Annotated in this window: 91 protein-coding genes, 1 tRNA gene, 2 pseudogenes and 1 riboswitch (1 of these 95 running past the window's edge); of the genes and pseudogenes, 48 read left to right on the top strand and 46 right to left on the bottom strand. The window is 50.5% G+C overall.

From position 1 onward, the window contains the following. Positions 1 to 1,118 carry the 3' portion of a dihydropyrimidinase gene (gene hydA, locus NDI45_RS07425; protein ID WP_348246911.1) on the top strand. The gene continues 292 nt to the left of window position 1, outside the view, so 1,118 of the gene's 1,410 nt are visible here — the last part of the coding sequence; its start codon lies off the left edge, out of view; its stop codon occupies positions 1,116 to 1,118. Positions 1,119 to 1,157: 39 nt separating this feature from the next. On the opposite strand, the gene NDI45_RS07420 is transcribed toward hydA, so the two are convergent. Both NDI45_RS07420 and bcp read right to left on the bottom strand, forming a co-directional pair. After that, on the bottom strand, positions 1,158 to 1,613 hold the full coding sequence (locus NDI45_RS07420; RefSeq protein ID WP_348246910.1) for an NUDIX hydrolase: 456 nt from the start codon (positions 1,611 to 1,613) through the stop codon (positions 1,158 to 1,160). A gap of 76 nt (positions 1,614 to 1,689) precedes the next feature. Then, a complete protein-coding gene (gene bcp / locus NDI45_RS07415) occupies positions 1,690 to 2,163 on the bottom strand; it encodes a thioredoxin-dependent thiol peroxidase (protein WP_348246909.1) in 474 nt (157 codons plus the stop codon). A 205-nt stretch (positions 2,164 to 2,368) separates the two neighbouring features. Here bcp and NDI45_RS07410 point away from each other — a divergent pair, with 205 nt between their 5' ends. Continuing rightward, entirely contained in the window at positions 2,369 to 3,043 is a 675-nt protein-coding gene (locus NDI45_RS07410; protein ID WP_190790327.1) for a 5-formyltetrahydrofolate cyclo-ligase, read from the top strand. Positions 3,044 to 3,062: 19 nt separating this feature from the next. On the opposite strand, the gene NDI45_RS07405 is transcribed toward NDI45_RS07410, so the two are convergent. Then, complete coding sequence (locus tag NDI45_RS07405) at positions 3,063 to 8,375, bottom strand: caspase family protein (protein WP_348246908.1); 5,313 nt, start codon at positions 8,373 to 8,375, stop codon at positions 3,063 to 3,065. A gap of 661 nt (positions 8,376 to 9,036) precedes the next feature. Here NDI45_RS07405 and NDI45_RS07400 point away from each other — a divergent pair. Together NDI45_RS07400 and hflX are read left to right on the top strand one after the other, a co-directional pair. Further along, positions 9,037 to 9,480, top strand: coding sequence for a tetratricopeptide repeat protein (locus tag NDI45_RS07400; protein WP_190790369.1), 444 nt, complete (start codon positions 9,037 to 9,039; stop codon positions 9,478 to 9,480). Between the two features lie 167 nt (positions 9,481 to 9,647). Next, positions 9,648 to 11,351 (top strand): GTPase HflX, encoded by a 1,704-nt coding sequence (hflX, locus tag NDI45_RS07395; RefSeq protein WP_348247021.1) that lies wholly within the window; start codon positions 9,648 to 9,650, stop codon positions 11,349 to 11,351. On the opposite strand, the gene NDI45_RS07390 is transcribed toward hflX, so the two are convergent. Continuing rightward, positions 11,348 to 13,414 (bottom strand): amylo-alpha-1,6-glucosidase, encoded by a 2,067-nt coding sequence (locus tag NDI45_RS07390; protein WP_348246907.1) that lies wholly within the window; start codon positions 13,412 to 13,414, stop codon positions 11,348 to 11,350. The two genes, hflX and NDI45_RS07390, sit on opposite strands and share 4 nt — an antisense overlap. A 150-nt stretch (positions 13,415 to 13,564) precedes the next feature. Between NDI45_RS07390 and NDI45_RS07385 the strand changes: the two genes are divergently transcribed. Next, on the top strand, positions 13,565 to 14,356 hold the full coding sequence (locus NDI45_RS07385) for a pantothenate kinase (protein WP_348246906.1): 792 nt from the start codon (positions 13,565 to 13,567) through the stop codon (positions 14,354 to 14,356). 64 nt (positions 14,357 to 14,420) lie between these two features. On the opposite strand, the gene NDI45_RS07380 is transcribed toward NDI45_RS07385, so the two are convergent. The 3 genes from NDI45_RS07380 to NDI45_RS07370 form a co-directional block, all read right to left on the bottom strand. After that, positions 14,421 to 15,443, bottom strand: coding sequence for a long-chain acyl-[acyl-carrier-protein] reductase (locus tag NDI45_RS07380; protein ID WP_348246905.1), 1,023 nt, complete (start codon positions 15,441 to 15,443; stop codon positions 14,421 to 14,423). Positions 15,444 to 15,660: 217 nt separating this feature from the next. Continuing rightward, on the bottom strand, positions 15,661 to 17,418 hold the full coding sequence (locus NDI45_RS07375) for an ABC transporter ATP-binding protein (protein ID WP_348246904.1): 1,758 nt from the start codon (positions 17,416 to 17,418) through the stop codon (positions 15,661 to 15,663). Positions 17,419 to 17,448: 30 nt separating this feature from the next. After that, positions 17,449 to 17,838, bottom strand: coding sequence for a hypothetical protein (locus NDI45_RS07370; protein WP_348246903.1), 390 nt, complete (start codon positions 17,836 to 17,838; stop codon positions 17,449 to 17,451). 131 nt (positions 17,839 to 17,969) lie between these two features. On the opposite strand from NDI45_RS07370, the gene radC reads away from it, so the two are divergent. From radC to NDI45_RS07340, 6 genes are all read left to right on the top strand, one after another. Beyond that, positions 17,970 to 18,701: a DNA repair protein RadC gene (radC, locus tag NDI45_RS07365; RefSeq protein WP_348246902.1), complete on the top strand. Its 732-nt coding sequence runs from the start codon at positions 17,970 to 17,972 to the stop codon at positions 18,699 to 18,701. Positions 18,702 to 18,905: 204 nt separating this feature from the next. Beyond that, complete coding sequence (locus NDI45_RS07360; RefSeq protein ID WP_348247020.1) at positions 18,906 to 19,274, top strand: STAS domain-containing protein; 369 nt, start codon at positions 18,906 to 18,908, stop codon at positions 19,272 to 19,274. Beyond that, the gene (locus tag NDI45_RS07355) at positions 19,274 to 19,639 is read left to right on the top strand and encodes an STAS domain-containing protein (protein WP_190794267.1); all 366 of its coding nucleotides are present in this window, start codon (positions 19,274 to 19,276) and stop codon (positions 19,637 to 19,639) included. The genes NDI45_RS07360 and NDI45_RS07355 overlap by 1 nt, the downstream gene beginning before the upstream one ends. Before the next feature lie 94 nt (positions 19,640 to 19,733). Continuing rightward, entirely contained in the window at positions 19,734 to 20,162 is a 429-nt protein-coding gene (locus tag NDI45_RS07350; protein WP_199296821.1) for a ribonuclease III domain-containing protein, read from the top strand. Positions 20,163 to 21,765: 1,603 nt separating this feature from the next. Further along, on the top strand, positions 21,766 to 22,650 hold the full coding sequence (rlmB, locus tag NDI45_RS07345; RefSeq protein ID WP_347277924.1) for a 23S rRNA (guanosine(2251)-2'-O)-methyltransferase RlmB: 885 nt from the start codon (positions 21,766 to 21,768) through the stop codon (positions 22,648 to 22,650). Positions 22,651 to 22,753: 103 nt separating this feature from the next. Continuing rightward, the gene (locus NDI45_RS07340; protein WP_190794265.1) at positions 22,754 to 23,038 is read left to right on the top strand and encodes a DUF1816 domain-containing protein; all 285 of its coding nucleotides are present in this window, start codon (positions 22,754 to 22,756) and stop codon (positions 23,036 to 23,038) included. A 56-nt stretch (positions 23,039 to 23,094) separates the two neighbouring features. Here the strand turns inward: NDI45_RS07340 and NDI45_RS07335 are convergent, their stop codons facing one another. Next, positions 23,095 to 23,952: an alpha/beta hydrolase gene (locus NDI45_RS07335; RefSeq protein ID WP_348246901.1), complete on the bottom strand. Its 858-nt coding sequence runs from the start codon at positions 23,950 to 23,952 to the stop codon at positions 23,095 to 23,097. Between the two features lie 241 nt (positions 23,953 to 24,193). Here NDI45_RS07335 and gatA point away from each other — a divergent pair, with 241 nt between their 5' ends. The 7 genes from gatA (at position 24,194) to NDI45_RS07300 (ending at position 35,450) form a co-directional block, all read left to right on the top strand. Next, positions 24,194 to 25,639 carry an Asp-tRNA(Asn)/Glu-tRNA(Gln) amidotransferase subunit GatA gene (gene gatA / locus NDI45_RS07330; protein WP_190794263.1) on the top strand — a complete coding sequence of 482 codons (1,446 nt, stop codon included), beginning with the start codon at positions 24,194 to 24,196 and terminating at the stop codon, positions 25,637 to 25,639. 228 nt (positions 25,640 to 25,867) lie between these two features. Then, entirely contained in the window at positions 25,868 to 27,160 is a 1,293-nt protein-coding gene (locus NDI45_RS07325; RefSeq protein ID WP_190794262.1) for a hypothetical protein, read from the top strand. A gap of 1,076 nt (positions 27,161 to 28,236) precedes the next feature. Then, positions 28,237 to 30,474, top strand: a complete 2,238-nt coding sequence (gene psaB, locus NDI45_RS07320; RefSeq protein ID WP_348246900.1) for a photosystem I core protein PsaB — start codon at positions 28,237 to 28,239, stop codon at positions 30,472 to 30,474. A gap of 336 nt (positions 30,475 to 30,810) precedes the next feature. Then, on the top strand, positions 30,811 to 31,860 hold the full coding sequence (locus tag NDI45_RS07315) for a tetraprenyl-beta-curcumene synthase family protein (protein ID WP_348246899.1): 1,050 nt from the start codon (positions 30,811 to 30,813) through the stop codon (positions 31,858 to 31,860). Between the two features lie 25 nt (positions 31,861 to 31,885). Then, positions 31,886 to 33,013 carry an NAD(P)/FAD-dependent oxidoreductase gene (locus NDI45_RS07310; protein ID WP_348246898.1) on the top strand — a complete coding sequence of 376 codons (1,128 nt, stop codon included), beginning with the start codon at positions 31,886 to 31,888 and terminating at the stop codon, positions 33,011 to 33,013. Positions 33,014 to 33,090: 77 nt separating this feature from the next. Continuing rightward, positions 33,091 to 34,383, top strand: coding sequence for a sugar ABC transporter substrate-binding protein (locus NDI45_RS07305; RefSeq protein ID WP_190793445.1), 1,293 nt, complete (start codon positions 33,091 to 33,093; stop codon positions 34,381 to 34,383). Positions 34,384 to 35,240: 857 nt separating this feature from the next. Further along, entirely contained in the window at positions 35,241 to 35,450 is a 210-nt protein-coding gene (locus NDI45_RS07300; RefSeq protein ID WP_348246897.1) for a hypothetical protein, read from the top strand. Between the two features lie 271 nt (positions 35,451 to 35,721). Here the strand turns inward: NDI45_RS07300 and NDI45_RS07295 are convergent, their stop codons facing one another. Together NDI45_RS07295 and NDI45_RS07290 are read right to left on the bottom strand one after the other, a co-directional pair. Further along, on the bottom strand, positions 35,722 to 37,644 hold the full coding sequence (locus tag NDI45_RS07295; protein WP_348246896.1) for an ABC transporter ATP-binding protein: 1,923 nt from the start codon (positions 37,642 to 37,644) through the stop codon (positions 35,722 to 35,724). A gap of 213 nt (positions 37,645 to 37,857) precedes the next feature. Further along, the gene (locus NDI45_RS07290; protein ID WP_190793447.1) at positions 37,858 to 38,106 is read right to left on the bottom strand and encodes a hypothetical protein; all 249 of its coding nucleotides are present in this window, start codon (positions 38,104 to 38,106) and stop codon (positions 37,858 to 37,860) included. Between the two features lie 193 nt (positions 38,107 to 38,299). Between NDI45_RS07290 and NDI45_RS07285 the strand changes: the two genes are divergently transcribed. Next, complete coding sequence (locus NDI45_RS07285; protein WP_348247019.1) at positions 38,300 to 39,235, top strand: NAD(P)-dependent oxidoreductase; 936 nt, start codon at positions 38,300 to 38,302, stop codon at positions 39,233 to 39,235. A gap of 13 nt (positions 39,236 to 39,248) precedes the next feature. Beyond that, positions 39,249 to 39,914 (top strand): hypothetical protein, encoded by a 666-nt coding sequence (locus NDI45_RS07280; RefSeq protein WP_190793449.1) that lies wholly within the window; start codon positions 39,249 to 39,251, stop codon positions 39,912 to 39,914. Positions 39,915 to 39,944: 30 nt separating this feature from the next. On the opposite strand, the gene NDI45_RS07275 is transcribed toward NDI45_RS07280, so the two are convergent. The 4 genes from NDI45_RS07275 to NDI45_RS07260 all read right to left on the bottom strand — a co-directional run bounded on the left by NDI45_RS07275 (position 39,945) and on the right by NDI45_RS07260 (position 43,681). Beyond that, on the bottom strand, positions 39,945 to 40,373 hold the full coding sequence (locus NDI45_RS07275) for a hypothetical protein (RefSeq protein WP_348246895.1): 429 nt from the start codon (positions 40,371 to 40,373) through the stop codon (positions 39,945 to 39,947). Positions 40,374 to 40,486: 113 nt separating this feature from the next. Continuing rightward, positions 40,487 to 41,584: a hypothetical protein gene (locus tag NDI45_RS07270; protein WP_348246894.1), complete on the bottom strand. Its 1,098-nt coding sequence runs from the start codon at positions 41,582 to 41,584 to the stop codon at positions 40,487 to 40,489. Between the two features lie 95 nt (positions 41,585 to 41,679). Further along, complete coding sequence (locus NDI45_RS07265; RefSeq protein ID WP_348246893.1) at positions 41,680 to 42,306, bottom strand: hypothetical protein; 627 nt, start codon at positions 42,304 to 42,306, stop codon at positions 41,680 to 41,682. 94 nt (positions 42,307 to 42,400) lie between these two features. Continuing rightward, positions 42,401 to 43,681: an amino acid permease gene (locus NDI45_RS07260; RefSeq protein ID WP_190793453.1), complete on the bottom strand. Its 1,281-nt coding sequence runs from the start codon at positions 43,679 to 43,681 to the stop codon at positions 42,401 to 42,403. An 893-nt stretch (positions 43,682 to 44,574) separates the two neighbouring features. Here NDI45_RS07260 and NDI45_RS07255 point away from each other — a divergent pair. From NDI45_RS07255 to NDI45_RS07240, 4 genes are all read left to right on the top strand, one after another. Next, complete coding sequence (locus tag NDI45_RS07255; RefSeq protein ID WP_190793454.1) at positions 44,575 to 44,772, top strand: DUF2949 domain-containing protein; 198 nt, start codon at positions 44,575 to 44,577, stop codon at positions 44,770 to 44,772. Positions 44,773 to 44,916: 144 nt separating this feature from the next. Continuing rightward, positions 44,917 to 45,318, top strand: a complete 402-nt coding sequence (locus NDI45_RS07250) for a hypothetical protein (protein ID WP_348246892.1) — start codon at positions 44,917 to 44,919, stop codon at positions 45,316 to 45,318. 121 nt (positions 45,319 to 45,439) lie between these two features. Further along, positions 45,440 to 48,556: a valine--tRNA ligase gene (locus NDI45_RS07245; RefSeq protein ID WP_348246891.1), complete on the top strand. Its 3,117-nt coding sequence runs from the start codon at positions 45,440 to 45,442 to the stop codon at positions 48,554 to 48,556. A 101-nt stretch (positions 48,557 to 48,657) separates the two neighbouring features. Next, complete coding sequence (locus NDI45_RS07240; RefSeq protein ID WP_348247018.1) at positions 48,658 to 49,143, top strand: hypothetical protein; 486 nt, start codon at positions 48,658 to 48,660, stop codon at positions 49,141 to 49,143. Here NDI45_RS07240 and NDI45_RS07235 read toward each other — a convergent pair. After that, positions 49,140 to 49,448, bottom strand: a complete 309-nt coding sequence (locus NDI45_RS07235; RefSeq protein ID WP_190793458.1) for an isochorismate lyase — start codon at positions 49,446 to 49,448, stop codon at positions 49,140 to 49,142. The genes NDI45_RS07240 and NDI45_RS07235 overlap by 4 nt on opposite strands. Positions 49,449 to 49,478: 30 nt before the next feature. Beyond that, on the bottom strand, positions 49,479 to 51,467 hold the full coding sequence (locus NDI45_RS07230) for an AarF/ABC1/UbiB kinase family protein (RefSeq protein WP_190793459.1): 1,989 nt from the start codon (positions 51,465 to 51,467) through the stop codon (positions 49,479 to 49,481). 466 nt (positions 51,468 to 51,933) lie between these two features. Between NDI45_RS07230 and recN the strand changes: the two genes are divergently transcribed. From recN to NDI45_RS07215, 3 genes are all read left to right on the top strand, one after another. Continuing rightward, the gene (gene recN, locus NDI45_RS07225; RefSeq protein ID WP_348246890.1) at positions 51,934 to 53,796 is read left to right on the top strand and encodes a DNA repair protein RecN; all 1,863 of its coding nucleotides are present in this window, start codon (positions 51,934 to 51,936) and stop codon (positions 53,794 to 53,796) included. Positions 53,797 to 54,227: 431 nt separating this feature from the next. Next, positions 54,228 to 55,406, top strand: coding sequence for a citrate synthase (locus NDI45_RS07220; protein WP_190793461.1), 1,179 nt, complete (start codon positions 54,228 to 54,230; stop codon positions 55,404 to 55,406). A gap of 66 nt (positions 55,407 to 55,472) precedes the next feature. Continuing rightward, a tRNA-Thr gene (locus NDI45_RS07215) sits at positions 55,473 to 55,544 on the top strand. Positions 55,545 to 55,636: 92 nt separating this feature from the next. Here NDI45_RS07215 and NDI45_RS07210 read toward each other — a convergent pair. From NDI45_RS07210 to NDI45_RS07200, 3 genes are read right to left on the bottom strand one after another with little or no spacing between them, the layout of a single operon-like run. Then, positions 55,637 to 56,149 carry a PD-(D/E)XK nuclease superfamily protein gene (locus tag NDI45_RS07210; RefSeq protein ID WP_348246889.1) on the bottom strand — a complete coding sequence of 171 codons (513 nt, stop codon included), beginning with the start codon at positions 56,147 to 56,149 and terminating at the stop codon, positions 55,637 to 55,639. 28 nt (positions 56,150 to 56,177) lie between these two features. Then, positions 56,178 to 56,381 (bottom strand): hypothetical protein, encoded by a 204-nt coding sequence (locus NDI45_RS07205; RefSeq protein WP_190793463.1) that lies wholly within the window; start codon positions 56,379 to 56,381, stop codon positions 56,178 to 56,180. After that, positions 56,363 to 56,827, bottom strand: coding sequence for a DoxX family protein (locus NDI45_RS07200; RefSeq protein WP_348246888.1), 465 nt, complete (start codon positions 56,825 to 56,827; stop codon positions 56,363 to 56,365). Before NDI45_RS07200 ends, NDI45_RS07205 begins: the two co-directional genes overlap by 19 nt. A gap of 489 nt (positions 56,828 to 57,316) precedes the next feature. On the opposite strand from NDI45_RS07200, the gene NDI45_RS07195 reads away from it, so the two are divergent. Both NDI45_RS07195 and NDI45_RS07190 read left to right on the top strand, forming a co-directional pair. Continuing rightward, entirely contained in the window at positions 57,317 to 57,547 is a 231-nt protein-coding gene (locus tag NDI45_RS07195; RefSeq protein ID WP_348246887.1) for a hypothetical protein, read from the top strand. Between the two features lie 135 nt (positions 57,548 to 57,682). After that, entirely contained in the window at positions 57,683 to 58,231 is a 549-nt protein-coding gene (locus tag NDI45_RS07190) for an isochorismatase family protein (protein WP_190793465.1), read from the top strand. A 208-nt stretch (positions 58,232 to 58,439) separates the two neighbouring features. Here NDI45_RS07190 and NDI45_RS07185 read toward each other — a convergent pair whose 3' ends face one another. Beyond that, positions 58,440 to 59,819 (bottom strand): carotenoid oxygenase family protein, encoded by a 1,380-nt coding sequence (locus NDI45_RS07185; protein ID WP_348246886.1) that lies wholly within the window; start codon positions 59,817 to 59,819, stop codon positions 58,440 to 58,442. 363 nt (positions 59,820 to 60,182) lie between these two features. Next, positions 60,183 to 60,926 (bottom strand): phosphatase PAP2 family protein, encoded by a 744-nt coding sequence (locus NDI45_RS07180; RefSeq protein ID WP_348246885.1) that lies wholly within the window; start codon positions 60,924 to 60,926, stop codon positions 60,183 to 60,185. Positions 60,927 to 61,117: 191 nt separating this feature from the next. On the opposite strand from NDI45_RS07180, the gene NDI45_RS07175 reads away from it, so the two are divergent. Genes NDI45_RS07175 through NDI45_RS07150 form a run of 6 tightly spaced genes read left to right on the top strand, consistent with a single transcriptional unit; the run spans position 61,118 to position 67,996 of the window. Further along, complete coding sequence (locus NDI45_RS07175) at positions 61,118 to 61,969, top strand: STAS domain-containing protein (protein ID WP_190790185.1); 852 nt, start codon at positions 61,118 to 61,120, stop codon at positions 61,967 to 61,969. 16 nt (positions 61,970 to 61,985) lie between these two features. Continuing rightward, positions 61,986 to 62,402, top strand: a complete 417-nt coding sequence (locus tag NDI45_RS07170) for an STAS domain-containing protein (protein ID WP_190790186.1) — start codon at positions 61,986 to 61,988, stop codon at positions 62,400 to 62,402. Then, the gene (locus NDI45_RS07165; RefSeq protein ID WP_190790187.1) at positions 62,389 to 62,787 is read left to right on the top strand and encodes an anti-sigma regulatory factor; all 399 of its coding nucleotides are present in this window, start codon (positions 62,389 to 62,391) and stop codon (positions 62,785 to 62,787) included. Before NDI45_RS07170 ends, NDI45_RS07165 begins: the two co-directional genes overlap by 14 nt. 14 nt (positions 62,788 to 62,801) lie before the next feature. Continuing rightward, on the top strand, positions 62,802 to 63,809 hold the full coding sequence (locus NDI45_RS07160; RefSeq protein WP_190790188.1) for an ATP-binding SpoIIE family protein phosphatase: 1,008 nt from the start codon (positions 62,802 to 62,804) through the stop codon (positions 63,807 to 63,809). Beyond that, positions 63,806 to 65,938 carry an ATP-binding protein gene (locus NDI45_RS07155; protein ID WP_348246884.1) on the top strand — a complete coding sequence of 711 codons (2,133 nt, stop codon included), beginning with the start codon at positions 63,806 to 63,808 and terminating at the stop codon, positions 65,936 to 65,938. The genes NDI45_RS07160 and NDI45_RS07155 overlap by 4 nt, the downstream gene beginning before the upstream one ends. 9 nt (positions 65,939 to 65,947) lie before the next feature. Then, positions 65,948 to 67,996: a response regulator gene (locus NDI45_RS07150; RefSeq protein WP_348246883.1), complete on the top strand. Its 2,049-nt coding sequence runs from the start codon at positions 65,948 to 65,950 to the stop codon at positions 67,994 to 67,996. Between the two features lie 236 nt (positions 67,997 to 68,232). Here the strand turns inward: NDI45_RS07150 and NDI45_RS07145 are convergent, their stop codons facing one another. Together NDI45_RS07145 and NDI45_RS07140 are read right to left on the bottom strand one after the other, a co-directional pair. Then, positions 68,233 to 69,468, bottom strand: coding sequence for an LL-diaminopimelate aminotransferase (locus tag NDI45_RS07145; protein WP_348246882.1), 1,236 nt, complete (start codon positions 69,466 to 69,468; stop codon positions 68,233 to 68,235). Between the two features lie 75 nt (positions 69,469 to 69,543). Next, positions 69,544 to 70,584, bottom strand: a complete 1,041-nt coding sequence (locus NDI45_RS07140; protein WP_348246881.1) for a 50S ribosomal protein L11 methyltransferase — start codon at positions 70,582 to 70,584, stop codon at positions 69,544 to 69,546. Positions 70,585 to 70,809: 225 nt separating this feature from the next. Between NDI45_RS07140 and ptsP the strand changes: the two genes are divergently transcribed. The 4 genes from ptsP to NDI45_RS07120 all read left to right on the top strand — a co-directional run bounded on the left by ptsP (position 70,810) and on the right by NDI45_RS07120 (position 76,584). Further along, positions 70,810 to 73,296, top strand: a complete 2,487-nt coding sequence (ptsP, locus tag NDI45_RS07135; protein ID WP_348246880.1) for a phosphoenolpyruvate--protein phosphotransferase — start codon at positions 70,810 to 70,812, stop codon at positions 73,294 to 73,296. A 12-nt stretch (positions 73,297 to 73,308) separates the two neighbouring features. Then, positions 73,309 to 74,250 carry a 1-phosphofructokinase gene (pfkB, locus tag NDI45_RS07130; RefSeq protein WP_190793894.1) on the top strand — a complete coding sequence of 314 codons (942 nt, stop codon included), beginning with the start codon at positions 73,309 to 73,311 and terminating at the stop codon, positions 74,248 to 74,250. An 81-nt stretch (positions 74,251 to 74,331) separates the two neighbouring features. Further along, positions 74,332 to 76,164 carry a PTS fructose-like transporter subunit IIB gene (locus NDI45_RS07125; RefSeq protein WP_348246879.1) on the top strand — a complete coding sequence of 611 codons (1,833 nt, stop codon included), beginning with the start codon at positions 74,332 to 74,334 and terminating at the stop codon, positions 76,162 to 76,164. 171 nt (positions 76,165 to 76,335) lie between these two features. Beyond that, a complete protein-coding gene (locus NDI45_RS07120; protein ID WP_348246878.1) occupies positions 76,336 to 76,584 on the top strand; it encodes a hypothetical protein in 249 nt (82 codons plus the stop codon). Between the two features lie 450 nt (positions 76,585 to 77,034). Here the strand turns inward: NDI45_RS07120 and NDI45_RS07115 are convergent, their stop codons facing one another. The 3 genes and pseudogenes from NDI45_RS07115 to NDI45_RS07105 form a co-directional block, all read right to left on the bottom strand. Further along, complete coding sequence (locus NDI45_RS07115) at positions 77,035 to 78,237, bottom strand: BMP family ABC transporter substrate-binding protein (RefSeq protein WP_348246877.1); 1,203 nt, start codon at positions 78,235 to 78,237, stop codon at positions 77,035 to 77,037. A gap of 148 nt (positions 78,238 to 78,385) precedes the next feature. Beyond that, the gene (locus NDI45_RS07110; protein WP_348246876.1) at positions 78,386 to 79,345 is read right to left on the bottom strand and encodes an MBL fold metallo-hydrolase; all 960 of its coding nucleotides are present in this window, start codon (positions 79,343 to 79,345) and stop codon (positions 78,386 to 78,388) included. Between the two features lie 96 nt (positions 79,346 to 79,441). After that, positions 79,442 to 79,568, bottom strand: a riboswitch (guanidine-I (ykkC/yxkD leader). Between the two features lie 229 nt (positions 79,569 to 79,797). Next, a pseudogene (locus NDI45_RS07105) lies at positions 79,798 to 79,992 on the bottom strand (DDE-type integrase/transposase/recombinase); the annotation flags it as partial. 31 nt (positions 79,993 to 80,023) lie between these two features. Here NDI45_RS07105 and NDI45_RS07100 point away from each other — a divergent pair. The 3 genes and pseudogenes from NDI45_RS07100 to NDI45_RS07090 form a co-directional block, all read left to right on the top strand. Beyond that, positions 80,024 to 80,215, top strand: a pseudogene (locus tag NDI45_RS07100) (IS1 family transposase); the annotation flags it as partial. Between the two features lie 450 nt (positions 80,216 to 80,665). After that, the gene (locus tag NDI45_RS07095) at positions 80,666 to 80,911 is read left to right on the top strand and encodes a helix-turn-helix transcriptional regulator (RefSeq protein WP_190793899.1); all 246 of its coding nucleotides are present in this window, start codon (positions 80,666 to 80,668) and stop codon (positions 80,909 to 80,911) included. After that, complete coding sequence (locus NDI45_RS07090) at positions 80,904 to 83,996, top strand: PAS domain S-box protein (protein ID WP_348246875.1); 3,093 nt, start codon at positions 80,904 to 80,906, stop codon at positions 83,994 to 83,996. The genes NDI45_RS07095 and NDI45_RS07090 overlap by 8 nt, the downstream gene beginning before the upstream one ends. Positions 83,997 to 84,023: 27 nt before the next feature. On the opposite strand, the gene NDI45_RS07085 is transcribed toward NDI45_RS07090, so the two are convergent. From NDI45_RS07085 to NDI45_RS07065, 5 genes are all read right to left on the bottom strand, one after another. After that, the gene (locus NDI45_RS07085; RefSeq protein ID WP_348246874.1) at positions 84,024 to 84,722 is read right to left on the bottom strand and encodes a Crp/Fnr family transcriptional regulator; all 699 of its coding nucleotides are present in this window, start codon (positions 84,720 to 84,722) and stop codon (positions 84,024 to 84,026) included. A 433-nt stretch (positions 84,723 to 85,155) separates the two neighbouring features. Beyond that, positions 85,156 to 85,854 (bottom strand): Crp/Fnr family transcriptional regulator, encoded by a 699-nt coding sequence (locus NDI45_RS07080; protein ID WP_348246873.1) that lies wholly within the window; start codon positions 85,852 to 85,854, stop codon positions 85,156 to 85,158. A gap of 76 nt (positions 85,855 to 85,930) precedes the next feature. Further along, on the bottom strand, positions 85,931 to 86,353 hold the full coding sequence (locus NDI45_RS07075; RefSeq protein WP_348246872.1) for a response regulator: 423 nt from the start codon (positions 86,351 to 86,353) through the stop codon (positions 85,931 to 85,933). A gap of 219 nt (positions 86,354 to 86,572) precedes the next feature. Then, the gene (locus tag NDI45_RS07070; protein WP_348246871.1) at positions 86,573 to 86,980 is read right to left on the bottom strand and encodes a hypothetical protein; all 408 of its coding nucleotides are present in this window, start codon (positions 86,978 to 86,980) and stop codon (positions 86,573 to 86,575) included. Between the two features lie 75 nt (positions 86,981 to 87,055). After that, the gene (locus NDI45_RS07065) at positions 87,056 to 87,922 is read right to left on the bottom strand and encodes a Crp/Fnr family transcriptional regulator (protein ID WP_348246870.1); all 867 of its coding nucleotides are present in this window, start codon (positions 87,920 to 87,922) and stop codon (positions 87,056 to 87,058) included. A 278-nt stretch (positions 87,923 to 88,200) separates the two neighbouring features. On the opposite strand from NDI45_RS07065, the gene NDI45_RS07060 reads away from it, so the two are divergent. Beyond that, a complete protein-coding gene (locus NDI45_RS07060) occupies positions 88,201 to 89,148 on the top strand; it encodes a protein-glutamate O-methyltransferase CheR (protein WP_348246869.1) in 948 nt (315 codons plus the stop codon). Here NDI45_RS07060 and NDI45_RS07055 read toward each other — a convergent pair. The 7 genes from NDI45_RS07055 to NDI45_RS07025 form a co-directional block, all read right to left on the bottom strand. After that, positions 89,073 to 90,671 carry a B12-binding domain-containing radical SAM protein gene (locus tag NDI45_RS07055; RefSeq protein ID WP_190793905.1) on the bottom strand — a complete coding sequence of 533 codons (1,599 nt, stop codon included), beginning with the start codon at positions 90,669 to 90,671 and terminating at the stop codon, positions 89,073 to 89,075. The two genes, NDI45_RS07060 and NDI45_RS07055, sit on opposite strands and share 76 nt — an antisense overlap. Positions 90,672 to 91,111: 440 nt before the next feature. Continuing rightward, positions 91,112 to 91,957, bottom strand: coding sequence for a fatty acid desaturase (locus tag NDI45_RS07050; protein WP_190789579.1), 846 nt, complete (start codon positions 91,955 to 91,957; stop codon positions 91,112 to 91,114). A 351-nt stretch (positions 91,958 to 92,308) separates the two neighbouring features. Next, positions 92,309 to 92,671: a pentapeptide repeat-containing protein gene (locus NDI45_RS07045; protein ID WP_348246868.1), complete on the bottom strand. Its 363-nt coding sequence runs from the start codon at positions 92,669 to 92,671 to the stop codon at positions 92,309 to 92,311. Between the two features lie 54 nt (positions 92,672 to 92,725). Next, positions 92,726 to 92,914, bottom strand: a complete 189-nt coding sequence (gene rpsU, locus NDI45_RS07040) for a 30S ribosomal protein S21 (protein ID WP_190793732.1) — start codon at positions 92,912 to 92,914, stop codon at positions 92,726 to 92,728. A 119-nt stretch (positions 92,915 to 93,033) separates the two neighbouring features. Then, the gene (locus NDI45_RS07035) at positions 93,034 to 93,345 is read right to left on the bottom strand and encodes an RNA-binding protein (protein WP_190793731.1); all 312 of its coding nucleotides are present in this window, start codon (positions 93,343 to 93,345) and stop codon (positions 93,034 to 93,036) included. 206 nt (positions 93,346 to 93,551) lie between these two features. Further along, complete coding sequence (locus NDI45_RS07030; RefSeq protein ID WP_348246867.1) at positions 93,552 to 97,817, bottom strand: GAF domain-containing protein; 4,266 nt, start codon at positions 97,815 to 97,817, stop codon at positions 93,552 to 93,554. 240 nt (positions 97,818 to 98,057) lie between these two features. Next, complete coding sequence (locus tag NDI45_RS07025; RefSeq protein ID WP_348246866.1) at positions 98,058 to 98,987, bottom strand: hypothetical protein; 930 nt, start codon at positions 98,985 to 98,987, stop codon at positions 98,058 to 98,060. A gap of 712 nt (positions 98,988 to 99,699) precedes the next feature. Between NDI45_RS07025 and NDI45_RS07020 the strand changes: the two genes are divergently transcribed. Beyond that, positions 99,700 to 100,056 carry a DUF4345 family protein gene (locus NDI45_RS07020; protein WP_190792112.1) on the top strand — a complete coding sequence of 119 codons (357 nt, stop codon included), beginning with the start codon at positions 99,700 to 99,702 and terminating at the stop codon, positions 100,054 to 100,056. A 215-nt stretch (positions 100,057 to 100,271) separates the two neighbouring features. On the opposite strand, the gene NDI45_RS07015 is transcribed toward NDI45_RS07020, so the two are convergent. Together NDI45_RS07015 and NDI45_RS07010 are read right to left on the bottom strand one after the other, a co-directional pair. Beyond that, positions 100,272 to 100,814, bottom strand: coding sequence for a hypothetical protein (locus NDI45_RS07015; protein WP_348246865.1), 543 nt, complete (start codon positions 100,812 to 100,814; stop codon positions 100,272 to 100,274). 451 nt (positions 100,815 to 101,265) lie between these two features. Further along, positions 101,266 to 101,640, bottom strand: coding sequence for a SnoaL-like domain-containing protein (locus NDI45_RS07010; RefSeq protein WP_348246864.1), 375 nt, complete (start codon positions 101,638 to 101,640; stop codon positions 101,266 to 101,268). Between the two features lie 153 nt (positions 101,641 to 101,793). On the opposite strand from NDI45_RS07010, the gene NDI45_RS07005 reads away from it, so the two are divergent. Further along, on the top strand, positions 101,794 to 102,261 hold the full coding sequence (locus NDI45_RS07005; protein ID WP_190792109.1) for a MarR family transcriptional regulator: 468 nt from the start codon (positions 101,794 to 101,796) through the stop codon (positions 102,259 to 102,261). Positions 102,262 to 102,326: 65 nt separating this feature from the next. Here NDI45_RS07005 and NDI45_RS07000 read toward each other — a convergent pair whose 3' ends face one another. Next, the gene (locus NDI45_RS07000; RefSeq protein ID WP_348246863.1) at positions 102,327 to 106,796 is read right to left on the bottom strand and encodes an ATP-binding protein; all 4,470 of its coding nucleotides are present in this window, start codon (positions 106,794 to 106,796) and stop codon (positions 102,327 to 102,329) included. 407 nt (positions 106,797 to 107,203) lie between these two features. Continuing rightward, the gene (locus NDI45_RS06995) at positions 107,204 to 107,659 is read right to left on the bottom strand and encodes a hypothetical protein (protein ID WP_347277877.1); all 456 of its coding nucleotides are present in this window, start codon (positions 107,657 to 107,659) and stop codon (positions 107,204 to 107,206) included. A 502-nt stretch (positions 107,660 to 108,161) separates the two neighbouring features. Between NDI45_RS06995 and NDI45_RS06990 the strand changes: the two genes are divergently transcribed. The 3 genes from NDI45_RS06990 to NDI45_RS06980 all read left to right on the top strand — a co-directional run bounded on the left by NDI45_RS06990 (position 108,162) and on the right by NDI45_RS06980 (position 111,726). Next, a complete protein-coding gene (locus NDI45_RS06990; RefSeq protein WP_190791679.1) occupies positions 108,162 to 108,851 on the top strand; it encodes an alpha/beta hydrolase-fold protein in 690 nt (229 codons plus the stop codon). A gap of 462 nt (positions 108,852 to 109,313) precedes the next feature. Further along, positions 109,314 to 110,528, top strand: a complete 1,215-nt coding sequence (locus tag NDI45_RS06985) for a glycosyltransferase family 2 protein (RefSeq protein WP_348246862.1) — start codon at positions 109,314 to 109,316, stop codon at positions 110,526 to 110,528. Positions 110,529 to 110,742: 214 nt separating this feature from the next. Then, the gene (locus NDI45_RS06980; RefSeq protein ID WP_348247017.1) at positions 110,743 to 111,726 is read left to right on the top strand and encodes a Rieske 2Fe-2S domain-containing protein; all 984 of its coding nucleotides are present in this window, start codon (positions 110,743 to 110,745) and stop codon (positions 111,724 to 111,726) included. A 97-nt stretch (positions 111,727 to 111,823) separates the two neighbouring features. On the opposite strand, the gene NDI45_RS06975 is transcribed toward NDI45_RS06980, so the two are convergent. The 4 genes from NDI45_RS06975 to NDI45_RS06960 are packed head-to-tail and all read right to left on the bottom strand — an operon-like array spanning position 111,824 to position 115,040. Then, positions 111,824 to 112,285, bottom strand: a complete 462-nt coding sequence (locus tag NDI45_RS06975) for a GNAT family N-acetyltransferase (RefSeq protein ID WP_190791681.1) — start codon at positions 112,283 to 112,285, stop codon at positions 111,824 to 111,826. 25 nt (positions 112,286 to 112,310) lie between these two features. After that, positions 112,311 to 112,748, bottom strand: a complete 438-nt coding sequence (locus NDI45_RS06970) for a hypothetical protein (RefSeq protein ID WP_348246861.1) — start codon at positions 112,746 to 112,748, stop codon at positions 112,311 to 112,313. A 4-nt stretch (positions 112,749 to 112,752) separates the two neighbouring features. Beyond that, on the bottom strand, positions 112,753 to 114,231 hold the full coding sequence (locus tag NDI45_RS06965; RefSeq protein WP_348246860.1) for an amidase: 1,479 nt from the start codon (positions 114,229 to 114,231) through the stop codon (positions 112,753 to 112,755). A gap of 41 nt (positions 114,232 to 114,272) precedes the next feature. Continuing rightward, entirely contained in the window at positions 114,273 to 115,040 is a 768-nt protein-coding gene (locus NDI45_RS06960) for an NAD(P)H-binding protein (protein WP_348246859.1), read from the bottom strand. Between the last annotated feature and the right edge of the window lie 303 nt (positions 115,041 to 115,343).

The following is a 115,343-nucleotide window of genomic DNA, read 5'->3' as shown; positions in this document are numbered from 1 at the left end:
AAGGAGAAACTCCCAAACAAACACTTGATCAGCGATTAGCCGTCGCCCAGCCCAAAGCCTGCGTAGACTATAGCTTCCACCTGATCCTGACCCATATTACGCCCCAAACCTTAGCAGAATTACCCGATTTAATTAACCGCGACGGCATTTCCAGCTTCAAGATGTTTATGGCCTATCCTGGCGTACTGATGGTTGAAGATGCAGACATTTTTCGATCGATGCGAACCGTGGGAAATCACGGCGGCATGATCAACCTGCATGCAGAAAACGGCGGCGTAATTCAGGTTCTGATCGAAGAGGCTCTGGCACAGGGCAATACTTCGCCCAAATATCACTCGCTCACCCGCCCCCGCATCATGGAAGCCGAAGCCACCCATCGCGCAATTCGATTAGCAGAGCTGGCAGAAATCCCCGTATATATCGTGCATCTCTCTGCTAAAGAAGCCTTAGATGCCGTTGTGGAAGCCCGGGATCGCGGTATTGAAGCTTATGCTGAAACCTGCCCCCACTATCTGTTTCTCACGATCGAGGAATACGATCGTCCTGGCTTTGAAGCTGCAAAATTTGTCATGACCCCGCCGCTCCGCGAAGCTGACTGCCAGCACGCCCTTTGGCGCGGACTTAAGTTCGATGATCTACAGATTGTGTCTACGGATCACTGTCCGTTTTGCTTTAATGAAAATCCGTTTGGCATCAATCGATCGAAACAATTGGGGCGCGACAATTTTGAGCAAATTCCGAACGGTGCGCCCGGCGTCGAGCTACGGATTCCGCTTTTATTTGATGGCGGCGTGCTTACTCATCGCCTATCGCTCAATCGATTTGTGCAGCTTACCGCAACCGCTCCTGCAAAAATGTTTGGACTGTTTCCTCGTAAAGGCACGATCGCCGTCGGCAGCGACGCAGATATCATTCTGTTTGACCCCCAAAAATCCCACATTATCAGTGCCAGCACTCACCATTCCAACGTGGACTATTCCCTTTACGAAGGGCGATCGGTCACGGGCAAAGTCGAGAAAGTTTTTTTGCGCGGCAAACTGATTGTGGATGGTGATCAGTGGTACGGCACACCCGGAAGCGGTCAATTTCTGCGGCGATCGGCTTCGGGAAGGGTTTGATCTCGATGCCCCCGACGATCGTATCAGCGTATCTATTGTCTAAGCGAGGATGGTTGCGCCCCGAAAGTAGTCTTCAATTTGGCGATCGTGATCGTGCGACAAGTCTCCCTGAGGAATATCAGTCGGCAAAAACGCTCGAATCGCCATTACTTCCAGCGAGTCCTGGATCTGCATTGTGCCATCCACCATTGCCTCAACCAGCACACAGATCGAATGAAAGCGGGAATCGCGTTCTGGACTGGAATACACCCCTACGAGCCGCTTGATTTCAACGATTGATAGTCCGGTTTCTTCGGCTAGCTCTCGCCGCACGGCAGAAGGAATATCTTCGCCCCAATCCACAATGCCGCCAGGCAGACTCCACTTACCGTTATCACGACGCTGAACCAGCACAATCCTTCCATCGGGCAGAACTGGAACAATACTCGTACCCGTAATCGGATGTCTAAACACAAGTCCCAGAGCTGTCTGGAGATACCGCTGTAGCTGTTGCATAATCAAAAAGGGGCAGGTCTACTAATTCTCTCGTTCAAGTTGATGCATCAAAAGCCATTTCAGCCACAGAGCAGGATTAGGCAGCACGGATTGCCCCCAGATCGGCTAACACCTCAGATGCATGGTTATCGGGCTTTACTTTCAGGTACACCTTTTCGATCTTGCCATCCGGGTTAATCAGAAATGTATTGCGGCTAATGCCCAGATATTCCTTGCCCATAAACTTTTTCAAGCCATAGCTCTCGTAGGCGGTAGCGACATGACCCTCTACATCAGTGAGCAGTGGAAAGGGCAAGCTGTATTTTGTCGCAAATTTATTGTGGGATTTTGCATCATCTGTGCTGATTCCCAGCACCACCACATCGCTGGATTGATAGTCTGAGTAAAAATCTCGGAAGCTACAGGCTTCTTTAGTGCAGCCCGGCGTGTTGTCGCGAGGATAGAAATACAGCACAACCCATTGACCCCGATAGTCGGTGAGTTGAACCAGGTTGCTATCGGCATCGGGTAGGCTAAAGTTGGGAGCGGAGTCACCGGGCTGGAGAGGCATTGCTTTCTGGATTACTTTTCTGAGTTACGTTTCTGAATTACAGTCCTTCGACAACGATCGCGATCCTTCCTGGCTCTTGACTATAGCGCAGCGGTCAAACTTCTGACTAAGGGCGCAGCCCCTACAGGACATTCCTCACGCGATCAAAAAAGGCTGCAATAATAATTCTAATTTTAGGGCGAATGAAACCGCTTGCTTGAACGACATGACTGCTAATAAGGCTGTAGACGAGAATGGTGTTCCCTTTCCTTCCTGCACCATCAATGATGGAAACAATAATGACGGAAGAAATGATGAGAATCGTTTTGATTTGGCAAAAGGCGCATCGTCCGCGAAAGCTGATCTGCGTCGCTCGCTCCTGAAAGCCCGACAATCCCTACCCCAGTCCGTTTGGCGTGAGAAGAGTGATCGGCTCTGTGCCCACTTGCAGCAGTGGGAAGGATTCCAGCGATCGCACACCATCCTGGCATATCTGAGCTTTCGGCAAGAACCCGACCTCAGCCCGCTCTTTTTGACGCCGCACCGCTGGGGGCTGCCTCGCTGTGTGGGCAAATCGCTTTCCTGGCATCTCTGGTCGCCTCAGTTTCCACTTCAGCCTGGCAGCTACGGCATTCTAGAACCCCAGGCAGATGCTCCGCTGATTCAGCCCCAAGCGGTTGATTTAATTCTGGTTCCGGCAGTGGCTTGCGATGTGAAGGGCTATCGCCTGGGCTACGGCGGCGGATTTTACGATCGCTTACTCAGTTCCCCTGCCTGGAGCAATAAACCGACGATCGGCATTGTGTTTGAGTTTGCTCGGCTCCCGCAGTTGCCCACCGACCCGTGGGATCGACCGCTCAATGGCATCTGTACCGAGTTCGGCTTGTTTCTGAAGCGATAATCTTTGGGAAAACCAGTTTTTATAGCGGCAGTTTGGGGCACTGGTCAAATGACAGGTTCAGGTAGCGGCTACATTCTTCCGAGGTGAGTTGGCGCGGCGTGCGTTCCTGTGCTAGCGAAAGCAAATGACCCCAGGTAGCTGCCCAGAGATAAACCTGCCCGGTTTGAGTGAGTGTCGCTACATACTGACCATCTGGGCTAAAGGCAGCCTGTACGAGCGGTTGCAGCCCGTCTTGCTGTCGAGGTGGATTCAGCAATGCCTGCTGCTGTCCAGTTCGAGCATTCCAGACGATCGCTGTTCCATCTGCGCTTGCAGTCACGATCAAGTCGCCAACCGGGCTGTATTGCACATCCGCGATCTTTTTTTGATGCCCTGCTAGCACAAACTGCAGTTGCCCCGTTGCTCGATCATAGATTCTGGCTTTGCCATCTTCACTGCCCGTGACAATTTGCTGTCTCTCTGGGCTAAAACTGCTGCTCGTCACTGCTGTATCGTGAGTCAAAACGCGGGTGGGTTTGCCCGACGCCACTAGACCCGAATGCGCTGCTTTTACTTCTAAAACTTGGGCAGTTTTGTCCTGACTGGCAGTAATAATCTGCGACCCGTCTGGGCTAAATCTTACCTGATGAATCGTCGCCTGGTGATCGTTCCAAACCTGAACCAACTCTCCTGATTCCACGTTCCAAAGCCGCACCGTCAAATCATCTCCTACGCCTAGCAAAAACTGTCGGTCTGGGCTGAAGTGGAGCTGATAAATTTTCACGCTGCTTTGATCCTCCGGGCGAGACGGCAAGGCAACACTGTCCATAATCTTTTGGCTCAGGAGCAGTTGGCTACCAATTCGCCAGTTCCGAATCTGGTGCTTGGTCTGGAAGGTTTGGTTGGGCTGTCGCTGCTGAAGGGCGATCGTTCCAGTGAGATCTGCGGTCGCGAACCATTCACCGTCAGCACTTAAAGCAACACTGCTAAAAGACGATTGATTCGCCAGGACAGATCCCGCAGCCGATGAGGGCAGTGAAGACCAACCCGCAATGTGGAATATTGTCTCCCGCCAGCCAGACCAGACGATCGTTCCAGGAATGCTTTCTAGTTTCGCTTCTGCCTGAATGGGTTGGACGACTTCTGGCTGTTTTGCCGATGCGCGCCTGGGTAAAGCGGCTTCTGCCTTCGCCAAAAGATCAGTTTGGGCTGCAAGCTCTGTTAATTTTTGCCAGAAGCTTTCTGATTTCAGGGCTGCGGTGTGGATTGCGCTGGCAGGAATCGAGCGAGCAGGTTGGGCAGGTGCAGCAGAAACAGCAGGTAAACGCCACGGCTGAACTTGACCGTTCGCAGCGATCGTTAGCAGTTGTGAACCATGATTTTGTCCCAAGCCATTCTCTAAAAAAGAAATCCGGCTGGCTGGGGCATTGGCTTGCTCTAGAGTCGGCAGCTCGCCCCCGGTTTGAACTGCCCAAAACTTGAGCTGACCCTGAGCGTCCCCTGTAATCAAATAGGCATTATCAGGACTGAAGCGCACCTCTGTCACTTCCGAGTCCTGCGGCAGCCTTCCAACAGACTCACCGGATTTCCCGTCCCAGAGCTGAATGACCTGCTTCCCGTTGCCCATTGCTGAGCTGGAGCGGGTTACAAGCCAGCGTCCATCCATACTAAAGGTCAGGGCTGTTGCTTTGCCGGAAACTAAAGGCAGTTGCTTTAAGTGACGGGTCGAGATATCGTACAGCCAAACCACCTTTTCTGTAAGAATTGAGAGCGTTTGATCGTTAGGGCTAAACTGAACCTTTGCATCTTGATCGATCGGGAAGCGGTGCAGGAGTTGTCCGGTTTGCGATCGCCACAGGCTCACCTGTCCCTGAGTGCTGAGGGTTGCCGTCCAGTTGCCCTGAGGACTAAACACCGTTCGCTGAAGCTGCTCTGCCTGAACCTGCTTTGCCTGAATTAAGCCTGCCTGAATTAACTCTGCCTGAATTGGAGATGCAGCAGGCTGAAGATGAAGGGAAGTATTTGCTGTCTGAATCAGGCGATAACGGCGGAGGTCATTTTCAAAGCCCACCTGCAAAAACTGCCCATCTGGGCTGAACTGTAGTGCCTCGATCGGCTTGGGATACAGCAATCGAGCTTGAAGCTTTCCGGTATCACCGCGCCAGATCGCCAGACTGCGATCGGCGTGAACGGAGACCAGCCACTCTCCCATCGGGCTGTAGTGAAGTTGTGTCACTGGAGCCGATCCCTTTAGATGCAGCACCAGTGCCCCGTACTGTGTAGACCACACTTTAATATCGGGAAGTCCTTCTGCAAAAGCGGCGATCGATTGACTATTGGAACTGAAACGAACACTGGCAATCCGAAGCGGTTCTCTCTGAGAAAGAGTGGGTGCGGATAGATTCTGACCAGGAGGACAGCCGGCGATCGAGCGACAGGGCAAAGGGTTTGCTTGCAGAGCAGGATCTTGCGAGACCGTTTCTTCTAAACCTTGCCCCGCACCGATCGTCCAATCTAAAACTTGTCCAGGTTGGGGGGTACTCGTGCTGCCATAAAGCTGGTAGGGCTGGATTGTCCACAGGCGAATTTTTCCCTCTGCACTGGCTGCCGCTAAATAACCGCGATCGGGGCTAATTTCAAGCTGCTGAATGGAACTGTGCGTGATGGGCAGTTTGAGCTGAAGACGCAGGCTTTGCAGCGCAAGACGCAGACTCGCTTGGGCAGCCTCGGTTGGTTTTTCCTGGGCGGCTAAGCGTCCAATAAGAAGGGCAGTGGTAACTGCATCGGCAGAGCTACCCGACTCAGAGTTGCTGGCTTCCTGAAGAATGGATTGTGTGATCGCAGCCCGTTCGCGAGCGGTGGCAAGTCGTAACTGCTGCTCTTTTTCAATCTGGGACTGTAGCGCATTGAAATATTGCCCCATCACGATCGTCAGCGTTGCCATCAGGAAAGCAGGCACAGCGATTTGCAGTTGGCGAGATTCTCGCCGCGCCCGTTGAGATTCTTTGCGACTGGCAAGGATAAATTCCTGCGTCAGGGCAGAAAGTTCGTGGCTTCGATCGGCGACAAGCTCTGCTGCTGCTTCAAGCCTTCGTCCTGCTAGCAAAAACTCGATCGAGGCAGGTTGCCCGGCGTCATACCAGATTCGCGCCGCCTCTTCTAGCTCCCGCTGTCGCACCAGCATTTCGCGATCGCGACTGCACCACTGCCGTAGGAGTGACCAGTGACGAATCAGAGCTTCATGGGCAACATCAACCACTGCCTGCGTCGATTTCTCCAGAGTAGGAGAATGAAGGCGATCGCTCCAATCGGGAAGCGCCTCAGCAGGACGATCGCGCACAGAAAATAGCCCTGCGTCACCTAATCCGGGATGATGAATGCCTCGATCGTCTTGCCCACTCAATTCTGCAACATTGAGTCCCGCCTGATCCGTGACCAGCAGCTTCGCAGAAACCAGCTTTTCTAAAATCCGCTCGACTAAATCAGTCTTTTCTGGTGCAAACGTTGGGCTGACAAGCTGCGACTTAAACACACGGCGGCGTGTGTCTTCTGTGCCTTCGCCAAAATGCGTTAGGGTAAGGAAAATCCGCTGGGCGATCGCCTGCTCTACGGTGTCAAAGCGATGGAATACATCGGTTGCTCGTTCCTGCAAAAGCTGCCGAATTCCGCCGAATTCCCGATAGCTATCGAGTGTCAGGCACTCTATTCCTTCAGGAGTGGGCTGTCGCCGCTGCCAAAGTTCGAGCAGGGTCGATTGCAGTAACGACAGTTCGCCAGGCGCACCAATGACATCCAGCAGCAGGGTATAAACCAGATTTGGTTCACAGCGTAACCCTGCCTTTTGGGCTGAACGGACGATCGCCGCTTTGAGCTGGTCGTATTTGAGCGGGGGAACGATGACCGAATGCTGAGCAATCTGGAGCACCAGCGGTTCGTACTGACGACACTGAGGCACAAAGTCTGAACGCAGCACGACCATCGCCTTCAGGCAGCCAGCCTCTACCGCCGCCATTAAACAAGCAATAAACTGCTGTCTTTCCCGGTCAGCCTGGGCGTGCCCCTGAGTAAAGATTTCTTCGAACTGGTCAATTACCAGCAGCAATTGCGACCGTCGGGATGACAGCCCAGTCGTCCCAAAGTTTTGGGGCATCGTGCCACGCACAAGCTGGACAAATCCGGCTTCTCCTGCCTGCAAAAGCTGTTCTGCCCGTCTGAGCTGCTCTGCTCGTTCGATCGGGTCGGCTTCGGGATCAACAAAGGCAGCAGCCAGGCTTTTCAGCGGATGTTCACTGGGGGTAATGAGCTTAATCTGCCAATCTGTATCAGTCTGGTTGCTCTGCCGCAGCAGGGGGATCAATCCCGCACGAACTAGCGAAGATTTACCGATGCCCGACGCCCCCACAACTGCAATAAAGTTATTGGTCTTGAGTTTTTGCAGGAGTTCGGTAGACAGGGCTTCGCGTCCAAAAAAGAACTCGGCATGCGATTCGTCAAAACACTCCAGCCCGCGATAGGGGCAAACCGGGGGTGTCTCCAGATGGGATGAGATCGATGCGGGCAGGGGGCGATGCAAAGCAGTTTCTACAGGGAATTGATGCAAAGCAGTTCCCCCTAAGGAGCAATCGACTCCAGTGATTCGGCGCGTCAGAATAATCTCGCTGCCGGAGCTTTCAAATAAGGGCTGCTGAATTTCGCCTTTAAGTTGGTGATTGACCCAATCGGTCAAGGCATGGTGATTCACAATTCCGGTGTTACTGCGCTGGGGGTCGAGTCCGGTGAGGAGGGCTTGGGTGAACACGCTGTAGGGACTGTCGATCGACTCATAGGCAGTCTCATACTCTCGCGAAGCCGCCATAAACAGACGATCGGTTCCTGGTGCAGCGCCTGGATCTGCCTCCAGGAAATTCAGCAGTTCTCCGCTGTGGCAGCAGTCTAGGATAATAATCCGCTGACGAACCGGGCTTTCCTGAAGCAGTCGCCGCAGCCAGAAGAGAGATAATCCATAGAATCCGCGATCGGGGTCAGCATTACTGGGAGCTAGAAACCCTTCCCGAATTCCGGCTTCTCGCTGAAGCCCGTGCCCAGAGAAATAAAACAGAGCGGTCTGCGCCACAGAGCGGCCCTTCGGCTTAAAAAGCTGAATCAAAGCTGATTCAAGCATCTGAAGCGTGACCTGCGTTTTTTGCCCAATCTGCGGTTGTCCTGTCTGAATGACCTCTGGCAAGCGATGAACTCGGAATTCGCCATAGGTTTGCAGCGTTTTTGCAACCGCTTCGGCGTCTCTTGCTGGAGCTTTTAGCCCCGGCAAATTTTGGTATGTATTTACTCCTACAACTAAGGCATCCCGTAACATCTAGACCGCACCCCTTACCCGCAGTTTGTCTAAATTTGCTGTTTGACTGGGCATCATCAACTTCCACACAAGACACTAGGTAAAACTCAAATCGAAATTAGCTTAAACACTCGTTATTGCACCATTGTTCAGGAATTAGACTTAAGTAATAAGCTGTATTCGACTGAGAAAGTTGAGAGATAGTTTGCGTAGAATTAAGCAGTTTTTCTATCTAAAACTTACTGTAACAAGCGGCAAAAAGAACTAAAAGGGGGGTGAGGGCGAAAGGGGGTTAAAGCCCTCATCAGAAGGGTTTCGAGCTAGAGCAACCAGCTTAAAAGTAACTTTAAATCGCATTCTTTCTAATCCAAATATCTACCTAGGAAAATTTGCATAAACAATCAATCAGTAAATACTACTTGCCTATTCTGAGTTCAGTAATAACCCTGAATTTTCTTCATCTAACACAAATAAATTTCAATACAGACCTAAAATTAAGTAAAAATACGGGGTAATTGGCGACGTCAGCTCTTTAAATTTAATTTCTTTGTAAGGCTTTTTTTCAACATTGGTCTGTCCCGGATTTAAGATCAGGAAAGACAAGAGCTTTGAGCAAGCAGCGGGAGAAGTTTTATTGGCTCAAGATTATTTGCTCAAGCCTGCACAATTCCTATTCCTTACGATGAACTCCTATTCACAGCAAATCGCCTTACTGGAAATGGTAGAAGACAGTCAGTTCTCGCTTGAGCAAGGGGAACAGCTTGCAAATCAAGGACTGTACGGAGAGGCACTGGTTCAGTTCGATCGCGTCCTTGAAGCTCAGCCTGAATCTGTACCGGCTTGGGTCTTTCGTGCAGTAGTGTTGCTCTATCTCGATCGATATCACGAAGCCCTTGAGAGCTGCGATCGTGCGTTGACTCTTTGCCCGACCGATGCTGAAGCTTGGCTGTTTCGAGGCGTTGCCCTTCATCGGCTCAATCGCCACCGCGAAGCTTATCAGAGCTATCACAATGCGCTTGGCGATCGCAATCCGTCTAAAAAGCTGCCAAAGCAGTTCAATTTTTCGTCACTTCAGCAAAGCGGCTGGCTCACTTCACTCTGGCAATCTTTAAAAGGATGGGCTTAGCCTTTGCTCAGGACTGAAGAACAGCACTAAAGAACAGAGTGACCGCTTGATGATTACGGCTTGATCAATGGATTGAGCCACAGGTTAGACCGCACGGATTGCTAAACAGATCGGTAAAATAAAGGCAGTCCAATTGAGAACACCAGAATTCCTGGTGGAATGCGCCTATCGAAACGATTTATGGACAGCTTCAAGGTCTGAAGCCAAGTCAACTCAAGCAACTCCAGCGACTTTATCATCAGCGACTTCCCGGCGATCGATTAACCACGCCTGAGTTTGCTCAACGATTAGCGGCAATCAGCACCGAAATTGATCAGCCCGTTAGCACCTACATTAATCGGCGCGGGCAAGTGATTCGAGTCGGCGTGGGAACGGTCAGACAAACGCAGATTCCCTTATTAGAACTACCCCGCTATGGTGCAGAACGGCTGAGCGGAATTCGCTGTGTTACAACGAACCTCAAATCAGAGTCGCCCAGTGAGGCAACTTTGACGGCAATGGCACTGCAACGCCTGGATGCGCTAGTGATGCTGGTGCTGTCGGGCGGAGGCTTTGAGCGGCGGGGCGGGGGTGCAACTGGGTATGTGAAAGAAACATATCTAGCGCATCTGGTTCCCCATCCTGAAGCTCGCTGGACGGTTTCGCCGCCGCTCAGCCTGGACAGTATTGCTCTACAAGATTTTCTCGATCTCACTGAAGGTCTGGAAGAAGAATTTCGCCGGGACTATGTGGCGCAACAGGTGGCTGCGGGTCACGATCGCGTACTGCTGGTGGGCTTAATGACCGAGGGGCTGAATGCCAAACAGTTTCGCGATCGGCTAGTCGAAGTGGCGCGACTGATTGAAACCGCAGGCGGTGAAGTGCTAGAAGTGCTGCATCAGCGGCGGAGCAGTCCCCATCCGCAAACAGTGGTGGGTGAAGGCAAGGTGCAGGAAATTGCGCTGGCGGCTCAGACCGTGGGAGCAAATCTGGTAGTGTTCGATCGCGATTTGTCGCCTGCACAGATGCGAAACCTGGAAATGCAAATTGGGGTGCGGGTTGTCGATCGAACTGAAGTGATTCTAGATATTTTTGCTCAGCGGGCACAGTCGGGAGCCGGAAAGTTGCAGGTCGAGCTGGCGCAGCTTGAGTATATGCTGCCTCGACTCAGCGGTCGGGGTCGGGCAATGTCTCGACTGGGCGGCGGGATTGGCACAAGAGGGCCGGGGGAAACCAAACTAGAGACTGAGCGGCGAGCGATTCAGCGACGGATTTCTCGACTTCAGCAGGAAGTGAACCAGCTTCAGGCACATCGATCGCGCCTTCGACAGCAGCGACAGCATCAGGAAGTTCCGTCGATTGCGATCGTGGGCTACACCAATGCCGGAAAATCAACGCTGCTGAATGCCTTAACTAATGCGGAGGTTTATACCGCAGACCAGCTTTTTGCGACGCTTGATCCGACCACTCGCCGCTTGGTGTTGACTGATCCACAAACTCACAGCTCTCTGCCGATCGTCCTCACCGACACGGTGGGATTTATCCACGATTTGCCGCCTTCGCTGGTCGATGCGTTTCGCGCCACGCTAGAAGAAGTCACCGAAGCCGACGCAATGCTGCACGTTGTTGATTTATCTCATCCAAGCTGGCAGGGTCAGATTCGATCGGTGATGAAAATTCTAGCGCAGATGCCGATTACACCTGGTCCTGCCCTGCTTGCATTTAACAAGATTGACCAGGCCGATGGCGAAACCCTTGCCTTTGCTCAGGAGGAATATCCGCAGGCAGTGTTCATCTCTGCCGGAGAGCGGCTGGGGCTAGAAACCTTGCGGACGCGCTTGGCGCAGCTTGTTTACTATGCCGCCGCTTCCCGGCAGTTTAAAAAGGATTAACGTTCATCGATTTGCTCGATCGCAGCCCAAGCAAGCAGTACCTCTGCCACTGTCCAGGCTTGAGCAAAACAGCCACGTGGATGAAAGGGGGGATCGCCATCAAAAATCTCGCTGAGGCTGCCGATGCCATGTGCCGACAGGTGATTTGCCATAGGTTCTAAAAACTGACGCGCCTGCACAGGATTGCGATAAACCCGAAAATGCGCCCGCACAAACGGTCCTAACAGCCAACCCCAAACGGTTCCCTGATGATAGGCTCCGTCTCGCTGCTGCGGAGTGCCACCATAGCGTCCTCGATAGTTGGGATGATCAGACGATAGCGATCGCAGCCCATGAGAAGTCAGGAGCGATCGTCCACACACATCCACTACGCTGCGCTGCTGGGCCTCGGTTAAAGGACTTTCGGGCAGCGAAACGGCAAAAATTTGATTCGGACGCAGCGAAGCATCATTGCCATCGGGCGTATCCAGCACATCGTAGCAGTAACCCAAATCGCCATTCCAGAAGCGATCGAAGCGGGCAAGGGTGCGATCGGCAATGGCGTCGTATTCCTGATGGGGCTTGCCCAACCGACGGGCAACTTTTGCGATCGTACGGAGAGCGTTGTACCAAAGGGCGTTGACTTCGATCGGTTTGCCTAGGCGCGGCGTAACTACCCAATCGCCTACCTTGACATCCATCCAGGTGAGCTGCGTTTCAGGAGTGCCTGCATAAAGTAAGCCGTCTGCCGGATCAAGGTGAATGTTGTAGCGCGTGCCCCGACAGTGCCAGTCGATCATCTCTGCCAGCACTGGAAAAAGCTCTACCAGCAAATCATCATCCTGCGTCGCCAGATAGTATTGGTGAATCGCTTCAAAATACCAAAGCGTTGCATCGACCGTATTGTATTCCGGTTCTTCTCCCACATCGGGAAAACGATTGGGCAGCATTCCCTGACTGACATAGGAAGCAAAGGTTCGCAAAATCGATCGCGCCACATCCGATCGTCCGGTCGTCAGGGTCAGTCCCGGCAGGCTGATCATCGTATCCCGTCCCCAATCACTAAACCAGGGATACCCAGCGATGATCGTTTTGCCATGCAGCACCTCTGGTTCTGGTAGAGTTTCTTCTGCATCCGCTGACTCACTCGGCTGCTTTGCTGTTCCTGGAAGGGGTAATCGGGTCACCGATCGATTCACGACAAACTGATTGGCTGCCAGCACCAGACGACGAATCCAGGGAGGCGCGTCTTTTGCCCCAATGGGACGGTTGCTTTTCCAGAGGCTCAGCAATCGCTGCTCGTAGGTCTGGCGCAGTTTGAAAGCCGCAGAGCCATTGAGGCTGGCATGGGGATCTGTACTGGCAACAATCGTCACTGTTTCGCCAGGATGCAGGGTCAGGTGAAATGTTGCGGCATGAAGGTGATCTTCTCGATCGCTCAATCCCCGGTAGCGTTCCACTTCTAAGAAAAAGTTGTAGTACCACTCATGCAGCGTAATCACCTCTGCCCGATCGCTGAGCAGGAAAAAAGGAACGGCTTGTCCATGAGCCACGATAGACACGCCGCGATCGACCCGATTCACCTCCATCTGCCAGTGCAAACAGCGGGTATTGCCGTGATAATCCCGATAATTCACAAACGATTTGAGCATCAGGGCAAGCGGCTGACTCGATCGCACCAGCTCATATTGAATGTAGGTGGTATTTGCACCCTGCTGCATCCAAACTCGCTTTTCGAGCAGCGCATCGCCGCAGGCATATCGCCAGGTGGGAATTGTGTCGTTGACTGCAAAATGCTCTAAATATCGGTATCCCTGCGGATCAACATGACCACCATTCCAGCGATCGGTGCTGAGCGCATACACCTGGCGATCGTAGTGGACAATTTCCTCTAGCTTGGTCAGCAGCAAAGTACGGGCGAGGGGTGGGTTCAGGGCAGCAACCAGTAAGCCGTGATAGCGACGGGTTAGCACTCCTGAAACCGTCCCTGCCGCAAATCCGCCGATGCCATTGGTGACTAGCCATTCGCGTGATCCTGCCAGGTCGAGATCGCCGCAAATTTCTCGCCCAAATTCAATATTCATAAAACAAGTCAAACAAACGGTGTAAGGTCAAAGGTCGAGCTGCTCATCCCATGGTCGGAGTGGGGTCGGGTAGACGCAGCAATGGGCTGGAAGAGAACCCAGAAGAGGAACGCTATATTGAGTATGGGATGTGAACCCTGTAAAAATCCTGTGAGGATACTTAAGAATTCAGAATTCGATCGATTCACTCCCCTCGAATGGATTGCCCTGGCGATCGGGAATTCGCGATTACACTGGGCTTGGTTTCAAAAGGGAGAGCTGATCGCTGCCTGGGATACTGCTCATCCTGCCCCGGAACTTGCCCCGCTAGCATTTTTCCATCAAAACTCCGATTTGCCTGCGGATGCGGCTTTCGCTGACCTTCCGATCTATATTGCTTCGGTCGTTCCTGCCCAAACTGCCTTCTGGCAAACCTGCCCCCAAGCCCAACTGCTGACGCTGGAGCAAATTCCGCTGCGGGGGCTTTACCCGACGCTGGGGATCGATCGCGCCCTTGCCCTCTGGGGAGCTGTCGATCGTAACAAACTGCCTGCTCTGGTGATCGATGCTGGAACTGCTCTAACTTTTACGGGAGCAAATGCTCAGCAGGAATTCATCGGGGGCGCAATTCTACCCGGGCTGACGCTGCAAAGACGATCGCTTTCTGACCAGACTGCTGCCTTGCCCCTGATTCAACCCAGCAAAAATTTACCGCCGCGCTGGGCAATAACGACTACGGAGGCAATTGGAAGCGGCATTTTCTACACTGTGCTGTCAGGAATTAAGGATTTTATTTCAAACTGGGAGCAGGAATTTGGTCAAGGCGCAATCGTCCTGACTGGCGGCGATGCTCCTTCATTAATGCATGGACTGAGGGCACAACATCCGGAATTAGCACAAAAAATCACGACCGACCCGCATCTGCTCTTTAGAGGAATGCAGGCGATCGTGGAGCAGGGTTAGTTTTCAGACGATTATTTCAGCGGGGAAGCTGCTTCGCATCGATCGGGCAGCTGAGCGTAATCAATTAAGCTGGCAAAAGTGGACGGAATCCGTGCTTCACCGATACTTGACCGATCAGATCCATTTTCTCGAGCGTAATCTGATTGCGTCCCCAGGAGAAGTTGGTGTGCAGCTTCTCAAACTCCAGCAGCATCGATTCTGCAAAGCAGGCAAACAACTGACGCGCTGGAACGTCCATATTCACGATCCGCATGATCCGCCAGTCGATGTCGAGCGAATGCTCCACAATGCCGCCATTCAGCACATAAACACCCGGATGCTGAATCTTAGTTCCCAAATTCTTGGGATAGCCGCCGTCTATTAGCAAACAGGGCTGTTTTAGCGTGGTCGGATCGATCTCCACACCCTTTGGCATACTGGCAACCCAGACAATAATGTCTGCCTGAGGCAGTGCTTCTTCCAGGCTCAAAATTTTGCCGCGCCCCAGCTCTTCCTGGAGTGCCTGAAGCCGTTCCTGGTTACGAGCGATCAGCAGCAGTTCTGCAGCATCGGTACGGGCATCAAGCCAGCGGCAAACCGCACTGCCAATGTCTCCCGTTGCTCCGCAGACCGCTACGGTTGCCTTTGATAAGTCAATACCAAGCTGACGGGCTGCCTGCTCCACCTGACGACAAATAATGTAAGCCGTGTGGGTATTGCCCGTAGTAAATCGTTCAAACTCTAGCTTGACGTTTCGCACCTGGGAAATTTGCTGCAAGTTGAAATTCTCAAAGATAATCGAAGAGAATCCACCCAGCGCAGTGATATTGATGCCGTGTTTTTGGGCGTGCGCCATCGCATTAATAATTTTGCGGGTCGCTGCCTTGATCCGGCGCGTTGCTAGCATTTCCGGCAGAAAACAGGATTCGACGTAGCGACCTTCAATTTGCTGTCCAGTGGCACTGGTCACTTTGATGGTATCTACGATTTGGGGCGGTGCGCTGCACCAAAAGTCTAAACCCTGGTCGGCATATTCGGGATAGCCCAGGTCTCTTGCAACCAGTTGGGCGTGTTCTAAGCTTGTCAGATGACCAATTAATCCAAACATGGACAGCAGCGAGCCTATGTCTCGAATGGCAAGGAGGACAGTGAACAGGAGTGTTGTTAAACACCCTTCAAAATACTACACAATCTGGGGTAATCGAAATAAATCTTTAGAAGGATCGCTTCTGGTTTAATCGGGGTTACGCTCCTGTTCCAGGATACACGGTTCACTAACAGTACTGGGTTGCCGACTCTCCCATAAACTGGGCAGAACTCAATTGCTATTCAGAGAAAATTGCTTTTGTTGGGCTGACCTGTGGATTCCCCGGTGGGTTTGCCTGGGACAAGCGAGATAGAAGCGGTGCAGCAGACAGCAGCGTTTTCGTGTAGGGATGCTGAGGATTGGCAAACAGGGCATCCGTTTTACCCAGCTCGACGATTTTGCCCGCATTCATCACTGCAATGCGATCGCACAAAAACCGTGCCACCCAGAGATCGTGCGTAATAAACAGGTAGGTCAGGTCAAATTCCTGCTTTAGCTCCAGCATCAAGTCCAGCACCTGCGCCTGCACGCTCGCATCCAGCATACTCACAGGCTCATCGCAGATCAGAAGTTTCGGTCGTGTAATCAGGGCACGGGCGATCGCGACACGCTGCTGCTGTCCGCCAGAGAGGTCTTTAGGATAGTGGTGGTAAAAGTCGATCGCCGGAGTTAGACCGACGCGTTCCAGCATTTTTTCCGCTTCGGCTTTTGCGGCTTCGGGTGTTGCCAGTTTGTGGATCAGCAGGGGATCGGAAATGCTTGCTCCTACCGTCATCAACGGATTGAGACAGGCGTGAGGATCCTGAAACACCATTTGCATCTGTCGTCGCTGCTGCTGAAGTGCCTGAGGGGAAAGCGCGGTTAAATTTTGCCCTAAAAACTCTACCCTGCCGTGCGTGGGACGAATAAGCTGCAAAATGGTGCGCGACAGGGTACTTTTACCGCAGCCCGACTCTCCCACCAATCCCAGAATTTCCCCCGGAAACAGGTCGAGCGTGACGCCGTCTACTGCTCGAATCGTCTTGTCTTCTGGTTGCTTTGCAATGCTCCCCAGGGGGAATTGCCCAAAAATCCGCGCCATAAAATTCTGCTCTAGCGTATAGTGCTGCCTTAGATCGTCAAGCCTAAGCAGAGGTTGAGTTGTTTGGGGACGGTTTGGGATAGGCTCTGACTGATCCCGACCCGCCTGGAGGTGCAGGGCAGACTGAAGCAGCGATCGGCTGTAGGGGTGCTGGGGCTGAGTCAGAACCGTATGGGATTTTCCCGTTTCGACCAGCTTGCCCTGATACATGACCGCAATGCGATCGCAATATTCGCCCACCATTGCCAGGTCGTGAGAAATCAGCAGCAAACCCATGTCGCGTTCTTTGCAAAGGCGGGTTAGCTCCTGCAAAATCTGGGCAGACACGGTGACATCCAGGCTTGTTGTTGGTTCATCTGCCACGATCAGCTTCGGGTCGAGCAGCAGTGCCAGCGCGATCGCCACCCGTTGCCGCATCCCGCCGCTAAACTCATGGGGATACTGCAACCAGCGATTTGCCGGAATTTTGACTGCTTCCAGCGTTGCCATTGCCCGATCCTTGGTTTGCTGGCGCGACAGGTGGGGCTGATGGGCGCGGAGGGTTTCCAGACAGTGATCGCCGATCGTCATCAGCGGATCAAGCCGGGTCATTGGGTCTTGAAACACCAGCGCAACTGCTTCACCCCGAAACTGCCGCAGTTCTTCCGGCGAAAAGTCGAAAACCGATCGCCCCTCATACAAAACTTTTCCTTCGATTTGTGTCCCTAGCGGAAGCAGCCGCATTGCTGCCCGTCCCAGGGTTGATTTACCGCAGCCCGACTCTCCCACTAACCCGACCCGTTCCCCGCGCTCTAGTGCCAGCGATACCCCGTCAACTGCCCAGCGCAGTTCCTGAGCGTGAGTTAGATTTCCCTGCCGTTGCGGATAGGCAACCCGAAAGTTATCGATGTAAAAAAGCGATGTTATGGAGGACATGGGGGAGGGGTGAGAAGGAATTGGGTGAAGCTAGTTTAGATCAAGGTCGAAGACTGTTTTCAGGTGATTGTGAACATCTGTGATGAACTGCTGACGCTGCTCGTAGCGATCGGTCTTTACAGGCTTGCGGTCTGGATCGAGCATCCAGCCATAGTCACTGCTGAGGCGAATCTTACCCTGCCAGTCGGCGATCGACAACACAAGCTGGGGCGCGGGGCTATTGTCGTAATCCTGCACCCGAAACACATAGTTAAAGTTGTTCTGCTTGGCAGCAGCCACCGTCGAAGGTTGACCAAACTTGTCTTTAAGGCGCGATCGAACCTGCTCTACGCGATCGGGATTGCCCACTTCTTCCAGGGTTTTGACGGCAAGGGTAAGGGCAAAGTAGAACTCTTCAACGGGGACGAATTCGAGGCGCATGGTCTTTTGACAGGGCTGTTTTATGCAACATGAGTTTATCACTTTGGGGGAGGGGGTAAGGGGGCCAATGCTTTTGCCCGGAGGATTGCGGGATAACTAGGCTGAAGAAGGAAGCTTGAGGAAGAACGACGATGACCTATAGCTTGCGGGTGGCAGATTTGCCCACGAGTGAGCGACCGCGTGAACGCTTGATAACCTATGGTGCAAAGAGTTTGTCTACGGCGGAACTGCTAGCGATTCTGCTGGGGACGGGGCAGGGGGCGGGGAAGCTGTCGGCGGTGGGACTGGGGCAGTATATTTTGCAGAAGCTTGGCGAACACCAGCGCGATCCGATCGTTGTTTTGCGAGATGTTACGGTTAATGAGCTGACGCAGATTCCCGGGATCGGTGAGGCAAAGGCAACAAGCATCCTGGCGGCGATCGAGTTGGGAAAGCGCGTTCTTACGTCTCGTCCACCAGAAGGTACGGTCATTGATGATCCCGCTGTTGCCGCTACGGTTCTCAGCCATGACCTGATGTGGCAGGCACAGGAGCGGTTTGCCATTTTGCTGCTTGACGTTAAGCATCGTCTGCTGGGAACCCAAATTATCAGCATTGGCACGGCAACTGAAACGCTGGCACATCCACGCGATATTTTCCGGGAAATTATTCGACAGGGAGCAATTCGGGCGATCGTCGCTCACAATCATCCCTCAGGCAACGTTCAGCCCAGTTCCGAAGACATTCACCTGACACGACAGTTGCTTCAGGCAGGGCAGCTTCTTGGGATTCCACTGTTGGATCACCTGATTCTGGGCAGCGGCAACCACGCAAGTTTGCGGCAAACAACCTCGCTCTGGCAGGAATTTCCGCAGGGAGATTAGCGAGTTTTCCGTACAGCAGCGCGGAATGAATTCGCTATACTACTTTGAAGTAAGTTATTTGAATAAATCACCGGCTCAAGCTGATTGCACAAGTCGGTAAAGAATTAAGGAAACGGAGTTGCTGATCAACTACGCTTGACTTATACTTAACGCTCGAACTGTTTAGAATTTGTCGCTGAGTACACACCGACTGAGGAGGCTACTATTCCTGACGCACTTACCCTAACCGTTAGTCTCCGAGGCACACGCGAAGTTAGAGACAACTGCCAACTCTTTCGCCTTGCAGGGCTGCTAGATGCTTTCTCTGAGCCGACCTTCCGCAAGGTGCTAGAAAAGTATGTGGAAGAAAGTCCCAAAAACTTTGTCCTTGACCTCTCCCAGATTGACTTTATTGATAGTTCAGGGCTGGGAGCACTGGTTCAGCTTGTCAAGAAAGTGCAGAATAGCGGAGGCACACTGCAAATCGTGACCAACCCCCGCGTCACGCAGACCGTTAAACTGGTTCGCCTAGAACAGTTCCTCTCGCTTCAACCTTCGGTAGACATTGCGCTCGAAAATTTGAAAAAGAGCTAATGCCGGGCTTTGATAAGGTTTCCCCGCTGAGAATTGATCGCGAAATCGGGCAGCATTGCCAGATCTTCCGTCTTAGCGGGATATTCGATGTCTTCTCTGTGCCAACCTTTTGTAGAGTGCTGGAAAAGTCTGTGGAGGAGAATCCCAGAAATTCTATCCTCGACTTTACCGATGTTGACCTGATCGATAGTTCATCATTCGGTGTGCTAGTTGACCTGTGTAAGAAGATTCAAAAGAACGGAGGTACGCTACAGATCGTGGGCAGTCCTCGCGTTGCACGGGTCATTCAATGCCTTCGTCTGGAACAGTTCCTTTCCCTTCAGCCTTCGGTGGACGCTGCGCTCAGAAATCTAGAAAAAAGCTAAAGCTGCGTTTCAGTGAGGCAGGTTGCTCGTGGAGTTTGATGAGGACGGTAGCCGTGAAAAGATTTTTGAAGAAGATTTATTGAGCATCGATCGATTGTTCAGCGTCTTTCTATCCTCGACGGACGTTGAGCAGCTTAAACGCCAGAAGATACAGCGGCTCTCGCCTGCGGCTCTGGCATATTTGGGCGATGCGGTGTACGAGCTTTATATTCGCACTTATTACTTAATGCCACCTCAACGGCTGCAAGCGTATCATAAAGAGGTAGTAGCTCAGGTGCGGGCAGAAGCTCAGGCACAATATCTGCAAATGCTTCAGCCCTATCTGACGCAGGCAGAGCAAGACGTAGTTCGGCGCGGTCGTAATGCGGCGCATCGGGTGCCAAAACGGCTCGCTCCAGAAATCTATCAGCAGGCAACCAGTTTAGAAACGCTTCTGGGATATCTCTATGTCACCGACCCGCCCCGTCTGGCTCAGCTTTTCGCCTATCTTCAGCCTTTGCTTCAGCCGTCCACTGAGCCGTAACGCTTAACCCAATCAATTCCCCTATTGCCTGGCTCTCGATCGCCTGATCCCCTTTCGGGACCTGCGAAGCAACCGAATGCTGCTGTCAGCTCTTTAGCCTTGCTCCTAATTTCTATCCCGCAATTTCTGTCAGGCTCCTTGTGATGCTGGCTTGCCGACAGAAGCATTTTGCACTCGACCCTGTATTGCTTACCCTTGCTCATACTTAAGGAATCGGATTGCCATGCCCGCCAAACGACCCACCCGCACTTCTCGCCCTGATCGCTCCGATCGCCGATCGGGTAGCTTTCAACGAGACAACGATAAACCTTCTCAGGGCAAGCCTAGAGAAAACCGCTACAAATCGAAACCCTCTAAGCCCTATCAAGACAGCCCTCGCAGCAAATCCTCGTTCGATTACCCCAAAGGGGGAACTGCTTCGCCTCGCGACGATGGTCGCACAGGAGACCGCCCTAATCGAGGAACGGGTTCTGATTACTCCTCTGGGGCACCGCGAAGCAACCGATTTCGCGACAATACTGATAAGCCCTATCGGGAAAGAACTGACAGCCGGAGTGAAAGACCTTATCGGGAAAGAACTGACAGCCGAAGTGAAAGACCCTATCGGGAAAGAACTGACAGCTGGAGCGAAAAACCTTACCGGGAAAGAACCGAAGGTCAAGGCGAAAGACCCTACCGCGAAAGACCCGATAGCCGGAGTGAAAGACCTTATCGGGAAAGAACTGACAGCCGCAGCGAAAGACCCTACCGCGAAAGACCCGATAGCCGGAGTGAAAGACCTTATCGGGAAAGAACTGACAGCCGCAGCGAAAGACCCTATCGGGAAAGACCCGACAGTCGGGGTGAAAGACCGTTTCGAGGACAATCTGATAGCCGACCGGAGAAATGGTCAGACCGCCGTTCTGAAAAGCCCTATCGCGATCGGGAAGACCGTCCAAACTCGCGATCAGATAAACCTTTCCGGGAAAGAAACGGCAGCCGAACCGACAAGCCCTACCGGGAGCGATCGTCTTATCGGGGAAGCGCGGAGCAATCGGATTTTCGATCAGACAGCCATTTTCGCGATGGTTCACGAAAAGATTATCAAAACAGTTCTAAACCTACTCGTGGCAAAGGTAAGCCTGTTTCGCCAGTGCCTTCAGTGAAGCGTATTAAATCTGCACCTGAAGAAATCTTTGCGTTTGAAGAGTTTGAATCTCCTGAATTTGAATTACAAGAGTTTGAGTCACCCGCTGCCCTGCCCAATGAAGTGGAGGTTGCGCCTATTAGACGACGCAGCTCTTATCAGGAGAGTCCGTTAACTGAGGGATTAGAGGGATTATTAGAGCAATCATCAAATGAAGATGAACTAATTGCACCTGAACCAATCGCACCTGAATCAATCGAGAGCGTCGAAGTTGCTGCGGATGAAATCGAAGTCGATGCAGACAACGATGATCTCAGCCAGGATCATTTGCATGAAGACGATCTCAGCCAGGATCAGCCGGACGAAGATGAGATCAACGAAGATAATCCGACTGAAATTGTCGCGATCGAGGCAGCACCCATTGCTTCACAGTTCTCGGAAGGGAGCGTTGAGCGTTCATCAAAACCACCGCTTCGGATTAAATCTGTTGTGCCAGATCGCCGAAGGATTGCTTCAGTTGCTTCGCAGTTCCTGAAAGGAGGAATCGCAGCCAAACCAGTGGCTGGCGATACTGAAATCAATCCTGATCTAATCTATGGTCGTCATAGTGTTCTTGCAGCCTTAGAAAACCAGCGTCCTTTGAATCGTATCTGGACGACCGATCGCCTACGGTACGATCCCCGCTTTCATTCGCTGATTCTAGAGGCAAAAGCCAACGGAACAGTCATTGACGAGGTGGAGTTCCGCCGTCTGGATCAAATCACAGGGGGAGCAACACATCAGGGCATTGTGGCTCAGGTTGCCCCTTATGATTATCTGGATTTACAGGATTTGATCGATCGAGCTAAGGCTGCTTCTGAGCAACCCGTTCTGCTCGCTGCCGATGGGATTACTGATCCCCACAATCTGGGCGCGATTATTCGGACGGCAGAAGCACTAGGCGCACACGGACTTCTGATTCCTCAGAGGCGAGCGGTAGGCGTCACTTCGACAGTTGCAAAAGTGGCAGCAGGTGCGTTAGAGTCCCTGCCTGTAGCACGAGTTACTAATCTCAGTCGTGCCCTGGAGCAGCTCAAAGAATCTGGATTCTGGATTTATGGCACAGCAGCAAATGCGGCTCAGCCTGTGGATACGGTGAAGTTTACTGGAGCGATCGTGCTGGTCATTGGTTCAGAAGGCGACGGATTGAGTCTATTGACACAACGCTGTTGCGATGAGCTGGTGAGCATTCCGCTTCAGGGCGTAACCCCTAGCCTGAATGCGTCGGTTGCAGCGGGAATGGTGATGTATGAACTGTTCCGTCAGCGGCGATCGCAAACGCTGCACCTGGAGGGTCTGTCAAAAGGAACTTTGCAAAGATAGGGCTGAAGCAGTATAAAACAAGAGGGGCATAGCTTGAAACCGTCGTCAAGATTCTAAAGGCTGCTCTGTACGTTTGTCATTTCTGGAACATAAGTAGGAGCTTATGAACGAATTGCTGGTTAATGTACTTGAGGTGCTGGGTTTAGCCTGGTGGGTCGAGGTCGTCACAGAAACGCCGAACTGCACGTACTATTTTGGTCCTTTTGCCACTGCTAAAGATGCCAAATTAGCGGAACCTGGTTACATCGAAGACTTACAGCAGGAAGGCGCAAGCGGGATTAAAGCAGTGGTGAAACGCTGCAAACCTGTCAGGCTGACCGTGTTCGACGAGGAAAAAGAAATGAAGCCCTGGAAAAACTTGTTCCCGGTGCTGAGCAGCTCACTTTAAGTAAATAGGGGATGTCTCTCAAGCGAAGCGTAACGCTAGCTTTGTAGAACGATCGACTATTCACTGTATGCCTCTGGTATTGCAATGCGAGTCACTCCTGGATGTTGAAGTAGCCATCGATCGATATCGGCGATCACCTGCCCCGGAATTTCCCAGGGAAACAAGTGCGCCGTTTCGGGATAGCAGCAGACTTCACAGTCCGGGAGTTTTGCCGCAGTTTCCAGACTGGACTGGATTGAAATGTGGCGATCGGCTTCTCCTGCTAGCATCAGAGCCGGACACTGAATTTGGTTGAGTTCTTCCAGTCGGTTATAGTGGCGACGCAGGGCTTGATTGAGCGCATTTTGGGCAGCGCGTGAGGTTTTGAGATAGGCGGGAAAGGCTTCGTCTGCTAAGTGTTGATAGGCAACGGCATTGTGCTGCTGGATCAGGTAGCGATAGAGCGATCGTTTGCCAAAGGTGTCAATATTCCACCGCCAGCCAGGATTCAGCTTATTAACGATCGAAGCTACCCCGGTGTAGAAATTGTCCTGCCAGGTGACAGGGGGATGATCGCTCCAGGGACGGGCAGCTGTGCCAACCAGAATTAAACCACTCACGCGCTCTGGAAACTTTAGAGCAAGCTCCATTGCCAGAATTCCACCTAGCGACCAGCCCAACACCAGAAAGCGATCGATCTGCAGGCGATCGAGCAGCATTTCCAGATCCAGCAGATGATCGGTCATGTCGAACAATTCACGGGTCTGGCTATTGCCGTAGCCACGCAAATCGGGAGCGATCGTCCAGTATCGCTGCGACAAATAATTGGTGAACACAGACATACAGTCTCCCGACCCTGGATGCCCATGCAGGCAAAGAATCGGGAATCCCTGTCCTTGCAGGTAGACAGAGAGAGGGTAGGGATTGGAGGGCATAGGGGTGAAGGGGTGGATTTGATGGAGGGCGTGTCTGTTAAAGCTGCTTGTATTAGGAAGTTCTGATGGCGATCGTATCTTTCTGGCTGCTTTTTCAACAGGATTTCTATTGGATTAACACTGTTGGATCAACACCGCCTAAAATCGCGCTTGATTTTTGCTGCGGACTGCCACATCCCCCCATTTGGCGATAAAGTGGTGTTTTGGAAGTTTTGTATCGGCTGAAATTCGAGGGCATTGCATGGCATCCATTCGTGAGTTGCACGACCAGCTCGTTAACAAAGAACGCTCTGCGGTTGAACTGACGCAGGCAGCACTCGATCGCATTCAGGCATTAGAGCCAAAGCTGCATAGCTTTTTGAGCGTGACGGGCGATCGAGCGATCGAGCAGGCAAAACAGGTGGATGCCAAAATTGCCGCCGGTGAGGAAATTGGCTTGCTAGCAGGGATTCCGATCGGCATTAAAGACAACCTTTGCACAAAGGGCATTCGCACGACCTGCGGTTCTAAGATTTTGCAGAATTTCGTGCCGCCCTACGAGTCTACTGTGACGCAAAAGCTGAACGAGGCAGGCGCAGTTATGGTAGGCAAAACGAATATGGACGAGTTCGCAATGGGCAGCTCGACCGAAAGTTCTGCTTATCAGCTCACAGCGAATCCCTGGGATCTGGAGCGAGTTCCGGGCGGCTCATCGGGGGGGTCGGCGGCGGCAGTGGCAGCAGAGGAATGCGTGGTTGCCCTTGGCTCAGATACGGGGGGATCGATTCGTCAGCCTGCTTCGTTCTGTGGTGTGGTGGGTATGAAGCCGACCTATGGGCGCGTTTCTCGATATGGATTGGTTGCCTATGCCTCCTCGCTCGATCAGATTGGCCCATTTGGGCGATCGGTTGAGGATGCCGCAATTTTGCTGAAAGAAATTGCCGGATACGACCCGCACGACTCTACCAGTCTTAATGTGCCTGTGCCGAATTATGTGGCGAGCTTGAAGACCGATCGCAAGTTTCGCATCGGCATTATCAAAGAAACCTTTGGCGAGGGACTTGATCCCGTCGTGGGCAATGCGGTGAATCAGGCAGTGGAGCAAATGAAAGCTCTGGGCGCAGAAGTCAAAGAAATTTCCTGTCCGCAGTTTCGCTACGGGTTGCCAACTTATTACATTATTGCGCCTTCGGAAGCGTCGGCAAACCTGGCACGCTATGACGGGGTGAAGTATGGCTACCGCACCGATCATCCTGATAACCTGATGACGATGTACACCCAGACCCGCGCTCAGGGATTTGGCGCAGAAGTGAAACGCCGAATTATGATCGGCACTTATGCGCTGTCGGCAGGCTACTACGATGCCTATTACCTGAAGGCGCAAAAAGTGCGAACGCTGATCAAGCAAGACTTCGAGCGAGCGTTTGGACAGGTCGATGTGCTGGTGTGCCCTACTGCGCCGACCACTGCGGTTAAAGCCGGAGAAAAGACCGAAGACCCGATCAGTATGTATCTGCTCGACCTGATGACGATCCCCGTAAACCTGGCGGGACTGCCTGCCCTCAGTTTGCCCTGTGGCTTCGACGGTCAGGGAATGCCGATCGGCTTACAAATGATTGGAAACGTGCTGCAAGAAGAGACTTTGCTGCAAGCGGCTTATGCCTATGAGCAGGCGACGGAGTGGCATTTGCGATCGCCCCAGCTTTAAAGCGGATTGCAGGCTATTTGAAGAGTCACAAAGTTTCTACATTGCCCCTCAAATCCCGAGTTTTTTAGAGGGAGCGGGTGAGCAATTAGGTAACATCATTGCACGGTCATCCGCCTAAAACTTCTAAAAGATAAAAACTACCCTTTCGATCGGGAAACTCCCCTGTCTGACCCTCGATCACCTTCCTATACTGAAAGAAGAGTGTCTTTCTACGTCTCAGGAGGGAGTATGGCTCCAAATCCCAACATCATGCGGGCGGTTGAGCAACTGGGCTATCGTGTGACCGTGGGCGATGTTGCCTCTCAGGCAGGCTTAGAAGTGCGAGTCGCTGAAAAAGAGCTTTTAGCGTTGGCATCGGAAGCAGGCGGGCATCTTCAGGTCGCGGAGTCGGGCGAGATTGCCTATCAGTTTCAGCGCAACTTTCGGGATGTGCTGCGAAACAAGTATTTTCGGCTGCGGGTGCAGGAATGGTGGAATCGAGTCTGGAAGATTTTGTTTTACCTGATTCGGATTTCCTTTGGCATTGTCCTGATCGCGTCGATCGTCCTGTTGTCAATTGCAATTTTGGCGATCGTGATTGCCGCGAATAGCCGCAGCGATGGTGACTCTAATGGGGGCAGTGAAATTCGGATGCCCACGGTTTGGTTTGGCGATGTGTTCTGGATCTTTACGCCCAACTATGGAGACGATCGCGCCTATCACCGCAGGCAACGCAGAGACGATCGGGAAATAAACTTCCTGGAAGCAATATTTTCCTTCCTGTTTGGGGATGGTAACCCAAATGCAGATCTGAATGAACGACGCTGGAAAACGATCGGCACAGTGATTCGCAGCAATGGGGGAGCCGTGATTGCAGAGCAGGTCGCGCCCTATTTAGATGAGCTTGGAAGCCAATCGCAGCAGGAATATGAAGACTATATGCTGCCTGTGTTGAGCCGCTTTAATGGACGACCGGAAGTGAGTCCCGAAGGGCAGTTGGTTTATCACTTTCCCGAATTGCAGGTGACGGCAGACCAGAAGCGATCCAATCCGGTTGCGGCGTATCTGAAAGAACTGCCCTATCGCTTTAGTCGGGCAACGAGTGGACAAATTATCCTGGCGGCAGGTTTGGGCGGCGTGAATATTGTGCTGGCTCTGGTGCTGGGATCACTCCTGGCAGATGGAACGATCGCCGCTCAGCTCGGCGGGCTAGTTGCCTTTGTGGGTAGTATTTACTGGGGGCTGCTAGCCTATGGCGTTGGATTCCTAGCCATTCCGCTGATCCGCTATTTCTGGATTCAGTCACGCAATCGCCACATTGAGTCGCGTAACGACCAGAGGCAGCAGTGGGCTATGCTTCTCAACCAGAAAAACCCAGAAGTGAAGCAAAAGCTACTTTATGCCCGTCAGTTTGCTGCAACAACCGTGGTAGACGAAAAAGACCTGGCATATACCACCGAAACCGACCTAACCGAACAGGAACTCCTACGATCGGACAAGATCGATGAAGAGTGGCAGCGCAGGCTAGAGGCAGGCTCATAGACTGGATTGGACTATATTACGATTGAACTGTATTACGATCGAAGCCCGGCGATAACCAGTGTTTAGATAAACGGTTAGATAGAGGATGCGTTAGTGCAAACACGACGCATCTTTTTTTGCACCCTGCGGAAATCAGTTTCAATCAGTGGCAATCAGGCAATTAATAGCCATTAGCAATTAATTTCAGTGGTGATCAGTTACTGGCGATCGTCACCCAGCGGCGATTACTCACTGAGTGAGTCTACTTAGAACGACAATCAAACCCAAACCTAAACTTATTTTTAAGTACTACATTACCAGTACATTGACTATCACAAAATATTGCAACTGAAACGCTAATGATACAAAACTTTTAGACTAGTTTTTTGGACTGACTTTACCAGAAAAAATATAGAGAAGAACATGGTGGAGTGAATAGAGCAATGCACGAGCGCTAATACATAAGCGATACATAAGTGATTCAGTAAAAGCATTCCTGTATTTACTGCAAAATCTACTGGGAAAAAATCTACTGCAAAAGAAGAATGTAGATATTTTTGGGTTAGCGATCGAAGCGACTATTAAACAAATCAAGGAACGCAATAGCACAACGCATCAAGCACTCACCTAAAAGAAATAAATCTTCTTAGAATAAATCATTTGCTCGAATAAAATTAAGATAAGTTAACAATTTCAAGCCGATAACTTCTCTTCCTTTAGGTAGAGATGGCTGTCCTCCGAAACGGGTAGAGTATTTTCCTAATTACAGTGATTTACAGCACAACAAATCCTGGATTGCTTCTCGTTCCCCTTCATCAATGGTTGAATGCAATAAGGAGGTTTTAGTGATTTCATCTGTCTAAATTATGTGAAGTTTATGTGACAGGAAAGTCGCTTCTGGCTACGAGAAAGAGTAGAATTCTTGAAGTGGTTGAAAGCGGTTCCTGAACCAGTCGATCGTCTCCTACGGGAAGCAGTTTCGCATTGGGTTAAATTATTTTCTCAGGGTTTTTCAACCTTTTATTTTTGCCACTAAAAGTGGTGTTTAACTGCAAATCTTTCCTTCGCTTACTAAATTACGAGGTAGGCAAACGTCTATGGCAACGAAATTCCCAAAATTTAGCCAGGGGCTTGCTCAAGAAGTCACCACACGGCGAATTTGGTACGGGATTGCGACTGCCCATGATTTTGAAAGTCATGATGGAATGACGGAAGAGAATCTTTATCAAAAGATTTTTGCTTCCCACTTTGGTCATCTGGCAATCATTTTCCTCTGGACATCCAGTCTTCTCTTCCACGTCGCTTGGCAAGGCAACTTTGAACGGTGGATTAAAGATCCGCTCCACATCCGCCCGATCGCCCATGCGATTTGGGATCCGCACTTTGGTAAACCCGCAGTTGATGCGTTTACTCAGGGTGGCGTGGGTTACCCGGTCAACATTGCTTACTCTGGTGTTTATCACTGGTGGTACACGATCGGGATGCGAACCAACGGTGAACTCTACATGGGTTCCCTCTTCCTCATCCTGCTGTCAGCGGTCTTTTTGTTTGCGGGCTGGCTGCATCTTCAGCCGAAGTTCCGTCCGTCGCTGTCCTGGTTTAAAAATGCTGAATCTCGCCTGAACCACCACTTAGCAGGTTTGTTTGGAGTGAGTTCGCTGGCTTGGGCAGGTCACATGGTTCACGTTGCGATTCCTGAGTCACGCGGCATCCATGTTGGCTGGGATAACTTCTTAACCGTGAAGCCACACCCAGCTGGACTTGCACCCTTCTTCACAGGTAACTGGGGTGCGTATGCTCAAAACCCGGACGCTGCTGAGCACGTCTTCACCACGTCTCAGGGAGCCGGAACCGCAATTCTCACCTTCCTAGGTGGTTTTCATCCGCAAACTGAATCGCTGTGGCTGACGGACATTGCCCATCACCATCTAGCGATCGCCGTGATTTTCATCATTGCGGGTCACATGTACCGCACCAACTTTGGGATTGGGCACAGCATTAAAGAAATGCTCAACTCCAAGGCGGGTCTGCTCACTCCTCGAAGTGAAGGTCAGTTCAACCTGCCTCACCACGGGCTGTACGACACTTACAACAACTCACTGCACTTCCAGCTTGGAATTCACCTGGCTGCTCTGGGTGTGGTAACGTCGCTGGTGGCGCAGCACATGTACGCGATGCCGCCTTATGCGTTCATGGCAAGGGATTTCACGACCCAGGCTGCGCTTTACACCCATCACCAGTACATTGCTGGATTCCTGATGGTTGGGGCATTTGCTCACGGCGCAATCTTCTGGGTAAGGGATTACGATCCGGTGCAGAACAAGGGCAACGTGCTCGATCGCGTTCTCAACCATAAAGAAGCGATTATTTCTCACTTGAGCTGGGTATCGCTGTTCCTGGGCTTCCATACCCTGGGTCTGTACGTCCACAACGACGTGATGCAGGCTTTCGGTACACCGGAAAAGCAAATCTTGATTGAGCCTGTGTTCGCGCAGTTCATTCAGGCTTCCCACGGCAAACTGCTTTACAGCATGGATACGCTGCTGTCGAATCCAGGTAGCTTGGCTTCGACCGCATGGCCCAACCACGCCAACGTCTGGCTTCCGGGCTGGCTCGGCGCGATTAACTCCGGCAATAACTCGCTGTTCCTCACGATCGGTCCTGGTGACTTCCTGGTTCACCACGCGATCGCGCTGGGACTTCATGTGACCACGCTGATCGGCGTCAAAGGTGCGCTCGATGCACGCGGTACAAAACTGATGCCCGACAAGAAAGACTTTGGCTTTACCTTCCCCTGCGACGGTCCGGGTCGTGGCGGTACGTGCCAAACCTCTGGATGGGAACAGTCTTTCTATCTGGCAATCTTCTGGATGCTGAATACGATCGCTTGGGCAACCTTCTACTTCCACTGGAAGCACCTGGGCATCTGGTCAGGCAACGTCGCACAGTTCAACGAAAGCTCAACCTACATCATGGGCTGGCTGCGTGACTACCTCTGGCTGTATTCAGGTCCGATCATCAACGGCTATAACCCCTACGGCATGAACAGCATCGCCGTTTGGGACTGGATGTTCCTCTTCGGGCATCTAGTATGGGCAACTGGTTTCATGTTCCTGATTAGCTGGAGAGGCTACTGGCAAGAGCTGATCGAAACGCTGGTCTGGGCGCATGAGCGCACTCCGCTCGCGAACTTGATTCGCTGGAAGGACAAGCCCGTTGCTCTCTCGATCGTTCAGGGTTGGTTAACAGGTCTAGTTCACTTCACAGTGGGTTACATCTTGACCTATGCCGCCTTCCTTATTGGCGCAACCGCAGGTCGATTCCCAGTGAACTAGGAATTGTGGATTGAATTGCTGGTGTAGTGGGCATCCTCCCTTCAATCAAACAGGAGAGATGCCCTCCTACAGGAGAAACAGTGGATTCAATTCCCCTTCCTGAGTGCCATTAACGCTAGTTCCTAGCAATTTTAACAATCAACCCTTTTAAGGTGTTGCCATAAGTCCGGGGCGGGGAGCAGGTCTTCGCCCCCTTTATTATGGGAGCCAGTATTATAGAGGCCAGTAACTCGTCGATCGCCTCACCAACTCTTCCTCTAAGCAGAGGATTGAACTGTATCAGCCTTTCTAGATTGATAGCAATCATCGTAGGCAGCTGCAGCAGTCCAATTTGCTATGAATATTCCGGTATCTCCCTGGACGCTCATACTAGAAACTCGCTTTAAAGTGATTCCAACTGTCCGGAGTGAGTTGAAAGGCTGGAGGCGACGGGCAGAAGAAATTCCTAATCCGGAGCTGCGTTGGCAAGCATTGGCGAGTCTTGCAGCGAAACAATTTCATTGTGAAGGTGGCTCGATTTACGGGTTGCTGGCGAAGCGCCACTGGCAGGAAGCGATCCGGTTTATTGTGGCGTATCAAACGATTAGCGATTATCTGGATAATTTGTGCGATCGCAGCACTTCGCTTGATCCCGCCGATTTTTCTGCCCTGCATGAGTCCATAGCCAATGCACTGACTCCGGGCGCAAAGGGTAAAAACTATTACCGCTTTCGAGACGAGCAGAACGATGGCGGCTATTTGCAGGCGTTGGTGAAAACCTGTCAGGATGTGCTATGCCAAATTCCGAATTATGGAACGATCGCCCCCGCCGTGCATGAGCTAGCCAGCTATTACTGTAATCTCCAGGTACATAAGCATGTGCGAATCGAGGAGCGAGTGCCCCGCTTGCAGATGTGGTTTTCTGCCTATCAAAAGCAGCTTCCTGAACTGCGCTGGTATGAGTTTTCTGCCTGTGCAGGTTCCACGCTGGGAATTTTCTGTTTAGTCGCGTATGGGCTGGATCAGGAGCTGTCAAATGAGTTGACCAATCGCGTCAAGAATAGTTATTTTCCCTGGGTGCAGGGATTCCATATTTTATTGGACTATTTGATTGACCAGGAAGAAGACCGCGTCAACGGAGACTTAAACTTCTGTTTCTACTACAGAAATCATGAGGATATGCTGGAGCGATTCAAGCACTTTATGCAAAACGCGGCTGAAAGTGTTTCCCAGCTTCCCCATACTGGGTTTCATCAGTTAATTAATCAGGCTTTGCTGGGTGTGTATCTTTCAGACAAAAAAGTTAGGCGACAGCAGGAAGTTCAAAATATCGCAAAGCAGCTAATTCACTGCTCAGGCAGTACGGCATCCCTGTTTTTTCGGAGTCGATTATTAATCTCTCACTGATCCCGATTTCGCAGGAGGTTGAAGGATGGCTAAAGTGGCGATCGTTGGTGCAGGACCCGCCGGATGTTCTGCCGGATATCACCTGGCAAAAAGTGGGCATGATGTCACCTTAATGGACAAGCAGGGTTTTCCCAGAGATAAAGTCTGCGGCGATGGCATTAGCATCGAATCGATTCAGGCGATCTCCACGATGGGAATTTATCCGCACGATATTCAGAAACTCGCTTCAGAGTATGCCCCAATTCATCATTTCTTTCTGGGGGTTTCCAATCAAATTAGCCACAGCGAACAAACCAATCTGGAGGCTTACTGCATTCCAAGAGCTGTGTTTGATCAACTTTTGTATGAAAAAGCGATCGATGCAGGATGCCGTTTTCTGGTTCAAACGGTTCACAAAAACAATTGGCATCATCACGGATTGACGGATGCGTTTGACACCATTATTGATGCTCGCGGAGTTTCTGCCGGAGAGGTGAATGCGATCGCGATTCGAGCCTACTGGACGGTGCAGCGGCAAGATTTACCTGAAACTGCGCTGATGGAAGCTCAAATTCATTTCGATCGAAGCCTGGGAGTAAATGGCTATGGCTGGATCTTTCCCGTTTCGACACAGCATGACTTGATTAAATTAAATGTGGGCGTGGGCGTTTGGCTAGACGAATACCAGGAGCTAAAAATCAATGTGATTCAACTTTTTAAGCAATTCGTTGGAAGCAATAAGATTGCACAGCAAATCCTCAGCAAAGTGGTGGAACAGCAATCCCCCAAGGTATTTCCTCTAGCAACTGCTAAAAAAGGAAATAGAGTGACTGACGGGAAAATTCTGAAGATTGGCGATGCGGCAAATTTGACGGATCCGTTGACGGGAGAAGGCATTGCTAATGCAATCCTAAGCGGTTTCCACGTTGCCCAAGCCGTTAATATGAGTCGAACTCCCGAGGCGATCGCAGACAACTGGCAATACCTGTATGAATCTCACTTTGAAGCGGATTTGCGGGCAGGGTTACGCATTAAAGCATTTAGAAAATTCTCCTTTATGAATTATCTGTTGATCTGGTTAATGAAACAGAATCCTCGGATTGCGCGTCAGGTGAGTCATGCGGTAGCTGGAGTGGTTCCCTACAACGAAGTTCTGGCTTCCCTCAAGTACTGAGATCCCATCCACGCTCCACCGTCCGCTAAAGTAGTCTGAGGAAAACGCAGAGGAAACTGCGGCTGGAGGCAGGAAGTATGAATAGAAAAACCTGGAAAACCGTCGGAATTTTCGCGCTGCTGGGATTGGCACTGAGCTGGGTGGTGAGTAGCTGTAGCCCCAGTCCTTCTCGATCGCCCCAAGCAGGTTCAGGGACGGCAGAAGTTGAGTTTTGGACGATGCAGCTTCAACCGCAGTTTACCGACTATTTCAATCAGCTCATTGCCCAGTTTGAGCAGAGCAATCCGGGCACGAAGGTGCGCTGGGTGGATGTGCCGTGGGCGGATATGCAGAGCAAGATTTTGACGGCGGTTTCGGCGAATACGGCTCCCGATGTGGTGAATCTGAACCCAGATTTTGCAGCGCAGCTTGCTGGACGCAATGCCTGGTTAGAGCTGGACGATCGCCTGACCGACACTGATAAACAGCAGTATTTGCCCAAGATCTGGCAGGCGAACACCCTAAACGGCAAGAGCTTTGGTATTCCCTGGTATTTGTCTACCAGCATCGCAATTTATAACCAGCAGATCATGAAGCAAGCGGGGATCAACAAGCCACCTGCAACTTATGTAGAACTGGCTGAAGCCGCGAAGCAGATTAAGGAGAAAACCGGGAAGTACGCTTTCTTTGCCACCTTTGTGCCTGAGGATTCGGGAGAGGTGTTGCAGTCGTTTGTGCAGATGGGGGCACAACTCGTAGACGATCAGGGGAAAGCGGCGTTTAATACGCCTGAAGGCAAGGCAGTGTTTCAATATTGGACGGATTTGTACAAGCAAGATTTGCTGCCCAAAGAGGCACTAACGCAGGGACACCGACGCGGGATTGAGCTATATCAGTCTGGGCAAACGGCTCTTTTGTCAACAGGCCCGCAGTTTTTGAAGACGATCGCTACCAATGCGCCTGCTGTGGCTGAAGTGTCTGCAGCTGCGCCGCAAATTACTGGAGCTACAGGCAAAAAAAGCGTTGCGGTCATGAATCTGGTAATTCCGCGCAAAACGGATCAGCCGGATGCTGCGCTCAAGTTTGCCCTGTTTGTAGCGAACGACCAGAATCAGCTTGCGTTTGCCAAAGCCGCGAACGTGTTGCCCTCGACGGTGGCAGCTCTGAAAGATAGCTATTTCACGCAGGTTCCTAGCTCTGCTCCGGCGATCGATCAGGCGCGAGCCATCAGCGCGAAACAGATGCAGGATGCAGAAGTGCTGCTTCCAAATCAAAAAGAGATTAAGGTTTTGCAAAAGATTATTTACGACAATTTGCAGGCAGCGATGCTGGGCGAAAAGTCGATCGATCAGGCAGTATCAGACGCAGCCGGAGAATGGGATCAGCGATAGGTTGCTAACCTAAGTTGAAATATCTTGATGAAGGGGGGAGGTATCATGAGATGCTTCCCTTCTCTGCTAAAGATTGCTGTACTTTCTGTACAAATTGAGCTTTACAACTGCAAAGCCGAAACTGAGTCGCTACAGTAGAGAAAGGAACCGAAAAACTGAATCTGAAGCAAACTGCTTTTACCGACAGTATTTTTATCACTATTGCGACAGAATTGAAAAGATCTGTAAAGGAATATTAATTCGAATTAATCATCTCCAAGATCTACCATTTCTAAAAAAGACGTGCTATAAGAAGGGGAAGTTGAGCAACACACTCAAACGCTTGAAGTTTCTATCAGAAATACGTTAGTTCTAATGCCATTTTCCTCATTAGTTAATACTGCCGTTTGTTCGCTAATTGATCGATAAACTTTTAGCGCAAATGACAGAGCGATCGAGATTTTGCGATAGCACTAATTCAGCTAAATCTTTGGTAATTGGGAGACGTAGAAAAGACTGATTGAGCTTTGATTGCATTGTGCTGTTAATTGAAGAAAAGTCTGAATTGGGTTAAAAATTAACTCTAATCATGCTGTTTTTTCTAGTTCTAAGTCCTGGTAGCATCTCGGTGAAAGTGCTTTAGTTTCTTTCTAGTTTTTCGATTTATTCATTGATTAAAGTGCTGATAATAGGCGATCGCTTGAGGGTTTTCTCAGGTTAGATCCTTAAGGCAGCTTAATTTCGATTGCTTATAAAAGCGATCGGACTAAACTTTGGTCTTGTGCGAGTTCTGGTTTTTGCTTGAAGTTTGATTCGTTTCTGTTTGGCTTCGTTTTGACTTCATTAATTTGCGTTATTTCTGACTCAAGAGGTGGATTATGCAGTATTTGTTAGTTGACCTTCATCAGCGGATTGTGGGCACACTGAGCAGCGATCGTTCTTTTTCCGTGGGTGATACTTTTGAAAATCACAATGCTCAAACCTACACGATAATCGGTTTAAATTGGTTTAAGCAGCGTCCACAAACGCCTTCTTTAACCGTAATTCCGGGTTTGCTCAACCGAAAGCTGGCAAACGTTGAGAAGTAATTCGGTTTACACAGGGCACCTTTAAACGTGACTGTTTCTATATCTTTTACAATCCTTGAGGGCGGACAATTGTTCGCTCTTTTTTTTGTTCTTTATTAAATTGCTTCATAGAAAATGGGGATGAGACCGTTAGCTAATCGCCGCTGATGCCATCTGCTGACTCGTCTAAATTGCTGGAGGTTGGGGCTGAAGCGATTCGGTAGCAGCAGGGATCGTCTTTTCGAATCGCTTCAGCAGGAGATTATGAGGGTTCAGCGATTTCGACTTGCCTTTAAGTTTCGAGATAGCTACTTGCCTGCCGCGTAAACATCTCGTAGTATCGATCGCCGTTTGCCATCAGTTCGGCGTGAGTTCCGGTTTCAAGAATTTTGCCATGCTCCAGCACGATAATCCGATCGGCAAGTTTGGCAAGGGCAAGGCGATGGCTAACGACAATGCTCATTCTGCCCTGGGCGATCGTGCGAAAGATTTGATAAATTTCATGCTCGTTTTTGGGATCGAGGGCAGCCGTGGGTTCATCAAACACCAGCAGTTCCGCCTGGGATCGCAGCAGGGAGCGGGCGATCGAAACGCGCTGCCACTGTCCGCCGGAGAGATCCACACCCTTTTCAAGCTGTTTGCCCAGGGGCGTGTCGAGTCCGTGAGCCAGTTTGTGGGTGAGCTGGGCGACTCCGGCTTCCTCCAGCACAGTTTGAATGGCGCGATCGGACTCCAGTCTGGACAAATTGCCCCAGCCGACATTTTCCCGCAGCGTTGCCGGAAAGCGAGCGTAGTCCTGCATTACCACGGCAATTTTCGATCGCAGCTCGTTCAGATCCAGGTCACGATAATCGCGATCGTTCCAGAGAATTGCGCCTGCGGTAGGGTCATAAAGGCGACAGAGCAGCTTTGCCAGGGTGGTTTTTCCGGCTCCATTTTCGCCCACCAGCGCGATCATTTCTCCACGGCCGATCGTCAGGTTGATGTCCTGTAGCGTCGGTTTTTCGCTGCCAGGATAAGCAAAACTGAGATTTTTGACCTGAATTCCGCTACCCTTGATTTCACCCGAAGAGAAGCGCGGCGATGGGGAGCTGGTCTCTTGGCAAAGCAGTCGATCGCATGACGGGACGGGTGCAGTACCGCTAATGGTTTCAGGCTGTAAATCAAGCAGTGCAAAAAAGGGACGAGTGCCCAGAGATGCATCGTACAGTCCTATGAACGCAAAGACAATAAAAGACACGCTCCTCCGCAGTTCGAGAATCAGTCCGGTAAACAGTGCCAAATCCCCAAAGGTATAGCGACGCTCCAGCACGCCGAGGATGATAAACACGTAGGGAACCGCTGCGCCAATGCCGCTGACTAATGACCAAATGAGGGTCTGGGTTGCGCCAGCCCGTCGCACTCGCTGCATTGCCCCAAAAATTTGTTCAAACAAATCGCGCCATCGCTGAAGCAAAATGGACTGTAAGGAAAATAGCCGCAGTTCTTTGGCATAGGTGTCTTCAGTTAAAACTTTGGCGTAAATTTCCATCTGGCGAGACAGAGCTGCCTGAGTTTCCTCGACGCGCCAGCTTTTATTGTGATGCTTCATATCCACGTAAAACGAGGGCGCGAACCCAATGACCAGCACGATCGGAACCCACCAAGCGATCGACGCAGACAGCAGCACTGAAGGTAAAAAGCGCAGCATCCCAATCAGCAGTTCGAGCAGCTTAAATGTAATTTCCTGAAGCTTAGACAGGCTCTTTTCCTTGGTCAGCGTGATCAGATTTAGCCGCTCTGGATTCTCAAACAGCGCAATGTCATTGAAGTTGGCCACCTTCTCGATCATCTGACCCTGAGCATAACCCTTTACCCGATCGCGCAATGCCGTAATGATATTGGTCTGAATGGGCTGAAGCGAATCAACAGCAATGTTAAACACAATCGTAACCACGATCGCCGTCAGTAAAAGCTGATTGTTCAGCAGAATTGGGAGCGAATTTCCGGTCACATTTGCGGCTAGCAAACGGGTGACTTCATCGATTACGACCTTGCCAAAATAAAGGGCGATCGATGGACCTGCCCCCAACACCAAATTCAGTAGCAATAAGTTGATAATTTCTCGCGGAGCCGATCGCAGTACAAGAGCTACACTGCGGCGCAGAACTTGTCCCACAGGCATTTCAGCAGATTGTTCTTGGGGCATTGCTTTCGTAAATTGAGCAAATCGCATCGGTAAACAGAGTTCTTTTACAAAAGGGTGAAATGAAGCTCATTTCGACCGATCAATACACCCGACCAGAATGGGCGAAGCGAGCAATTTGAGTCAAAGACAAGACTTTTGAAACATCCTTCAGAGACGATCGCGTAGACGCAGCGGAAAGGGCGATCGGTGAACCGCCCCTAGCAAATCGATTAACTTTTGAACCCTTTTGAACCAATCACACTAAGCGGCAAGAATAAACAGCACCAGCACGATCAGCGTTAACAGCATCAGCAGAGTCGGCAGGAAGCTTTTTTCTTTCGGCTTAGACAGGTCGCGCTGAAAGCTGCATGAAAGGCAAACAAACTTGTCGGCGTTGCGCTGATAAAGCGTTTGTTTTGAGCATTGCGGACATTCAGAGAAGCGTGTGGGTTCGTCGGGGTAGGAGTAAATATATTCTCGACGAGCGGGAGGCAAGCGACGATCGTTCATAGGAACCTCCGGGGATTGAAGGGGGCTGAAAAAATGAGTCGGTAAGGAAGCGAGGCGCGATCGATCTTGAAAACCAGCAGTAGAGACAACAAGCCAATGAGGATGAATTACGGAAGCTGTATTACACGAAACTACATGATAATACAGATCTTCTGAATTCCAGCTGAATCTCTTCTGGTCCGATCCAGTCATTCTGCTTCTAAAATCGACAAGGGAACGCAGGAGGGCACAACGCATGAAAATTGGCTTGGTGGGAACCGGACTGATGGGTTTGCCAATGGTGGAGCGACTGCGGACTGCCGGAGAATTTGTCACCGCATGGAACCGCACAGCCAGCAAATTGCAGCCGCTCAAAGATGCAGGAGCGGAACTTGCCTCCTCGGCAGCCGAACTGCTGCGATCGTCTGAATTAATCTTGCTGATGCTGACCGATGCCCCGGCAATTCACGAAGTTTTGCTGGTCGAAGAATGCCGCTCTTTGCTTGCCGATCGCACCGTGATCCAGATGGGAACGATTGCACCGCAGGAAAGCCGCGATTTGCACGATGAGATACGGCGATCGGGTGGATTTTATCTGGAGGCTCCGGTGCTGGGCAGTATTCCAGAAGCAAAAGCCGGGACGCTTCAGGTGATGGTCGGCAGTACGCCGGAACAGTTTGAGCAGTGGTCGCCGATTTTGCGTCAGTTGGGCATGCCGCGCTACGTCGGGGAAGTTGGCTCGGCGGCTGCGCTAAAGCTGGCACTGAATCAGCTTATTGCCGCGTTAACGACTGCTTTTTCGCTCAGTCTGGGTTTCGTGCAGCGGCAGAATGTACCGATCGACACCTTTATGCAGGTGTTACGCCAGAGCGCGCTATATGCGCCTACCTTTGACAAGAAACTTCAGCGCATGATCGATCGCGATTTTGCCAACCCCAACTTTCCCACCAGACATTTGCTCAAAGATGCCAATCTGTTTTTGCAGGAAGCCCGCAATCTCGGCTTGCAGGTGGATAGTTTAGCAGGCATTCAGCACATCATAGAGATTGCCTGCACCGAAGGGTTAGCCGACGCAGACTATTCCGCTTTGTTTGCCGCCGTGAATCCTGAAGCAGGGAATCCTGAAGCGGGGAATCCTGAATGTTCCTGACTCGTGAATGCCTATGACTTCTTCTCCCCAATCTCCTCAATATACAGTCAGCGTTTGGGAAGGCATCGCCATTACGGCGGGAGCTGTTCTTCTGGTTGCAGTCGGTTTAGCAGGGCTGGGCGTTAAAGCTCTGAACAATGCGTTTGATCCGCGTCGGGCACAGGCAACGGCTCAAAGCATTGCTGATTATCAAATTGCGGGCGGTTCGAGGGGCGTTTTCGGCACAAATCTGGGCGGCGGCAAACTGGCAGTGATGAATAGCTTATCTCCCGTTGCTCTGCCTGCCCTGCCCGCCGGAACTAATGCGCCACCCCAAACTGAACTCTTTCTGGCAAGAATTCCGATTACTGAAGGCGCAACTGATCCCAGTTCTGAAGAGGATATCACTGGGGATAGCAGCGTTTTTCTCTCAGGATTTTCTTTTTCCTATCAGGATGTGGACACGTTTCAAATTCACAGTGCCCGAACGGAAAATCGGCTTCTCTGCGGCACAAGTGTTCCCGTCACGATTCAGACTGGACATTTAACCGTAGCAGCAGGTGCACCCTCGATTCCGGCTGTGCGCTATCAGGGGGAAGCCAACTTCAAAGCGCATACCTATATTGCGATCGTCTCTGCTTTAGGCGAACGGGCAGAAGATCGGGCGATCGAGGTTTTTGATTCACTGCGTTGCCGATAGCATCATGTTCTCACTGGATGCCCTGAGCAATTATTTCTCGCTAGAAGGCAAGAAGAAAGAATCCGCTTCCTGCATGAGAAAATCTAGCTCCTCAGAATTGCTGGCTTGACTGCTGAAGTCTCTACCGTCTGAGGATTTCAGAGTGATTTCCAGCGTTCGATTTTCAAACAGTCGATCGCGCAAAAAATCGAGTACCTGCATAAGATAGGGCAATCGCACTTCGGCTTCCAGCACCGCCGGCAAAAAGCCACTAATATTGCGCGGCATCATTCCGATCGGCATTTCGGGGGCAACTTTCACCGCAACCAGGGTGACATCCTGCACCCCTTCCCGATTTCTAAGCTGGGGCAAAACCTGCTCGATCTCGGCATAGAGCTTTCGATCGCCCAACTCACGATCCCGAAGGGCGATGCGCATCCGAACTGCCACCTGCACTCGATTAAAGAGAGCGTTCGCCATGAATGCCACCTAAGACGAATAATCTCGATATTGTAGGAGGCTGTTGTCGAATTCGCGTCCCTCAAGAGGCGGTTTTAGTGAAGAACCCTGGTTTGATGATCAGCGTTTTTGGGCTATTCGACCCGGACTTTCAAATTGTTGTCCACGTTATCGTATCCAGTGATGAATCCATTTTTTAGCTCGATTTTGCTGTTGCCATAGCTCAGCGTTTCGGTACAGCTAGGGTCGTCTAACTCCACATGGGTGGGTGTGCCCTGAATGCGGAATAGGTCTTCCCGCATCGAGTTCATCGTCCAGTAGGGCTGGTTAGAAGTTTGTCCAACGGGAAGGGTCTGCACGTACAGGTTATTACTAAAGTTGCGATAGCCGGTAACGCGATTATCAGTTAGCTCGACGGTGCTATTGCTGTAGTAGAGCAGTTCTTTTTTGGAGTATTCGTATTGAGTCACACGCGAGGGAGTTCCCTGCACAGCAAAAACTTCTTCCTTGGTAGAACCCAATCCCCAGAAGGAAGCGGCTTTTTTGGATGAATGGTTGGGCTGCGCGGTTACTCTCAAGTTGCGATCGAAGTCTTCATAGCGGATGACTACCCCATTTCGCAGCTCAACCGCACTTTTGCCGTAGCGCAGCACTTCTTTGCACATCGAGTCATAGCGATCGGTCGAGGAAGGTTTACCCTGAATGCCAATCACTTCGGCTCGGCGCGATCCCGCTGACCACAGACCCTCCCCTGGAGCGGTTTGAGTTGATTCTTCGGCTTTGCGCTGAGCATACTGCAAATTGCGCTCGTACTGCGGAATCCGCGATTGAGCAACGTCATATCGAGCATAAGACATCGGAACCTGACGCATCAGGTCAATCGCTTCTTGCCACCACTTGGCAACTATCTTCCATTCTTCGACGGAATTTGCCTGCTGCGTGAGTTCAGATGCGCTCACTGCCCGATTGACTGCCCATCGAAACGGCTCTGCCTGGGCTGCGGCAAAACTGCGGCTACTGCCTAATCGAAGATCTTGCGTGGCAACGACGATCGCAAACCCAACGCTTGCTCCCATCAAAGCAATTCCTAATACAGGCGATAGCAGCCTTCTGCCCGGCAACCTGCGTCGTGGCGGGGGTGGAGGAGGGACCTGACCTAAAAATTCCATCTCATAGTAAAGATTCCGTTTGTCCCTGCTGTTTTTGCCGTGAGCGTCGCGTCGGTTTTTCATGCTGGTTTCCGGCGATACACGTGATGGTTGAAACACCAATAGTATAGGTGCGAATCTGCTAAAGTAAATATTTTTAAACCCGAATCCTTGAAAATTTACGTAATTTTGCCCTCGCCATACTGGTGCAGCCAGTGATTCAACAGTTCAGCAGCCGTAGTGCGCTGATAGCGATCGGGTAATTGGGGGGAACTCACGACAGTTCTGCACAAAGTTTTAACATGATATCCACAGATCTGCTGTGGTGCCCGCCACAAATCCAGGTGACGTACAGCCGGATCGGCATAAAAGCTATCGCCACCGCTGCCCAGTAATGCCGAACTCCAGTGAGTAAAGGCATCATGGCTCAGCCGATGAATCGGGAAATTGCCCCAGAGCGGCACCCCCCAGCCATCGATCGCAATCACAGCTTTGACCGTTCCCCCTGCTGCCTGCCACTGCTGCGCAGCCCCGATCGCCGCAACGACCCCCGCACTAAACCCGATAAACACCAGTGAATTGACATTTTGATGTATTTTTTCGGACTGTCGGATGCGAAGCTGCTGCTGCAAAAAAGCGAACACATGCAGACCGGAATAGGGCGGGTAGCGATCGGCAGGGTAAATCAGCTCTTGAGGAGAACACACTTCACCAGAACTGCGTCCGATGCTCGTTCGTCCTAACCCTTTCAGGAAGCCGATCGTCAGCTCAGGCGGATGATATCCCGGACAAATTACGATCGTCATGCTTGGTTTTTCTGATTGCCGGATTTTTGAAGCAGCACTGTTAGGGCAGCACTGACAGCATTATCGCCGAATTGCATTATGGCAAATTGCATTATTACCGAATTGCCCGCCTTAGCCCGTGCCAAATCAGTCCTGCAACAATTAACCCCAACCCAGCTTGCCAAACGATCGGCTCCACCCAAAACGCCAGCAGCAGACAGGACAATAAGCCCACGATCGACACCCAAGCAGGATAGAGCCTTTCTGCAACCGGAAGCCGTAGAGCTGCCCCGTTGGTAATGGCGTAATAAATGAGAACGCTGAACGCACTAAACGACCAGGTGGTTTTCACGTTGCCCACCAGCACCAATAGCCCGATCGCCCCACTTACCCCAAAAACTGCCCAGGTTGGAGTTGCCTGTGTTCGGTTGAGCTGAGCAAAGCAATGTGGCATATCCGATCGCCGTCCCATTGCCAGCAGCACCCGCGATAGCCCCAAAATCAGATTGAGCAGCACGCCCAGCATTGCCGTCATTGCGCCGATCGCTAACACCAGCGAACCGCCGGCTCCCGCGACCTGACGGATTGCCGCTTCCAAGGGAGCTGTGCCGCTTAGCCCACCGACGCCCACTGCCCCAATTCCAACGGTGGCGATCGTGCTATAGAGCAGCAGAGTGAGTCCGAGACACACAAGCATTGCTTTCGGAATCGTCTGGCGCGGGTTTCGAGCTTCTTCGCCCATCGTGGCAATTCTGCCGTATCCGGTGTATGCCACAAACATGAGGGCACTCGCTTCCAGCACGCCCGTAGGCGATGTCGTGAAAAAAGGCACCAGGTTCTGTGAGCCGTTCTGCACCGCAAACGGCAAACAAGCAAGCACAAAAAAGCCGAGTGCCAGCAGCGTTACTGCCACAATTACCGTATTCGCTGCATTTGATCGCTTAATGCCCTTCAGCACGATCGCGGTGAGCGTTACGACGGCAATCAGGGCGATCGTCACGAGCGGCACAGCATTACCGCCGAGGTCACGTCCGAGCAGGTTCAGCAAATATCCTGCAAACCCCAGCGCCGCCGTTGCCGCCGAAGCTGCCTTTGCCACCAAAAACATCCAACCTGCTGTGAAGCCGAGCCAGGGTGTGAGATAACGATAGCCATATTCATAGGTTCCACCGCTGACTGGATGACTGGCTGCAAGCTGGGCACTGCTCAACCCATTGCAAATTGCGACGATCGCCCCAATTAAAACTGCCAAAATCACCGCAGGCCCGGCTAAGTTCGCCCCAATGCCAATGCTGACAAAAACCCCTGTGCCGACGATCGATCCTAGCCCCATAAGGGTCGCCCCTAAAACTCCGAGTTCGCGTTTAAGTTGGGGTTGGGGGGCAGCAGTAGACATTTTTGCTTCAGGTCAAACTCCAGGCTCGGGTCAGTTTGGGAATGGGGCGATCGCCCCCATCATGGCAAATCTCGTGTCTCAAACCATGTCATTCAAGCTACATCTTGTCAGTGACATCCTGCGACCTGCTTTGAGTTTCATCACGTTGTCAAATCTCCTGCTTCAGGAGGAGGGAGGGGCAATGGACAACTTTTCCCACTCCTCAAACAACCTGTAACTCGCTGCGGCTGAAATTCTGCACTCAAGATTTTGTACTTAGCAGAGCCAACCACAGAACGGGCAGCAAAGAAAACTTTACATTTGCTGCATAATTTCACAAAACAAATTTATAGCCGTCCAAAGGAATTTCAGAAAAAATTAATGTATTCTTTCCGTAGATGTAGTCCGACTTTCTGTATTTCTTCTATGCTTGGTATCTATGTTTAGAACGGATACTCGATACGGACATAGACAAACTTTGATAAGGATACGGAAAGCAACAGAAACTCTGTGGGGCTGAGTTAATTCACTGCTTATAACGCTGGGAATTTGATCGCTGTGAATTCCATCACAGGGCTAAACAGAGTTAAAGGCTTTAATAAAGGGCAGTCGAAAGTTCACTTCAGCTTAATTTGTTTGTCACACGCCATCGTTATCTTACTTATACGATTAAGCGACTTCAAACGATTGCATTGAGCGAAGACTGAAAGACCCACCAGCTAAATAGATCATGACCTTGGGTAACTGCGGACAGGCAGTTGTTTTGGGTAATTGTTGCAGGTAGCTATTGCAGGTAACTATTGCTCTCTCCACAACACAGTCGTCGCTTCGCTTTTCGCTTAATTTTCAACGCTGAACTTCAAGTTGAACTTCAAGATGTTGCTTAGCCCATTTCCAGGAGGTGAGTTTTACGAATGAATCCAACGAAATACTCCCGATTTATTCGATTTCTACAGGAGGATTTGGCCCTGTCTGCGGCTTCAATCGCGATCGCAATGCGCTATCGTGAGCAAGATCCTGGACCTCTGCCGATGATCCTCTGGCAATATGGCTTGGTAACGCTAGAACAGCTCGATCGCATTTTTGACTGGCTCGAAACAGCGCAGCCCTAAAACGGCTCCGGCTCTTCAGATTGCTCCCCGGAATTGCGCTAGCACTGAGGAACTTTTTGGGCATGCCGCCGATCGAAGCAGAAACGTGGAGCAGTCGAAAAATATCTCAACCGATTGCCCCGATCATTAACCTGATCATTAAAAATGCGAGCAAAACTGTTTTGGGCAGGAATCGGTGTAGTGAGCTGGATTTTTCTTGGAATGATCCTGAGCTTGATTGGGGGTTCGGTCATCGGTTTCAGTCAGATTGATGGCTTGATCAGGTTTGGTGCAGCGATCGGGCTAGCCATTGGTTTGTTTTATAGCGGTGCGGCGTTGCTGACTGCATTATTGGTGCATTCCCGTCGCGTAATGCCCTGGATGATTAGCAGCTCCCTTGCCTGCGCGGTCGTGTGTTTCTTTATAGCCATTGGGCTGGGCGGTTATCCCAAACACACTCAAGCAGATCTAAGTTTTCTCTTGATCGCGCCAGTTAGTATCGCGCTTGGGGGACTGTTGGGAAGTGGGCTGGGTGTGGCGTTTTGGCGATCGAGGATGGGTGTTTAGAAGGTTTGAAACGCGTTTGAAACGCATTTAAGGTGCTACATCGCCTCCTAAAAATGACGCATCCGCAAGCTCACATGGCAGAATTTAGAAAGTGAAACGCCGTGATTCCTCAGAATTTCCAATGACTGCAACGATTTCCACCCTCGCTAGCCAGTATGACCCGTTTGCCACTGAAGCCAAGTGGCAGAAATCCTGGGAAGAGAATCAGGTCTTTAAAGCAGACCCCGATCGCGGCGGTACGCCTTACTGTATCGTGATTCCGCCGCCAAATGTGACGGGCAGCCTGCACATGGGGCACGCCTTCGACAATACCCTGATGGATGTGCTGGTGCGGTATCACCGCATGCAGGGTTTCAATACGCTGTGGCTACCGGGAACGGATCACGCCAGTATTGCCGTAAGTGCGATTCTAGACAAAGAGCTGCGATCGCAGGGCAAAACCCGCTTTGATGTGGGACGCGAGGCATTTCTGGAACGCGCCTGGGAATGGAAAGCAGAGTCAGGCGGCACGATCGTCGGTCAGCTTAGAAGTCTGGGCGTGTCGGTAGACTGGACTCGCGAACGGTTCACAATGGACGAGGGGCTGTCTGAGGCAGTCGTAGAGGCATTCAAGCGGCTGTACAGCGAAGGATTGATTTACCGGGGCAAGTATCTGGTGAACTGGTGTCCTGCCACCCAGTCGGCGGTGTCTGACCTGGAAGTAGAAAATAAAGAAGTGCAGGGCAACCTCTGGCATTTCCGCTATCCGCTCAGCGATGGGTCAGGCTACCTGGAAGTCGCTACCACCCGCCCAGAAACGATGCTGGGGGATACAGCCGTGGCAGTGAACCCCGAAGACGATCGCTACAAGCATTGGGTGGGCAAAACGATTCGCCTGCCGATTATGAATCGGGAAATTCCCATCATTGCCGATGAATACGTCGATTCCAGCTTTGGCACGGGCTGCGTCAAAGTCACGCCTGCCCATGACCCAAACGACTTTGAGATGGGAATGCGGCACAATCTAGAGTTTATCAACATTCTTAATAAAGACGGTACGCTGAACGAAAACGCCGGAGACTTCCAGGGACAGGATCGGTTTGTGGCGCGCAAGAATGTGGTCAAACGGCTAGAGGAAGAAGGTTTCCTGGTCAAAATCGAAGACTACAAACACACCGTTCCCTACAGCGATCGCGGTAAAGTGCCGATCGAGCCGCTGCTCTCAACCCAGTGGTTTGTCAAAATTCGTCCTTTAGCCGATCAGGCGCTGGACTTCCTGAATAACCAAGACGAGCCGATTTTCGTGCCGGAACGCTGGACAAAGGTGTATCGCGACTGGCTGGTGAATCTGAAGGACTGGTGTATCTCGCGCCAGCTCTGGTGGGGACATCAGATTCCGGCTTGGTATGCAGTCAGTGAAACTAATGGCGAAATTGCAGACAATACACCGTTTGTAGTCGCAGTGAACGAAGCAGAAGCCCGATCGCTGGCAGTAGCCCAATTCGGGGAAGAGGTGCAGCTTCAGCGCGACCCAGATGTGCTGGATACCTGGTTTTCGTCGGGTTTATGGCCCTTCTCCACAATGGGCTGGCCCCACGACACAAAAGATCTGGAGTTCTACTACCCCACTTCCACCCTTGTTACCGGATTCGACATTATCTTTTTCTGGGTTGCCCGGATGACGATGATGGCGGGACACTTCACCGGGAAGATGCCGTTTAAGCACGTCTATATCCACGGGCTGGTGCTGGACGAAAACGGCGAAAAGATGTCCAAATCGAAGAACAATGGCATCGATCCGCTGATTCTGGTTCGCAAATACGGCACAGACGCGCTGCGCTATACCTTGGTCAAAGCCGTTGCTGGAGCCGGACAGGACATTCGCCTGGAATACAACCGCAAGACTGATGAATCCGTCTCGGTGGAAGCTTCGCGCAACTTCACGAATAAGCTGTGGAATGCCTCCCGGTTTGTGATGATGAACCTGGACGGACAAACGCCGGATCAGCTTGGCTTCCCAATTTTGGATGAGCTGGAACTGAGCGATCGCTGGCTCTTGTCCCGCTATCATCAAGTGATCCGCCAGACCGCAAACGATATCGATCAGTTTGGCTTGGGCGAAGCGGCGAAAGGGCTATATGAGTTTATCTGGGGCGACTTCTGCGACTGGTATATCGAGTTGGTCAAGTCGCGTCTGCAAGATCAGGATTCCGCTTCCCGAAAAGTAGCGCAGCAGGTTCTTGCCCACGTTCTCGAAGGGACACTGCGATTGCTGCATCCGTTTATGCCCCACATTACCGAGGAAGTCTGGCATACGCTGACTCAATCGGGCGATGACCAGTACCTTGCGCTTCAGGTATACCCAACGCTGGACGAATCGCTGATCAATCCCGACCTGGAGCAGCAGTTTGACCTGATCATCGAAACCATTCGCACGGTGCGAAATCTGCGCGCTGAGGCAGACATCAAGCCCGGAGTCAAAGTCACAACCGTCTTCCAGACAGAGAACGATCGCGAACGAGAAATTCTCACCGCTGCCCAGCCCTACATTCAAGATTTGGCAAAGGTCGAGCAGCTTAATATCCTGAAGCCTGAACCTGCGCCGATTATTCCCACAAAAACCTCAGCTCTGGCTCCGATTGCAAAACCGTCGAAGGCAAAACCAGAACGCACGCCTCGCCAAAAATACACGCGGGCTGCGGTGAATATCGGGGTACTCTTCGCCCTCTTTGTTGCAGCAAAGGTGCTTTATGCCGTTGTAAGTGAGATTAATAGCCTGCCGCTGCTGCCTACTCTGTTCACGCTGATTGGTTTAGGTCGTAGCGCATGGTTTGCCTATCAGAATCTCTTGTTTGCTGAGAACCGACAGGCACTCGGAGATAACCTACAAGCCTTTACTAAAGAGGTATTTGGTCAGTTTGAAGATGTAGTAGACGCGATCGTGGATGTGGAAGCCGAAGCTACTCCCCTGACATTACCCGCAGCAGGTCAAACCGAGGGTCAAACGATCGTAGGGGTGGTGGGAACAGTGCAGGTTTCGATTCCGCTAGCGGGCGTGGTCGATGTCGAGGCACTGCGATCGAAGCTGCAAAAAGACTTGAACAAAGCCGAAGCTGAGATTGCGTCTCTGTCTCAACGATTGAGCAATCCCAAATTTGTTGATAAAGCTCCGGCAGATGTGGTGCAGGGTGCAAGAAACGCGCTGGCAGAAGCGGAGACTCAGGCGCAGATTTTGCGCGATCGGCTGAATCAGCTCTAGCAATTCATCAAATCCTAATCTGCCCTACGGCAGAGGATCATCTAATCCATAATGATAAAAAGATATACTCTTTCCAGAACGGGTTCACCCTTGCAGGAATGATGCACTTGGCTCAGGTGACACAAAAAGATACAGAGGGCAGGATGCAGCTTCGCCTCCTGGCTCAACAAAAAGCTGAACACGCTTGGGCATTGCTTGACGATGCGGAAAATCGCCTCTGGATCGAGCAGGCAGATTACAACGAGGGTGCGCTGGTGCTGGTTGAGCTTTCCCCCCTGCGGCAAATTCAGCAGATTCAAGACGCGACCCACTGGATACTTGCCCTGGTTGAGCAATATCTGACGGTGGGAATGACCCCCGTGCTGTTGCAGGAAGAAGTGCAGCGAGCGGAACAGTGGCGGCAGTCGCTCACGCTAAAAAGCCAGGAGCTCGGTCGCCGTGCCCTAGAAATTGAGGCGCGTCGCGATCAGATTCAGGAGCTTGAAGAAAATCTGAAAATTGAAAAGGAAAAGCTAGAGCAAATGGCAGCTCAGGTTCGAGCCAATCTAAACGGAAAACCCTGCCCACCGCCGGAGCCGGAATCTTAGCTTTGAACGCTATCCGATCGCTGCCAGTGCTGCATTTCTTCTGAAACAAAGTAGCTCACCAAATCGCGATACATCTTTTCGATTGCGTCTGCACTCAGTCCTTCTGTTTCTGCCCAGACTCGTCGATCTACCAGCATTGCCTCTAGCCGCTCTGGTGCTTTGACACTAGTTTCGCTGGTCTTAAACTGAGCAGCTGCCTTCACATAGGCAAAGCGTTGACCGAGAAGCGCGACGATTTGGCGATCGATGCGATCGATTTCCGATCGAATTTCTGCCATGTTGGTACATTCGTCGGGAGTTTTCATGCAGTGGAAATTGGGGATAGAGGCAGCAATCTAACGGGCAACCGCAGGCAAAGCCCGTTGCTCAGGCAGTTCCGTCGGGGTTGAACTCTCTGGTAACTCTCGACCATTCAGCAATAGCTCTCGAATCATCCGGGCTGCCACCCGCTGACCCAATCCGCCGATGATTTCCTGTCCCATGCCTCGCGCTTCCGGCTTTGCCAGCAAACGGGGGACGATCGGCAAAAGCTGAGCTGGATCAAATCCGGGTGTGCTTCGCAGCAGGTCAATTACCCGCGCTAGGTGTTCAGCATTACCGGGGATTTCCAGCTTTTTGGGCTGTTTGGTCTGGAGCCCGACCCACGATCGCAGATTGTTTGTGACCTGATCGATCGCGCTGCGTCCAGCCGTATCAACGTTGTTGATAATCTCAGTCACCAGGAACTCGCGAATAAACTCGCCCCGCTCTGAGAAGATAAACTCAACCGCCTGATTTAGAGCAAAGTTAATATCGTAGTCCTGGCTATCGCGAGCGTTTCGCAGCAGGTTTTCTAAGCGATTCCAGCGAAAGGTTCCATCTTTAAATAACAAGCCTTGCAGCGAGTTACGCAATTGCGGAGCCGGATCAGTAAGGAGCCGCTTTGACACATAGGGATACGCTTTGCTCAGCACCTTGAAATTCGGATCGACGTTAATTGCAATCCCTTCTAGGGTTACCAGCGATCGAATAATCAGCGCGTAGTAGGCTGGAACCCGGAACGGATATTCATACATCAATGCCGAGAGTTTATCTGTAATGCTCTTGATATTAATCTCGGCAACGCTTGCGCCCAGCGCTTCATTAAAAACAGCAGCAAAAGCAGGGATGATCGGCGTCAGGTCAGTATCGGGCGTGAGAAACTCCAGATTGACGTAATCCTGCGCCAGCGCGTCAAAATCACGATTTACCAGGTGGACGATCGCCTCGATCAAGCCATATCGCTGCGGCGGCATTACCTCGCTCATCATGCCAAAATCGAGATAGGCGAGTTTGCCTTCAGGAGTCGCCAGCAGGTTTCCGGGATGCGGGTCGGCATGGAAAAAACCATGCTCTAGCAGCTGCCGGAGCGAACACTGTACGCCTACATCAACGAGATAGCTGGCATCAATGCCCTGTGCCCGAATTTCTTGAAGCTGAGTGAGTTTTGTGCCCGTAATCCATTCCATTGTCAGCACGCGCCGCTGAGTGTAGTGCCAGTAGATTCGAGGGACATAAATATCGGGCAGATTGCCGTAGAGCTGAGCAAACCGCTCTGCGTTGCGTCCTTCCTGGGTGTAGTCCATCTCCTCGAAGATGCGTGCACCAAACTCGTCGGCAATGGCAACCAGGTCACTGCGAATCCGCTTAAAGGTTCTGCCTGCCCAGGCGGCAAGCTGACGCAGAATGTAGAGATCCAGCGTGATTTGCTGTGCTAATCCGGGACGCTGCACCTTCACTGCAACGGTTTCACCGCTCTTGAGTTTGCCTTTATACACCTGTCCCAGAGAGGCAGCCGCAAGAGGTTTTTCAGACAGCTCCGCATAGATATTTTCGGGACGATCGCCTAACTCTTCCTGGATAAACTGAAACGCGATTTCATTCGGGAAAGGCGGCAACTGATCCTGTAAACGAGTCAGCTCTTCCAGATACGCGGGCGGAACCAGATCAGGACGGGTTGAGAGTGCCTGCCCTACTTTAATGTATGCCGGACCAAGATAAGTCAAGATTTCTCGCAGCCGTACTGCGCGCCTATGCTGATTGCGCTCGCCCTTTCCCCTTTGCCGATCCCACCATAGCGACAGCGCAAATCCAAAAAACGACCAGAAGATCGCTAGCAGTCGCCCGACCACCTGAAACGGACGGCGACCGTAGTAAGCAGCGATCGCGAGTGGGTCGTATTGTTGGGCTTCCATGGCGTTTGGCTGAACTGACTTCAGATGCTCTTGAGGAGCCGGAAACAGTTCGCTTTCAACGACAAGACCAGAAGCAGCGTTCGCGTTCGGTGAAGAAGGAAGGGTTTGCATAGGAGATTGTCTCAAGAAGACAGATTAATAGCGTAACAATCTGCTTTAGGCAGAGCCGTCCACCCTCTGAGCGACTTTCGGAGCGACTTTAGAATCGGGGGAAACTTCAGCGATCGGCGGAGGCTTAGACTGCAACGGCTAATGTAAAGTATTGTAACCCTACCCTTTGTTGAATTTGAAATTTAACCAGGCGATAAATCCGCACCTGACCGTATTCGGTTGTAGACACTGGGTTGACTGATCTCTACTGGATAAAGCGAATAGGGTAAAGCGGGTAAAGAATGTTAAGCCTTGCAAATCTGATAGATGACAGAAACGGGGCTTGGGGCTAAGTTTTTAGAAGAGAGTAATTCAAATGTTCTCTATCAGGTATCCGCTCCAGAGTTAGTCCCACTACACTGGTAGTAGCTGCTTGAAAAAAGCGATTTGAAATCTTGCATTTCCAGGTCAAAGCGAATTTTGCTCCATGCTGATCTCCCTTCAGATTGAAAATTTTGCCTTGGTTGACCAGTTAGACCTGGAGTTTGGCACAGGGCTAAACGTCCTGACTGGAGAAACCGGGGCGGGAAAGTCGATTATTTTAGATGCACTCGATGCGGCTTTAGGCGGCAAAGTGACCAGCCGAGCAGTTCGAACTGGGGCTGAACGAGCGACGATCGAAGCCACCTTTGACCTCGACCCTGCCTTAATTCACTGGCTCTCTGAGCAGCAGATCGAGCTGGTAGACGATATGACGCTGGTGTGCAGCCGCGAACTTACCGCTAACCGGGGAAACGTCCGCAGCCGTTCCAGGGTGAATGGGGTGCTGGTCAACAAACAGCAAATGGAATCCCTGCGCGAGCGACTGCTGGAAATTACTGCCCAGGGGCAAACGCTTCAGTTAGGGCAGACTGCCATTCAGCGCGATTGGCTCGACGGCTTTGGCGGCAGTGCGGTCATTGAGCAGCGCGATCGCGTCAGCAAACTCTACGCCTCCACCCAGCAGGCACTGCAAACCCTCGAAAAGAAACGCCAGTTTGAGCAGCAGCGGCTTCAGCAGCTCGATTTGTTTGAATACCAGGCGAAAGAACTGCGATCGGCAAATCTGCATGACCCCGACGAACTGACTCAGCTTCAGCAAGAGCATCAGCGGCTCGGCCACGCTGTCGAACTTCAGCAGCAGAGCTATCAGGTGTATCAAGCACTTTACCAGAACGATCGCGGCTCCCATGCCTGCGCCGATCTGCTAGGTGAAGCAGAGCATACCCTGACGGACATGATTCGCTACGACGAGCAGCTTCAGCCGATTCTAGACATGGTGCTGGAGGCAATGGCGCAGGTCGAAGAAGCCGGACGGCAGATTAACGCCTACGGCGAGAGCCTGGAAACTGACCCAGAGCGGCTGCAAGAAGTCGAAGAACGCATTGCCCAGCTCAAGCAAATTTGCCGCAAATACGGTCCGACCCTGGCAGAAGCGATCGCCTATAGCGAAAGTTTGCAAAAGCAGCTCGAAGACCTGACCGGAGGCGCGCAGTCCGTTGAGGAGCTAGAGCAGATTTACCAAGAGCAACTCGCTGCCCTCACTGAAGCCTGTGCCCAGCTCACCACCCTGAGACAAAAAGCCGCTCAGAATCTAGAAGCCTTGCTGGTGCGCGAGTTAAAGCCGCTGGCAATGGACAAAGTGCAGTTTAACGTCGGGATCGATTCGGTTGCGCCGAGTGCTTTTGGAGCCGATCGCATCACCTTCCGATTCAGCCCTAACCCTGGCGAACCGCTGCAACCCCTAGCAGAGACTGCCTCTGGTGGAGAAATGAGCCGCTTCCTTCTCGCGCTAAAAGCCTGTTTCTCACAGGTAGACTCGGTGGGATCAATGGTGTTTGACGAAATCGATGTGGGCGTGTCGGGACGGGTCACGCAGGCGATCGCCGAAAAGTTGCACCAGTTGAGCCAGCGGCACCAGATACTTTGTGTGACTCACCAGCCGATCGTTGCTGCAATGGCAGACCACCACTATCGTGTTGCCAAAGAAGTGATTGATTCGGCAGGCGAAGGCACTCCGGCAAAGCGCAAGCGCGGCAAAGGCAAAGCGGCTGAAGCTGATCCTGAGCCAACGGAAGTTTCCCCAAAAGACGAACTCCGAACCGTGGTGCGGGTGATTCCGCTGAACGAGCAGCAGCGACGGGAAGAACTGGCACAGCTTGCAGGCGGCAAATCCGACCAGAAAGCGATCGAGTTTGCAGACTCTCTGCTGGACGAAGCGGCAAAAGCAAGACTCGCTCATCTGCCTCAGTTGACTAAAACTGCCGCCAAATCTGCCTCCCGCAGTAAAACGGCGCGTCTGCCTCGCTAGTGAGAACCGCTTCTGCAGAAAGGCAAGCACTAGCGCAAGCTGGGAAAACCAAGTCTGATTCGGCTTTCAAAGTCCCTCAGGCTTAGGAATTTAGGAGGCAATCTCAAACTCTCGTCCCTGCTCAAACCGCCTCTGACAGAGCGTGTTAATCCTTCTTAATTCTTAGCTCTTAGTCTTGATCGATCGCGAGATAATAGAAATCGACCTGATTTGCGCTCAATCCCCCGTGGGTTATGAGCAGGAGTTTGAAGTGTTGACGGTTTGAGACATCAGGCACAGCAAAGCAATTTTGAAGTAACCCTTGCGTAACTCAACGCAATTACCGTAGCCTACAGGATGATTCTGTCAGAACTGCTGCGAAGCTGACAAAACAGTAGGCAAACAAGTGCCACGCTTAAAAGTTCAAGTTATTTCGGTCTTACGGTGAAATTATGACGTTTTGTGAATACAGACCGGGGTTGGAGGGAATTCCTGCGACGCAGTCCAGCATTAGCTTTGTGGATGGTCAGCGCGGAATTTTAGAGTACCGGGGCATCAACATCGAAGAGTTAGCACAGCATAGCACCTTTCTAGAAACGTCCTATCTGTTGATCTACGGCAGCCTGCCCTCTCAGGAAGAACTTGCCGAGTTTGAGCATGAGATTCGCTTTCACCGACGGCTGAAATACCGCATTCGCGACATGATGAAGTGTTTCCCGGAGAGCGGTCATCCGATGGATGCGCTTCAGGCTTGCGCGGCAGCACTGGGCCTGTTTTATTCTCGGCGTGCACTCGACAACCCGGATTATATTCGGGCAGCGGTAGTGCGGCTGCTGGCAAAAATTCCCACTATGGTGGCTGCCTTTCAAATGATGCGGAAGGGCAACGACCCGATCCAGCCCCGCGACGACCTGGACTATGCCGCCAATTTTCTCTATATGCTGAACGAGCAGGAACCGGACCCGCTCGCCGCCCGAATCTTTGATATTTGTCTGACCTTACACGCCGAACACACGATCAATGCTTCTACCTTTTCGGCAATGGTCACGGCTTCCACGCTGACCGATCCTTATGCTGTGATCGCCTCCGCAGTGGGAACGCTGGCAGGTCCGCTCCACGGCGGCGCAAACGAAGAAGTGATCGAAATGTTAGAAGAAATCGGCTCGATCGAAAACGTAGAGCCTTACCTGGAAAGCTGCATTCAGCGCAAAGCTAAGATTATGGGTTTCGGGCACCGAGTTTATAAAGTGAAAGACCCTCGCGCCACAATTTTGCAGGAGCTAGCAGAGCAGCTTTTCGAGAAGTTTGGACGCGACCACTATTACGATATTGCGATCACCCTAGAAAAAGCCGTCGAAGAACGCCTGGGACACAAAGGTATTTATCCCAACGTAGACTTTTACTCGGGTCTGGTATATCGCAAAATGGGCATTCCCACCGACCTGTTTACGCCCGTGTTTGCGATCGCCCGTGTTGCTGGCTGGTTGGCACACTGGAAAGAGCAGCTCAACGAAAACCGCATTTTCCGCCCAACTCAAATCTATACGGGAATGCGGGGTACGCCCTATGTGCCGATTGAAAAGCGTCAGTCCGAGCAGGATCAGCAGCTCTTAAATCTCGTGACCGGATAATTTCAGGGTAATTTTGTTTTGCTTGCAGTCCTCGATCGCATACCTGCTATACTAGGTAAGGCGATTGCCGGTGTAGCTCAGTGGTAGAGCACTCGATTCGTAATCGAGCGGTCGTGAGTTCAAATCTCATCACCGGCTTTGTACAGTAGTAATTTGGAATGCGCTTGAGATTCTTCAGTAGAAGTCATATTTGTAGCAGCAAAAAGAAAAAGCCAAAGTTTGAACCGACCTCAAAAATCAAAGCTGATTTGCTTGGTTAGTGGTGCAGGAGAATACGAGCCATGCTTTAACTCGTTAATTACCCATGAGATAAACTCCTGAAATGAAAAGACCTCAAGAAATCGCTCGCCGTCCTTATGTGATTTCAGGTACTCGATTGCTTTTGCTGCCACATCGGAGTTGCATATATACTCTCCGTCTAGAACAATGATGCAAGGGCAAGGATAGACAGTCTTGATATTCTCAACTAGAAAAGGTAGTTTCTCGATTACGCTACCAGAGGCATCCTGCCACTTGGATTCGATCGCTAGCCCTCCGGGAAAGGTCTCGCACGGTTCAACAAAACAATCAATTCTGATTGATTTGCCAAAGATGTCTTTGATTCCAGGCTTATACTGCGTTTGTACTGAATAGCCAACACACTCCAATACGCACTTAATAATATGTTCTGTTAGCTTGCCAGAAGCATTCGCATTTGACCCTGCACTGGCGGCTTTGACTTTGATTGGCTTATGTTTGGGCATAGGAAGATTGATAGGCTGCTCGTCACTGTTATAACTCCATCCGGTGACAAGGCACCTCAGCATAGCAGCTTCCACAAAGCCGAATCGGGCAAGGCTGTAACGTCATTTCTTGCTGGGGCAACATCTCCCGCATCCGTCCGGGATCAAGTCTGATGAGGCGGGCGATCGCCCCTAACTCCTCCGCCGTTGGAAACGGATTGTGGTTGACAGAGATCAGGATTTTCTCAGCCACCTTGCGATCGCCGTATCCAGCGAGAATAAACCACCGCCATTGGTCAGGAAGAAGCTAAACCACAGGGCATAAAGGGAAGCTGTTTCCAAAGGGGGAATGTGCCAACCGTCTTTTTTAAGATGGAAAAAGAGAGCAATGAACATGGTGAATAGCAATATCAAAGCATTCAGCCGAGTCAATAATCCCAGCACCAGCAGAATCGAACTTCCAATTTCAGCGTAGGCAGCACAATAGGTCAAAAACACAGGGTAAGGCAAGCCAATAAAACTGACAACGCCGTTGGCAAAGCCCTGCACATCCGCCAGCTTGCTAAATCCGTTATGGATCATCAGTAAGCCTACTGCCACTCGAGAAATCGTCCAAACAATCTGAGCCACACGGCTCTCGATCGCCGGGGATTGCAGCATGGCGTCCAGTAACGTCGGTTTCGTTTGAATCACAGTCATAGCTCAGAAGAATCTCAGTTAGGTTGAATTCATTTTCGCCGATTGGGAAAGCGGTCAATCAGAATTATTGCAACATAGCCATTGCCAGCTCCGACAACTGCCCCCTGAACGGGGGATTGCGAATTTCTCCGATCGCCCAAACCCCTTTTACCCTTGTTTCCATCCCCTCATTGACCCTCACTTTCCCACCTGCATTAAACTCTACCCGATCTCCGACCCCATCCATGAGCAGCATCACATTGCTTTAATCAATAAAGACTCCCTCAGCAGGCAGAAAGACAAGCGATGGTTTGGTTCCCCCCTACTCCTTTGGCAACCTGTTTATTTCACGAAGCGGTAATCTTACAAAGTTTTACGAGTGGAATATTAAACGTTTTTTGTCGATTTAGATCTAAATTGGTAGAACTATTTGGAGTCGCTGATAAGACATTAGACAACATCAATAAAGAAACCAACGAGATATTTTCGGTGAGGTTTATAAGAAAACTGATGAATTCACTTGAAAGGCGACAAACTTATATTGTGGAAGGATCGATCGCAGATGGAGAGTCTATAGGCGATCGTCCTTTAGTTGTGCGGCACAAGGTTCTGATTGCTTCTGAAGGCACTAGAAAACAAAGCCCAACAACAACGCTTTCAGCATTTTTTGCTCGATGGCTGTATCCAGGCGTTGAAGGAGAGTCGGATGAGCAGTTCTTCTACTTGTTTGCCATCGGGTGATTGCTTACAGCGCACTCGTGAACCTAATTGCAGTTCATCTTTTCTCTTCTTTCCAAAGGAGGTTTTAAGATCTGCAGTTAAGCCTTATATAAAGTATTACTAATCGTAAAAACGAAAAGCTCATTAAAACCTTTTATGACCATTCCTCTATTAGTTGTTGATGTGCAAACAGGATTTATTAACGACTTTACACATCACATTCCCCCCAGAGTAGTGCGCTTAATTGAGCAGAAAATCTATTCTCCGATATTATTTACTCGTTTCATTAACTTATCCGATGGTCCCTACACTCGCCTGCTCAACTGGAACGGTTGTCATGGGGAACCTGAAACCAATCTAGCGGCAGACTTAGCTCCCTACATTCAATCCCAATTCGTCTTTAGTAAACCGGGATTATGCGGGATGCCTATTGAACTCGTGGATTATTTCTGTGACCATCAAATTCAGCAGGTTGCTGTAGTTGGAATCGACACCGATATGTGTGTCTTAAAAATTGCGATGGATTTGTTTGACCGAGGCATCGAACCACTTGTGTTAACAGATTGCTGTGCCAGTACTGCAGGGTTGCAGGCGCATCTGGCAGGTTTAGCGGTTCTGAGTCGCAATATTGGGGCACAGCGTTTGCGCGATGCTGGATTGGGAGAAGGCTTTCTTGCGGCTCCGACGCCAAACCAAGACGATTAATCCCAAACATAAACTTTTAGCCTTTAGGAGCGATCGCATACTCCCTAAAATCATTAGACAAAATCAAGTTCTAGCATAGACGGCCCTGATGGGATCGATGCTTCTAGATCTACGCTGTTATCCTCCTCTTCCCGTGACGCTGAACTGCGGATTGGGCGCGGGGCGATCGGAAATTGATTGGTGTTGAGTGCGATCGCCGTAGCAGGTCTTATACAAACGCAATCCAGGTGCCGTGAAAACCATAGGGAATGCGTTGGGGCATCAAGACGCGGGCAATTGGTTCATCGGTCATGGCTTGGGCTGCGACAATGATCAATTCAGAGGTGCTCTGAGTTTCGTCATGTACGAACGTCATCAGCCACCCATCGTCTTCGGTCGTCGCACCGGGTCTTGGCACAAACACGCCTTCACCCCCATAGCGTCCTGTCCCAAAGGAGTGCGTTTGCACCGATTGATGCGCCAGATCGAACTGGAGTAAGCCATTAAACTTGGGCATTGCGGTAGGCGCACTCTTGCCCGCATAGCCATAGCGGATAGGCCGTCCTAAATACTGTTCGTTGATGCGTGGGAATTCGCAGGGGCAATCGTCGAGGGTCTCTTCCTGTACGGTTCCAGTCTTGAGATTGAACCGCCAGCGGTAAAGCAGCGGCACATTACTGCTAATAGCGCGATTATCGCTTTCATGGGAACCCGGAGACGCACCCAGGATGCTGGTGCTGCCCATCCGACAGGCAATCAGGATAATGTCATCCCCCGACTCGTAAGCATTCAGCGTATGAAAAACGTAGCAACTGGGTGATTCAAACCAGCGAATCATGCGATTTTCGCCGTGCCGAGGCAGAATGCCAAACCGACTGGGGCGATCGCGTTCAAAGGCAAAAGCAGGTTCTCCCCGCTGAATTCGTTCTAGCCGGAACGTTAGGGGCAAGTCCATAAAGATTGTGTAGTGTTCGGTGATGGCGAAGTCATGCATCATCACACCCACAGGCAGATCGATCCCAACCGTTCGCAGCAGTTCTCCCTCGGCAGAAACGACGCTGTACCTCAGGTAGGGCGGTTGAGCCAGCGAATAGCCAAAGAACATCATTTCACCCGTAGTCGGGTCAACTTTGGGATGGGCAGTCACCGGAGAAACGAGTTTACCGCCAAAGGTGTGTGACCCGATCGTGTCTAAACTGGGCACGTCGATCGCATGAGGTTCACCACCTTCCCAAAGGGCAAGCAGACGATCGCGATGCCAGACGAGAGCCGTATTCGCCACATTTTTGGAGCCGTTGGGTGAAGGTTGCAGCATTCCCCCAAACAAGGCCTGCCCTGCCTGCCGCTCTTGCTGGAATCCCTGGGTGCGGATGTAGCGATTGCGATAGCTTGCCTTGCCGCCCTGGACATGAACACCGTGCAGCATTCCATCTCCGTCAAACCAGTGGTAGCGACCAATCGGCGAAAACTGAGGATTCGGCCCGTTGCGAACAAACATGCCGTTGAGATCAGGCGGCAACTCGCCCAGAACTGGCAAGTCATCGATCGTTAATTCAGTTTGAACCGGAGCAAAGTTATCGGCAAGGTAGGGGTTGAGGGTGGCTGTCATCGGGTTGGGGGAGAAATAGTCTGCCTCTCCCTTTTAGCAGAAACGCGAATCAGGTGCTGCCCCCGCTCCTGCTCCTGCCAAGCTAAACATAGCCGCATTAAAACGATTGCTTAATCCTAGCTGTAGCAAAACTGTAGCGAAATATTTGGCAGTTCTTCAATGACTTCTGCTCCTCATCGAACATCATAGGGCGTTCCTTTCTATTGCTTGATCTACTCTATTGCCATGTTTTGAGAAAAACGCTTGGCATTGATCTTGATATTGACCTTGGCATTTACCCTAGTATTGACTGAAATATCTTTCAACGTGATGTTCAAGCTTCTAAATCAATGCATCGTAGTTGGCCTGAAACATTCTATAAAACTACAAAATTTTTTCTTGTGGTATATTCTCCTGATCATCATTTTGGTTGCTCACAGATATTTCTGCAATTGTTTCTGAAACCGCGTTTGCGGCGGGCTTCACGAATATACTAATTCCGATTGCCCAGGCGATCGACAGCATCCATCCTGCCAGAATATCGCTGGGATAATGCACGCCCAAATAAAGGCGCGTCCAAGCGATCGTCACGACATAGACCATCGCCAGCATTGTGGTGACACCAAGCCAGCGACCGCGCCACGCCAGCATGATCACCACAGCAGCAAACGCCATACTCGTCATTGCATGACCACTGGGAAACGAGAAATCTTTTGGCAAAATATAACCTTCCCAGAGTTGGGGGCGCACCCGATGCCAGAAGGATTTTGCAGCCAAGTTAATTGCACCGCATCCCGCAAGCGTCAGAGTCAGGTAAACCAGCGATCGCCAGCGTTTTTGAGAGAACAGCACTCCCGCGATCAGGAAGGCGATCGGACCGATCGTTTTGACCGAGCCAAATTGGGTGAGAACGACTACAATGCGATCGAGCGTTGGGGTTGCTGCATTGTGAATCGTGATCATCAGCGGCACTTCCCAGGTTAAACCACCCTCAAGCTGCCAGATCTCCAGTGCCAGAATCACAAATGCCTGAAGCGGGAGGTACACGCCACAAAATAGGAGCAACAGCAGTGCAAACCAGTCGCTTCTGGGTGGGAAATGCCAATGGTTTTGAAACCAATTCGTCAAGAATTTCGGCAAGAATCGGGAATCCTTCATACAGCGTGTGTCAGTTTTCAGCTCACCATCCCCAGCAGCAGATACACTGCAAATCGTAATGCCTTTTGCAACACAACCCCCGATCGCTTTCCTGAAAAACTATCAGGCTGAAATCGTCATACACTGGTCTTGATGGATGACTTGATGAAGGAAAATGCCTCATGGAAATGACTCGCAGCAGTAAAATACCCGAGATACTAAAAACCCATGAGGCAGACCTGCTGTTGGAGTGGAATCAGGAGTTAACCGCTACGAACACCCGAAGAGGGTTAATTAAAGAAGCAGAGCTACAGGAAGAGTGCCGGGAATTTCTCAGGTTGCTTCGCGTCGCTGCTCAATCTGGTAATTTGAGCAATGTTCAGACATCAGAATGGCGAGAAGTTCGGGAAATGTTGACCAGCATTTCGCGATCGCGTTCTCAAAAAGGCTTCACCCCCACGGAAACCGCTACATTTGTCTTTTCATTCAAGCGACCACTGTTTGATCGGCTGCGGCAGCAATTGCAAGACTTCACTGAGTTAGGTGAAGAGGTTTGGCGAGCAACTGACCTGCTCGATCATCTGGGATTGCTAGTGATGGAAGCCTACCAGAAGTCGCGGGAAGAGGTAATTTTGCGGCAGCAGGAAGAACTGCTGGAACTGTCTACCCCCGTGGTCAAGCTTTGGGAAGGCATTCTAGCATTACCGATTATTGGCACCCTTGATAGTGCCCGTACTCAAGTGGTGATGGAGTCGCTATTGCAGAAAATTGTTGAAACTGGGTCAGAAGTTGCCATTATTGACATTACTGGGGTTCCGACCGTCGATACGTTGACAGCTCAACACCTGCTGAAAACAGTGACAGCCGCTCGCCTGATGGGAGCTGACTGTATTATCAGCGGTATTCGACCTCAGATTGCCCAAACAATCGTGTATCTTGGCATTGATTTAACCGATGTGATTACGAAAGCAACCTTAGCTGATGCCTTTCTCATCGCATTAAAGCGCATGGGAACCACGATCGCCCGCAAGTAGGTTAGAGGAGAGACTTATGGAGCGCATTCCCATCCTTCAAATGGGCGAACTTCTGCTCGTCACGATTCAAGTCGATATGCACGATCGCCTGGCAATGACCTTGCAGGATGATCTGACCAATCGCATTAGCCAAACCCAGGCAAATGGGGTTCTGATTGACATTTCTGCGCTAGAGATCGTTGATTCCTTCATTGGTAGAATTCTAAGCAACATTGCCAAAATGTCGCGGGTCATGGATGCTGAAACGGTGGTCGTCGGGATGCAGCCTGCTGTTGCGATTACCTTAGTGGAGTTGGGGCTGTCCCTGACAGGCATTCGCACGGCATTGAATGTGGAAAAGGGGATGGCACTGTTGCGATCGTCACTGGGTGCACCTACCAAGGCTGAGGTCATTGCCACAGAATGGGATGCTGAGGACAATGCAGAAGATTGAGGAAATGACAATTCAATCCTCTGCTGACGTGGTTTTAGTTCGGCAAGCCGTGCGTCGGTTTGCGATTGAGGTTGGCTTTAGTTTAGTAGACCAAACCAAAATTGTGACCGCTGCCAGCGAGTTAGCTCGGAATACCCTGGATTATGGGAGAGGGGGAACCGTAACCTTAGAAATGCTTCAGGACGGTGGGCGGCGGGGTCTCAGGCTAACCTTTGAAGACCAGGGTCCGGGCATTCCAGATATTGAAATGGCACTCAGGGATGGCTTTACCACGGGGGGCGGTCTGGGGATGGGGTTGGGTGGCGCAAAACGTCTTGCTAACGAATTTGAAATTGAGTCTGTGGTGGGAGAGGGAACACGCATAATCATCGTACGCTGGAGGTAACATGAGGGAATCAATTGAAGGAATCTACGGCGATCGCTGTTACAGAGCAAAGTCAAACTGGGGAAGCACGGCGAGCCTCTCTGTCATTAGCCAACCGTCTTGGCTTTAAGGAAACCGAACGGGGCAAGGTTGGAATTTTGGTGACGGAGGTGGCGAATAATCTCGTGCAGCACGCAGGCGGTGGAGTGATTGTGCTGCGGGCGATCGCACAACATGACAGCATCGGCATCGAGGTTCTGGGGTTAGACCAAGGTTCTGGCATGATGGACGTAGAGGAGTGCCTCCAAGATGGCTTTTCTACTGCCGGAACATCGGGCAATGGGCTGGGCGCAATTCGTCGCCTCTCTGACTTCTTTGAAATTTACTCGCTGCCAAAAAAGGGAACTGCGCTTCTTGCTCATCTCTGGGCAAAATCCCCGATGCGTTCGTCAAAGAAAAGCATCGAAATCGGTGTGGTGGGTTTACCCAAGCCGGGAGAGGAAATTTCAGGTGATGCCTGGGCCTGGGAAGGAGATGATCACCGCAGCCTGTTTCTAGTGACAGATGGTTTAGGGCACGGTCCTGCGGCTGCCAGTGCGTCTTCAGCTGCCATCCGAGTGTTTCACGATCATCAGCATCAGTCGCCTGAACGCATTGTCGAAGCGGCTCATGCTGCTTTAAAGAGCACTAGAGGGGCAGTGCTGGCGATCGCTGAAATCAATTTTGAGCAGCAGACGGTTCGCTTTGCGGGCATTGGCAATATTGCTGCCAGCATTTCTTCCGCAACCGAACATCACAACCTGATGTCTTACAACGGCACCGTGGGGCATGAAGTTCGTAAAATTCACGAGTTTACCTACCCCTGGTATAGCAACGGGCTACTGATTATGCATTCCGATGGCATCAGTACCCAGTGGAAGCTCGATCGCTATCCGGGCTTAAGCCAAAAACATCCCAGCTTGATCGCAGGCGTTTTATACCGCGATTTTCATCGGGAGCGCGATGATGTAACCGTGTTAGTGGCGAAAGGAACGGGAGCATGACAACCCTTTTCACCCTGGAAATTCATTATGAACAGGATGTGGTGCAGGCGCGGCAGCGAACCCGCGAGTTGGCAGAACATCTGGGATTTGACGTGCAAGATCAGGCGCGGCTGGCAACTGCCGTTTCAGAAATTGCCCGCAATGCGTTTCAGTATGCGAAGGGTGGAACGGTTCAATTTGACGTGGAAGAAAGCCCCCAAACATTTCTGATTCAAATTCAGGATCAGGGAAAGGGCATTCCGCATTTGAGCGATGTTTTAGAGGGACGCTATCATTCCTCGACCGGCATGGGGCTAGGAATTACTGGCACGCGCAGGCTGATGGATTCCTTTGAGGTGGAATCGACAGGGCAGGGGACTACCGTGCGGATAGGCAAAACCTTACCAAAAAAGCAATCGCCCATTCTCACAGACCGACAGTTGCAGCAAATCCGGGATGCAGTCGCAAAGCGATCGCCCCAAAACCCCTACGACGAAATCCAACGCCAGAACCAGGAATTGCTGCGGACGATGGCAGAACTTCGCAAGCGAGAAGAAGAGCTCACTCACCTCAACCACGAGTTAGAAGATACCAATCGAGGCGTGATTGCTCTGTATGCCGAATTGGATGAGAAAGCTAGCTCTCTACAACAGGCTAACGAGTTAAAAACTCGCTTTCTTTCCAACATGAGCCACGAGTTCCGCACACCGCTCAACTCGATTCTGTCCCTATCTCGAATGCTGCTGGCTCACATGGATGGGGATCTGTCCTCAGAGCAAGAAAAGCAGGTGACGTTCATCCAAAAAGCAGCCGATGGATTGTCAGAAATGGTGAACGATCTGCTGGATTTGGCAAAGGTGGAAGCAGGCAAAACAGAGGTGCATCCCAGTTCTTTTGAAGTGAGTGATTTGTTTGCAACCCTGCGGGGAATGCTGCGTCCGCTGCTGGTTCAGGGATCTTCTATCTTACTCGTGTTTGTGGAACCGGATGGGCTGCCTTCGCTGTATAGCGACGAGGGAAAAATTGCTCAAATTCTCCGAAACTTTATCTCAAATGCACTCAAATTTACGGAACGGGGAGAGGTGCGCGTCACGGCAGAACAAGCCGGTCAGATGATTCAACTCTCGGTGTCTGATACAGGAATCGGTATTGCGCCGGACGACCAAGGGCGCATCTTTGAGGATTTTGTGCAAATTGAGTCTCACCTGCAAAAGCAAGTAAAAGGGACGGGGTTAGGACTGCCGCTATCGCGCAAGTTAGCAGAGCTAATGGGGGGCAGCGTTTCCGTTCAAAGTGAACCGGGTCAAGGTTCCACCTTTTCGGTCTGCATTCCGATCGTTTATCCCAAAGCAGCAGAACTGCCAGACTCACTGAAACCCATTACCTCCCTTAACCCAACCCAACTGCCCATTTTGGCGATCGAAGACCATACTGAAACGCTATTTATCTACGAAAAACACCTGCAAGCGTCAAGATATCAACTGATTGCCACCCGCACCCTGGCTCAAGCCAGACAAGCCCTACAGCAACTTCAACCCGTGGCGATCGTTCTAGACATTTTGTTAGAAGGGCAAAACGGCTGGACATTTCTGCGAGAACTCAAAAGTGATGGAGCAACCCGCAACATTCCCGTACTGGTCATTACGGTTGTGGATAACGAGAAACAGGCACTTGCATTAGGAGCCGATGGATTTTTAATTAAGCCTGTAGACAGACTACCCTTGCTTACCAAACTCAATATGCTAATCAGTCGGGGTAAAGCTCAAAAACTCTTAGTCATTGATGATGACCCAGTCTACCGATATGTGGTGAAGCAGTTGTTAACGAATATTCCATTACAAGTTTTAGAAGCTGCAAGCGGACGAGAAGGATTGGCAGTCGCAGAGAGTGAACAGCCTACTGTAATTTTGCTTGACCTTGAAATGCCAGAGCTGAATGGATTTGATGCGCTTGATCAGCTTCGGCACAATCCCGTTACTCAGTCCATTCCTGTTATCATCTACTCATCGACACAGTTGAATTTAGAAACCCAGAGCCGTTTAACTCAACAAGGTGTCGCTATTGTTTCTAAAGAAGAAACGTCTCAAGCAGAAGCGGCCTTTCACCTTCGAGAAGCGCTCGTTAAAGCTGGACTCGTTCTAGATGCTTGAGGATGTGTCATGTTTGAACCACAGGAAACTATTCTGCATGTTGATGATAACGAAGCTAATCGTTACGTCGTGACGCGGATTTTGAAAAATGCAGGGTTTACCGTCGTAGAAGCGGCAACAGGAGCCGCAGGGTTAGCGGCAATCGCTCAACATCAACCGGCACTGGTCATTCTAGATGTGAGATTGCCTGATTTGAACGGCTTTGAAGTCTGTCGTCAGATCAAGTCTAACCCTCAAACTTGCTTTATTCCGGTACTGCATCTCTCAGCCAGCTTTGTCAAAAGCCAGGATAAGGCAGAAGGATTAGACAGCGGTGCTGATGGTTATTTAGCGCAACCCGTTGAACCGATTGAATTGCTAGCAACGGTGCGATCGCTACTCCGAATTCGACAGGCCGAGGAGATGGCTCTGGCGTCAGCACAGGAGTGGCAAACGACGTTTGATGCCATCAATGATAGTGTCTGTCTGCTCGATCAGCAGGGTAAGATTCTGCGCTGTAACGAGGTAACAGTGCGACTTTTTGGTAAGCCTGCTGAAGCGATTTTAGGGCAAGTTCACTATGAGTTAATGAGTACCATCTTGGGGGTGGGAGACGGCACTTGCTTTTACCGTGCTAAAGAAACGCAACAGCGTCAAGTGATAGAACTGCAAAGTCAAGAACGCTGGTTTTCCAAAACAATGGACCCGGTTCTGAATGAATTTGGAACCTTCACGGGTGCTGTTCTGATTCTGGTAGACATTACAAATCGCAAGCAGATCGAGGATGAACGCAAGCAAGCAGAAACGATTCTGCAAGAGCGCAATCAACGTCTGGATTTACTGTATGAAACGACTCGTGAGCAAGCGGATCAACTGAGGCAGGCAAATCGCATCAAAGACGAATTTTTAGCGGTGTTATCTCATGAGTTACGATCGCCGCTGAACCCCATTCTGGGTTGGGCAAAAATACTGCAAACGAAACAGCAAGATAAAGCAAAAACGCAGTATGCCCTTGAAACGATCGAGCGAAACGCTAGATTACAAGCACAGCTCATTGAAGACTTGCTCGATGTTTCTCGTATCCTTCAGGGCAAGCTGAGTTTAAACATCGGTCCAGTCGGTCTACCGTTCACGATTGAAGCAGCACTTGAGACGGTGCGACTCGCGGCTGAAGCAAAATCTATTCAAATTCAGACCGCTTTTGAACCCGATGTTGGGCAAGTTTTAGGAGATTCTAGCCGTTTACAACAGGTTGTTTGGAATCTAATTTCCAATGCTGTTAAATTTACACCCCAAGGCGGAAACGTGCAGGTGCGGTTAGAGCAAGTTGAGGAAGTCGAAGAAAAAGAAGAGGCATACGCCAGTGCTGCTTGTTTCTCTAACGTATCCCCGCATCGCTCCGTTACCTATGCTCAAATTACGATCAGTGACACTGGCAAAGGTATCACCCCTAGCTTTTTGCCCTATGTCTTTGACTATTTCCGGCAAGCTGACAGCACCACTACTCGAAGTTTTGGAGGGTTAGGGTTAGGGTTGGCGATCGTCCGTCATTTAGTTGAACTACATGGAGGAACCGTTCAGGCAGCGAGTCTGGGAGAAGGGCAAGGTTCAACCTTTACCGTGAAGCTTCCTATCATCGCTGTCTCAAAATTGCATTCAGATCATCCCTCTTCTCACAATTCCTCAGATTTTCATCTCGATGGATTGCGAGTGCTTTTCGTTGACGATGAAAAAGATTCACGAGAGCTAGTGACCTTTTTGCTGGAACAGTATGGAGCCAATGTTACTCAGGTCGCATCCGCTAACGAAGCTTTAAGTCAGTTACAGCAAGCAAAGTTTGATTTGCTCCTGAGTGATATCGGCATGCCAGATATGAATGGCTATACATTACTTCGCCAAATTAGAGAGCGATCGCCTGACCAGAACGGAAGCATTTTGGCGATCGCGATTACTGCGTATGCTGGAGAAATTGATCAGCAGGAAGCATTCGCAGCCGGATTTCAGCAGCACATCACCAAGCCGATTGAGCCAGAAATACTGTTGCAAACAATTTGGACGCTAGTGCAAAGAAAGGGTTGAATTTGCTGTTCGGAAATTGGCAGCGCTGGATACTTACAGGCTAATGGGACAGAAGAGGGATAATCGGCGTTGCTGAATAAGCGTATGATACGCCCCCCTAGCCCCCCAAAATTGGGGGGAACCAGAATTCAAAGTCTCCCAGCATTAGGGGATTTAGGGGGCGATACAGAAGCTAAATTTCAGTGCCCACCCCGGAGAATTTAAAAATTGACTACCCCAGAGGGGAACTGCATCGCCTACGCCTGAAACTTCTCGGTAATCCGGCGCATCGCTTCTTCGACATTTGCCCGACTGTTAAAGGCAGAAATGCGGAAATAGCCTTCGCCTGCTGCACCGAACCCCGATCCGGGAGTGCCGACGACGTTACAAATTTGCAGCAACTTATCAAAGAAATCCCAGCTCGACAGCCCGTTGGGCGTTTTCACCCAGACATAGGGCGCATTTACCCCGCCATAAACCGAAAGACCTGCCTGACTCAGCTTGTCGCGGATAATGCGAGCATTTTCCATGTAGAAGTGGATGAGTTCTTTGATTTGCGATCGTCCGGCTTCGGAGTAGACTGCTTCTGCACCGCGCTGCACAATGTAAGAGACGCCGTTAAACTTGGTGGACTGGCGACGGTTCCACAGCTTCCAGAGTTCGACCTCTGAGCCGTCTGCCGCTTTTGCCTTCAGCGTTTTGGGCACGACCGTAAAGGCACATCGGGTTCCGGTGAATCCAGCATTTTTAGAGAAAGAGCGAAACTCGATCGCACAATCCCGCGCTCCTTCGATTTCATAAATGGAGTGGGGCAGCGATGGATCGGTGATAAAGGCTTCGTATGCTGCATCAAAGAAAATAATCGACCCGTGCGATCGCGCATAGTTGACCCAGGCTTCCAGGTGTTCGCGGGTGGCGACGGCTCCGGTGGGGTTATTGGGAAAGCAGAGGTAGATCAGATCAACCTTGCGATCGGGAATCTGAGCAGTGAAGTGATTTTCGGCGGTGATAGGCAGATACACCAGTCCGCCATATTCGCCCTGCTCGTTCGCATCGCCCGTGTGTCCTGCCATAACGTTGGTATCGACATACACGGGATAGACCGGATCGGTAACGGCAATCGTATTACTATCCCCAAAAATATCGAGAATATTGCCCGTATCGCACTTGGAGCCATCTGAGACAAAAATCTCGGAAGCATCAATGCCGCAGCCGCGAGCCTGGAAATCGAACTGAGCTATCTTTTCGCGCAGCCAGCCAAAGCCCTGCTCAGGACCATAGCCCTGGAAGGTCGATCGATCGCCCATTTCTTCAACGGCTTTGATCATTGCGGTGCGGCAGGCTTCGGGCAGGGGTTCGGTTACATCCCCAATCCCTAATCGAATGATTTTTGCGTCTGGATTTGCCTCCGCAAAGGCATTCACGCGCCGCGCAATCTCTGGAAACAGATAGCCTGCCTTCAGCTTAAGGTAATTGTCGTTAATCGTTGCCATGATAGATTCTCTGCGTCTAATCAGAACCATTATTCCTTAGATAGGGGAGACGCAGACAATTCTCTTGATGTGGCGTTAATTGCGTCGCTGATGCACCAGCGCGATCCACTCTTCGGATTGCAATCGATCGATCGCTTCTAATCCAGCAGCAGTCATCGCTTCGTTGATTTGTTCCTGGTAGTCCAGCGTGTAGCCTGAGGTGATCAAAATGCCGTTTTGAGGCGAGGTGTGCCGGAGTGCCTGGGCAAAACTGTCTGCTAGCGTGGTTTGAATTCGGGCGTATACATTGCTGACAATCAAATCAAAATCATTTTGAGGATTCAGCGTAGGCACTGCTTGGGGAAGATCGCCGCCCATCCAATGTCCTAGCTGGCTGCCACTGCCCAAACTGCCTGCCATTGCTTGAATTTGTGCGGTGACTTGATTGTGCTGTGCGGCGGCGGTGGTTGCCTGGACTGCAACAGGGTCATTGTCGATCGCCAAAACCTGCGCCCCCAGCTTTGCCAGACCAATGCTGAGAATGCCAGAGCCAGAACCCAGGTCGAGCGTGCTCATTCCGGGCTGAACGTATCGCTCCAGCAGTTGCAGGCAGAGCATGGTCGTCGGGTGAAGCCCGCTGCCAAAGGCAAGACTCGTGCCCATTTTTAAGATCACTTCGTTGGGCGTTTGTGGCAGATAGTGGGCAGCAGTTTGTTCTATGGAATTTGGCTCTGTGGAATCCGGTTCTGTGGAATTTGGTTCTGTGGAATCTATGAAAGAGGGGCTTTGGAGCGGCACAATAACAAAGCGTTGTCCGACACGCTGAATCTGGTTTAGAGCTGCTTCGTGACTGGCTGGCTTTTCTTCAACATGAGCGAATTCGGCGCGGGTGGTTAATCCGGTGCGATAAAGCGGAAACAGCAAATCATCAATGCGATTAATTGGTGCTTGACTGCCACCCTGTTCCGGGAAGTAAAGACAGACTGTAAACACCCATCGTTGAGGATTGTTTTGCTCCTGCAAAGCGTCATATTTTGCAGTGTGAATCTCGCCCTGATAATCGATCGAGGCAAGCAGTGTACTCACCCAATCGATCGCCTCAGCCGTGGTGTGAATTCTTAACTCTATCCAGGACATCGATAAATTTTTAATTTAGCCCAATAGTGTCACGCATTTTAATTAACTTTGAATCAACCGATCGACGTAGAAAAGCAAAAGAAATCCTTAATTTCTGCGGTTTCCGTTTCAGTTTTCAAAACAATCTATCAAATCGTTAACGACTTTCCCAGAAAACAAATTCAGAAACTAAGCTGAGATTAATTGGGCTTTTGATAAAAAAATAACAATTAATTACTGCGAGATATGCTCGTTCTAGAAAAAAACGGTGTCAAGCTTGGTGCGTCTGTCACCAACAAAGCGGATGCGATCGAGCAGGTTGGGACGTTGCTGGTGAATACCGGGCACATGAAGCCCGGATACGTTCACAGTATGATGGCGAGAGAAAAAGTTGCGAATACTTATTTAGGCAACGGCATTGCCATTCCCCACGGGTTACCCCAGGATCGAGAACTGATCGAATCGACTGGAATTGCTGTTCTGCAAGTTCCCAACGGCGTGGAGTGGAATCCGGGTGAGACGGTGCATCTGGTAATTGGAATTGCAGCAAAGTCAGACGAGCATCTAGATATTCTGGCGAACCTGACGCAGGTTTTGGGCGATGAGGAAGCGGTGCAGCAGCTTGCCCATACGACTGAGCCGATCGAGATTGTGCAGCGTCTTACCAATGGAACCCAAACCCGATCGCAAAACGGTCACGCTCCCCCAGCAGCAGACGCAGAATCGGAGCTAGACTTCGATCGCGCGACGCGGGTGACTCTTCCCGGTAAACTTGGACTCCATGCTCGTCCTGCCTCGGTTCTGGTGGATCTGGCAAAGCAGTTTCAGTCAGAGGTCGGCATTCGCTATCGGGGGCAGACCGGAAACGCGAAAAGTCTAGTTTCACTGCTAAAGCTAGGTGTCGCAGGCGGAGAAACGATTCAGATTTTTGCGAAAGGAAGTGATGCTGATCGCGCCGTTGCCGAGCTTCAGCAGGCGATCGAATCCGGGTTAGAAGACGAGGCAGAATCAGATTCAGCTGCGGCTCCTGTTGGCTTGTCTCAGTCCTTCACCTTTTCCACGCCGCCGATTCCCGGTATTGCCGCATCTCCTGGTATTGTCATCGCGCCCGTTTATCAGCTTCGGCGGGGCAAACTAGAATTTGCTGAGACCGCAACCGATCGCAACGCAGAAATGCATCGACTTCAGCAGGCGATCGTTACGGCAAAGCTCCAGCTTCAGGATTTGTATGAGTCGGTGAAAGAGAAGGCAGGAGCGGCAAAGGCAGCCATTTTCCTGGCGCAGCAGCAGCTTTTAGAAGACCCGGAATTGCAGGATGCAGCGATCGAAAATTTAGGCAACGATCGGAGTGCAGCCTGGGCATGGCAGCAGGCTTATGAACAAAAAGCAAAAGGAATTGAGCAGCTTGCCGATGCCCGCATTGCCGGACGAGCCGCTGATTTGCGCGACGTGGGACAGCGCGTGCTGCGGCTATTAGCCCATCGGGTCGAGGAAGTGCCGCAGATGCCTAATCAGCCTGTGATTCTGGTGGCAGAAGACTTGACTCCTTCGGATACTGTGAGTCTCAATCCGGCTTTGACGCTGGGCTTTTGTACGGCTTACGGCGGCACGACTTCTCACTCAGCAATTATTGCCCGATCGCTTGATATCCCGGCGATCGTGGGAGTGGGCCCATCGGTGTTGGAAGTGGCAAACGGAACGCAGTGCATTCTGGACGGGGAAAGCGGCAATCTGTACCCGAATCCGAGTGAGGCAGACCTGGCAACGGCACAAGCAGCACAGCGCGACCTCCAGGCACAGCGAGAAGCGGAACGACTGAACTGCTATCAGCCTGCCCTGATGAAAGACGGACTGCGGGTGGAAGTGGTGGCAAACATCGGCGCACCCCAGGAGGCAGAACGGGCAGTGAATGCAGGCGCAGAGGGAATCGGACTGCTGCGAACCGAGTTTCTATTTCTGAATCGATCGGAGCCGCCGACCGAAGAAGAGCAATTTGCTGCCTATTCCCAGATGACCCAAGCACTCAATGGACTGCCCCTGATCGTTCGCACGCTGGATATCGGCGGCGATAAGGCCATTCCCTACCTGAATCTGCCTGAGGAAGAAAATCCTTTTCTGGGAGTGCGAGGCATTCGGCTCTGTTTGCAGCGACCGGATTTATTCCGAACCCAGCTTCGTGCCATTTTCCGCGCCTCCCAAACCGGCTCGATCAAAATTATGTTTCCCATGATCGCCATGCTGGAGGAGTTTCTTCAGGCGCGTGACATCGCGGAATCGGTGCGATCGGAAATTGGGGCTGATCCGGTCGATTACGGCATGATGATCGAAGTTCCATCGGCGGTGCTGATGGCAGCAGAGTTTGCGAAGGAAGTGGCGTTTTTCTCGATCGGCACAAACGATCTGACGCAGTACACCCTGGCAATGGATCGCGGACATCCGGCACTGGCAAAACAGGCAGACGCACTGCATCCGGCAGTTCTACGGCTGATTGAACAAACCGTGCGGGCAGCTCAGATTGAGGGCAAATGGGTGGGCGTGTGCGGTGGCATTGCGGGTGAACCTCTGGGCGCAGCGATCCTCACCGGAATGGGCGTTACAGAACTGAGCGTCAGCATTCCCAGCGTGGCGGCAGTCAAGGCAAAGCTTCGCAGTCTGGCATTCTCCCAGGCACAGGATCTGGCGCGTCGGGCACTGCGCTGTCGGACGGCTCAAGAAGTTCGGGCACTGAGATAGGTCTTAAAGTCAATGAATCCTGCGATCGTCACCGTTACTTTAAATCCTGCGATCGATCACACGGCAGCCATTTCAAATTTTCGGGCTGGGGAAGTGAATCGAGTCGCGTGGGAACAGGCTGATCCCGGCGGCAAAGGCGTTAACGTGGCTTCGTTTCTGGCGGATTTCGGCTTTTCCGTTACGGCAACCGGAATTCTCGGTCAGGAAAACGCAGCCATCTTTGAGGGCTTGTTCGATCGCAAAAACATTGGCAATCAGTTTGTCACCGTCCCCGGACGCACTCGCACCAATATCAAAATTATTGATGAGGTTCAAGATCAGGTCACAGACATCAACTTTCCGGGACTGTTGCCTGAAGCCGAGGACGTGCAGCGATTGCATGAGGCGATCGATCGATTAGCTTCAACCCATGACTGGTTTATTTTGTCGGGCAGTCTGCCAGCAGGAATGACGACTTCGATCTATGCCGACCTGATCAAGCGGCTCAAGGCACAGGGCAAAACCGTGGTACTGGATGCAAGCGGTGAAAGTCTGCGGCAGGCAATTCCGGCGGCTCCATTTATGGTGAAACCCAATCTCGAAGAGTTGCAGGAGGCAATCGGACGATCGCTTTCCACGCTGGACGATCGCCTGGAAGCGGCCAGAGAGCTATTGGCTCAAGGCATTTCGACGGTGGTCATTTCGCTGGGGGCTGAGGGTGCGCTGTTTGTTGAGGCCGCATCGGCAGTCTGGGCACGTCCACCCCAAATTGAAGTGATCAGCACCGTGGGCGCAGGGGATGCAATGGTGTCTGGATTTGTGACCGCGAAACTGCGTCGATTGAGTTTATCCGACTGTGCCCGGTTAGCGACCGCTTTTTCGATCGGTGCGTTAAGTCAGGTCGGTCCGCGTCTTTCCCCAAAGGAGGTAATTGAGTCGTTTGTGAATCAGGTGAGCGTTGAGGTTTTGAATTAAATCTGCGATTTAGAACCTTAAATCAGTCGTTAATGCAATCAGGAATGCAAGCAAGATTTTTGTGAATGAGAAGGAAACAAAATGGTAACACCTAAAAGAATTGTGGCGGTGACTGCCTGCCCAACCGGAATTGCCCATACGGTGATGGCAGCAGAAGCACTGCGGAAGACGGCTGAGATGCTGGGTTATGACATTAAAGTTGAAACCCAAGGAGCAGACGGCGTTAGAAACGCGCTATCAGATGCGGATATTGCAGCGGCGAATTTAGTGATCCTCGCAGCAGATATTCACGTTAATCTCGATCGCTTTCAGGGCAAACCGCTCTATTTAGTCTCGACCAGCACGGCAATCCGCGATACGCGCCGGGTGGTAGAACTGGCAGTTATGCAGGCACAGGAACAGTCGGCTCCATCTCGTGCCCCGACCAGCGTAGCGCCAACCAGTGCATCCTCAACTGGCGCACCCGCCGATAGCGGAACATCGAAATATTTGGTAGGCATCACCTCCTGTCCCACGGGCATTGCCCACACCTTTATGGCGGCAGAAGCTCTGCGAAAAGGTGCGGAAGATCTGGGCTATGACATTAAGGTTGAAACTCAGGGATCAGTTGGCGCAAAAAATCAGCTCACTGGTGAAGAGATCGATCGCGCCGATGCAGTCGTGATCGCGGCAGATACTTATGTTGACACTTCACGCTTTGGCGGCAAACGACTTTACCAAACCTCGACCAATCATGCCCTGAAAGATGGGAAAGGCGTGATTCAATCTGCCCTGGCACTGCCCAATCCCGACCCGGCAGAAGACGGTGAAGCAAACTATCTGGCATCGGTGCGGCAGGCAAAGGCAAATCAGTCAGCGCAGCGATCGGGTCCGTATAAGCACCTGCTGACCGGGGTATCTTATATGCTGCCCGTGATTGTCGCAGGCGGTTTGATCATCGCGCTGTCGTTTGTGTTTGGCTTAACGCCGGAGCCAGGAACGCTCGGAGATGCACTGCTACAAATTGGCGGTAAGTCTGCCTTCGCGCTGATTGTTCCGGTTTTGTCGGGCTTCATTGCTTTTTCGATCGCCGATCGTCCGGGCTTGGCTCCCGGTTTAGTGGGCGGTTTGCTTGCCTCAAATCTGGGCATGGGCTTCTTAGGCGGAATCGTGTCGGGCTATCTGGCGGGCTATATTGCCAAGTTCGTGCGAGATAAAATTAACCTGCCGCAAAATCTGGAAGGCTTAAAGCCTGTGCTAGTGATTCCCCTGCTCTCGACGCTGGTGGTCGGCTTGCTGCTGATTTATGTGTTTGGTGGTCCGGTCAAAGCAATTCTGGATGGCATGACAGCGTTCCTGCAAAACATGGGACAAACCAACGCTGTGATTCTGGGCTTGATCCTGGGCGGCATGATGGCAGTAGACATGGGCGGACCCGTTAACAAAGCGGCTTATACGTTTGCGGTTGGTTTGCTGGCAAGCAATGTGTTCGCGCCGATGGCAGCAGTGATGGCAGCCGGAATGACGCCGCCGCTGGGCTTAGCTTTAGCGACGCTGATCTCTAAACGGCAGTTCTCCGACGATGAGCGTCAGGCGGGCAGAGTGGCTTCGGTGCTGGGCATTTCCTTTATTACTGAAGGGGCGATTCCGTTTGCAGCAAAAGATCCGGTTCGCGTTTTGCCTGCTTGCGTTGCTGGGTCAGCCATAGCAGGTGCGCTGTCGATGCTGTTTGGCTGTACGCTGCGTGCGCCTCATGGCGGCATCTTTGTTCTGGCAATTCCAAATGCGATCAGCAATGGCGGCTTGTATGTGGTGGCGATTGCGATCGGTACATTAGTGACGGCATTGACAGTTACCCAGCTTAAGCGAATGCAGCGCAAGCCACAATCGGCTGACACCGCTCAAGAACGGGAAGCTGTGCCGCTGGTTCGCTAAACCCTAACGCTTTTGCACGAGAATATTGACCCGGTGAGGAATCTGATTCAGTATCAATCCTTCACCGGATTTTTTTCAGGCAGGAGATAGAGGGCAGAAAGATGACGAAGCGCGAAGCTGATAAAAATCGAAGAATGAACCACAAAGTAGGACAAACACAGGATTAATAATATGAGCGAGCCAGAGAGTAGCCCAGAGAGTAGCCCAGAGAGTAACCCAAAAAGTGAGCCAACCCTGAATCAGCCCGATAATCAGCCCGATAAAGCTCGGCAGCAGGCACAGCAGATCGATCGTGAACTGCAAACCCTACAGCAGCAAATTGATGCCGTTGATAATGAAATGACGCCCGATTGCATGAATAAGATTATTGAGGACAGCGAAAAAACTGCGGATGAACTGAATCAGCCTAAGAAGGGTTAGACGCTAATTTTTCCTGCGGAAGTTGATGAACTCACGAACGAGTTTGCGAATGGAATGAGAGAAAGGTATTCAGGATGCAAATGATTATCCTTTGCTGCGTAAAGATTCCAGTCTTAGAGTTGTTCTTTCTTCCAAGGCTGACACTGTTGGCAAAACATTGCTTAACGCACTGAAGGACCTGAATCTTCGTCGTTCGCTGGCTGAAACTCACTGAGTTTTGTAAGTTGAACAACGACGGAATGGGCGGTTTAGCCACGAAAAAATAATTCACTGACAGTATCCAATGCTAAACAATGCCCAATTACACCTTATTTAATCCACATTCCTATCGATTATCGATTGGGCACACGCTCTGCGAGAATTAGCCCCCTTCCCCCTGCTAGATTATTGCCAGTGCGATACGGTGCAGATGATCCAGTGTGGCTATTATCGTGCTGATACCTTAACCTTCTACGATTTAACGTCTCCTTCTATCCCTTCTACAAACCAATCGATCGCGTTGAGCCGTGGGTCACCCTGTTGGTAAGATTCCCCGGCGGCGATTACCACATTGCCCTTGTTATCCTTTAGCTCGCCTTTGAAAATCGTCAATTGCCCAGACAGAATCTGCTGCTTTGCCTTGTCTACGGCTGCCTTTGCTTCTGGTCTCACTGCTGTCCCGTAGTCGGAAATTTTGGAGAAGGATTCCTTCAATCCGCCGGTGACTACTTGCGCTACGCCGCCATTCATCAAGGTTTTACCGTTTTGAAACATTTCGGCATAGTTCTTGTAAATTTGCTCCCAGTTCCATTCCACACCCGTTAAAAATCCCTTTGGCGCAATGTCCTTTTCATTAACGTGATATCCGCAGCTATAAATTCCTCGTTGTTCAGCAGTTGTGATTACCGTTTTGGGGCTGTCTACTCGCGTAATCACTACATCTACCTGCTGGTCTACCAGACTGTTAGTTGCCTCGGCTTCCTTAAGCGGCAGTGACCAATCTCCAGTAAAAATGGCTTGTACCACAATGTTCGGATTGACGCTTTTTGCCCCCAACGTGAAACTATTCACCTCTTTCAGCACCACTGGAATTGGTTTGGGAATGACAAATCCTAGCTTGCCCGTTTTAGACATGGAGGCTGCTACAATCCCTGTAAGATAGGCGGGTTCCATCAGGGAACTGAAGTAGGAACCGACATTTTGGGGATGAGATGGCTCTAAGGGGTGGTTGGGATGGAAAAACTGCACCTTTGGATATTCTTGAGCCAGTTTCAGACTGTGGGGCTCAAAATATCCCCAGGAAGTAGGGAAAATTACTTTGGCTCCATCTTGCTCAATCATGTTGCGCATGGTTTCTTGCACAGCAGTGGATTCAGGCACGCTTGCCTCCTCTACCAAATTGATCCAGGGAAAATCACTCGCCATTCGCGCTGCTGCTGTCGCATGGGCCTGGTTGTAGCCATAGTCGTCTTTCGGACCCACATAGATAAACCCGATCGTCATTGGTTCAGTACTACCAGCAGTAAAAGAGGATGGACTGGGGAAATCACTCCTGGAAGAAGAGGAAGAAGTACACCCCGTCCAAATTTGGGAAGTGATACTAAAAGCTCCAACGGAAAGCAACCCACGAATCACGTTACGACGAGGCAGAATCAGACGGCGAGGCTGAGACATAGAGGAAATTCCTTCAATAGTGAATAGTGTCTTGGTTCCCCTTTTATTTAGACGCTTGCAGTTCCTCGAAGAGTAGGAAACTAAGGGGAGCGGTTCGAATGAGTGATTCCAATGAGTGAATGGTTAGGACATGAAGCGCTCAATGCTATTAAGCCGGACGCAAATCACCGGGGGCAGCATTAGGGTCCATGTTTTCGTAGCTGAAGTAGCGATCGGGAATACTGTTATAGATAATGTAGTCATCGAAAGCGTAAATACCGGGAGCTCCGTTAATGTGGGCGATTGCCTCTTTCACAGAATGCAGCTGCGCTACGGTCATTTGCAGGGGACGTTCATGAGGTTGGTAGTTGGTACGGATTAAGTAATCCAATCGTGGATAAATTGACATTTCCACATGGCATCCCAGCAAGTGGGTGATAGGGTGGGTATCGGTGAAGGCAATCATGCGATCGATGCTGTTGCAAAAGGCATCCCAGTCACGAATGTAGAGCCGCCCCGGATAGAGCAAATCACCCGTAAAAAAGAGTTGTGTATAGGGGTCATAGATCGAGACTTCTGCATCTTCATGACCAGGGGTTCCCATCACTTGCAGCACCCGTCCCCCTAAGTCAAACGGTACCACTTTATTGGGCCAGTCCTGAAACCCATAAAACGCGATTGTTTCAGCCAAACTATGACCCACGATTATTGTATTGGGGCGATCGAAGAACTGAAAATCACCCTCAAAGTGATCGCGATGCAAGTGGGTATGTGCCACCACCAGAGTATAGTTGTCGCGCGGATATTTGGTTAACCACCGGTCAATCAAGTCATCCACCGTTTGCCGCAGGGGAAAGAACTCTGGCGATCGGGTTGCTCCAGTATCTAGCAAGATAGCGTGATTGTTGCCAAACAACAAAAATATGAACGGCGCTTCATAGTGCACTGCCATGTTTTGCCGCAAAATATAGGTGTGTTCGTTGTAAGCATGAACCTGGATATCGGGATCAGTATTATGCTTCGCTGAGATGGAGCCATGAATCCAATGAACATTGAGATCACCTAGTGCAGGACAATCCAGAATGAAGTTAATTGATTCAACTGCGTTTGTTTGTAGGGATGAATTCATGAGCAATACCTCGATAAAGAGAAATGAACGCTAAGTGCAATAACCTGATCAAACAACAAAGCCCAAGAGAGCTGCACCTTAAGCAAGATGTCTGGCTTCTCCCGGGCTTTTATCCCGCCGTGTAGCTAGCTCCGTTGTACGGAGATACAACTATGCCAGCCTGCCTCTCTCGGACCAGCGCTGCTTGCAATTCTGCCCAGCCGGAACCCTAGAGGCGATAGTAATCACTTGAGATTGGCTTTAAAGAGGTTAGATTAGCTTGAGTAATTATTAGAAGATTCAATATAATATATGCTCGAGGATGTCCTGCAAAATTGTGTTGATCGCTACAAATAATCAGATATATAGTAACTTTTCGTTGCTGCCAAAAGATTAGGAGCAAGGACGATCGTTAAGGGGGTTGTGTCACAAAAACTCTTTAAAGACAAACGATATCTATCAAGGTCATCGTCTTAAGCAGTTACTCCAGAGAGTGCTTCGATAAATCTGACCTGAGATACAATACCCCCTCGATTGATGCCATTGACTTGTCCTTTGCGGATCATATTCATCGCTTCAATCCCGCTCAACGTTCTTCTCGCGCTGTTGAACGACTTAAACCCCATCATCAGTTTCACAATTCGCTTGATGTTCCGATGATCCTGCTCAAAGAATCGCAGAAATTGCCGTCACTTAAACAGATGGCATCGCAGACAGAACAAGTTTGGCAAGCGATGGGAACAAACGAAGGTGACGACGCGGTTAATGGTGAGTTATTTCAACTGGATTTGGCAGCATAGCCGGTTAAAGACTACTGCTGCCCAGCGAGCAGGATTAACGCAACGACCTTGGACTTGGCATGATCTTGTGACTTACCCCACCATTATTTAATGCACTACCGATTTCTGTCGCAATTTGCTGACTGGTCCGCATAGATAAGATTTAACTTCAAAAGCAAGCGTGAGGAATTGGCAAGCTGAGATTCCCTCTTTCTGACGAGCAAGTACTTGCAGAGACGGCGAACACAGTATATTTGCTGATCCTCTTGCTAGTTTAGCGTGCCTACCGCATCGTGAATTTTCCTAGTGCATCTTCAGGAGAGCTTTTTTGCGAAAGTGTCAAAACTGAGTACTCAAATCCCGATTCTCAATAGGGTAGTGTTCTAAACCTGTGTAAGTTTCTAGGGACTAGTCATTCAGACTGTAACAACAGATTAAAAAAAGATTAAGAACAATACCTCCTCTTCCTTCTACCTCCTCTTCCTTAGGAGTGTAGAACAGGTTATCCCTTGTGTCCTATGGTGTAATAAGTGACCTTGTGGAGCAAGTGACAATCGCAGCAATGCCTACCGCATCTCTACCCATCGCAGACTTAGTTCGCCATCTGCGACAGCATCTCAACCTGTCTCAGGAAAAATTTGCTGCAAAATTAGGCGTTTCTTTTAAGACGGTGAATCGCTGGGAGAAGGGGCATTCACTGCCTTCACCAATGGCACTGAAGCTGATCGAAGATTTGTTGAAAACGATCGGCGAAGCGGGGAAAGCCTTGTTGGAGGAGTATTTTCCAGAGGGGAAATCGGATGTCTGAAACGTCATGCTCTGTGGGTTTGAACGATATTTTGATTACAGCAGCGTTAGCACAAAGGTCGCCCCGAACCCCAAACCTACAAGCGGAGACTCAAGCCCTACATACATTGGCGCGGCAGTTTGCAGAACAATCCCAAACCCTGCTCAAGACACTAGTGACGGTGGCGAAAGATCTGTGCCAAGCAGAAGCCGCCGGAGTCAGCTTACTGGAAGTGACGCCCGATGGGGAGGAAGTCTTTCGCTGGGTTGCCGTGGTTGGAACATTAGCAGACTATGAGGGGAGCACAGCACCCAGGCACTTTAGTCCCTGCGGAGTCTGTTTGGACAACCGATCGCCGCAACTGTATTCCTATCCTGAGCGGTATTTCACGTATATTCAGAAAGCGAAACCGACGATCGTTGAGGGTTTGGTAATTCCGTTAATAGGCGCAAATCAGCCATTTGGCGCGATCTGGATTGTGTCGCATGACGAAACTCGGCAGTTTGATCGCGAAGATGTGCGTGTCATGACCAGCCTCGCCGACTTTACCGCTGCTGCTTTGCAGAATCTGCATCTGCGTCAAACAGCAGAGGTTGCTTTGCAGCATGAGCAAGCTGCCCGTCGAGAAGCCGAAGCCACCCGACAAGCCTTGGATGAATCGGCACAGCGAGCGATTGAGATTCTAGAAAGCATTACTGATGCCTTTGTATGTGTGGATCAGGACTGGCGAATCACCTATGCCAACCAGGAAGCCGCTCGGCTAGCCAATTTGCAACCCGAAGAACTGCTTGGAAAGTCGCGCCAGGAAATGCAGACCTTCACAGATCCCTGCACAGTGCCAGGTAATTCTTGCGATCGGGTAATCGCGGCCGTTCTTGAACAAACCTATGATCGAATTACCGCAGAGTCGGGGGCAACCCACTTTGAGACGTTCGATAATGCCTCCAGGATGTGGCTGGAGGTTCATGCTTATCCCTGTAAGGTAGGCTTCAGTATTTATTTTCGAGATATTACGGGGCGCAAACAAGACAAAGTCATCCACCAGCAAACAGAAGCCGCCTTGCGCGAGAGCGAATCTCGCTTTCGTTTGATTGTTGAAAGCGTGAAAGACTATGCCATCTTTACGCTCGACCTTAATGGCATCGTCACGAGCTGGAATCCCGGAGCCGAACGGATATTGGGTTACGAAGAGTCTGAAATTATCGGTCAACCGAATTACATCATCTTTACGCCCGAAGATCGAGAGACTGGACAAGCCGACCAGGAACTTCAGACGGCGCTTAATGAGGGACGAGCAGAGGATGAACGCTGGCATCTTCGCAAAAATGGGAGCCGTTTCTTTGCCAGTGGCTTGATGATGCAACTGCGTGATGAAGCAGGCAAGGTTCAGGGATTGGTCAAGATTCTGCAAGATATCACCCAAACGCACCAGGCACAGGAGCGGGAGCGGTTTTTGTCTCAGGCAAGCGCGGTATTAGCGGGGACACTCGATTACAAAACCACGCTGTTTAACATTGCGCGGCTCGCAGTTCCGTTTTTGGCTGATTTTTGCTTCTTTGATATCCTCAGCACCCGTCAGCAGATTGAACGAGTGGCATGGCATCACCGCGATCCGGCAAAGCGAGATTGGTTTGAGCAGCTCCAGCGATATACTCCTCCCCAGGAGCGGGAGAACCACCCAATCATAAAGGTTTTGGTCACGGGTAAGGCAAATCTGGTTTCTCATGTGACTGATGCATGGATGGAAACAGCCGCGATCGATCCTGACCATCTGCAATTTATGCGCGAGTGTGAGCTGCGATCGCTGATTACGGTTCCCCTGATCGCGCATGGTCGAAAGCTGGGCGCGTTAACCGTTTGTTCAACCGCAAGCTCGAATCGCCACTACACGCAGATCGATCTAGCACTGGTAGAAGAATTGGGACATCGGGCAGCGTTGGCACTCGATAACGCCCGGTTGTATCAGCAGGCGCAGGAAGCCAACCAGATGAAGGACGAGTTTTTGGCAGTGCTTTCGCACGAGCTACGATCGCCCCTCAACCCAATTCTGGGCTGGATACAGCTTATGCGGAAAGGGAACTTAAACCCCGCAAAAACTGCAAAAGCCTGGGAGACGATCGAGCGCAATGCCAAACTGCAAGCCCAGCTCGTTGAAGATCTGCTGGATATGTCGCGCATTCTTCGCGGCAAGCTGAGCCTTAACGTAGGACAGACGGATTTGGCAGCAATCATTCGCGCTGCAATTGAAACGGTACAGGTTGCAGCCCAGGCGAAGGCGATCGAAATAGAGACAAGGCTCGATCCGCAAGTTCCAGTCGTGATGGCAGATGCGACCCGATTACAGCAAGTCGTTTGGAATCTGCTCTCAAATGCGGTCAAATTTACACCAGAAGCAGGACGGATCGAAGTCTGGTTAGAACAGGCGAATCACCAGGCTCAGATTATTGTCCACGATACGGGCATCGGCATTCACCCGAACTTTTTGCCCTATGTGTTTGACTACTTCCGGCAAGCCGATGGCGCAACGACTCGTCGATTTGGCGGACTGGGGCTGGGGTTGGCGATCGTGCGTCAGTTGGTGCAGGCGCATGGGGGAACGGTGTGGGCAGAAAGCCCAGGAGAGGGGCAGGGCGCAACGTTTACAGTCACGCTACCGCTGATGCTTGCTGAACCCGCCGCGATTCCAGACAACCCACCCTCCGAGGATGCTTTTAATCTACAGGGCACTCAAATTTTAGTGGTCGATAACGAGCCAGATGCGCTAGAGTTTGCGGCTTTTGTGCTGGAGCAAGCTGGAGCCAAAGTGATTCATGCAACTTCCGCCACCGAAGCGTTAGCCCTGTTGCCCGAATCGCATCCAGATGTGCTGCTGAGCGATATTGGGATGCCCGACATGGATGGCTACATGCTGATGCGGCAAGTGCGATCGCTTTCCCCAGCGCAAGGGGGACAAACTCCAGCGATCGCGCTTACGGCTTATGCCGGAGACATTAATTCTCAGCAAGCACTCTCAGCCGGGTTTCAGCAACACCTGACTAAACCGATCGAGCCAGAGACATTAATTCGAGCGATCGCAGATCTAATTCAGCAACAGCAGTGTCAATGAACCGGGCAAAACTGAAGCACTCCCTCGCTACTGGTGTCCCAGTAAGCGATCGTATTCTGTTTTGATTCTTCTAAAACATTCACAGGCGGAAGCTTCTAGCCCAGCCTGTTCAAGGATCTGCACATTGCCGCGACGATATTGAATCAGTTTGCGTTCCTGAAGTTTTTGTGCGGTTTGCGTCACTCCTGCCCGGCGTACACCCAGCATCGTGGAGAGAAACTCCTGCGTGAGCGGCAAATTATCGACATAGAGCCGTTCTTGGGCTTCCAGCAGCCAACGAGACAACCGTTGCTCTAGCGGGTGGAGGGCATTGCAAGCCGCCGTTTGAGAAACCTGCGCCAGAAATGCCTGCAAACAGCGCAGGATCACGTCGTGCAGTTCACCATTGCGATCGAATTCCTCTCGCACAGTCTGAACGTCGATCTTCATCGCACTGCCTGGAATTTGTGCCATAACCTCGGTCTGGGTTCCTATGTCGTTTCCCAACAGCGCATGAATGCCCAGCACTTCTCGACTGCCCACCATTCCAACCTCTGCGGTTGCACCGTTTTGCATCGTAATCGTGACCGAAAACAGACAGTCGATCGGGAAATAAAGGTGGGTTAACCGTTCTCCGGATGTATAAATAACCTCGCCCCGTTCCAGGGTGACATGATTCAGATGAGGGGCAAGTCGATCGAATACAGCAGGGGAGAGGGCAGCCAGTATCCGATTTTCAGGAATCATTTACGAGAGGCTCCAAAATGGATGAGAGGCTCTCCATAGAACTCATCTCAAGAGTTAAAGATCAAAATCTATCAACTGATCAGCAGGAATTGGTAAACTTCTTAAGCTTGCTAATTCTAAGCTTGCTAATTCTAAACCTGTTGATTCTAAGCTTGTTGATTCTAAGCTTATTAATTCAGTGTAGCGATCGTTACGATTGGCTTGTGTGAGTCTAGCGACCTAAAGATCTTTAAGGTGAGAAGTTTTTTTAGGATGCGTTAGTGTGTAGCGCATGGTTTTCAGAGAGTTGAGGAATTGTTGCGTTACGGGTTGCGCTATAGAATGCGTTAGAACGACTGCCTAATATAGGCTACAGCCTATAATGTCTATCGATTGAGTTTCTAATAGCCTGAATCTATTGTTTCGTTGTACTGCTTTGTTTTGTACTGCTTTGTTATTGTTGCCCTAACAAGCGATCGTATTCTGTTTTGATTCTTCTAAAGCATTCACAGGCAGAAGCTTCCAGCCCAGCCTGGTCAAGGATCTGCACATTGCCGCGACGATATTGAATTAGTTTGCGTTCCTGAAGCTTTTGAGCCATCTGCGTGACGCCTGCCCGACGTACGCCCAGCATCGTTGCGATAAATTCCTGCGTGAGCAGCAGATGATCAGAGTGAATTCGCTCCTGCGTTTCGAGTAGCCAGCGGGGAAGGCGTTGTTCTAACGTATGAAGTGCGTTGCAAGCCGCCGTTTGGGAAACCTGCGCCAGAAATGCCTGCAGACAGCGCAGAATTAGGTCGTGCAGTTCACCATTGCGGTCGAACTCCTCTCGCACAATCTGAACGTCGATCTTCATCGCACTGCCTGGAACTTGTACCACAACCTCGGTCTGGGTTCCTACGTCGTTTCCCAATAGCGCATGAATGCCCAGCACTTCTCGACTGCCCACCATTCCGACTTCTGCGGTTGCACCATTTTGCATCGTAATCGTGACCGAAAGCAGACAGTCGATCGGGAAATAAAGATGAGTTAACCGTTCTCCGGGGGTATAAATAAACTTGCCTTGTTCCAGCGTGACGTGATCCAGATGAGGGGCAAGCCGATCGAATACAGCAGGGGAGAGAATCGCCAGTATTTGATTTTCAGCGGTCATTAGAAGTCTTAGAAGCTTTAAAAAGAGCACTGAGAGGCTCTATAGAGAACATATCTCAATATTGAGAGAAATTGGGTTATTGATAAACAGTTGCTACCTGACCGAAGTTTGTTACGCAGGCGACTGCTGCAATTAACTCATCAAGGTTTACGGGTTTCGATAAGTGCTTGCAAAAGCCAGCAGCAAGAGATTGTATCCGATTGTTTGCAGTGGTGCATCCAGTCAGGGCGAGGGTCGGAATGTGCAGGTTGTGAGCAAGTTCAAGGGCTTTAATGTGGCGTATCAGCGAGTAGCCATCTTCACCGGGCAAAGCAAGCTCGCTAATCACAAGATCGGGGGGATTGTGCTGCATGATTTTGAGCGCTTCACTAACGCAATCTGCCGCGATCGCTTCAACCCCGTATTCTTCAAATAAGATTATTAATAGGTCTCTGGAGTCCGCATTACTATCGACCACGAGCACTCGCAGACCACTCCGTAACCCGGTTAGACTCCACATAGCAGGGAATATTTTCACAGCAAAAGGGTTTAGTACAACGGATGTAGACAAGACGCACATTCCCCAGGATTCCACAATAAGGCAATAAGGTTTACACCCTAGACTTAGAATAATTCTTAACAAGGGCGGAGTCGGTACGGTTTCGTACGATCAAACAAAATAGCTCAGATATCGTTACCCCTGGCAGTGTATTAGTTGTACCAAATTAGTTGTGCCCAATTAGCTGTGGCAAACCGGGCAAAGCTGGTATAGAAGCTGCCGGAGCTGCTGCCCATCTTCCAGATAAGTCACATACTCGCTTTCACCCATCTGCACGTTTTGCCCTTCTAGCTCAACGCCATACTGCTCTGCCATGATCACAATGGGGGTGGTGCTAGAAACGTCTGCCTCTTGGCGAATGTTACGCCCGATGTCGATAAACTCCTCGATCGATCGCCCAAATTGATTCATCAGAAGCAGGTCAAAAAGTTTGCCTTTCCCCCTGACCCATTGAATTGCGTCTGCTACATCGAGCGTCACGATGACATTGTAACCCCAATTACGAAGGTTCTCGACGAGAATAGGTCTAACGCTGTCATCTGGCTCAACCAGCAAAATAGTTGGCAAAATGGATTGCTTCTGACTCACAGTTTCGCGACCTTACTTCAGCAACACATGCTCCAGTAATCAATACTCTATTAACACATGCTCCAGTAATCAATGCTACGGTACCATACCTGAATTCACTGGTAGAAGGCGATCGTATTCTTCTCTTAAGGTCCGAAAGCATTCACAGGAGTATGCCTCTAACCTTGTTCGATCCTGAATGTGGATGTGCCCCCGGTTGTAGCGAATGAGACCTTTCTCTTGCAGAATTTGAGCCCTTTGCGTTACCCCAGCCCGACGGATCCCCAGCATATTTGAAATAAATTCTTGCGTCAGGGCGAGGTCATCTCCCTCCACCCGGTCATGCACTTCCAGAAGCCAACGCGCCAACCGCTGGTCTATCTGGTGCAAACTATTGCAGGCACTTGTCTGTGAGATCTGGGCAATAAAGGCTTGGGTATAGCGCAGTATCACATCGCGCAGGTCTTTGTTCTGATCAAACTCATTACGCAAGATCTCAGAATCGATTCTTAAAGCTTTGCCTGGAATTTGCACATTATAGGTCGTTTGCGTGGTTTCTTGACCTCCCATCAGGCTATTGATGCCTAACACTTCTCGATTGCCAACCATGCCGGTTTCAGCGGTTGTACCATCCCACATAACGATCGTAATTGACAGCGCACAATTGAGTGGGAAGTACAGATGGCGAATCTCATAACCCGGTTCGTGGAGGCGATCGCCCGATTGTAGCGTGACCTCTCTCAAAAAAGGAGAAAGCTTGTAAAATAGTGCCTGAGGCATCGCATTCAGCAAGCGATTTTTAGTCCTCATCACGTTTTGTACTCCATCTTTTATATCTTCTGTATCTTTTATTTCTTCTGTATCTTTTATTTCTTCTGTATCTTTTATTTCTTCTGTATCTTTTATTTCTTCTGTATCTTTTATATCTTCTATATTATGTCTTATCTTGTGGTCAGAAAGCACACCCTGCACTCCGGTTAGAGATTATCATCCGAAGCGGAAGGAGTTAAGGCAAAATTCACTGAAGAAAGCGCATCCGACCTTCACCTGACCCTTTCCTTTGTCCGATACCGTACTGAAATTTGCTTGCAGAGGGACTATTCTTCGGGGGGAGTAAAATCTACCTCAGTCAAGATCTGAAACTAATTGCGTTGTCAATCTTGTTGATGCTTGAACCCTTTTACTCTCCCGAAAGAGATGACGTTGGCGTTTTCTCCGATGCTTGATTCTCCTACATGCCTATGGTTCCAACATTAGCAGCAACCGAGTTAGAAGACTTACTGACTTATCTCAGCCAGGTTCATTGCGTTGACCTCAGAGGCTACAAACGCTCTACACTCCTGCGTCGTACACGGGTGCGCATGCAGTGCCTCAAGGTTGAAAATTATCAAGATTATCTTGATTATCTAGAGCAGCAGCCCGATGAGGTGCCCCAGCTCTTAAACACCATTTATATTAACCTCACCGGCTTTTTTCGCGATCGCTTCGTTTGGGATTATCTGGCAAATGAGATTATCCCGCAGATCATTGTGAACAAAGCACCCCACGAACCGATCCGCATCTGGAGTGCGGCCTGTGCATCAGGAGAAGAAACCTATTCACTGGCGATTCTATTCGCAGAAGCCCTGGGCATCGAGCAATTTCAGCAGCGAGTACAGATCTACGGCACCGATGTTGACCCAGATGCCATTCGGCAAGCGCGTCAGGGTTATTATCCCGCTTATGCGATCGAAGCGATTCCGCCTGCCCTACAAGCGCAGTATTTTGAGCATCGTCAGGATCTCTACTGCTGGCGGCAGGATCTTCACTGCTCGATCAATTTTCAGCTTCATAACCTGATTCAAGATCCGCCCCTGCCTCAGATCGATCTGCTGGTTTGCCGCAATCTGCTCATTTATCTCACCCCAGAAACCCAGCTTCGGGTGCTGGCTCGCTTGCATCAGAGTTTAGAGCAAACCGGATTCTTGCTGTTAGGACAGACAGAGAACCTGGTGACTCCTCCTGAAACATCGCTATTCACGCCGCTTCGTCTGCGAGCCAGGGCATTCACCAAAACGCCAGGAACGACAAAGGCTTATCGTGCCGGACGCTCACCCAAGGTAAAGGTATCGGCTCAACTTGCAGCTAATTCACTTGCAGCTAATTCACTTGCAGCTAATTCAGTGCTTCTTGACTCAGTCAGCATATAGCGTGTGAGTTGAGTTTCAATTTCATCGCGCACAATCTGACGATAGTCGATGAAATGCTCTAAGTGAGCGCAGTTGGTCAGGTAATGCTTAAACACGCCTGGGTTATGGCGAATGATAGAAAAGAGCTGTTGCCAAAACTGCCAGCGCGTATTGCGCTTTAACCCCTGTCGCCAGCAAATGAGAAACAGTGCCCGCAGGTCTGCCAGTTCAGGCAGCTTAAACTTTTTCTTGCGATGCTGAGGCGTCATGTCAATAAAGTGACGATAGACCCGCGCCAGGTAGCGATCGGGTTCATACAAATCCCAGAAGCATCGAATGTATTCACGCGCAATTTCTTCAACCGGGCGAGTGGGAACAAAATTAATCAACGTCGTCTGGTGAATATTCGCTTCGTTTCCGGTGTCCAGCAAACGCCCTTCTTTTTGCAAACGATGCGACAGTGCAGTGTTGGGTAACGCTTGCAGCATACTGAAAAGTGCCTGCGGAATTGCAGTCGCTTCTACAAAATCGATAATGCGATCGCCTGCACCCGATTTTTCGCCATCAAACCCGATAATGAATCCTGCCATGACGCGCAACCCGGTTCGGTTGATGGTTTTCACCGACTCGATCAGCGAGTTGCGGGTATTCTGAAATTTTTGCGTCAGTGATAAACTGTCGGTGTCGGGCGTTTCAATGCCCAAAAAGACCGCCGTAAAATTCGCAGCAATCATCAGATCCAGGAGTTCCTGATCCTGCGCTAGATCAACCGAAGCTTCGGTCGAAAGACTAAACGGATAGCCCCGCTCTGCCATCCAGGGAGCTAACTCTCGCAACAGCAGTTTGACATTCCGCTTATTGCCAATGAAGTTATCGTCTACCACAAAGATCGATCGCCGCCAGCCTAGGTCATACAAAGTCTGCAACTCTGCCAGCAGTTGAGCCGGGGTTTTTGTTCGCGGCTTCCGCCCATACAGCACAATAATGTCGCAGAACTCGCACTGGTAAGGGCATCCGCGCGAGAACTGAACCGACATATCGCTATAGGCCTTGAGATCAAGCAGGTCAAAGCGGGGAACGGGCGTAAAGGTAACATCTGGCTTTTCACCATTGGCACGAAACACACCCGATGTTTCTCCTCGCTCCAGTGCTTCAACAAAGAGCGGCAGGGTAATTTCCCCTTCATCCAGCACCAAAAAGTCTGCCCCTGCCTCTTGAGCGGCTTCAGGAACAGAAGTTACATAGGGTCCACCTACAGCAACCTGCTTGCCACGACGTTTTGCTTTCTCAATCAGATACAGCATGTCGTCTTTTTGCACGATCATGCCGGAAATGATGATCAGGTCTGCCCAATACCAATCGGCTTCACTTTCATAGCCAACGTTACGATCGACCAGCCGAAACTCCCAGGATTGCGGCAGAATTGCGGCAACCGTAATCAAGCTTAGCGGAGGAAGAGAGACTTTGCGCCCAATCAGTTCCAGAGCTTTATCAAAAGACCAGAACGACTTGGGGAAGAGAGGATACAGTAATAAAACTCGCATAATATATTTACTCAATTCAATTTCGGTTCAATCTTTGTTTAGTCTCGGTTCAAGTCCGGTTCAAGTCCGGTTTAATCCCGGTTCAGTCCCGGTTCAATCTATTCAGTCTTTGTTATCAACATTTGTAGCATTCTCAATTCGCCTCATCATCCTGTGATTCAAACCTGTTATCCAGACCTGTTACTTAGAAGGTAAACCTAAACGTTACTCTATCGGCTACTCTATCGACTACTGCGGGTCAAGTTAAGTTTCTCTTGTTCTGTTTTAGATTCTTTTAAGATTTTGAAATAGACGTTTACACTGTTTACACTTCAGTTTAGGCAACCTTCGCCTGATAATCAACCTGTTCATTAAAAAATCGAGTGCTGTCGCTTAAGGCAGTAACTTTACCCCGTTTGCATACAGCACTCAAATGTTTTGCCTGCGTTTAATCCTGAGCGTTATCCTGCGGTCGGCGGCAGAATGATTCTCTTCGCCAGCCCCAGCTGCTTCAGACTCACGATCGCCCACCAGGTCATATCAATTTCCCACCATTTCCAGCCTGCCTTGGCGACATTGGGATAGGCATGATGGTTGTTGTGCCAGCCTTCCCCGTAGGTAAGAATCGCTGCCCACCACAGATTTCGCGAGTTATCATCTACCTTATGGCTGCGGTAACCCGTGATGTGACTTGCAGAATTAATCAACCAGGTGCTGTGCCAGAGGATCACCGATCGGAAGAAAAGTCCGTAAATCACAAACGACCAGCCCCCAAACAGGTACAGCACAATTCCAAGCGGAACTTGCAGCAGCAGGTAATTGCGATCGAGCCAGCGATAAAACGGATCTTTTGCTAAATCCGGTGCGAATTTGCGGTTGGATTCGTACTCAAAAAATTCTGGACGTTTGCGAAATAGCCAACCCATGTGACTCCACCAAAAACCCCGTTTTGCAGAGTAGGGATCTTTGTCAATGTCTTCAGTGTAGGTGTGATGCCGACGATGCCCCGCAACCCAAAAGATCGGACCACCCTGTAGTGCCAAAGCCCCCAGAAGGGCGATCGCATATTCCAATCCCTTCGGAACCTGAAAGCTGCGATGCGTCAGTAAGCGATGATATCCCAGACAAATGCCAATACTGCCAAACAACCAGTGCAGAAAGAGGGCAACTCCCAGAGCTGACCAGGAGAAAAACCAGGGGGCTAATAAAGCCAGACCATGAATTGCCGCAAAAAATGCAATGCTCGTCCAATTGAGCATAAGTGACTGATCGTTCTTTTGATCAGCATTAGAAATATTGAAAGTCATGAAAATCCTATTACTACTCTGTCTAGTTCATCGATTACGCTTTTAGCTGACTTAGGGATTGTGCTACTAAAGCTCATCTAGAAATTGAGGCGATTGCACTGCTAAAGCAAGAGCGATTAAAGCAGGAACAATTAAAGCAAGAACAATTACTCTGTTATTTGTCATCAGGGACACACCCAGAAGTTGATTAATTCACTGGGCGGATCACTGGCCACATCACTAAGCAGATCACTGGGCTGACTACAGAGAAGACGATCGACCCAGAAAAGACGATCGACTCTCAATCAGCAATCATTAATCAGCAATCATTAATTAATAATGTAGCCTCTCTGGTGCCGAGCGAGTACGCTCCTAAGACAGAGAAACATTGAGAGGATTAGAAGGTGTACTGGGATACATGTCCTTCGGGATCGTCGCTCCACGCAAGCAGGCTCGATTCAGCTTAGCCGATGCCAGGCTGGTGTCACTTAAGTTGGCATCCACCAGATTTGCGCTTGTCAAATTTGTTTCAGTTAAATTTGCCCCAGTCAGGATTGCACCCGTGAGATTTGCCTGACTCAAGTTTGTTTTGGTGAGATTTGCCTTTGTTAAATTGGCACCGCTGAGATTAATGCCAGCCAGGTTCAGGTTTCTCAAATTTGCTGCCATCAGGTTCAGGTTTCTGAAATCTCGTTGTCCTGCTGAATAGCGGCTGCAAAGTTCTTTAGTATTCATAGTCAAATATTTCCAGAATAAATGAATTCGATCGCCCTTAAACTCAATTCCCAATTATGGTCGAAACTTTCTCTTGCGCTGTTTATGCTTTGCAAGCTCTTTGCGCTTCCGTTTTTCGATTGGGGTTTCAAAATGGCGATGCTTCCTCATATCTGGAAAAATTCCTGCTCTGGAAACTGCTCGCTTAAATCGACGCAATGCTGACTCAATTCCTTCATTCTCACCAGGAATAACTTGGGTCATTCAATTTCCTTATTTAATTAGATCAACTAAGGCTGGTGAAGAAAAATGCTTGCTTCTAAAAAGCCACCAACCAGCCTTAGACTTGAGCGTTCAAAAAGCGATGATTTTAATTCCCGAATTTAGTAGCGTCGAGAAGAATTACCCCGGTTGCCCCAACCGCCGCCGCCACCGCCGCCAGAACCTCTTTCTTCACGGGGTCTTGCTTTATTGACTTTTAGATCGCGTCCCATCCATTCTGCGCCGTCAAGTGCTTCGATCGCGGCAGTTTCTTCTGCATCGGTTCCCATTTCAACAAAAGCAAATCCACGGAGCCGACCTGTTTCGCGATCGGTCGGAAGTTGAACTCGTTTCACCGTTCCGTATTCTTGAAAAACCTGATTCAAACCATCCTCCGTGACCTCGTAGGATAGGTTGCCCACATAAATTGACATAAAGATTCTCCAAAACCATCAATGTAGAGAATTAGATTCGGAGAAACGCTGGTGGAACGAATTACACGCCCGAAAATAAGCCTTACCTAAGACGGTAACACAGAATAAGAAATCGTGGAGAACAGGGGAGGTGACAGAACGATCGCGATTCTTGCCACTTCTGACCCAATGGTGCTGTCTTAATCCTAGCCGGTTAAAGCTGCTCATTATGCTTCAACGTTCAACAATTCAGTGATCCCGCTGATCAAAAGGTCTGGTTCGATCGGCTTTGCCATATGGCGTTGAAATCCGACCTGTTGTGCCTGTTGCTGATCCCCTTCTGAGGCATAGGCGGTCAGGGCGATCGCCGGAATTTGTCCACCTAAAGCGGGTGCAAGTGCCCGGATCTGCCGCATGAGCATATAGCCATTCATCTCCGGCATTCCAATATCGCTGAGCAGCACGTCCGGCGGGGATCGCGTGAGTGCCAAAAATCCTTCTGTTGCAGTCGAGGCAGTCGTGACATTGGCTCCTGCCTGTTCCAAAACAAACGCAACAAATTCTCGCGAGTCCATTTCGTCATCAATCACCAGGACGCGCAATCCGCTGAGAGGATGAGGGGATAAGACGGTGAGGGAATGGGTTGCTCCCCGTTCCCCCGTTTCCCCATCTCTCCCACTCCTTAACAGCGGCAGTTTGACGGTAAACGTCGCTCCCAACCCTTCTCCAGAACTTTCAACTTGCACTGTGCCACCGTGCAGTTCGACAATTTGCCGCACGATCGCCAGCCCCAACCCCAGTCCGCCAAATTTGCGCGTGGTTGAGCCGTCTTCCTGTCGGAAATACTCAAACACATGGGGCAGAAAGGATGGACGAATACCCACGCCATTATCAATCACTCGAATTTGCGCAAACTGATCGAGCTGACGCAATTCGACAGTCACGTTTCCGCCCGCTGACGTGAATTTAACCGCATTCGTCAGCAAGTTCCACACCACCTGCTGTAAACGGGCTGCATCGCCAGAAACCGGAGCAATCGCCGAATCAAGGTCAGGCAAGATGTCGATGTTTTTGGCTTCGGCTGCCAGCCGCACCGTTTCGATCGCCGACGAAATCACAAACGCTAAACTGACCGGCGCCACTGTAAGAGATAACTTGCCCTGCATAATGCGGGAAATGTCGAGCAAGTCTTCAATGAGCTGCGATTGCAGTTTGGCATTGCGTTCGATCGTGTTTAAGGCTTCAGCTTGGCGAGCAGGGTCGAGTTTGCCGGTTTGCAGCAGGCGAGTCCAGCCCAGAATGGGGTTCAGGGGCGATCGCAGCTCGTGGGACAGCACAGCGAGAAACTCGTCTTTGATGCGGTTTGCCTGAGTTAACGCTTCGGCGCGAACCTGTAGCTCGGTGAGCAGGCGCGATCGTTCTAAAGCTGCTGCCACCTGAGCTGCCACTGCCTGCATTAACTCCAGTTCGTCGGGGGTAAAGCGGTCGCGCTGATACGTCCCCAGCCCCAGCGTACCCATCACTCGATCGCCTACGATGAGCGGATGACTGGCATAGGCTCTGATGCCCAACGACTGAAGCGGTAAGGCAAGCGGTTCGGTGGCTTCCAGGGCATTTTCAACCACGATCGGACAGCGACGCTGCACTGCATTGCCACACACTCCCTGACCCAACTCTAAAAATCGAGCGGCGGCAGCAAGGTCTTCTGAAATTCCGCCATAGGTATGCAATTCTAATCGCTGCTGCTCTTCCTGGAAAAAGTAATTAAAGTAAACTTCAAGCTGCAAATGCGCTGCGATTTTTTCAAACAATGTCGCTAAATAAACCTTCGGGTCTTCGACAATCAGCAAATTGCTGGCGGATTCTGCCAACAGTTTAAACTGTTCACTGCTCGCGTGAATCGCCGCTTCTGCCTGTTTGCGATCGGTAATATCTGCCAGTGCTCCCGGAAACGCGATCGGCGTGCCATCTGGGGCATACTCGACCTGACCCCGTGCCTTAACCCATCGCTCTTCGCCAGCCGCGGTTTGAACTCGGTACTCTGCCGTGTACACTTCACCTGTTTCGATCGCCTGTTGAATTTTCGCTGAAACGTGAGGACGGTCTTCCTCGTGCATCGAATTGATAAAGAACTCGATCGGCAATCCTTCTGCCGTGGCGATCGCAACATCTACGTTAAATAAACCAGCAAACGCCGAGTTCACAACGATCCGATTGGCAGAAATATTCCACCGCCAGGTATAAACGCCGCCTGCCACTAAAGCTGCTTCGAGCTGCACATGGGCTTCTCGCAGATCTTGTTCAGCTTTTTGGCGCTCGGCTTCATGCTGCTTCGCGGCGGTAATGTCGCGCGAAATTACGACAAGCTGCACAACTTGCCCGACGGCATCTCGCACTGGCGTAATCACGCTATCCCACCACTTGGGCGTGCCTTTCACAGTCGGAAGATAGCCTTGAAATTGTCCGACATTTCCTTCTGTGGCGGCAGCGATCGCCGCTTGTGCCTTTTCCCGATCTTCGCCCTGCCATCGCTCCAGCCAACGGGTATGCAAAATCGAACAGAAATCATCGATTTCCAGTAGCCGTAGCCCTCCCGGACTGATATAGGAAATTTCGGTGTTTAACGCTAGAAGTTTGATGCAGTCTTGACTGCTCTCTAGAATGCGATCCTTTAGCTCCTCACTTTCTCGTAAGGCGGCTTCAGACTGTTTGCGATCCTGTTCGAGGTGCTTTGCGACGGTGATATCGACAGCAGCCCCGTAAAAAACCTGTTCTTCAGGATAGGGCTGCGCTCTCCACAGCAACCATCGATAAGAGCCGTCTTTGTGTCGATAGCGGTTCTCAAAGGCAAAGGTTTCGCTGCCGGAGAAAAGGGCGTCGGCTTCCGAAACTGAGGGGCGGATATCGTCGGGGTGAACAAAATCAGTCCAGGGGCGAGAAGTCATTTCCGCCTGCGTCCAGCCCAGCATCCGCTCAAAGCTGGGGCTAACCCACTGAAAGTAGCCGTCTGTTTTTGTAATCACCTGCAAATCAGACGCGACGGCAAAAAATCGCTCCTGCTCTTGGTCGGACATTTTGCGATCGGTAGTGTTATTAAAAATGATCGCAACTCGATGGTGGTGCGCCCCCTCTACTTTGAAGACGTAGAAATCGTACCAGCCTTTCAGCGGCTCGGTATAAAATTGGTGGCGTTCGCCAATACCAGTCTGGACAACTCTTCCATAGGTTTCCCACCATTGGGATTCGTACCCTGGGTCAAGCTCGCGCAGTCGTTTTCCTACGAAATCCAGTCCGGTGAGGCGCTGCACAGCCGGATTTGCTTCAAGATAAAAAACATCGATTGGGCGATCGTTTTCGTCGAAAATCACATCTGCCAGAAGATAGCCTTCGTCGATTGACTCAAACAGCCTGCGGTATTTTTCCTCGGATTCGCGCAGGTCTATCTCCGCCTGCTGACGCTCTAGCTCGGTGGCAATGCGATTGGCAAAAACGGTTAACAGAGATTTCGTCAGATGAACGTCCTCTAGCGGCTTGCCATCCATCACGCTCAACAATCCCAGTGGATTACCGTTCGAGTCGAAGAAGGGAACCCCTGCATAGCTTTCGACCGAGAGCAGCTTCAGCAAGGGCGCCTGGGGAAAGAGAGCCTGCACATGGTGCGGATAGCAGCAAACTCTGCCCTGCCGAATCACTTCCCAGCAAGGCGTATCTTGCAGCGGGTATTGGAGATTATCAACAATTTGTCCCCCGGCACAGGTGGCGATCGTTTTCAACTGATGAGCGCTATTCTCATCAATCACACCGATGTAGACATAATCAGTGTTGAGAACCCTGGCAAAATGCTGCACCAATGCCTCGAAAAACGCTTCACCCATCACCGATGCAAGTCCTTGCGTAATCTCCAGCAGGGCGTTGTCCACTTGAGCAACTTTTTGCGCTGCCAGTCGCAATTCCAGTTCATCCACCACCATTGCTGCCAGATCTACCAGAGTCGCTTCTTGCTTTGCAGTCAACGGCTCGTGGGGCTGGCCATCGAGCAAACAAAGCGTTCCCAACTGGAAACCATCCTGACTGATCAGCGGCGCACCTGCATAAAACCGCACCCCCGGTTCACTCTGCACAAAGGGATTACAGGCAAAGCGAGCGTCTTTTTGCGTATCGGGAATAATCAGCGGCTCATCGTTTAAGACGGCAAAGCTGCAAAACGTGGCATCTCGCGGCACTTCACTTGCGCCAAAGCCAACGCAGGACTTAAACCAGGCTCTCGACTCATCAACCAGCGAAATGAGGGCGATCGGCATCTCAAATAGCCGTGCTGCCAGGCGGGTAATGCGATCGAAAGCGGCTTCGGGGGGCGTATCAAGAATCTTGTAGCGATGCAGGGCTGCCAGCCGCTCGGTTTCATTTTCAGGAATAGGAGTGGAAAGCGTGGACGGCAGGGTATCGGTCATAAAGAGCGACGAGGGCAGGGGATGGGAGTTAGCGGGAGTCATGTGCGGTAACGGAGCGATCGCATTCCAGACCGGATTTTGAGGCAGAGCATCGGTCGCACTCCTGCTTCTGGTTCCCCAGATTTACTCAAACACTTCAAACGCTGTTAATGTCCCTATTGTATCGACTTTAACTATATCGGCTCTGTATTATATTAGCTCCGTATCGGTTGCTAAGGATCCGCTGCTCAGTAGTACAACAGATTAATACGATCGCGGTGGGAATTCTGGGCAGCACGAGCTTTAAGAGTGGCAATAAGCTTTCTCCTGCTTTCGCTGCGGTAAAAGGTTCTGATATTCCCAGAGCACTTCTCGCTGTCGCGCTGTAAATGGGTGATCCATGAAAGGAATCCCTGATTTGAAAGAGAAAGTTTTACAGAGTTGCGGATTAGTGGGCTGTCGGCTCGTGTAATGGTAGGAGGCTGCAATTCGCTGTCGATTCGAGCGCGGAACCTTACCATGATGAAACACCTGAGCGGCTGCGGCAAAAATAATGGTTCCGGCTAAACCCGTACAGGCTTTCCACTGGCAAGGCGGAACGGCTGCCGCCATCGCGTCATCATCAATAACATAATTTGAGGCTTTGAATGAGCGCATTGAGGGAGTTAAAGATTTGGGAATGTATTCAAAAGGACTATCCTCAATCCCAACATCATTGAGATAAATGCTGATGCGAATAATATTTCGATCGTCTTGATCTCGATGCCATAATCTTGTGCCAACCTGCTTCCCGTCATTCGCCTCTTTTCGGGCAATGACCCCATGATAAGCAATAGGTAAACCAATGCAATTTTCGACAATATTGAGAATTCGATCGTCCAGCCCCCACAAATAAAGCGCTGGATACTCCTTTGCAATCCGGCTGGGATTAACCGGAGCGCAATGCCGAAAACCCTCTTCGTATTCTATCTCCTCCGGATTTGCGAATGCTGATTTTCCCAGATTTTGAATCAAACGGTTAGATGCTTCTTGCAGGGATGGAGTCGAAGAAAAGCACAAATCGTCTAGCGATCGAACAGCAACCCCCTCATGATTAATTTCATCCACAATCTGGCGATCAACCGGAGATAGAGCGGGCAGTTTTTGAGCATATTTCACCTGCTCCAACCGATAGCTAAAATCGGAAGCTGTTTCGGAAATCTTCTTCTGAACTTTATGCAAAATAGGCTTCATATTAAACTTCAACTTATCTTCCAGAGGGTTCTTCCAGGCAAAAAGCTTGCTATTTGGTGAATCGAAGCCGAACTTCTGATAGCAAGACAGCGAATTATCTTGATGCAACCCGGAGAAACGTTATTCCTAACTTCATTCTCAGCTTCATGCTTTGCCTCTTAAAGCAACCAATACCGCAGATAAGCAAAGCTGCCTTGTAGATTGCAGTGGATTGCAAAAGCTGGTGCTGTGAAATGGCTTTAGCACTCCTGTTAAATATGGCTTAACCCTGGAGAAGCAATTTTCTCTGGAAACACAGCCCAACTCCACGAACAATAAATCACATTAATGATTAGATACTTCTAATCTAGTCAGGCAGAACTAGAAATACATCTGACAAATGGAGGACTAACGATCGCGTGAGATCTAGCTTGCGAAGGGCTAATATTTCATCAATTTAGAAGGCGGATTTTATCTTTATAGCAACAGCCTTCCCCTATAATTTCGCCTATAGTTTCGAACTTTCTAGACCATCAAGCCACAATGTTGGTAGATACCAGGTACAGAGCGGAGGAAGTGGCAATGGTGCAGGCAGGATTAACCGCCGGAAGTGGAAGTAAGAAGTGGAAATAAGAAGTAGAAGTAAAAGTTCAATCAGGAGTTCTATCGATCGACAGTCCTTCACTCCTGCACAGACAGCCCCAAATAGAGATAGTTTTTCTTAATTCTGCTTGTGGAAACCTTTATCCAGCTTGCCCCTAGTTTTGCCGCCGTGTTCCTGCTCCTTCTCGGAACCGCCGCGTTGCTCTTTCCCAAACCGATGGCTGCGTTTGTCGGCATTCAACCCATTGCCCCCATTGGCGTTTCTGAAATTCGATCGACGCTGGGGAGCTTTTTTATCGGGTTAGCCGTAGCCTGTTTATGGCTACAGTCGGCGGAGGCATTTACGGTTCTGGGGGTTGCTTCCCTGGGAGCTGCGATTGTCCGCTTAATGTCTAGTGTGGTCGATCGTAGCGTCACCGTTAAGAACCTGGGTGGGGTTGTCACAGAGCTACTGCTGAGTGTGCTGTTTCTCCTAAGCTGGAGTTAATTAATGCCAGATACAGGAAGGTAGGGAGACAAGTCCAGGCTTACCTCCCACACCATTAATCTGTTTTTGTGACTGAACCAGGAATGTTGCACTGAATCAAACAATTGGGAGAACAGCTTCGAGTCATTCGGGTAGAAACTGCCTTGCAACGATCACGAGTTTATCCCCAACCGTCATCACTCAGTGGCCACACGATCGATTAGCTCTTAAGCTAATTAGCTGTTAAGCGTTTCGTAGCGTTCCTGCTCGGCACGGGAATTTCGGGCATTCAGCGTTTCATTCCGCTCTTGTTCCCGGCGAGAGTTTCGAGCATTCAGCGTTTCGTAGCGTTCTTGCTCGGCACGAGAGTTTCGAGCATTCAGCGTTTCGTAGCGTTCCTGCTCGGCACGGGAATTTCGAGCATTCAGCGTTTCATTCCGCTCTTGCTCCCGGCGAGAGTTTCGAGCATTTAGCGTTTCGTAGCGTTCCTGCTGGGCACGCGAGTTTCGAGCATTCAGCGTTTCATTCCGCTCTTGCTCCCAGCGAGAGTTTCGAGCATTTAGCGTTTCGTAGCGTTCTTGCTGGGCACGCGAGTTTCGAGCATTCAGCGTTTCATTCCGCTCTTGTTCCCGGCGGGAATTACGGGCGTTGAGTTGGTCTTGTTGTCCTTCGCTGATCGTCTGAGAAACTGCTCCAGAATGAACGAAATTGCTAAATGCGGGCGTTGCAGCAGAGACAAGAACGATCGCAGACAGTGTTGCAAAAATAGAACGTCTCATGATTGATACCCCTTGGGTTTTGTTGAATTGAATGTAGATTCAAAAGGATAAACTGAGTTGATAAGTGATCGATTCACTCTCATGACATAATTTCAAACGGAAATAATCGCAAAAGAGATTCTGGTTTGACGCATTGCAACTGGAAAGCGTGTAGTGGGCTAAAGTTGTACAGTCATCGTTTGAGTTAAAGCGATCGCAATTTGATTCAACGATGCACAAATCAAAGCAGACTAGAACAAAATGGTTCCATCAATAAGCAAAAGCGGTACTCTATTGGATGAAGAGGTTGGGTTGGATGAAGGGGTTGGCACACACGTTGGCTGATTGCCGAAATTAACAGACTCACGATCCAGAGAATTGGATTTCTCCATGCGCGTCACGATTGAATGCTGGCGATCGAAACCGAACCGGGGGCGGATGAGTTTAAGGTTGAGCATCTGGACAACACCTCCTACGCTCCGTAATAAAACCGTTCGTGGAATACTTTGCCGTCTCTCCACTGCTGCACTGAAACCTGGTGGTAAGTGCGCTTGCCCCAATCCTGATGCGTGTAATCGTAGAACCACTCGGAGATAATGACGTTTTCGCCAAAGGCAACATTCTTGAGTTCGCCCGCCCGAAACTCGACAATCTTGCTAAAAAATTCCTCTTCTCGTTGACGGTTGGCGTCCTTGCCGATCGTGGGAGGATGTTCGTTTTCTTGCATGACAACATCATTCCCGTAGTACTTCTCAAAGGCTTCCATTGCTTTGCCTGACAGCACCAGATTTTTGATGTCCTCGAAGGCAGCTTTGAGATCAACCGTTGTTTCCAGATTCGTAGTCATGATTGAATGCCTCCTAAAAGGAGTGGATGGAGTAATTCCAAATTTGATGATTGCATTTGGAGTGGTTGCATTTGAAGTGATTGCATTTGCAACTAAAACTAAGTTAACACCCTTTAGTTGAAAGTGCAACTATTTTTTTGTCATACTGGGCGTATGAACACCCAACCTCAACTCAATCAGCTTTATAGCTCGGTCTGGCGTTTGTTTCTGACTGCTCACAAACGACTATCTGACCAGATTGAGCAACAATTAGCTCAGGCAGAGTTGCCGCCACTGGAATGGTACGATGTGCTGCTGAGCTTAAAGGAAGCTCCGAATCATCAGCTCCGCCTGAGTGAGCTAGCAGACAAAACATTGCTCAGTCGCAGTAACCTGACTCGCTTGGTCGATCGTCTGGAGCAGGCAAAGTTGCTTTGTCGTAAATCTTGCCCCAGCGATCGTCGGGGAACCTATGCGGCGCTGACTCCTGCTGGGCTGTCGATGCAGGAGCAAATGTGGTCAGTTTATGCAGCGGGCATCGTCGAGTACTTTGCGGCTCATGTCAGTGAATCAGAAGCCAAAACCCTACAGCAAGTTCTCCAGCGTCTTCTGGCGGCGGCAGAAACAAGAGTAGACCCGTGATATCAACTGGTGAATCAGGTGCAGCTCCGAGCAATGAAAGATCGCCCTCCAGATGCAGAAATTGGCTAACTCTGAAGCAGTTCTGCGACCGTCTGCACTAGATTTTCTGGCTCAATGGGCTTGGAAAGATGCCGCTGATAGCCTGCTGCCATTGCCTGCTGATAATTAATTTCCCCGGCATAGGCGGTGAGGGCGATCGCGGGAACCTGTCCGCCCTGCTCTAGGGGCAGTGATCGAATTTGCTGCATTAGCATATAGCCATCCATATCCGGCATGCCAATATCACTGAGCAGCATATCCGGCGGGGATTGGGTGAACATTAAGAATCCTTCGCTAGCAGTTGAGGCAGTTGCTACCGTTGCGCCTGCCTGCTCCAGCACAAATGTCACAAATTCACGGGAATCTATTCCGTCATCAATGACTAACACCTGGATTCCATTCAGGTTCAGCGATGATTCAGTAAGGGGGCGATCGGAACTTGCCGTTGGCGAAGAAGACATCAACGGCAGCTTCACCGTGAACATTGCGCCCAACCCTTCACCCTCACTCTCGACTTTTACAGTACCACCGTGGAGTTCGACCAGATGACGCACGATCGCCAATCCCAGTCCTAACCCGCCAAATTTCCGGGTGGTTGCACCGTCTTCCTGGCGGAAATAGTCAAACACATAAGGCAGGAAATTTGACGGAATGCCTTTGCCACTGTCGCGAACGGTGATTTGCGCTTGACCGTCTACCGGTTCTAATCGCACCTCGACTTGTCCCCCAGCAGGCGTAAATTTGACGGCATTCGAGAGCAAGTTCCACACCACCTGCTGCAAGCGAGTAGCATCCCCAAAGACCTGCCCGACTTCAGTATCCAGATGGGCTGCGACTGAAATAGATTTTGCTTCTGCGGCAAGACGCACTGTTTCGATCGCTGATTGAACCGTGGCAGCTAAATTGATTGGACTGACATTGAGGCTGAGTTTGCCCTGAAGAATGCGGGAGACATCGAGCAAGTCTTCAATCAGTTCCGCCTGGAGTTTGGCGTTTCGTTCGATTGTGCTGAGTGCCTGGAAAGTTTTAGCAGCATCCAGTTTGCCCGTTTGCAGCAGCCTTGCCCAGCCCAGAATGGGGTTCAGGGGCGATCGCAGTTCGTGGGAGAGAACCGCGAGGAATTCGTCTTTGATCCGGTTTGCTGCCTGTGCTTCTTCACGGGCCATTTCTGCGTTCGATCGCGCCTGCTGTTCGGCTTCATAGAGCCGGGTATTTTCGATGGCGATCGATGCCATTTGGGCAAGCTGCACCAGGATAGACTCATCGGTTTCGGTAAACTCGCCTTCGTATTTGTCCGAAAGCTGGAGCAATCCAATGTTCTGTCCGTTGCGTCCGATCAGGGGAGCCGCGAGCCAGCCGCGCATGGGGGGATGTCGGTCTACTGCTTCGCCAAATCCTTTCCAGTGCGGGTGAGCCTCTAGTTCGGCTTGGGTCATTCGCAGCGGGCGATTCAGATGACAGACGCAGGCATAAATGCCCGTTCCATTGGTCAGTTCGTTGTAGTCTCGCCACTGAGCATACTTCTCTGACAGGGAAACGGCAGTAATTGCCTGTGCCCAGTTCTGGTTGATGGTCAGACTGGTAACAGACTGGTGAGCACCGATAATCGCAGCCGCCTGATCAGTGACGACTTGCAGGACTTCTTGCATCGAAAGAGCAGAATTGATGCTAAGTGCGGCGATCGTGAGCTCCTGCGACTGATTTACATAATGACGTTCACGCGCCAGTAAAGCTTCACGTTCCAGCTCGGCTTGTTTACGAGCGGTAATGTCCCGCTGAGTGCCCCAGACACGCACCAATTTCCGGTTTTCAATGATGCCAATCAGGTTATTCAAAAAAATCTTGGGATTCCCCTGTTGATCGACCTCGTAAGACTCTGCATCACTGAGCCGAAAGCCGCCGCGAATAAAGGCACGTAAATACTCCAGATTGCGAGAGTCTGCTGGCGCAAAAAAATCCGTTAGCCTTGCTCCAATGAGATCTTGAGGAGAGGCAACGCCATACATCTCAGCAAACCTCTGGTTGCACTCTGCTAGGTAAGCGTGTTGGTAGAAGCATTCTAGCTGCTCTGCCTCAGGGCGATCGATTTCGATGGGTTGCTCGACTTCAAAACGCCAAATGCCTTCTGAACTCTGCTGCACAAAGGCTCGATAGCGTTCTTCACTTCGTTCTAACGTTTGGGAGACTTCTCGCCGCAGTTGTGCCAGCTTCAAAGTCGCCTCCACGCGCGCCAGCAATTCACGGGCAGAAAAAGGCTTGACCAAATAGTCATCGGCTCCCGCTTCGAGTCCTTCAATGCGAGCCTCTTCCCCAGCACGGGCAGACAGCAGAATAATGGGAATTTCTCTGGTTTGTGGGTCGGTTCGCAAGGCTTGCAGCAAACCAAAGCCGTCCAGGTTGGGCATCATGACATCCGTGAGAACCAGATCAGGAGGTTGCTGACGAATTGCAGCCAGAGCCAATGCCCCATCTGGGACTGCTTTGACTTCGTACTGCTGACTCAACAACCGCCGCACATAGTCGCGCATATCGGCATTGTCGTCGGCAAGGAGAATGCGAGCGGCAGCGGCAGGGGAAAGGGAAGAGGGGGGAATGGGGAGTGAGGCGGTGGAGAGTGGGGGAGATAGGGTTATGACTGATTCGTTGCCTGTGCTTACCTCCGATAGCCAGCGAAGGGCTTCTTCCAGGTAGGGGTTCGAGTTGAGTGCCGTCGAGACCAGGGTGCGAGCTGCGCTTAGGCGATCGGCTTCGCTGTGTTGTAGGCGTTCGGATGGGAGATGAGCCGTTCCCGTGGGAACAGAAAGGGTAAAGCAGGTTCCTTGTCCTTCGATGCTCCTCACGGCGATCGTTCCACCATGAAGCTTCACCAATTCCTGCACCAGAGAAAGCCCGATTCCCGAACCTTCAAAGCTTCGTCCCTGTGCGCCTTTCACGCGATGAAACCGCTCAAATAAATGGGGTAGCTCGGCAGCGGGAATGCCAATACCCGTATCCCGCACCTGCAGTTCAACGTGGTCGTGCTGCCACTGTAAGCTAACCGCAATTTCGCCTGCGAAGGTGAACTTCAAGGCGTTTGAGAGCAGGTTAAACACCACCTTCTCCCACATTTCGCGATCGACATACACCCATTCCGGGAGCGGCGGACAATCCACCAGCAGCCGCATTCCTGCCCGCTCAATCACCGATCGAAACACTGAGGCTAATTCTGCGGTGAAGGTCGCTAAATCGGTGGGTTCATAGGAAGCCTGCACCCGTCCCGCTTCGATCCGGGAAAAATCTAGCAGCGTATTGACGAGCTTAAGCAATCGCATCCCATTGCGCTGCACCGTTTGAATGCGCTCCTGCTGGTTTGACGACAAGGGTTCGTCTGGATCGTTTAGCGCATCCTCAGCCGGAGCCAGCATCAGGGTCAGGGGTGTGCGAAATTCGTGGGAGACGTTGCTAAAAAAGACAGTTTTGGCGCGATCGATTTCTGCGAGTGCCTCTGCCCGTTTGCGTTCTTCCTCATACGCCTGAGCATTGGCAATACTCGCCGCAATTTGACCCGCCACCAGATTGATAAAGCCCTGATAGCTATCGTCAAACAGCCGCAGAGGATTTAGCCCAACCACTAAGACTCCCGCTCGTCCGGTTTGTCCAGAAGGGGCAATGGGTACGGCAACAGCTTGATGGGGCGGACGCTCCCAGGCTCCCGTGGGCAGATGACTCCATCTCGCAGCTAAGTCACGGATTAAAACGGTTTTTTGCGTTGCCAGCACTTCAGCAAGCGACCAAGCAGAGGGAGAGTCTAGATCAACAGTTTGCAGCACCGCAGGATGACCCGGATCAATGCCGCTTGTCCCTGCTAAAACAATCTGCTGCTGGTCGGGATCGACCAGATAAATCATCGCAAAGGGCAGATCATAGGGATTGCTATACAGCGCTTCAATGCTGAGACTGCAAGCCTGGTTAAAGGTGCGGGCATCTGCTGTTTTTGCAGCGAGTTCTCGCAGCAGTGCAAGTTGACGTTCGCCCACAATTCGCTGGGTGTCGTCGGTACAGGCACAAAGCAGCCCACCAATCTCCTCACGATCGCCCGGAATGGGGCTGTAGGAGAACGTCACATAGGTTTCTTCCGGGTAGCCTTTGCGCTCCATGATAAAGGGCAAGGCTTCGTCAAACGTTCCCTCGTTTTTGTGAATCACCGATTCAATTCGGGGTTCAAGCTGATCCCAGACTTCGCGCCAAACCTCAGTTGCAGACTGTCCCAGCGCAGCGGGATGCTTGGCGTGGAGAAAATCTCGGTAGGCATCGTTGTAGAGATTAATCAGGTCTTCGCCCCACCAAACAAACATGGGTTGACGTGAAGTCAGCACAATCCGCAGCGTCGTTTTTAAGCTCTGTGACCAGGTTTCGACCTCACCCAATGGCGTTTTTGACCAGTCCATCTGGCGCATCAGGCGTCCCATCTCGCCACCGTTGGCAAACAGATTGTTGGAGATTGAAGCAGTATCCATAGCGGGCGGAGAAGTGGGGGAATCGATCGAGCGTTAATTCAGTTTGGCAAGTTGGACAACCGGTTAAATGTTGCTGAACAAATCTTTCTCAGCGTGATTCTGTTTATTCGCGGGTTCACTGAAGCAACCCATCAGCCAATGACGGAATCCGATTGGCAGCAAGGTCTTTAAAGAATAATTATTATTACCGGATCGTGCAAATCTATCTTTAGGTAGGGGGGCAAGAGATTAGGTAGAGGGGCGAGATATCGATGCCATTCTGCCCCTTACCGCTGCTGCTTGCACAGGTATGATATTACGATGCCGGGTGAAAGCAGTTAGACAAAAAATTCCCCGAAACGTTAAATGCTCCGGGGAAGGCAATGCTCATCAGGTTTAACAGATTAGAAAATTAGATAAAATTGAGATCAGGATTCAGCGGGTTGATAAATTCCCCACTCTGAGATTCCACGATTGCTAAGGATTTCTTCTGCCGGGCGAATCTCGTCCTCAGTTCCTTCCACCATGATCAGGTACTTACCGCCTTGCAGTTCGTCACTATATGCCCGGGCTTTTTCGTCTGGAATTCCCATCTTAATGAGTGCTTGAACTAACTGATTCGCTGCAACTGCCGCAACTCCTGTACTTGCTACCGTGGCAACCATCGCTGCTCCTAAACTTCCGGCGGCAATGATAACCCCAAGTCCAGGGAGAGCTAAGCTCGATAGCCCTAATAGGGTAAACCCGGTCGCACTAATCGTCGCAGTATCCCCGACGATCGCGTTTGCTTTATTAACTTTGGTGTCTCCCAGATGGTCGCTAATCTCAACCTCACCAACTGTTTTGTTTTCCAGGTGTTTTCCGACCACTGAAACCTGGCTCATTGGAAAACCAGAATCGTTCAAGTGATTTAGCGATTCCTCAAGGTCCTCACGTTTCGTGAATATGCCAATTGCACGTTTTTGCTGAGTTAAAACCATTTTCTCCTCCGGACTCAATCAACTGCATTAATAAAGACTGATTCTCATCTTTTTGCATTGGCGATATTTTTACAGACTTGACAAAGCCATTCATTGATCTGGGGAAGGAGTTTAAAGGGTTATCAGAGAATCTTCTTGTCTAATACTCGCGTCATCGTTTTTAATTTCCTAAAAATTAATTGCTAAACCGTTTTAATCCTTAAGATGAGTGAATTCAATTCTCCAGTGGCTTAGCATAAATAAAGAGCTTAATCGCACTCCCGTAATCATTTTGGCTTCTTACTGGACAAGGCGTAGTTTTCTCCAATGTGGAATTGGGGCTGCTTTGGCGATCGCCCTTAAGGAGGAATTGCTTTGCAGCATCCCTTCTCATCTCATCGGCTATGTAAAACGAGACAGATTCCCAATGAAAACTGTGAGACCAGAAAGTTTCGCGACAGCAGGGCGGCTACAGGCTCGCCCCACTCAGCCCACCGCAACAGGTTTTCCCGGACTGCATCCCCTAAATCTAGAGCGTCAGCGCGACGGATTAATCTATGTGCCGCCAACCTATCGAGCAAATCAGCCCGCCCCGCTATTGCTCATGCTGCATGGTGCAGGTGGCGACGCAGAAGGGGCACTGAGAATCGTTCGGGAATTAGCAGATCCTTTTGGAATGATTGTGTTAGCGGTAGACTCACGCCAGCAAACCTGGGATGTGATTATCAACGATTACGGTCCTGATATTGCCTTTCTCGATCGTGCACTGGCTCAAACCTTCGATCGGTATGCAATCAACCCAGATCAGGTGGCGATCGCAGGATTTTCAGATGGCGCGTCCTATGCCCTTTCCGTCGGCATTACGAACGGCGATTTATTTCCCCACATTCTTGCCTTTTCACCCGGATTCATGACTCCTGCCGCGCGGAACGGAATGCCTCGCTGTTTTATTTCCCACGGTAATCGAGACACGGTGCTGCCGATCGATCAATGCAGTCGTCGAATTGTGCCGCAGTTGCAGCGAGCAGGCTATGACGTGGTGTATCGCGAATTTGATGGTCCTCATACTGTACCTGGGACGATCGCCCGCGAAGGCATTAACTGGTTTACAGCTTGATTAGAAAATGAATACAGGAATGATTTCAAATCGATTCAGCGATGGGATAAAAGGGTTTGGCATGAAAGAGCTTGGGACAAAAGGGTTTGGAATAAGCGAGTGTATGGGATAAGAGAGAGCTTGTGAATTGTGCTGGCGATCGCGCTGTAAAACGAAACGACGAACGTTCAGCAAATGAATTCAAAACATAAGCCAATCTAAATTTTGGAATTGGGAAAAACGCCAAGCGAAACTGACTCAGAAAAAAGATTTACTGGTGCGGCTCGATGAAATTATTCTTTGATAAGCAATTTCGCCCCACGTCAGAACTAATTTATAAGAACCAATTCATAGCAAACCACGCAAGAGCAATGCGAGACGGAAAGCGATAGATGTCGGGATGATGTTCAAACTACTGCTCCTGCAAAAATTGATCCTGCAACAGTTTTATAACAATGCTGTATAACAATAAAAGGGATTGCTGTGAATGAAGTTGCTGATGTCTTAACTGGAAATTCAATGAGCGCGATCGAGTGGATACTTACAACTTGGGCAGTGCTTTCTTGCCTTGCTTGGGGCTTAAGCTACCTCAAAGCGGTTCATGGAGTTCGATCGATACGACTGCTCAAGCAGTTGCAACCACAATCGCCTCAAACCTTTCCAAGGCTTAGTATTATTATCCCAGCTTGTAATGAAGGTGACACCCTTGGGCAAGCCTTGACGACGCTTCTCAAGCAGGACTATCCCAATCTAGAAATCATCCTCATTAACGATCGCTCCACCGACAACACAGGCGACATTGTTGACCAGTTAGCGAGCCAAGACGATCGCATCGTGCCTGTGCATATCACTCATCTGCCTCCAGCATGGCTGGGAAAAGTTCATGCGCTGCATCTTGGCAGTCAGAGGGCTACGGGAGACTGGCTTCTCTTTACGGATGCAGACGTTCATTTTCAGCCGGGTGTTTTGAAGAAGACGATCGCCTTATGCCTTGAAGAGCAGCTTGACCATCTTTCCGTAGCAGCTGAGGCTTATAGCCAGTCGTTTTGGCTTGATGTAACGCTGGCTGCCTTCGGTCTCCTGTTCTTGAATAGTATCAACGCCTCTGAGATCGGCAAACCCGAATCGGACAGTTTCGCTGGCAATGGAGCCTTTAACCTGGTGCGGAAATCTGTTTTTGATCGAACCGCTGGGTTTGCTTGGCTGCGAATGGAAGTTGTTGACGACTTAGGACTTGCGCTGATGATGCAGCAGGCTGGAGCGCGGAACTGCTTGGTGTTCGGAACTGATGAGATTGGTTTAACCTGGTATCCCTCTTTATCTACAATGGTGCGCGGCTTAGAGAAAAATCTCTTTGGTGCGGCTGCCCATTATCGCTATTCCAGTTTGTTTATCACGGTGGTGCTGCTCTGGCTGCTTAATCTGGGTTGGGTTGTTGCAATTCTACAGCAACCAGGATCCTGGCTGTGGGGATTTGGGATTGCTGCCTATGGATGTTTGCTGCTTTATGCTTGGGCGGTGTGGGCTAAGCTAAGGCGTTTTACCTTTGGCATGTTGTTGATTCCAGTCGGGCAGCTCATTCTCTCGGTTATCCTGCTGCGTTCAGCGTTCTCCTGTTGGCAACAGCAGGGCATTGTTTGGCGCGGCACTTTATATCCTTTGCAGCAGTTGAAGGATGGGCAGCGAGTCAAAATTTAGCGCATTGAGCGTATTGATATTACGCCGAATCGTCTGATCTGAGTGAACACGGCAGCGAAACTATCCGCAATCACCCAACAAATGTTTCCTACTCCAGGGGGAGTCGCCCCATCTTGTTGGACAGGAAACTTATCTTAGGGGTATATAGTGGGCTGGTCAATCTTGCTCAAAAGAATTTTCTTAATGATTAGCCAAACTTGAGAAGATTATGACGATGCTACAAGGTACTCCGTGGCTATTGGCTCATCGATCGATGCTGAAGCCAAATCAGCCTATGAAAGTTTCGCTGTATGGCAACGATTACGTCTTATGGCAGGATGACAACGGGAACATCAGTGCTTTGCCCAACGCCTGCCCTCACATGGGCGCAATGCTCTCTGAAGGCTGGTGTGTTTCTCGTTCAGATGGGCGCAGTGCGATCGTATGCCCATTTCATGCTTTAGAGTTTGACCATACCGGATGCACAGTTTTACCCGGATCAAACAAACCTATAAAATCGCTGCTGAAGCCGTTAGAGCTAATTGTTCAAGGGGACTTCGTTTGGTCGTATGGTGGGGTCGAGCCAAAGATTTCGATTCCGAATATTCTGAATCAAATTGCAGCCGAATATGATTTTATTGGCTTTGTTGCTGATTGGAGCGTTAAGACTGATTTGCTGTCGATGCTATTAATTATGCACGACTACAATCACCCCAACGGAACCCATCGTGCATTATTTGAAATTGAAGAAGTACACTTCAAAAAGTTTATTGATAACGGGCTACATTCCCATGCTTACTACGACACCCCAAGAGCAAAAAACAAATTTCAGGACATCTTAAAGCATCCGGCTATTCTAGCACTGCCAAAAGTTCTGAATATTCATGTCGAAAACTTTTTTCCTGCGATCGTCATACTACACGAAGACGCCTCGCTCGGAAGCGTGAAGCAATGCCATCTCTTTGTTCCTGAATCCGAAACGCATACCCGCACTTATGTTTTAATGTTTGGAAAAGCAAAGTATCCGATCGCCAATTTAGCAAAACACAATTTTCTAAAACTGGTAGGAACCGCTGTCGAACAAGATACTGATATTTTAAGCAAGCTCTATCCTAATAGCCCTAAGCGTATCAAACTCAATAACGAAGTTGGAATGGATTGGGTGAAACGAAACTTTGAGAATTTTCCGGCGATCGTCGAGCCAAATTTATCTCAATAAGCAGTGACTTTTCACGGGTGCAAGCTACCAGAACAGTAAAAATTCACGGCTGATCAACTGATTGACCTCAGCAAACGCCTATAGAAATAGGTGCATTCTACAAAAGCTTTTCCATTGCATAGTTTATGAATCCCTCACCCCGGCGCATCACTTCTTGCTCCTTGACCACTGCAAACCCCATACGTTGAAAAAATGGTTTTGCGGTAATGCTTGCCTCAACAAATAACCGATTCAAGGACAGTTCATACGCCTTTGCTTCAATGGCTTGATAAATTCGGCTGCCTACTCCGCAACGTTGATAGTTTTTATGGCAGTAGAAACAATCAATATGCCCGTTCGGCTCTAGCTCTCCAAATCCCGCAATTACGCCATCATCGTCAGCAACATAGGTGAATCGATTTGAGCACACTTCTACCCAATTTCTAAATTGAATATCTTCAGGTGCCCATGCTTTGACTTGGCTGTTTGAATAATCACGCACATTAATTTCACGTACTGTTTCATGAAACAACCGTGCAATCTGTTCAGCATCTTGTGTTTGAAACAATCTTACTTCCATACGTCAATCAAGGTTTCCTAGAAACTCATCTCTTTTGCATTGTCACAAAGAAAAGCAAGACGATCGGGAGCAACGCCACAAATCCTAGAGAGCTGAGCTGTGTCACATTATCGAATAGCGAGAAGTGGTGAGTTTGTGTCAGGTGAAAGATGAGGTGCGGCACTGCGAAGGCGAACCAACTCACCAGTGCAACTTGGATGATTTGTCGTTCGAGCAAAACTGCTGCCGCAGCCAGTAGTACCCCGAAGCCAAGATTGTTTGCACCGTAGTCCCGAACTAGATGTTCGTTGTAGGGCCCCAGAGTTGAAACCCAATTTCTACCAGGGAGCGGGAAGATTTCATAGAAGTGATAGGGAGCCAAAAAAGCCCAGAAGCCAATGAATAGAGGAACAACCGCTAGGAGCCATAAACCCCACTGAATCCAACTACCACGCATTAAATGTTGATCGAACTTGCTGTTCATACTTTCAATAACCTGGAGGATGTTGAAATGTGCCAATGACCTGATCAAGCTGTTGAGCGATCGCTATTAATTCCATCTCTCTCCACCGCTTGCCCACAATCTGGATTCCAATCGGTAGCCCATCCTGCGTTTGCCCAATGGGAATGACGATGACCGGATGCCCGCTTAAATTAAACGGCATGGTGTACGCTCCATTGGCAACTCCGTATGGGTAAGCTCTGCCATCGACCTCAACGGCACTCCAGGCGGGACGATGGGTGAATGCAGCCGTTGCAGCCACTGGCACTAACCAAACATCCCATGACTCTAATGCCGTATCCAGTTGAGCAATGAAGCGATCGCGCTCGGTCAGCGTTTCAAAATATCCCTTCAAACTGGGATTAAGTAGCTCTGGAAGAAATCGGCTGAAGTCTCCCAATTGTCTGAGTTTCTTGTCACCTTGGGTGGCTGTACGAGCGATCAACCCTAAACTGTGTCGAATGTTGTAGCGATCTCTCGGTTGAGCATAGGTGTTGTTATAGGCTGCAACTCGCATGTACAGGTTCAACATCTTTGAGGTATCAAAGCCTTGGGGAAGCCAGCGTTCTACCTTCGCCCCTGCATTTGCCAGCGTTTGAGCTGTTTTCTGCATGGCGGTTCGGATATCAGCAGCGACTGGAATTTCACTCCACTCATCAATCCAGGCAATCTTGAGATCAGACAATGCTTTGCCAGAAGGCGTATCTAGGGGAACCGGAGGAACATCTGGACGGCGCACATCTGCTCCTGCAATCAGCGAAAAGCAAAGCCGAATGTCTTCCAAGGATCGCGCAAAACATCCAACGGTCATCATCTGTCGAACACACAAGGGCATACCAGGAACTTCAGGAATCATGCCGGCGGTGGAAATGCGGCGATCGGTGGATTTAAGTCCATAGACACCACAAAAGTGAGCAGGTTGACGCACAGACCCGCCAAAATCATTTCCCAGATCAAGGGGTGAAAGACCTGCAGCGATCGCGGCAGCACTGCCCCCTGAACTTCCTCCAGGCGTGTAGGCTAAATTCCAGGGATTGTTGACTGGCGGAAACAGAGAATTAATACTCTGGTAATCGGCTGCGAGTTCGGCTGCGTTGGTTTTTCCCAGGATAATTGCTCCTGCTGCTCTAAGTTTGGCAACGACTGTCGCATCCTGCTTGGGAATGTAATCTCTAAGGGGAATATAGCCTGCGGTTGTGCGGAGTCCAGCTGTTTCAAAAATGTCTTTAATCGTGACCGGAACTCCATGTAATGCGCCCCAATCTTCACCTTTTGCAAGAGCCTCATCTGCCTGCGTTGCTCTAGTTCGGGCATTTTCCGCATCAAGGGTGCAGATAGCATTCAATTTCGAGTTGTGTTGAGCAATTTGTTCCAAATGAGTGTCCAGAAGTTCGACCGCAGAAATTTGGCGATCGCGAATCATTTGAACCATGTCAACAACAGACTTAAACACAATCTCGTTCATGATATTTCCTCTAATTCAGTGAAATGCTTTGTCTCTCCTGGTTATTCTTTTTTGGATAGTTGGCGCAAAAACTCATTCCAGCCAACTTTGCCGTACTTCTGGGTAGGGCAGAGCTGTGCTCCTGAACGAAATGCTTGCGCAATCTTGCCAGGAATGGGAACTTCTACAACGTTCCGTTTCCGTCCAGTTGCTTTGAAATACGCTCTAGCAAGATCGCCTGCTGTCCAAACTTCGGGTCCACCGATGTCGGTCACTCGTCCGGCAGGAGTTGAAAGAGCCAGTTCCACCAAGCGATCGGCAACTTCACTTGCTTGAATGGGCTGAAGCAGGAAGCCTTTAGGCATGAGCATGATCGGGAGACGATCGAGGAATTGAATCAGCGTCAATGCAAATTCATGAAATTGCGTCGCTCTGAGGATTGTCCAGGGAATTGCAGCCTGTTCGATTATTTGTTCAGTTTCAAATTTCATTCCGTAGTAGGGGTAGAAGGGGTTGCGATCGACTCCGACGATCGAGACATAAACGATGTGAGATATCCCTGCGCGTTCTGCTGCTTGAAGCAACCGCCTTGTCCCTTCAACATCGACTTGACGGGGATTGGTGGGGCTTGAAGCACAATGGACAATGACATCAATCCCTTCAACGGCTTGCTCCAATCCCTCACCCGTCAGTAAGTCTCCTTGAACAGTGCCAGGACGTTTACTGTGGCTGAGCACCTGGACGTTACAATCAGCAGTTTGCAGGCGATCGACTACTAGAGAACCGAGGGAGCCTGTCCCCCCTGTAACTAAAATTTTTGATGCGTTCATTTTGAAACTTCCTGATGGGAAAGTCAGGGTTTAAGCGTGGCTGTATTAACCCAATTTGTCTTGTTTGGGTGTGATTGACGCGGTTCATTGGATCGAGATTGAGTTTGAGTGCGATACCAATCGAGTGTCTGGCGAATTCCTTCCTGGTAAGAAGTCACTGTGGCTTTCCCGAAGGCAGATTGGTATAGCCCTACGCAACAGAGATAGGACAGTAACATAGAGGCTAGAAGAGAGTTGGGAAATGCTCATGTCCGCCCCCTACAGCTACGACCTCCGCACTAAAGCAATCGAGGCAGTCAAACG

Source organism: Leptolyngbya sp. GB1-A1 (assembly GCF_039962475.1).
GTDB lineage: Bacteria > Cyanobacteriota > Cyanobacteriia > Elainellales > Elainellaceae > Leptolyngbya_A.
Note: the sequence above shows the minus strand (reverse complement) of the source record. Positions and strands in the feature narration are given on the sequence as shown.

Bases quoted from the DNA above. Each gene is read 5' to 3' on its own strand.
- NDI45_RS06990 (WP_190791679.1), top strand. From the start codon at position 108,162: ATGAAAACTGTGAGACCAGAAAGTTTCGCGACAGCAGGGCGGCTACAG.
- NDI45_RS07035 (WP_190793731.1), bottom strand. From the start codon at position 93,345: ATGTCAATTTATGTGGGCAACCTATCCTACGAGGTCACGGAGGATGGT.
- psaB (WP_348246900.1), top strand. From the start codon at position 28,237: ATGGCAACGAAATTCCCAAAATTTAGCCAGGGGCTTGCTCAAGAAGTC.
- NDI45_RS07300 (WP_348246897.1), top strand. From the start codon at position 35,241: ATGCAGTATTTGTTAGTTGACCTTCATCAGCGGATTGTGGGCACACTG.
- NDI45_RS07220 (WP_190793461.1), top strand. From the start codon at position 54,228: ATGACGTTTTGTGAATACAGACCGGGGTTGGAGGGAATTCCTGCGACG.
- NDI45_RS07370 (WP_348246903.1), bottom strand. From the start codon at position 17,838: ATGCGCCTCGAATTCGTCCCCGTTGAAGAGTTCTACTTTGCCCTTACC.
- NDI45_RS07125 (WP_348246879.1), top strand. From the start codon at position 74,332: ATGGTAACACCTAAAAGAATTGTGGCGGTGACTGCCTGCCCAACCGGA.
- NDI45_RS07060 (WP_348246869.1), top strand. From the start codon at position 88,201: ATGGTTCCAACATTAGCAGCAACCGAGTTAGAAGACTTACTGACTTAT.
- NDI45_RS07235 (WP_190793458.1), bottom strand. From the start codon at position 49,448: ATGAAAACTCCCGACGAATGTACCAACATGGCAGAAATTCGATCGGAA.
- NDI45_RS07080 (WP_348246873.1), bottom strand. From the start codon at position 85,854: ATGACCGCTGAAAATCAAATACTGGCGATTCTCTCCCCTGCTGTATTC.
- NDI45_RS07115 (WP_348246877.1), bottom strand. From the start codon at position 78,237: ATGTCTCAGCCTCGCCGTCTGATTCTGCCTCGTCGTAACGTGATTCGT.
- NDI45_RS07275 (WP_348246895.1), bottom strand. From the start codon at position 40,373: ATGGCGAACGCTCTCTTTAATCGAGTGCAGGTGGCAGTTCGGATGCGC.
- NDI45_RS07380 (WP_348246905.1), bottom strand. From the start codon at position 15,443: ATGTTTGGATTAATTGGTCATCTGACAAGCTTAGAACACGCCCAACTG.
- NDI45_RS07185 (WP_348246886.1), bottom strand. From the start codon at position 59,819: ATGACAGCCACCCTCAACCCCTACCTTGCCGATAACTTTGCTCCGGTT.
- radC (WP_348246902.1), top strand. From the start codon at position 17,970: ATGACCTATAGCTTGCGGGTGGCAGATTTGCCCACGAGTGAGCGACCG.
- NDI45_RS07200 (WP_348246888.1), bottom strand. From the start codon at position 56,827: ATGACTGTGATTCAAACGAAACCGACGTTACTGGACGCCATGCTGCAA.
- NDI45_RS07270 (WP_348246894.1), bottom strand. From the start codon at position 41,584: ATGAAAAACCGACGCGACGCTCACGGCAAAAACAGCAGGGACAAACGG.
- NDI45_RS07410 (WP_190790327.1), top strand. From the start codon at position 2,369: ATGACTGCTAATAAGGCTGTAGACGAGAATGGTGTTCCCTTTCCTTCC.
- NDI45_RS07390 (WP_348246907.1), bottom strand. From the start codon at position 13,414: ATGAATATTGAATTTGGGCGAGAAATTTGCGGCGATCTCGACCTGGCA.
- NDI45_RS07030 (WP_348246867.1), bottom strand. From the start codon at position 97,817: ATGACTCCCGCTAACTCCCATCCCCTGCCCTCGTCGCTCTTTATGACC.
- NDI45_RS07075 (WP_348246872.1), bottom strand. From the start codon at position 86,353: ATGTGGAGTCTAACCGGGTTACGGAGTGGTCTGCGAGTGCTCGTGGTC.
- NDI45_RS07240 (WP_348247018.1), top strand. From the start codon at position 48,658: ATGCACTTGGCTCAGGTGACACAAAAAGATACAGAGGGCAGGATGCAG.
- NDI45_RS07110 (WP_348246876.1), bottom strand. From the start codon at position 79,345: ATGAATTCATCCCTACAAACAAACGCAGTTGAATCAATTAACTTCATT.
- NDI45_RS07015 (WP_348246865.1), bottom strand. From the start codon at position 100,814: ATGAGACGTTCTATTTTTGCAACACTGTCTGCGATCGTTCTTGTCTCT.
- NDI45_RS06980 (WP_348247017.1), top strand. From the start codon at position 110,743: ATGCTACAAGGTACTCCGTGGCTATTGGCTCATCGATCGATGCTGAAG.
- NDI45_RS07055 (WP_190793905.1), bottom strand. From the start codon at position 90,671: ATGCGAGTTTTATTACTGTATCCTCTCTTCCCCAAGTCGTTCTGGTCT.
- NDI45_RS07405 (WP_348246908.1), bottom strand. From the start codon at position 8,375: ATGTTACGGGATGCCTTAGTTGTAGGAGTAAATACATACCAAAATTTG.
- NDI45_RS07005 (WP_190792109.1), top strand. From the start codon at position 101,794: ATGAACACCCAACCTCAACTCAATCAGCTTTATAGCTCGGTCTGGCGT.
- NDI45_RS07150 (WP_348246883.1), top strand. From the start codon at position 65,948: ATGTTTGAACCACAGGAAACTATTCTGCATGTTGATGATAACGAAGCT.
- NDI45_RS07165 (WP_190790187.1), top strand. From the start codon at position 62,389: ATGCAGAAGATTGAGGAAATGACAATTCAATCCTCTGCTGACGTGGTT.
- NDI45_RS06995 (WP_347277877.1), bottom strand. From the start codon at position 107,659: ATGAGCCAGGTTTCAGTGGTCGGAAAACACCTGGAAAACAAAACAGTT.
- NDI45_RS06960 (WP_348246859.1), bottom strand. From the start codon at position 115,040: ATGAACGCATCAAAAATTTTAGTTACAGGGGGGACAGGCTCCCTCGGT.
- NDI45_RS07010 (WP_348246864.1), bottom strand. From the start codon at position 101,640: ATGACTACGAATCTGGAAACAACGGTTGATCTCAAAGCTGCCTTCGAG.
- NDI45_RS07265 (WP_348246893.1), bottom strand. From the start codon at position 42,306: ATGACGATCGTAATTTGTCCGGGATATCATCCGCCTGAGCTGACGATC.
- NDI45_RS07190 (WP_190793465.1), top strand. From the start codon at position 57,683: ATGACCATTCCTCTATTAGTTGTTGATGTGCAAACAGGATTTATTAAC.
- NDI45_RS07195 (WP_348246887.1), top strand. From the start codon at position 57,317: ATGAATTCACTTGAAAGGCGACAAACTTATATTGTGGAAGGATCGATC.
- NDI45_RS07095 (WP_190793899.1), top strand. From the start codon at position 80,666: ATGCCTACCGCATCTCTACCCATCGCAGACTTAGTTCGCCATCTGCGA.
- recN (WP_348246890.1), top strand. From the start codon at position 51,934: ATGCTGATCTCCCTTCAGATTGAAAATTTTGCCTTGGTTGACCAGTTA.
- ptsP (WP_348246880.1), top strand. From the start codon at position 70,810: ATGCTCGTTCTAGAAAAAAACGGTGTCAAGCTTGGTGCGTCTGTCACC.
- NDI45_RS07120 (WP_348246878.1), top strand. From the start codon at position 76,336: ATGAGCGAGCCAGAGAGTAGCCCAGAGAGTAGCCCAGAGAGTAACCCA.
- NDI45_RS07245 (WP_348246891.1), top strand. From the start codon at position 45,440: ATGACTGCAACGATTTCCACCCTCGCTAGCCAGTATGACCCGTTTGCC.
- NDI45_RS07310 (WP_348246898.1), top strand. From the start codon at position 31,886: ATGGCTAAAGTGGCGATCGTTGGTGCAGGACCCGCCGGATGTTCTGCC.
- NDI45_RS07050 (WP_190789579.1), bottom strand. From the start codon at position 91,957: ATGACTTTCAATATTTCTAATGCTGATCAAAAGAACGATCAGTCACTT.
- NDI45_RS07375 (WP_348246904.1), bottom strand. From the start codon at position 17,418: ATGTCCTCCATAACATCGCTTTTTTACATCGATAACTTTCGGGTTGCC.
- bcp (WP_348246909.1), bottom strand. From the start codon at position 2,163: ATGCCTCTCCAGCCCGGTGACTCCGCTCCCAACTTTAGCCTACCCGAT.
- NDI45_RS07140 (WP_348246881.1), bottom strand. From the start codon at position 70,584: ATGTCCTGGATAGAGTTAAGAATTCACACCACGGCTGAGGCGATCGAT.
- gatA (WP_190794263.1), top strand. From the start codon at position 24,194: ATGGCATCCATTCGTGAGTTGCACGACCAGCTCGTTAACAAAGAACGC.
- NDI45_RS07025 (WP_348246866.1), bottom strand. From the start codon at position 98,987: ATGAAGCCTATTTTGCATAAAGTTCAGAAGAAGATTTCCGAAACAGCT.
- NDI45_RS07000 (WP_348246863.1), bottom strand. From the start codon at position 106,796: ATGGATACTGCTTCAATCTCCAACAATCTGTTTGCCAACGGTGGCGAG.
- NDI45_RS07175 (WP_190790185.1), top strand. From the start codon at position 61,118: ATGGAAATGACTCGCAGCAGTAAAATACCCGAGATACTAAAAACCCAT.
- NDI45_RS07290 (WP_190793447.1), bottom strand. From the start codon at position 38,106: ATGAACGATCGTCGCTTGCCTCCCGCTCGTCGAGAATATATTTACTCC.
- NDI45_RS07045 (WP_348246868.1), bottom strand. From the start codon at position 92,671: ATGAATACTAAAGAACTTTGCAGCCGCTATTCAGCAGGACAACGAGAT.
- NDI45_RS07085 (WP_348246874.1), bottom strand. From the start codon at position 84,722: ATGATTCCTGAAAATCGGATACTGGCTGCCCTCTCCCCTGCTGTATTC.
- NDI45_RS07145 (WP_348246882.1), bottom strand. From the start codon at position 69,468: ATGGCAACGATTAACGACAATTACCTTAAGCTGAAGGCAGGCTATCTG.
- NDI45_RS07305 (WP_190793445.1), top strand. From the start codon at position 33,091: ATGAATAGAAAAACCTGGAAAACCGTCGGAATTTTCGCGCTGCTGGGA.
- NDI45_RS07295 (WP_348246896.1), bottom strand. From the start codon at position 37,644: ATGCGATTTGCTCAATTTACGAAAGCAATGCCCCAAGAACAATCTGCT.
- NDI45_RS07340 (WP_190794265.1), top strand. From the start codon at position 22,754: ATGAACGAATTGCTGGTTAATGTACTTGAGGTGCTGGGTTTAGCCTGG.
- NDI45_RS06970 (WP_348246861.1), bottom strand. From the start codon at position 112,748: ATGAACAGCAAGTTCGATCAACATTTAATGCGTGGTAGTTGGATTCAG.
- NDI45_RS07400 (WP_190790369.1), top strand. From the start codon at position 9,037: ATGAACTCCTATTCACAGCAAATCGCCTTACTGGAAATGGTAGAAGAC.
- NDI45_RS06965 (WP_348246860.1), bottom strand. From the start codon at position 114,231: ATGAACGAGATTGTGTTTAAGTCTGTTGTTGACATGGTTCAAATGATT.
- NDI45_RS07090 (WP_348246875.1), top strand. From the start codon at position 80,904: ATGTCTGAAACGTCATGCTCTGTGGGTTTGAACGATATTTTGATTACA.
- rpsU (WP_190793732.1), bottom strand. From the start codon at position 92,914: ATGACCCAAGTTATTCCTGGTGAGAATGAAGGAATTGAGTCAGCATTG.
- NDI45_RS07260 (WP_190793453.1), bottom strand. From the start codon at position 43,681: ATGTCTACTGCTGCCCCCCAACCCCAACTTAAACGCGAACTCGGAGTT.
- NDI45_RS07155 (WP_348246884.1), top strand. From the start codon at position 63,806: ATGACAACCCTTTTCACCCTGGAAATTCATTATGAACAGGATGTGGTG.
- NDI45_RS07210 (WP_348246889.1), bottom strand. From the start codon at position 56,149: ATGCCCAAACATAAGCCAATCAAAGTCAAAGCCGCCAGTGCAGGGTCA.
- NDI45_RS07335 (WP_348246901.1), bottom strand. From the start codon at position 23,952: ATGCCCTCCAATCCCTACCCTCTCTCTGTCTACCTGCAAGGACAGGGA.
- NDI45_RS07355 (WP_190794267.1), top strand. From the start codon at position 19,274: ATGCCGGGCTTTGATAAGGTTTCCCCGCTGAGAATTGATCGCGAAATC.
- NDI45_RS06975 (WP_190791681.1), bottom strand. From the start codon at position 112,285: ATGGAAGTAAGATTGTTTCAAACACAAGATGCTGAACAGATTGCACGG.
- pfkB (WP_190793894.1), top strand. From the start codon at position 73,309: ATGAATCCTGCGATCGTCACCGTTACTTTAAATCCTGCGATCGATCAC.
- NDI45_RS07420 (WP_348246910.1), bottom strand. From the start codon at position 1,613: ATGCAACAGCTACAGCGGTATCTCCAGACAGCTCTGGGACTTGTGTTT.
- NDI45_RS07280 (WP_190793449.1), top strand. From the start codon at position 39,249: ATGACTTCTTCTCCCCAATCTCCTCAATATACAGTCAGCGTTTGGGAA.
- NDI45_RS07170 (WP_190790186.1), top strand. From the start codon at position 61,986: ATGGAGCGCATTCCCATCCTTCAAATGGGCGAACTTCTGCTCGTCACG.
- NDI45_RS07325 (WP_190794262.1), top strand. From the start codon at position 25,868: ATGGCTCCAAATCCCAACATCATGCGGGCGGTTGAGCAACTGGGCTAT.
- NDI45_RS07250 (WP_348246892.1), top strand. From the start codon at position 44,917: ATGCGAGCAAAACTGTTTTGGGCAGGAATCGGTGTAGTGAGCTGGATT.
- NDI45_RS07255 (WP_190793454.1), top strand. From the start codon at position 44,575: ATGAATCCAACGAAATACTCCCGATTTATTCGATTTCTACAGGAGGAT.
- NDI45_RS07230 (WP_190793459.1), bottom strand. From the start codon at position 51,467: ATGCAAACCCTTCCTTCTTCACCGAACGCGAACGCTGCTTCTGGTCTT.
- NDI45_RS07315 (WP_348246899.1), top strand. From the start codon at position 30,811: ATGAATATTCCGGTATCTCCCTGGACGCTCATACTAGAAACTCGCTTT.